General features: G+C 70.5%; 107 protein-coding genes, 4 tRNA genes and 3 riboswitches (2 of these 114 running past the window's edge). Of the genes, 60 read left to right on the forward strand and 51 right to left on the reverse strand.

From position 1 onward, the window contains the following. From ACIGXX_RS18870 to ACIGXX_RS18905, 8 genes are all read left to right on the forward strand, one after another. Positions 1-408, forward strand: partial view of an amino acid permease gene (locus ACIGXX_RS18870; protein ID WP_351164789.1) — the final stretch only. 1,062 nt of this gene lie to the left of the window's left edge; the window shows 408 of its 1,470 coding nt (coding positions 1,063-1,470); its start codon lies beyond the left edge, outside the window; the stop codon is at positions 406-408. An 85-nt stretch (positions 409-493) separates the two neighbouring features. After that, the gene (locus ACIGXX_RS18875; protein ID WP_361470773.1) at positions 494-916 is read left to right on the forward strand and encodes a M67 family metallopeptidase; all 423 of its coding nucleotides are present in this window, start codon (positions 494-496) and stop codon (positions 914-916) included. Then, positions 880-1,036: riboswitch (cobalamin riboswitch) on the forward strand. It overlaps the preceding gene by 37 nt. 43 nt (positions 1,037-1,079) lie before the next feature. Further along, entirely contained in the window at positions 1,080-2,039 is a 960-nt protein-coding gene (locus ACIGXX_RS18880) for an ABC transporter substrate-binding protein (RefSeq protein WP_361470774.1), read from the forward strand. 104 nt (positions 2,040-2,143) lie between these two features. Further along, positions 2,144-3,232 carry a FecCD family ABC transporter permease gene (locus ACIGXX_RS18885; RefSeq protein ID WP_399977583.1) on the forward strand — a complete coding sequence of 363 codons (1,089 nt, stop codon included), beginning with the start codon at positions 2,144-2,146 and terminating at the stop codon, positions 3,230-3,232. Further along, a complete protein-coding gene (locus ACIGXX_RS18890) occupies positions 3,229-4,032 on the forward strand; it encodes an ABC transporter ATP-binding protein (RefSeq protein WP_351164784.1) in 804 nt (267 codons plus the stop codon). Before ACIGXX_RS18885 ends, ACIGXX_RS18890 begins: the two co-directional genes overlap by 4 nt. Positions 4,033-4,101: 69 nt before the next feature. Beyond that, positions 4,102-4,203, forward strand: a complete 102-nt coding sequence (locus ACIGXX_RS18895) for a putative leader peptide (protein ID WP_336605789.1) — start codon at positions 4,102-4,104, stop codon at positions 4,201-4,203. Between the two features lie 138 nt (positions 4,204-4,341). Further along, positions 4,342-4,620, forward strand: a complete 279-nt coding sequence (locus tag ACIGXX_RS18900) for a MoaD/ThiS family protein (protein ID WP_351164782.1) — start codon at positions 4,342-4,344, stop codon at positions 4,618-4,620. A 6-nt stretch (positions 4,621-4,626) separates the two neighbouring features. After that, the gene (locus tag ACIGXX_RS18905; RefSeq protein WP_351164780.1) at positions 4,627-5,580 is read left to right on the forward strand and encodes a cysteine synthase; all 954 of its coding nucleotides are present in this window, start codon (positions 4,627-4,629) and stop codon (positions 5,578-5,580) included. Between the two features lie 64 nt (positions 5,581-5,644). Here the strand turns inward: ACIGXX_RS18905 and ACIGXX_RS18910 are convergent, their stop codons facing one another. Further along, positions 5,645-6,106, reverse strand: coding sequence for a type II toxin-antitoxin system PemK/MazF family toxin (locus ACIGXX_RS18910; RefSeq protein ID WP_399976997.1), 462 nt, complete (start codon positions 6,104-6,106; stop codon positions 5,645-5,647). Positions 6,107-6,330: 224 nt separating this feature from the next. Here ACIGXX_RS18910 and ACIGXX_RS18915 point away from each other — a divergent pair, with 224 nt between their 5' ends. Further along, complete coding sequence (locus ACIGXX_RS18915) at positions 6,331-7,083, forward strand: MBL fold metallo-hydrolase (protein WP_351164778.1); 753 nt, start codon at positions 6,331-6,333, stop codon at positions 7,081-7,083. Here the strand turns inward: ACIGXX_RS18915 and ACIGXX_RS18920 are convergent. The 3 genes from ACIGXX_RS18920 to ACIGXX_RS18930 all read right to left on the reverse strand — a co-directional run bounded on the left by ACIGXX_RS18920 (position 7,080) and on the right by ACIGXX_RS18930 (position 10,957). After that, the gene (locus tag ACIGXX_RS18920) at positions 7,080-8,006 is read right to left on the reverse strand and encodes a hypothetical protein (protein WP_399977000.1); all 927 of its coding nucleotides are present in this window, start codon (positions 8,004-8,006) and stop codon (positions 7,080-7,082) included. The genes ACIGXX_RS18915 and ACIGXX_RS18920 overlap by 4 nt on opposite strands. Before the next feature lie 105 nt (positions 8,007-8,111). Further along, positions 8,112-9,377: a PTS transporter subunit EIIC gene (locus tag ACIGXX_RS18925; RefSeq protein WP_351164774.1), complete on the reverse strand. Its 1,266-nt coding sequence runs from the start codon at positions 9,375-9,377 to the stop codon at positions 8,112-8,114. Positions 9,378-9,643: 266 nt separating this feature from the next. Further along, the gene (locus tag ACIGXX_RS18930; protein WP_351164773.1) at positions 9,644-10,957 is read right to left on the reverse strand and encodes a PTS transporter subunit EIIC; all 1,314 of its coding nucleotides are present in this window, start codon (positions 10,955-10,957) and stop codon (positions 9,644-9,646) included. Between the two features lie 223 nt (positions 10,958-11,180). Here ACIGXX_RS18930 and ACIGXX_RS18935 point away from each other — a divergent pair, with 223 nt between their 5' ends. From ACIGXX_RS18935 to rdgB, 5 genes are all read left to right on the forward strand, one after another. Next, positions 11,181-11,414, forward strand: coding sequence for a PTS glucose/sucrose transporter subunit IIB (locus tag ACIGXX_RS18935; RefSeq protein WP_351164772.1), 234 nt, complete (start codon positions 11,181-11,183; stop codon positions 11,412-11,414). A gap of 111 nt (positions 11,415-11,525) precedes the next feature. Further along, positions 11,526-12,266 carry a ribonuclease PH gene (rph, locus tag ACIGXX_RS18940; RefSeq protein WP_351164771.1) on the forward strand — a complete coding sequence of 247 codons (741 nt, stop codon included), beginning with the start codon at positions 11,526-11,528 and terminating at the stop codon, positions 12,264-12,266. Between the two features lie 133 nt (positions 12,267-12,399). Beyond that, the gene (locus ACIGXX_RS18945; protein ID WP_361470785.1) at positions 12,400-12,786 is read left to right on the forward strand and encodes a hypothetical protein; all 387 of its coding nucleotides are present in this window, start codon (positions 12,400-12,402) and stop codon (positions 12,784-12,786) included. Positions 12,787-12,951: 165 nt separating this feature from the next. Continuing rightward, on the forward strand, positions 12,952-13,347 hold the full coding sequence (locus tag ACIGXX_RS18950) for a hypothetical protein (protein WP_351164768.1): 396 nt from the start codon (positions 12,952-12,954) through the stop codon (positions 13,345-13,347). 70 nt (positions 13,348-13,417) lie between these two features. Next, entirely contained in the window at positions 13,418-14,029 is a 612-nt protein-coding gene (rdgB, locus tag ACIGXX_RS18955) for an RdgB/HAM1 family non-canonical purine NTP pyrophosphatase (protein WP_351164766.1), read from the forward strand. 102 nt (positions 14,030-14,131) lie between these two features. On the opposite strand, the gene ACIGXX_RS18960 is transcribed toward rdgB, so the two are convergent. The 3 genes from ACIGXX_RS18960 to bcp form a co-directional block, all read right to left on the reverse strand. Continuing rightward, positions 14,132-14,215, reverse strand: a tRNA-Leu gene (locus ACIGXX_RS18960). 47 nt (positions 14,216-14,262) lie between these two features. After that, positions 14,263-15,759, reverse strand: coding sequence for a glycine betaine/L-proline transporter ProP (gene proP / locus ACIGXX_RS18965; protein WP_366463792.1), 1,497 nt, complete (start codon positions 15,757-15,759; stop codon positions 14,263-14,265). A gap of 132 nt (positions 15,760-15,891) precedes the next feature. Continuing rightward, a complete protein-coding gene (bcp, locus tag ACIGXX_RS18970) occupies positions 15,892-16,359 on the reverse strand; it encodes a thioredoxin-dependent thiol peroxidase (protein ID WP_351164763.1) in 468 nt (155 codons plus the stop codon). A 156-nt stretch (positions 16,360-16,515) separates the two neighbouring features. Between bcp and ACIGXX_RS18975 the strand changes: the two genes are divergently transcribed. The 3 genes from ACIGXX_RS18975 (at position 16,516) to ACIGXX_RS18985 (ending at position 17,781) form a co-directional block, all read left to right on the forward strand. After that, entirely contained in the window at positions 16,516-16,845 is a 330-nt protein-coding gene (locus ACIGXX_RS18975; protein ID WP_366463793.1) for a DUF3618 domain-containing protein, read from the forward strand. A gap of 66 nt (positions 16,846-16,911) precedes the next feature. Further along, the gene (locus ACIGXX_RS18980; protein ID WP_160505256.1) at positions 16,912-17,268 is read left to right on the forward strand and encodes a co-chaperone GroES; all 357 of its coding nucleotides are present in this window, start codon (positions 16,912-16,914) and stop codon (positions 17,266-17,268) included. 73 nt (positions 17,269-17,341) lie between these two features. After that, positions 17,342-17,411: riboswitch (guanidine-III (ykkC-III) riboswitch) on the forward strand. Positions 17,412-17,460: 49 nt separating this feature from the next. Beyond that, on the forward strand, positions 17,461-17,781 hold the full coding sequence (locus ACIGXX_RS18985; RefSeq protein ID WP_249589693.1) for a multidrug efflux SMR transporter: 321 nt from the start codon (positions 17,461-17,463) through the stop codon (positions 17,779-17,781). Positions 17,782-17,803: 22 nt separating this feature from the next. Here the strand turns inward: ACIGXX_RS18985 and ACIGXX_RS18990 are convergent, their stop codons facing one another. After that, on the reverse strand, positions 17,804-20,347 hold the full coding sequence (locus tag ACIGXX_RS18990; protein WP_383822389.1) for a transglycosylase domain-containing protein: 2,544 nt from the start codon (positions 20,345-20,347) through the stop codon (positions 17,804-17,806). Positions 20,348-20,532: 185 nt separating this feature from the next. On the opposite strand from ACIGXX_RS18990, the gene ACIGXX_RS18995 reads away from it, so the two are divergent. The 4 genes from ACIGXX_RS18995 to ACIGXX_RS19010 are packed head-to-tail and all read left to right on the forward strand — an operon-like array spanning position 20,533 to position 24,002. Next, complete coding sequence (locus ACIGXX_RS18995) at positions 20,533-21,354, forward strand: ABC-2 family transporter protein (protein WP_351164761.1); 822 nt, start codon at positions 20,533-20,535, stop codon at positions 21,352-21,354. Next, positions 21,347-22,189: an ABC transporter permease gene (locus ACIGXX_RS19000; protein WP_351164759.1), complete on the forward strand. Its 843-nt coding sequence runs from the start codon at positions 21,347-21,349 to the stop codon at positions 22,187-22,189. The genes ACIGXX_RS18995 and ACIGXX_RS19000 overlap by 8 nt, the downstream gene beginning before the upstream one ends. Before the next feature lie 6 nt (positions 22,190-22,195). Further along, positions 22,196-23,161, forward strand: a complete 966-nt coding sequence (locus ACIGXX_RS19005; protein WP_366463795.1) for an ABC transporter ATP-binding protein — start codon at positions 22,196-22,198, stop codon at positions 23,159-23,161. Between the two features lie 10 nt (positions 23,162-23,171). After that, on the forward strand, positions 23,172-24,002 hold the full coding sequence (locus ACIGXX_RS19010) for a DUF1707 domain-containing protein (protein WP_399977014.1): 831 nt from the start codon (positions 23,172-23,174) through the stop codon (positions 24,000-24,002). Positions 24,003-24,025: 23 nt separating this feature from the next. Here the strand turns inward: ACIGXX_RS19010 and ACIGXX_RS19015 are convergent, their stop codons facing one another. Next, complete coding sequence (locus tag ACIGXX_RS19015) at positions 24,026-25,348, reverse strand: SGNH/GDSL hydrolase family protein (protein ID WP_351164756.1); 1,323 nt, start codon at positions 25,346-25,348, stop codon at positions 24,026-24,028. A gap of 223 nt (positions 25,349-25,571) precedes the next feature. On the opposite strand from ACIGXX_RS19015, the gene ACIGXX_RS19020 reads away from it, so the two are divergent. The 4 genes from ACIGXX_RS19020 to ACIGXX_RS19035 all read left to right on the forward strand — a co-directional run bounded on the left by ACIGXX_RS19020 (position 25,572) and on the right by ACIGXX_RS19035 (position 30,347). Beyond that, positions 25,572-26,960, forward strand: a complete 1,389-nt coding sequence (locus ACIGXX_RS19020) for a DUF445 domain-containing protein (RefSeq protein ID WP_399977018.1) — start codon at positions 25,572-25,574, stop codon at positions 26,958-26,960. A gap of 215 nt (positions 26,961-27,175) precedes the next feature. Next, entirely contained in the window at positions 27,176-28,672 is a 1,497-nt protein-coding gene (locus tag ACIGXX_RS19025) for an MFS transporter (protein WP_351164753.1), read from the forward strand. A 36-nt stretch (positions 28,673-28,708) separates the two neighbouring features. Then, a complete protein-coding gene (locus ACIGXX_RS19030) occupies positions 28,709-29,713 on the forward strand; it encodes a GlxA family transcriptional regulator (protein ID WP_399977022.1) in 1,005 nt (334 codons plus the stop codon). Between the two features lie 118 nt (positions 29,714-29,831). Then, positions 29,832-30,347, forward strand: a complete 516-nt coding sequence (locus ACIGXX_RS19035) for a hypothetical protein (RefSeq protein WP_399977025.1) — start codon at positions 29,832-29,834, stop codon at positions 30,345-30,347. A gap of 30 nt (positions 30,348-30,377) precedes the next feature. Here ACIGXX_RS19035 and ACIGXX_RS19040 read toward each other — a convergent pair whose 3' ends face one another. Then, positions 30,378-30,683 (reverse strand): hypothetical protein, encoded by a 306-nt coding sequence (locus ACIGXX_RS19040; RefSeq protein WP_351164748.1) that lies wholly within the window; start codon positions 30,681-30,683, stop codon positions 30,378-30,380. Positions 30,684-30,861: 178 nt separating this feature from the next. On the opposite strand from ACIGXX_RS19040, the gene ACIGXX_RS19045 reads away from it, so the two are divergent. Continuing rightward, positions 30,862-32,130 (forward strand): FAD-dependent monooxygenase, encoded by a 1,269-nt coding sequence (locus ACIGXX_RS19045; RefSeq protein WP_351164747.1) that lies wholly within the window; start codon positions 30,862-30,864, stop codon positions 32,128-32,130. 7 nt (positions 32,131-32,137) lie between these two features. Here ACIGXX_RS19045 and ACIGXX_RS19050 read toward each other — a convergent pair whose 3' ends face one another. Both ACIGXX_RS19050 and ACIGXX_RS19055 read right to left on the reverse strand, forming a co-directional pair. After that, positions 32,138-32,353 carry a DUF397 domain-containing protein gene (locus tag ACIGXX_RS19050; RefSeq protein WP_399977029.1) on the reverse strand — a complete coding sequence of 72 codons (216 nt, stop codon included), beginning with the start codon at positions 32,351-32,353 and terminating at the stop codon, positions 32,138-32,140. Continuing rightward, the gene (locus ACIGXX_RS19055; RefSeq protein WP_399977032.1) at positions 32,350-33,198 is read right to left on the reverse strand and encodes a helix-turn-helix domain-containing protein; all 849 of its coding nucleotides are present in this window, start codon (positions 33,196-33,198) and stop codon (positions 32,350-32,352) included. Before ACIGXX_RS19055 ends, ACIGXX_RS19050 begins: the two co-directional genes overlap by 4 nt. 226 nt (positions 33,199-33,424) lie before the next feature. On the opposite strand from ACIGXX_RS19055, the gene ACIGXX_RS19060 reads away from it, so the two are divergent. Continuing rightward, on the forward strand, positions 33,425-34,057 hold the full coding sequence (locus tag ACIGXX_RS19060) for an ATP-binding protein (RefSeq protein ID WP_361470851.1): 633 nt from the start codon (positions 33,425-33,427) through the stop codon (positions 34,055-34,057). A gap of 33 nt (positions 34,058-34,090) precedes the next feature. Here ACIGXX_RS19060 and ACIGXX_RS19065 read toward each other — a convergent pair whose 3' ends face one another. The 8 genes from ACIGXX_RS19065 to ACIGXX_RS19100 form a co-directional block, all read right to left on the reverse strand. Next, positions 34,091-34,573, reverse strand: coding sequence for a very short patch repair endonuclease (locus tag ACIGXX_RS19065; protein WP_399977035.1), 483 nt, complete (start codon positions 34,571-34,573; stop codon positions 34,091-34,093). Positions 34,574-34,625: 52 nt separating this feature from the next. Continuing rightward, a complete protein-coding gene (locus ACIGXX_RS19070) occupies positions 34,626-35,729 on the reverse strand; it encodes a DNA cytosine methyltransferase (RefSeq protein WP_361470808.1) in 1,104 nt (367 codons plus the stop codon). A 58-nt stretch (positions 35,730-35,787) separates the two neighbouring features. Further along, the gene (locus ACIGXX_RS19075; RefSeq protein WP_399977038.1) at positions 35,788-37,656 is read right to left on the reverse strand and encodes a DUF6339 family protein; all 1,869 of its coding nucleotides are present in this window, start codon (positions 37,654-37,656) and stop codon (positions 35,788-35,790) included. 3 nt (positions 37,657-37,659) lie between these two features. After that, on the reverse strand, positions 37,660-38,556 hold the full coding sequence (locus tag ACIGXX_RS19080; protein ID WP_399977041.1) for a hypothetical protein: 897 nt from the start codon (positions 38,554-38,556) through the stop codon (positions 37,660-37,662). Next, positions 38,553-40,508, reverse strand: a complete 1,956-nt coding sequence (locus tag ACIGXX_RS19085; protein WP_399977044.1) for a hypothetical protein — start codon at positions 40,506-40,508, stop codon at positions 38,553-38,555. Before ACIGXX_RS19085 ends, ACIGXX_RS19080 begins: the two co-directional genes overlap by 4 nt. Further along, a complete protein-coding gene (locus ACIGXX_RS19090; protein WP_361470816.1) occupies positions 40,505-41,548 on the reverse strand; it encodes a PD-(D/E)XK motif protein in 1,044 nt (347 codons plus the stop codon). Before ACIGXX_RS19090 ends, ACIGXX_RS19085 begins: the two co-directional genes overlap by 4 nt. Next, positions 41,545-44,121 carry a Z1 domain-containing protein gene (locus tag ACIGXX_RS19095; RefSeq protein ID WP_361470818.1) on the reverse strand — a complete coding sequence of 859 codons (2,577 nt, stop codon included), beginning with the start codon at positions 44,119-44,121 and terminating at the stop codon, positions 41,545-41,547. Before ACIGXX_RS19095 ends, ACIGXX_RS19090 begins: the two co-directional genes overlap by 4 nt. A 399-nt stretch (positions 44,122-44,520) precedes the next feature. Next, entirely contained in the window at positions 44,521-45,540 is a 1,020-nt protein-coding gene (locus ACIGXX_RS19100; RefSeq protein ID WP_399977049.1) for an SEC-C metal-binding domain-containing protein, read from the reverse strand. Positions 45,541-45,818: 278 nt separating this feature from the next. Here ACIGXX_RS19100 and ACIGXX_RS19105 point away from each other — a divergent pair, with 278 nt between their 5' ends. From ACIGXX_RS19105 to ACIGXX_RS19120, 4 genes are all read left to right on the forward strand, one after another. After that, positions 45,819-46,577 carry a class E sortase gene (locus ACIGXX_RS19105; RefSeq protein WP_399977052.1) on the forward strand — a complete coding sequence of 253 codons (759 nt, stop codon included), beginning with the start codon at positions 45,819-45,821 and terminating at the stop codon, positions 46,575-46,577. Between the two features lie 197 nt (positions 46,578-46,774). Further along, positions 46,775-47,086: a DUF6412 domain-containing protein gene (locus tag ACIGXX_RS19110; protein ID WP_351164731.1), complete on the forward strand. Its 312-nt coding sequence runs from the start codon at positions 46,775-46,777 to the stop codon at positions 47,084-47,086. Positions 47,087-47,230: 144 nt separating this feature from the next. Then, on the forward strand, positions 47,231-47,995 hold the full coding sequence (locus ACIGXX_RS19115) for a YidC/Oxa1 family membrane protein insertase (protein ID WP_399977586.1): 765 nt from the start codon (positions 47,231-47,233) through the stop codon (positions 47,993-47,995). A 182-nt stretch (positions 47,996-48,177) separates the two neighbouring features. After that, the gene (locus tag ACIGXX_RS19120) at positions 48,178-49,035 is read left to right on the forward strand and encodes a fumarylacetoacetate hydrolase family protein (protein ID WP_351164730.1); all 858 of its coding nucleotides are present in this window, start codon (positions 48,178-48,180) and stop codon (positions 49,033-49,035) included. Positions 49,036-49,172: 137 nt separating this feature from the next. Here ACIGXX_RS19120 and ACIGXX_RS19125 read toward each other — a convergent pair whose 3' ends face one another. Together ACIGXX_RS19125 and ACIGXX_RS19130 are read right to left on the reverse strand one after the other, a co-directional pair. Further along, positions 49,173-49,649: a heme-degrading domain-containing protein gene (locus tag ACIGXX_RS19125; protein WP_383822423.1), complete on the reverse strand. Its 477-nt coding sequence runs from the start codon at positions 49,647-49,649 to the stop codon at positions 49,173-49,175. Continuing rightward, entirely contained in the window at positions 49,646-50,746 is a 1,101-nt protein-coding gene (locus tag ACIGXX_RS19130) for a Gfo/Idh/MocA family oxidoreductase (protein ID WP_366463807.1), read from the reverse strand. The genes ACIGXX_RS19125 and ACIGXX_RS19130 overlap by 4 nt, the downstream gene beginning before the upstream one ends. Positions 50,747-50,802: 56 nt before the next feature. Here ACIGXX_RS19130 and ACIGXX_RS19135 point away from each other — a divergent pair, with 56 nt between their 5' ends. The 13 genes from ACIGXX_RS19135 to ACIGXX_RS19195 all read left to right on the forward strand — a co-directional run bounded on the left by ACIGXX_RS19135 (position 50,803) and on the right by ACIGXX_RS19195 (position 63,738). After that, positions 50,803-52,002, forward strand: a complete 1,200-nt coding sequence (locus ACIGXX_RS19135) for an ROK family protein (RefSeq protein ID WP_399977058.1) — start codon at positions 50,803-50,805, stop codon at positions 52,000-52,002. Between the two features lie 258 nt (positions 52,003-52,260). Then, positions 52,261-53,109, forward strand: coding sequence for a hypothetical protein (locus ACIGXX_RS19140; RefSeq protein ID WP_399977061.1), 849 nt, complete (start codon positions 52,261-52,263; stop codon positions 53,107-53,109). Between the two features lie 88 nt (positions 53,110-53,197). Continuing rightward, complete coding sequence (locus ACIGXX_RS19145; RefSeq protein WP_351164726.1) at positions 53,198-53,992, forward strand: GntR family transcriptional regulator; 795 nt, start codon at positions 53,198-53,200, stop codon at positions 53,990-53,992. A 159-nt stretch (positions 53,993-54,151) separates the two neighbouring features. Beyond that, positions 54,152-55,276 (forward strand): TIGR03364 family FAD-dependent oxidoreductase, encoded by a 1,125-nt coding sequence (locus ACIGXX_RS19150; protein WP_361470834.1) that lies wholly within the window; start codon positions 54,152-54,154, stop codon positions 55,274-55,276. Continuing rightward, entirely contained in the window at positions 55,270-56,007 is a 738-nt protein-coding gene (locus tag ACIGXX_RS19155) for a phosphonatase-like hydrolase (RefSeq protein ID WP_399977065.1), read from the forward strand. Before ACIGXX_RS19150 ends, ACIGXX_RS19155 begins: the two co-directional genes overlap by 7 nt. 44 nt (positions 56,008-56,051) lie before the next feature. Next, the gene (locus ACIGXX_RS19160; protein WP_361470855.1) at positions 56,052-57,104 is read left to right on the forward strand and encodes an ABC transporter ATP-binding protein; all 1,053 of its coding nucleotides are present in this window, start codon (positions 56,052-56,054) and stop codon (positions 57,102-57,104) included. A gap of 43 nt (positions 57,105-57,147) precedes the next feature. Beyond that, positions 57,148-58,065 carry a 2-aminoethylphosphonate ABC transporter permease subunit gene (locus ACIGXX_RS19165; protein ID WP_399977068.1) on the forward strand — a complete coding sequence of 306 codons (918 nt, stop codon included), beginning with the start codon at positions 57,148-57,150 and terminating at the stop codon, positions 58,063-58,065. Beyond that, complete coding sequence (locus tag ACIGXX_RS19170; protein ID WP_399977071.1) at positions 58,052-58,849, forward strand: ABC transporter permease; 798 nt, start codon at positions 58,052-58,054, stop codon at positions 58,847-58,849. Before ACIGXX_RS19165 ends, ACIGXX_RS19170 begins: the two co-directional genes overlap by 14 nt. Before the next feature lie 32 nt (positions 58,850-58,881). Continuing rightward, on the forward strand, positions 58,882-59,952 hold the full coding sequence (locus ACIGXX_RS19175) for a 2-aminoethylphosphonate ABC transporter substrate-binding protein (RefSeq protein WP_366463810.1): 1,071 nt from the start codon (positions 58,882-58,884) through the stop codon (positions 59,950-59,952). Between the two features lie 138 nt (positions 59,953-60,090). Further along, positions 60,091-61,587 (forward strand): alkaline phosphatase family protein, encoded by a 1,497-nt coding sequence (locus ACIGXX_RS19180; RefSeq protein ID WP_399977075.1) that lies wholly within the window; start codon positions 60,091-60,093, stop codon positions 61,585-61,587. A gap of 81 nt (positions 61,588-61,668) precedes the next feature. Further along, positions 61,669-62,448 (forward strand): HAD-IIA family hydrolase, encoded by a 780-nt coding sequence (locus tag ACIGXX_RS19185; RefSeq protein ID WP_249589729.1) that lies wholly within the window; start codon positions 61,669-61,671, stop codon positions 62,446-62,448. 69 nt (positions 62,449-62,517) lie between these two features. Then, positions 62,518-63,057, forward strand: a complete 540-nt coding sequence (locus tag ACIGXX_RS19190) for a hypothetical protein (protein ID WP_361470841.1) — start codon at positions 62,518-62,520, stop codon at positions 63,055-63,057. A 15-nt stretch (positions 63,058-63,072) separates the two neighbouring features. Continuing rightward, positions 63,073-63,738: a class F sortase gene (locus tag ACIGXX_RS19195; protein WP_351164717.1), complete on the forward strand. Its 666-nt coding sequence runs from the start codon at positions 63,073-63,075 to the stop codon at positions 63,736-63,738. On the opposite strand, the gene ACIGXX_RS19200 is transcribed toward ACIGXX_RS19195, so the two are convergent. The 3 genes from ACIGXX_RS19200 to ACIGXX_RS19210 all read right to left on the reverse strand — a co-directional run bounded on the left by ACIGXX_RS19200 (position 63,719) and on the right by ACIGXX_RS19210 (position 65,986). Further along, positions 63,719-64,531, reverse strand: a complete 813-nt coding sequence (locus ACIGXX_RS19200; protein ID WP_399977080.1) for a CbtA family protein — start codon at positions 64,529-64,531, stop codon at positions 63,719-63,721. The genes ACIGXX_RS19195 and ACIGXX_RS19200 overlap by 20 nt on opposite strands. 20 nt (positions 64,532-64,551) lie before the next feature. Beyond that, positions 64,552-64,773, reverse strand: coding sequence for a CbtB-domain containing protein (locus ACIGXX_RS19205; protein WP_351164714.1), 222 nt, complete (start codon positions 64,771-64,773; stop codon positions 64,552-64,554). Positions 64,774-64,805: 32 nt separating this feature from the next. Then, a riboswitch (cobalamin riboswitch) is annotated at positions 64,806-64,927 on the reverse strand. 303 nt (positions 64,928-65,230) lie between these two features. Beyond that, positions 65,231-65,986, reverse strand: coding sequence for an ANTAR domain-containing protein (locus ACIGXX_RS19210; RefSeq protein ID WP_351164713.1), 756 nt, complete (start codon positions 65,984-65,986; stop codon positions 65,231-65,233). A gap of 161 nt (positions 65,987-66,147) precedes the next feature. Here ACIGXX_RS19210 and ACIGXX_RS19215 point away from each other — a divergent pair, with 161 nt between their 5' ends. Next, on the forward strand, positions 66,148-67,182 hold the full coding sequence (locus ACIGXX_RS19215; protein WP_351164712.1) for a glycoside hydrolase family 6 protein: 1,035 nt from the start codon (positions 66,148-66,150) through the stop codon (positions 67,180-67,182). Positions 67,183-67,348: 166 nt separating this feature from the next. Here ACIGXX_RS19215 and ACIGXX_RS19220 read toward each other — a convergent pair whose 3' ends face one another. The 4 genes from ACIGXX_RS19220 to ACIGXX_RS19235 form a co-directional block, all read right to left on the reverse strand. Continuing rightward, a complete protein-coding gene (locus ACIGXX_RS19220) occupies positions 67,349-69,289 on the reverse strand; it encodes a kelch motif-containing protein (RefSeq protein ID WP_351164711.1) in 1,941 nt (646 codons plus the stop codon). Further along, positions 69,286-71,268: a glycosyltransferase family 2 protein gene (locus ACIGXX_RS19225; protein ID WP_399977086.1), complete on the reverse strand. Its 1,983-nt coding sequence runs from the start codon at positions 71,266-71,268 to the stop codon at positions 69,286-69,288. The genes ACIGXX_RS19220 and ACIGXX_RS19225 overlap by 4 nt, the downstream gene beginning before the upstream one ends. A gap of 298 nt (positions 71,269-71,566) precedes the next feature. Then, the gene (locus ACIGXX_RS19230; RefSeq protein ID WP_399977089.1) at positions 71,567-72,298 is read right to left on the reverse strand and encodes a FadR/GntR family transcriptional regulator; all 732 of its coding nucleotides are present in this window, start codon (positions 72,296-72,298) and stop codon (positions 71,567-71,569) included. A gap of 114 nt (positions 72,299-72,412) precedes the next feature. Beyond that, a tRNA-Lys gene (locus ACIGXX_RS19235) sits at positions 72,413-72,486 on the reverse strand. Positions 72,487-72,740: 254 nt separating this feature from the next. Between ACIGXX_RS19235 and ACIGXX_RS19240 the strand changes: the two genes are divergently transcribed. From ACIGXX_RS19240 to ACIGXX_RS19280, 9 genes are all read left to right on the forward strand, one after another. Beyond that, entirely contained in the window at positions 72,741-74,072 is a 1,332-nt protein-coding gene (locus tag ACIGXX_RS19240) for a peptidoglycan-binding protein (protein ID WP_351164708.1), read from the forward strand. Between the two features lie 340 nt (positions 74,073-74,412). Beyond that, positions 74,413-75,600, forward strand: coding sequence for an SPFH domain-containing protein (locus ACIGXX_RS19245; protein WP_399977093.1), 1,188 nt, complete (start codon positions 74,413-74,415; stop codon positions 75,598-75,600). Beyond that, positions 75,587-76,264 (forward strand): nucleoside/nucleotide kinase family protein, encoded by a 678-nt coding sequence (locus ACIGXX_RS19250; RefSeq protein ID WP_351164706.1) that lies wholly within the window; start codon positions 75,587-75,589, stop codon positions 76,262-76,264. Before ACIGXX_RS19245 ends, ACIGXX_RS19250 begins: the two co-directional genes overlap by 14 nt. Before the next feature lie 106 nt (positions 76,265-76,370). Then, positions 76,371-76,973 (forward strand): lytic polysaccharide monooxygenase, encoded by a 603-nt coding sequence (locus ACIGXX_RS19255; protein WP_351164705.1) that lies wholly within the window; start codon positions 76,371-76,373, stop codon positions 76,971-76,973. A gap of 125 nt (positions 76,974-77,098) precedes the next feature. Beyond that, a complete protein-coding gene (locus ACIGXX_RS19260; RefSeq protein WP_399977098.1) occupies positions 77,099-77,533 on the forward strand; it encodes a DUF3592 domain-containing protein in 435 nt (144 codons plus the stop codon). Between the two features lie 43 nt (positions 77,534-77,576). Continuing rightward, complete coding sequence (locus ACIGXX_RS19265; protein WP_383822473.1) at positions 77,577-79,283, forward strand: AMP-binding protein; 1,707 nt, start codon at positions 77,577-77,579, stop codon at positions 79,281-79,283. 197 nt (positions 79,284-79,480) lie between these two features. Beyond that, positions 79,481-80,779: a sensor domain-containing protein gene (locus tag ACIGXX_RS19270; RefSeq protein ID WP_399977101.1), complete on the forward strand. Its 1,299-nt coding sequence runs from the start codon at positions 79,481-79,483 to the stop codon at positions 80,777-80,779. A 2-nt stretch (positions 80,780-80,781) separates the two neighbouring features. After that, positions 80,782-81,417, forward strand: a complete 636-nt coding sequence (locus ACIGXX_RS19275) for a LuxR C-terminal-related transcriptional regulator (protein WP_399977591.1) — start codon at positions 80,782-80,784, stop codon at positions 81,415-81,417. A 118-nt stretch (positions 81,418-81,535) separates the two neighbouring features. Further along, positions 81,536-81,817, forward strand: coding sequence for a hypothetical protein (locus ACIGXX_RS19280; protein WP_351164700.1), 282 nt, complete (start codon positions 81,536-81,538; stop codon positions 81,815-81,817). Here ACIGXX_RS19280 and ACIGXX_RS19285 read toward each other — a convergent pair. The 12 genes from ACIGXX_RS19285 to ehuB form a co-directional block, all read right to left on the reverse strand. Further along, complete coding sequence (locus ACIGXX_RS19285) at positions 81,792-83,954, reverse strand: MMPL family transporter (protein WP_399977105.1); 2,163 nt, start codon at positions 83,952-83,954, stop codon at positions 81,792-81,794. The genes ACIGXX_RS19280 and ACIGXX_RS19285 overlap by 26 nt on opposite strands. 200 nt (positions 83,955-84,154) lie before the next feature. Beyond that, on the reverse strand, positions 84,155-84,826 hold the full coding sequence (locus tag ACIGXX_RS19290; RefSeq protein WP_351164697.1) for a response regulator transcription factor: 672 nt from the start codon (positions 84,824-84,826) through the stop codon (positions 84,155-84,157). Then, positions 84,759-85,994 carry a sensor histidine kinase gene (locus ACIGXX_RS19295; RefSeq protein ID WP_399977109.1) on the reverse strand — a complete coding sequence of 412 codons (1,236 nt, stop codon included), beginning with the start codon at positions 85,992-85,994 and terminating at the stop codon, positions 84,759-84,761. The genes ACIGXX_RS19290 and ACIGXX_RS19295 overlap by 68 nt, the downstream gene beginning before the upstream one ends. 118 nt (positions 85,995-86,112) lie before the next feature. Beyond that, entirely contained in the window at positions 86,113-86,757 is a 645-nt protein-coding gene (locus ACIGXX_RS19300) for a response regulator transcription factor (RefSeq protein ID WP_351164695.1), read from the reverse strand. Further along, positions 86,748-87,899, reverse strand: a complete 1,152-nt coding sequence (locus ACIGXX_RS19305; protein ID WP_399977113.1) for a sensor histidine kinase — start codon at positions 87,897-87,899, stop codon at positions 86,748-86,750. Before ACIGXX_RS19305 ends, ACIGXX_RS19300 begins: the two co-directional genes overlap by 10 nt. A gap of 99 nt (positions 87,900-87,998) precedes the next feature. Further along, complete coding sequence (locus ACIGXX_RS19310; RefSeq protein WP_351164693.1) at positions 87,999-88,673, reverse strand: DedA family protein; 675 nt, start codon at positions 88,671-88,673, stop codon at positions 87,999-88,001. A gap of 203 nt (positions 88,674-88,876) precedes the next feature. Beyond that, positions 88,877-88,950: transfer RNA gene (locus tag ACIGXX_RS19315), tRNA-Lys, on the reverse strand. Between the two features lie 84 nt (positions 88,951-89,034). Further along, complete coding sequence (locus ACIGXX_RS19320; protein ID WP_399977117.1) at positions 89,035-89,793, reverse strand: IclR family transcriptional regulator; 759 nt, start codon at positions 89,791-89,793, stop codon at positions 89,035-89,037. A gap of 188 nt (positions 89,794-89,981) precedes the next feature. Then, on the reverse strand, positions 89,982-90,794 hold the full coding sequence (gene ehuA / locus ACIGXX_RS19325) for an ectoine/hydroxyectoine ABC transporter ATP-binding protein EhuA (protein ID WP_351164689.1): 813 nt from the start codon (positions 90,792-90,794) through the stop codon (positions 89,982-89,984). Next, positions 90,784-91,401, reverse strand: coding sequence for an ectoine/hydroxyectoine ABC transporter permease subunit EhuD (gene ehuD / locus ACIGXX_RS19330; protein WP_351164811.1), 618 nt, complete (start codon positions 91,399-91,401; stop codon positions 90,784-90,786). Before ehuD ends, ehuA begins: the two co-directional genes overlap by 11 nt. 44 nt (positions 91,402-91,445) lie before the next feature. Next, positions 91,446-92,192 (reverse strand): ectoine/hydroxyectoine ABC transporter permease subunit EhuC, encoded by a 747-nt coding sequence (ehuC, locus tag ACIGXX_RS19335; RefSeq protein WP_351164687.1) that lies wholly within the window; start codon positions 92,190-92,192, stop codon positions 91,446-91,448. Next, complete coding sequence (gene ehuB, locus ACIGXX_RS19340) at positions 92,189-93,043, reverse strand: ectoine/hydroxyectoine ABC transporter substrate-binding protein EhuB (RefSeq protein WP_361470669.1); 855 nt, start codon at positions 93,041-93,043, stop codon at positions 92,189-92,191. Before ehuB ends, ehuC begins: the two co-directional genes overlap by 4 nt. Positions 93,044-93,236: 193 nt before the next feature. Here ehuB and ACIGXX_RS19345 point away from each other — a divergent pair, with 193 nt between their 5' ends. Continuing rightward, on the forward strand, positions 93,237-93,737 hold the full coding sequence (locus ACIGXX_RS19345) for a DUF3830 family protein (RefSeq protein ID WP_351164686.1): 501 nt from the start codon (positions 93,237-93,239) through the stop codon (positions 93,735-93,737). Positions 93,738-93,764: 27 nt separating this feature from the next. Here the strand turns inward: ACIGXX_RS19345 and ACIGXX_RS19350 are convergent, their stop codons facing one another. Further along, positions 93,765-95,168 carry an amidase gene (locus tag ACIGXX_RS19350; RefSeq protein WP_351164685.1) on the reverse strand — a complete coding sequence of 468 codons (1,404 nt, stop codon included), beginning with the start codon at positions 95,166-95,168 and terminating at the stop codon, positions 93,765-93,767. A gap of 40 nt (positions 95,169-95,208) precedes the next feature. After that, entirely contained in the window at positions 95,209-96,165 is a 957-nt protein-coding gene (locus ACIGXX_RS19355; protein ID WP_351164684.1) for a D-2-hydroxyacid dehydrogenase, read from the reverse strand. A gap of 330 nt (positions 96,166-96,495) precedes the next feature. On the opposite strand from ACIGXX_RS19355, the gene ACIGXX_RS19360 reads away from it, so the two are divergent. The 3 genes from ACIGXX_RS19360 (at position 96,496) to ACIGXX_RS19370 (ending at position 99,583) form a co-directional block, all read left to right on the forward strand. After that, positions 96,496-97,332, forward strand: a complete 837-nt coding sequence (locus tag ACIGXX_RS19360; RefSeq protein ID WP_399977124.1) for a decarboxylase — start codon at positions 96,496-96,498, stop codon at positions 97,330-97,332. 12 nt (positions 97,333-97,344) lie between these two features. Next, positions 97,345-98,082, forward strand: coding sequence for a decarboxylase (locus ACIGXX_RS19365; RefSeq protein ID WP_351164682.1), 738 nt, complete (start codon positions 97,345-97,347; stop codon positions 98,080-98,082). Positions 98,083-98,485: 403 nt separating this feature from the next. Continuing rightward, positions 98,486-99,583: an LLM class flavin-dependent oxidoreductase gene (locus ACIGXX_RS19370; RefSeq protein WP_351164680.1), complete on the forward strand. Its 1,098-nt coding sequence runs from the start codon at positions 98,486-98,488 to the stop codon at positions 99,581-99,583. A 2-nt stretch (positions 99,584-99,585) separates the two neighbouring features. On the opposite strand, the gene ACIGXX_RS19375 is transcribed toward ACIGXX_RS19370, so the two are convergent. Beyond that, a complete protein-coding gene (locus ACIGXX_RS19375) occupies positions 99,586-101,391 on the reverse strand; it encodes a putative bifunctional diguanylate cyclase/phosphodiesterase (protein ID WP_399977128.1) in 1,806 nt (601 codons plus the stop codon). 327 nt (positions 101,392-101,718) lie between these two features. On the opposite strand from ACIGXX_RS19375, the gene ACIGXX_RS19380 reads away from it, so the two are divergent. Then, positions 101,719-102,999 carry a M6 family metalloprotease domain-containing protein gene (locus ACIGXX_RS19380; RefSeq protein ID WP_399977131.1) on the forward strand — a complete coding sequence of 427 codons (1,281 nt, stop codon included), beginning with the start codon at positions 101,719-101,721 and terminating at the stop codon, positions 102,997-102,999. A 146-nt stretch (positions 103,000-103,145) separates the two neighbouring features. Here the strand turns inward: ACIGXX_RS19380 and ACIGXX_RS19385 are convergent. The 7 genes from ACIGXX_RS19385 to ACIGXX_RS19415 form a co-directional block, all read right to left on the reverse strand. Further along, a tRNA-Lys gene (locus ACIGXX_RS19385) sits at positions 103,146-103,219 on the reverse strand. Beyond that, the gene (locus ACIGXX_RS19390; protein ID WP_351164677.1) at positions 103,210-103,842 is read right to left on the reverse strand and encodes a bifunctional DNA primase/polymerase; all 633 of its coding nucleotides are present in this window, start codon (positions 103,840-103,842) and stop codon (positions 103,210-103,212) included. The genes ACIGXX_RS19385 and ACIGXX_RS19390 overlap by 10 nt, the downstream gene beginning before the upstream one ends. Before the next feature lie 157 nt (positions 103,843-103,999). After that, positions 104,000-104,365 (reverse strand): hypothetical protein, encoded by a 366-nt coding sequence (locus ACIGXX_RS19395; RefSeq protein ID WP_249589766.1) that lies wholly within the window; start codon positions 104,363-104,365, stop codon positions 104,000-104,002. A gap of 455 nt (positions 104,366-104,820) precedes the next feature. Further along, the gene (locus tag ACIGXX_RS19400; RefSeq protein ID WP_351164676.1) at positions 104,821-106,176 is read right to left on the reverse strand and encodes an AAA domain-containing protein; all 1,356 of its coding nucleotides are present in this window, start codon (positions 106,174-106,176) and stop codon (positions 104,821-104,823) included. Further along, positions 106,173-107,759 (reverse strand): hypothetical protein, encoded by a 1,587-nt coding sequence (locus tag ACIGXX_RS19405; RefSeq protein ID WP_351164675.1) that lies wholly within the window; start codon positions 107,757-107,759, stop codon positions 106,173-106,175. Before ACIGXX_RS19405 ends, ACIGXX_RS19400 begins: the two co-directional genes overlap by 4 nt. 622 nt (positions 107,760-108,381) lie before the next feature. After that, a complete protein-coding gene (locus ACIGXX_RS19410; protein ID WP_351164809.1) occupies positions 108,382-109,566 on the reverse strand; it encodes a hypothetical protein in 1,185 nt (394 codons plus the stop codon). Then, positions 109,517-110,524, reverse strand: coding sequence for a phosphatase PAP2 family protein (locus tag ACIGXX_RS19415; protein WP_351164674.1), 1,008 nt, complete (start codon positions 110,522-110,524; stop codon positions 109,517-109,519). The genes ACIGXX_RS19410 and ACIGXX_RS19415 overlap by 50 nt, the downstream gene beginning before the upstream one ends. 265 nt (positions 110,525-110,789) lie before the next feature. Between ACIGXX_RS19415 and ACIGXX_RS19420 the strand changes: the two genes are divergently transcribed. Beyond that, on the forward strand, positions 110,790-111,314 hold the 5' portion of the coding sequence (locus tag ACIGXX_RS19420; RefSeq protein ID WP_351164672.1) for a histidine phosphatase family protein. 69 nt of this gene lie beyond the right edge of the window; only the first 525 of its 594 coding nucleotides appear in the window; the start codon lies at positions 110,790-110,792; the stop codon falls past the right edge of the window.

Here is a 111,314-nt window from a genome sequence, read left to right on the forward strand (position 1 = left end):
CTGGTCGGCACCACCTTCTCCGCCACGCTGATGCTGGTCGGCGTCTGGATCAACTACCAGTGGCCGGGCGAGGCGTTCAACTACGTCGTCTCCTTCGCGACCATCTCCGGCATGTGGGCCTGGATCATGATCCTGGTCTGCCAGATCAAGTACCGCCGCAAGGCCGACCGCGGCGAGCTGCCGCAGTCCACCTTCCGGGCGCCGGGCGCTCCGTACACGAGCTGGTTCGCGCTCGCCTTCATCGGGATGGTCATCGTGATGATGGGCATCGACAAGGACGCGCGGATCTCGCTCTACGCGGCTCCGGTGTGGGCCCTGATCCTCGGCGTCGGCTACCTGATCATGCAGAAGCGGGGCGCGCAGCCCGCGGGCGGCGACAAGGCCGAGCCGCAGGACGCGGTGAAGTAGTGCCGTAACACCCCTCGTCCCAGCATGTGGGCCCGCTCGTACCATCCTTCGGTACGGGCGGGCCCTTCTGCTTATCCTGGCTGCCATGCTGACCCTGACCCAGGCCCTCCACGACCAGATCGTCGCGCACGCGCGCCAGGACCACCCCGACGAGGCCTGCGGTGTGGTCGCGGGCCCGGAGGGCACCGGCCGCCCCGAGCGCTTCATCCCGATGCTGAACGCGGCCCGCTCGCCCACGTTCTACGAGTTCGACTCGGGTGACCTGCTCAAGCTCTACCGCGAGATGGACGACCGCGACGAGGAGCCGGTGATCGTCTACCACTCGCACACGGCGACCGAGGCGTACCCCTCGCGCACGGACATCACGTACGCGAACGAGCCGGGCGCCCACTACGTCCTGGTCTCCACGGCCGACGCCGACGACGCGGGCGAGTTCCAGTTCCGCTCCTTCCGGATCGTCGAGGGCGAGGTCACCGAAGAAGAGGTGAAGGTCGTCCAGGCATACTGAGCTTCACCTTGAGGCGGCAGGACCCAGGAAGCCGGTGCGAATCCGGCACGGTCCCGCCACTGTGACCCCACCCTTCGCGGGCGGGGCAGTCAGGAACTGACCTGCCGCCCTCTTCTCCCACGACGCAGGGGACGCGGAATCCCCTGGAGGAGGCAGCTCAGCCATGTCCCGTCCCCTACGCGTGTTTGTCGCCGCGGCGCTGCTGGTCCCGCTCGCCGCGTGTTCGTCCTCCGACGGCACCGACGCGAAGCCGCAGGCCAAGACGCGGGGCTTCCCGTACACGGTCACCAACTGTGGCGTGAAGACGACGTACGAAGCACCGCCGAAGCGCGCCGTCACGATGAACCAGCACGTCACGGAAGTGATGCTGGAGCTGGGCCTGAAGGACCGCATCGCGGGCACGGCGTACCTGGACGACAAGGTCCTGCCGAAGTACGCGAAGGCGTACGCGGACACCCCCGTCCTCGCCAAGGAATACCCCTCGTACGAGAAGCTCCTGGCCGCCGACCCCGACTTCGTCTACGGCGGCTACGCGAGCGCCTTCCAGGCGGGCGAGGGCCGCAGCCGCAAGGCCCTGGCGAAGTCCGGCATCGAGAGCCGCCTCAACGTCGAGGGCTGCGCGAAGCGGGCCGTGTCGATGGACGACGTCTACCAGGAGGTCCGCGAGGTCGGCAGCACGTTCGGCGTGCGGCAGCGGGCGGACGAGTGGGTGGGCGCGGCCAAGCGCGAACTGTCCGCGACGGAAGCGAAGTCGAAGTCCAGGAAGCCGATCCCGGTCTTCGTCTACGACAGCGGCGACAAGACCGCGTTCACGGCGGGCGGCCGGGGCATCGGCAACGACATCATCGAGCGGGCCGGCGGCCGCAACGTCTTCGCCGACCTGGACAAGTCCTTCGGCGACGCGTCCTGGGAGTCGGTGGTCGACCGCAAGCCCGAGGTGATCGTGATCCTCGACTACGGCGGCACGACGGTCGCCCAGAAGAAGAAGCGCCTCCTGGACGACCCGGTCCTCGCGGACGTCCCCGCCGTCAAGCATCAGCGCTTCGCGGTCCTGCCCCTGTCGGACACGGTGGTGGGGGTGCGGGCACCGGGGGCGGTGAAGAAGCTGGCGGACCAGCTGTGAGGGGGCGGATTCAGCCCGTCCGGCGTTTGAGGACGAACTCGGCGGAGCCGGTGATGACGGCGACCAAGGCCCCCGCGCCGGAGCGGCCCGCGGCGGAGCCGCACATGTCACAGCCGGGAAGGGGCGGGGTTGGGGAAGGCCCCGCCAGGATCACACCGACCCGCGGACGGCTGCGCTACACGACAGTCATAGCGGCGCTCTGCGCAGCCCTCGCGGCGGCAGTCGTCGCGGGTCTCGCGCTGGGCTCGGTCCGCATACCCACGGCCGACGTCCTTCAGATCCTGACGGGCGGCGCGCAGCCCTCCCCGTTCCGCACCATCGTGCTGGACGTGCGACTCCCCAGGGTGCTGCTCGGCGCAGCCGTAGGCGCCGGGCTCGCCGTCATCGGCACCGTCCTGCAGGCCCTGGTGAGGAACCCGCTGGCCGATCCGTTCCTGCTCGGCGTCTCCTCCGGTGCCTCCGCGGGAGCCGTCGCCGTCATCGTCCTCGGCAGTGTCTTCGGCCTGGGCGCGGGGCTGGCCACCACCGTCACCCTTCCGGCCGCCGCCTTCGCCGGCGCGCTGCTCTCCCTGCTCGTCGTCTACACCCTGGCCAGGTCCGGCGGCGGAGGCTTCGCCACCGGCCGGCTGATCCTGGCCGGGGTGGCCGTCTCGTACATCCTCTCCGCCCTGACCAGCCTGATCCTGATCATGGCCGACAGCACGGACCACCTGAAGGAGGTCCTGTACTGGACCCTCGGCGGCCTCGGCAGCGCCCGCTGGGACATGCTCGCCCTGCCCGCCGCCGCCCTGATCGTGGGCACGGCGCTGCTCGTCGCCCTGGCCCGCCCGCTCGACCTGCTCCTGGTGGGGGAGGAGGGCGCCACCGTCCTCGGCCTGGACACGGCCCGCTTCCGCGCCGCCGTCTTCGTCCTCGCCTCGCTCCTGACCGGCGTACTCGTCGCGTACAGCGGAGCCATCGGCTTCGTCGGCCTGATGGTGCCGCACGCGGCCCGGATGCTGGTCGGCGCCGCGCACCGGGCGCTCCTGCCGGTGGTGGCCCTGATGGGCGCGGTGTTCCTGGTGGCCGCCGACCTCGCCGCGCGCACGGTCGCCGCCCCGCAGGACATCCCGGTCGGCGTCCTGACGGCGCTGACCGGCGGCCCCTTCTTCCTGTGGATGCTGCGCAGGAACCGTACGGAGGCGACCGCATGAGCAGCCCGGCCGTACTCGGCACCGAGTCCCTCACCTACGTCGTGGACGGCAGGACCCTCGTCGACGACGTCACCCTGCACGCCGCCCGCGGCGAGACCATCGGCCTCGTCGGCCCCAACGGCAGCGGCAAGACCACCCTCCTGCGCTGCGTCTACGGCACCCTCACGCCCACCGGCGGCCGCGTGCTCCTGGACGGCGACGACCTCGCCGCCCGCTCGGCCAAGGACCGCGCCCGCCGCATCGCCACCGTCCCGCAGGACGGGCACACCGGCTTCGAGCTCACCGTCCGGCAGATCGTCGCCATGGGCCGCTCCCCGCACAAGCGCTTCTGGGAGGCGGACACCGCGCGGGACGACGTCCTGGTCGACGAGGCCCTGGAGCGGGTCGGCGCCGCGGATCTGGCCCACCGCGCCTTCGCCGGGCTCTCCGGCGGCGAGCGCCAGCGGGCGCTGGTGGCGAGGGCCCTGGTCCAGGAGCCCGCGGTCCTCGTCCTGGACGAGCCGACCAACCACCTGGACATCCGCTACCAGCTGGAGATCCTCTCCCTGGTCCGCGACCTCGGCACGACGAATCTCCTGGCCCTGCACGACCTCAATCTGGCGGCCTACTACTGCGATCGCCTGTACGTGCTCGAGGCCGGCCGCCTGGTCGCCTCAGGACCCCCGAAGGAGGTCCTGACCAGCGAGCTCCTCGCCGAGGTGTACGGGGTGACGGCGGAGGTCGCGGTGCATCCGGCCACCGGCGCACCCACGGTGACGTACCTGCCCTCAGCTGCCCCGAAGCTCCCGTCATCCACGTGATGGACGTAATCCGTCCACCATGCGAGATCACATTCCAGAACCCGGACCGGGAATCGATACGATGACCGCATGGTTCCCCACGACGTGAGCGACAAGATGCCGGGCATGCTGCTCGTTGCGCGTCTGCACGTCGATTTGTGCAGGCTTTCCAGCGCGATCTGTTCGCGCTGACAGCCGCCGCCGTACGGCCGTGAGCCGCGGCGCCACCTCCGCGCATCGCACCGCCTTGCGCACTCGCACTGACGCACCCGCACCACCGGGCCGCCGCGCGCCCACCCACGTGACTTCTCCCGACAGGAGCTCCCAGCCATGGCCATCGAGGTCCGCATCCCGACCATCCTCCGCACCTACACCGACGGCGCCAAGGCCGTCGAGGGCAGCGGGGACAACCTCGCCGAGCTCTTCGCCGACCTCGACTCGCGGCACGCGGGCATCGCCGAGCGCATCGTGGACGGCGACAAGCTGCGCCGCTTCGTGAACGTGTACCTGAACGACGAGGACGTCCGCTTCCTGGACGGCATCTCCACCAAACTCACGGACGGCGACAACGTCACGATCCTCCCGGCCGTGGCCGGCGGCATGGTCTGATCGCGGATGCCTCGCTACGACTCCCCGCTGGCGGCCGTGGGCAACACGCCCCTCGTCCGCCTGCCGCGCCTGTCCCCCTCCGACGACGTCCGGATCTGGGCGAAGCTGGAGGACCGGAACCCGACCGGTTCCATCAAGGACCGCCCGGCGCTGCACATGGTCGAACAGGCGGAGAAGGACGGGCGGTTGACGCCCGGCTGCACGATCCTGGAGCCGACGTCCGGCAACACCGGCATCTCGCTGGCGATGGCGGCCAAGCTCAAGGGCTACCGCATCGTCTGCGTCATGCCGGAGAACACCTCGCAGGAGCGGCGTGAGCTCCTCGCCATGTGGGGCGCGGAGATCATCCCGTCCCCGGCGGCGGGCGGCTCCAACACGGCCGTACGCGTGGCCAAGGAGCTGGCGGCCGAGCACCCGGACTGGGTGATGCTCTACCAGTACGGCAACCCGGACAACGCGGGCGCCCACTACGCGACGACCGGCCCCGAGATCCTCGCGGACCTCCCCTCCGTCACCCACTTCGTGGCGGGCCTTGGCACCACGGGCACGCTCATGGGCGTGGGCCGCTTCCTGCGCGAGCAGAAGCCGGACATCAAGATCGTCGCCGCGGAGCCCCGCTACGACGACCTCGTGTACGGCCTGCGGAACCTCGACGAGGGCTTCGTCCCCGAGCTGTACGACGCGTCCGTCCTGACCACCCGCTTCTCGGTCGGCTCGGCGGACGCGGTGACGCGCACCCGCGAGCTGCTCCAGCAGGAGGGCATCTTCGCCGGGGTCTCCACCGGGGCCGCGCTGCACGCGGCGATCGGCGTGGGCAAGAAGGCGGTGGCCGCGGGGGAGTCCGCCGACATCGTCTTCGTGGTCGCCGACGGCGGCTGGAAGTACCTGTCGACGGGCGTCTACACGGCGACGACGACCGAGGCGGCCATCGAAACGCTTCAGGGCCAGCTCTGGGCCTGAGAGCGGAGACGGACCGAACGCCGGACGGGCTGGAGATCTCCAGCCCGTCCGGCGTTCTTACTGCTCAACCCGCCAAGTACCGCACCTGGTCCCACAGCGCCGGATCGACGATCCCCGCCCGCCGGCGGAACTCCCACACCGGCACGTCCCGCAGCTCGTCCGTCTCCAGGAAGCTGGGCCGCCCCCGCGCGTCCCCCACCGACCCGGGCGGCAGCGGGATCACCCCGGCCCGCTCGTCGTGGTACTTGCTGGTGATCTTCGCGACGACCGCGCTCTCGCCCCGCACGGACAGCACGAGACAGGGCCTGTCCTTCTCGCCAGGACCGTCCTCGTAGGGCACCTTCGCCCACCAGATCTCCGCCGGCTTGGGCGCGGGCAGCCTGCGGCGCGGCCCGCGAGGATGGCCCGGCGGCCGGGTCGTCCGACCCCGGGGTCCGCGGTCGCTGCGCCCCCGGCCGTCCACCACCGCGGCGACCATCGCGAGCACCACGACAGCGGCCAGCGCGAGCCACCACGACGTATCCATACCGCAGACGGTACCGGCGCGCACCCCGCCCCGCGCGCCCCCCGAACCGGTGACACCGCAGGTGAGTTCTCCCACAACGGCCCACGACGGAGGAGCGACCGGACCTTTTGCGCCTTACGCTCGACGGATCGCAGCACTCCTCGAGGAGCCTCCCCCAAGGCCCTTCGCGAGCCCCCGCAAGGCCCCCGCACAACCCCCGTTTCGCCCCCGGAGGTTTCCGCTCCATGAAGCTCACCGTCGTCGGCTGCTCGGGGTCGTTTCCGTCCGCGGACTCGGCCTGCTCGAGCTACCTCGTCGAGGCCGACGGCTTCCGGCTGCTTCTCGACATGGGCAATGGTGCCCTGGGCGAGTTGCAGCGCCATGTCGGTCTCTACGACATCGACGCGATCTTCCTCAGTCATCTGCACGCCGACCACTGCATCGACATGTGCGCCTATTTCGTGGCGCGCTACTACCGGCACGACGGCGGCCGCTGCGCCCCCATCCCGGTCTACGGACCCGAGGGCACCGAACAGCGCCTGACCACCGCGTACGCCGACACCCCATCGGCCTCCTCGATGAGCGAGGTCTTCGACTTCCACACCGTGAAGCCGGCCGCGTTCGACATCGGCCCGTTCTCGGTCCGCACGGAGAAGATGCGCCACCCGGTCGAGGCGTACGCCATCCGGGTCGAGCACGGGGGCAAGTCCCTCACGTACTCGGGAGACACCGGAGTGTGCGGCGCGCTCGACGAACTGGCCGCCGACACCGACCTGTTCCTCTGCGAAGCGGCCTTCACGCACGGCAAGGAGAACATTCCCGACCTGCACCTCAACGGCCGTGAGGCGGGTGAGTCCGCCCAGCGCGCGAGCGCCGCGCGCCTGCTCCTCACCCACATCCCGCCGTGGACGGACCCCCAGGCGAACCTGGCGGACGCACGGACGGTGTACGACGGCCCGGCCGAACTCGCCGCGCCCGGCCGCAGCTACGAGATCTAGCGGTCCGGCGATCCAGCGATCCGGCGCCTCGTGCCGCGGCCGCCGAGCGCCATCCTGTTCCAGGTGTGGCGGCGGCCGCGGATCGCGACCGAGTAGGCGTACATGACCTCCGGGTCGCACATGCCCGGCAGGTAGGAGTCCCCGAAGTGGTGGGCGTCGACGCCCACTTCCTTCGCGTTCAGGGCCAGCTGCGGCACGACGTTCGCGTGGCTGCCCTCCTGGCTGGTGCCGATCGCCCCCATCACGATCGCCCCCGCGTCCTGCACCGCGGCCACCGCGTCGGCAGCCAGCTCCTTGGTGACTCCGGGCAGCGTCCCGGGCAGCGGCATGACGACGCCGTCCGCGCCCGCGTCCACGAGCGAGGTGAGCCGGGCGGCGGTGACCCGCTCCGGGTGACCGGCGTGGTGCATCTTGCCGCTCCAGAGCGCGACGTCGTCACCGAGGCCCTGCCTCAGCTCCTCCGTGACCCGCGCCAGCCCCTCGTACGAACCGCCCGTCCCCGGGTTCGCCGTCAGGCAGAGCATCGCCGCGCCCATGTCGATGAGCCGTCTGGCGTACTCGGGCTTGGCGCGGCGGATCTCGGGGACGTCGCCGGGCTCCAGATTGATGCCGACGGGCCGCCCGATGAAGGCGGCGAGCTCGGAGATGGAGGCGAATGTGCCAAGGCCCGGCAGATCGAGCCGCTCGCCGTCCCAGGCCCGCTCGATCAGGTTCAGTACGACGATGTCGGCGCCGAAGGCCGCCACCAGCTCGGCGTTGTGCACACCGGGCATGCCGGGCATCGGGACGAGCGCCGCCCGGTCGGCGAAGACCTCGCCGACCATGGTGCGCCCCTCGGCCGCGGCGACCGACGCGGTCAGGGCGCGGCCGCTGAGGGCGGCGAGGTGGTCGCGGTCGAGGTCGAGGATGCGGGGGGTGGTCATGTCTACGACCGTAAGCCGCGGAGCAGGACGAAGCCCCTCGCCGTTGGTACCGATGGCGAGGGGCTTACGTCCTGAGGTCAGGCTGAGGTGAGGTGCGGCCGGGGCCTACTTCGCCTCGGCCTTCTGGAGCTCGGCGAGCTCCTCGTCGGACTCGCGGCCCGGCGTCGGAAGGTTCCACTTGGTGATCGCGAAGCGGAAGATCGCGTAGTAGACCACCGCGAAGCAGAGGCCGACGAGCACGAGCATCCAGGGCTTGGTCGCGATGCCCAGGTTGAGGAAGAAGTCGATCGCGCCGGCCGAGAAGCCGAAGCCGTCCTTCATGCCGAGCGACCAGGTGAGGGCCATGGAGACACCGGTGAGCACCGCGTGGATCGCGTACAGCACCGGGGCGATGAACATGAACGTGAACTCGATCGGCTCGGTCACGCCGGTGACGAACGCGGTGAGCGCGAGGGAGAACATCATGCCGCCGACGACCTTGCGGCGCTCGGGGCGCGCACAGTGGACGATCGCGAGGCAGGCCGCGGGGAGCGCGAACATCATGATCGGGAAGAAGCCGGTCATGAACTGTCCGGCGGACGGGTCGCCCTGGAGGAAGCGGGCGATGTCGCCGCTCTTGCCCTCGTACGAACCGGCCTGGAACCACGGGAAGGAGTTCAGCAGGTGGTGCATGCCGACCGGGATCAGCGCACGGTTGACGACACCGAAGATGCCCGCGCCGACCGCGCCCGAACCGACCAGCCACTCACCGAAGTTGTGCAGACCCGTGCCGAGGACCGGCCAGATGTAGCCGAAGATGATGCCGATGAACAGACCCGCGAAGGCGGAGAGGATCGGGACCAGGCGGCGGCCGCCGAAGAAGCCCGCCCAGTCGGGCAGCTTCGTCCGGTAGAACTTCTGGTAGAGCAGGGCCACGACTATGCCCATGACCACGCCGCCCAGGACCTTGGCGTCCACGGGCGCGTCCACCATGACGACCTTGCCGTCGACGGCGGTGGCGACCTTCGGCAGGTTCTTGTCCGTGAAGGTGCCGAGCACCTTCTGGAAGACCAGGTAGCCGGTGACGGCCGCGAGAGCGGTCGAGCCGTCCGACTTCTTGGCGAAGCCGATCGCGATGCCCACGGCGAACAGCAGCGCCATGTTGTCGATGATCGCGCTGCCGCCGGCCGCCATGAAGGTGGCGATCTTGGTGATGAACTCGGGGAAGGACTCGCGGCCCAGCATGTCGGGCTGGCCGAGGCGGATGAGCAGGGCGCCTGCGGGCAGCACGGCGACCGGCAGCATGAGGCTGCGGCCGATGCGCTGCATGACAGCCATCGCGCCTGCGCCCTTCTTCTTGTCTGCCGCGGGGGCGGCACTGGCCGTGGACACAACTTCCTCCAGTGGGCAAGGCGCCGCCTGGGGACAGGGAAGAGCGGGACGGCGGCGTCTCCGGGGGTCCGCGGCGAGAGCCGCGTGGTCTACACCAATTAGTGGTGTAGACCTGTTGTAGCACGGTGAAGGTGACGTAAGGAACCCACGAGTTCTGTGGGGTCGGCCATAACGCGAAATGAACGGCAAAAGACCCCCGGACCAGAGGTCCGAGGGCCTTCCGCATGTGACCGCGTACGGGGGCGCGGGCTCCGCCCCTGCTGGCGCTAAGCCTTCGTCTGCTCCGCGTCCAGCGCTTCCGCTTCCTCTTCCGGTTCGCGACCCGGCGTCGGCAGGTCGAACTTGCGGATCACGAAGCTGAACAGGGCGTAGTACACCACCGCGAAGACCAACCCGATCGGGATGATCAGCCAGGGTTTGGTCGCCAGGCTCCAGTTGATGACGTAGTCGATCAGGCCCGCCGAGAAGCTGAAGCCGTCCTTGACCCCCAGGCCCCAGGTGACCGCCATGGAGACACCGGTGAGGACCGCGTGGATCGCGTACAGCAGGGGCGCGATGAACAGGAACGAGTACTCGATCGGCTCGGTGATGCCGGTGACGAACGACGTCAGGCCGACCGAGAGCATCATGCCGCCGACCACCTTGCGGCGCTCGGGCCGTGCCGCGTGGGTGATCGCCAGGGCCGCCGCGGGCAGCGCGAACATCATGATCGGGAAGAAGCCCGAGGTGAACTGGCCGGCCGTCGGGTCGCCCGCGAGGAAGCGGTTGATGTCACCGTGGACGATCGTGCCGTCCGGCTTGGTGAAGTCGCCGAACTGGAACCAGACGAACGTGTTCAGGAACTGGTGCAGGCCGATCGTGAGCAGCGCGCGGTTGGCCACGCCGAAGATTCCGGAGCCCAGCCAGCCGAGGTCCACGAGCCACTTGGAGAAGCTGGTCAGGCCGTCACCGATGGGCGGCCAGATCCACACGCACAGGCCCGCGAAGACCAGGCCGACGAAGGCCATGATGATCGGCACCAGGCGGCGGCCGTTGAAGAAGCCGAGCCAGTCGACCAGCTTCACGCGGTGGTAGCGCTGCCAGAACCACGCGGCGAGCAGGCCCATCACGATGCCGCCGAAGACCCCTGGGTTCTGGTACGCGGCCTGCGCGGGTGTTCCGTCCTGCGCGATGCAGACCCCGCTCCACATGCCCGCGGCCCCGAAGGTGGTGTCCGCGGGGCAGTCGTCGGGGAAGGCGCGAAGCACCGCGTAGTAGACGAGGAACCCCGCGACCGCCGCGAGCGCCGTGGAGCCGTCCGACTTCTTGGCCATGCCGATCGCGACGCCGATGCAGAACAGCAGGGGAAGGCCGAGGGTGGAGTCCAGGAGCGAACCGCCCGCCGCAGCGAAGACCTTGGCGACGTTGTCCCAGCCGAGGCCGTCGGCGCCGAAGACGTCCGGCTGGCCCAGGCGGTTGAGGATGCCGGCGGCCGGCAGCACGGCGATGGGGAGCTGGAGGCTGCGGCCCATCTTCTGGAGGCCCTGGAAAAGCCCGTTCCACCACTTCTTCTGCGGCACCGCTGCTGCTTCGGAACTCATCGGCGTCCCCTCCGGAACAAGCCAGGTTTGGCGGTCGTTGAAAACTGGTGTAGACCAGTTGCGGAACGGGTGCGGCGCCGTCCCCACAGGGATGGCACCTTGATCGTCATCATTGGGTACGAGTGCCGTAACCGCCCGCGAAGATGCTCCAACCGTGCGCTACCGTGACAAAGCGGGCCTACGGTGTGGTGAGGCCGCGTCCTTTAAGAACAGGGAGAACACCATGGCCAGCAAGGCTGAGAAGATCGTCGCCGGGCTCGGCGGCATCGAGAACATCGAAGAGGTCGAGGGCTGCATCACCCGCCTCCGCACCGAGGTCAAGGACCCGAGCCTCGTCGACGACGCCGCACTGAAGGCCGCGGGCGCGCACGGCGTCGTCAAGATGGGCACCGCGATCCAGGTCGTCATCGGCACCGACGCCGACCCGATCGCCGCCGACATCGAAGACATGATGTGAGCAGCGGCACCGCAGCACCCGGGGCCTAGCCCCGAACCCCCAGCCATACGTACAGGCCCCGCTCCGGTCACCGGAACGGGGCCTGCGCGCGTACCGGATAGGGTCGGCGTCATGTCTCGAATCGACGGCCGCACCCCCGAACAGCTCCGCCCGATCACCATCGAGCGCGGCTGGAGCAAGCACGCCGAGGGCTCCGTCCTCATCTCCTTCGGCGACACCAAGGTCTTCTGCACCGCCTCCGTCACCGAAGGCGTCCCGCGCTGGCGCAAGGGCAGCGGCGAAGGCTGGGTCACCGCCGAGTACTCGATGCTGCCGCGCTCCACCAACACCCGCGGCGACCGCGAATCCGTCCGCGGCAAGATCGGCGGCCGTACGCACGAGATCTCCCGCCTCATCGGCCGCAGCCTGCGCGCCGTCATCGACTACAAGGCGCTCGGCGAGAACACCATCGTCCTGGACTGCGACGTCCTCCAGGCCGACGGCGGCACCCGTACGGCCGCGATCACCGGCGCGTACGTGGCGTTGGCCGACGCCGTCGCCTGGGCCCAGGGCAAGAAGCTCGTCAAGGCGGGCCGCAAGCCCCTCACCGACACCGTCTCCGCCGTCTCCGTCGGCATCGTCGGCGGCGTACCGCTCCTCGACCTGCGCTACGAGGAGGACGTGAAGGCCGACACCGACATGAACGTCGTCTGCACCGGCGACGGCCGCTTCGTCGAGGTCCAGGGCACCGCCGAGGCCGAGCCCTTCGACCGCAAGGAACTGAACGCGCTGCTCGACCTCGCGGTCGGCGGCTGCGAGGAACTCGCCGCCCTCCAGCGCCAAGCCTTGGAATCCACGGTCCAGAACGGCTGAATTACGCGGTTCATGCCGCCAGTTGGCCGGACGGCCGGTCAACCGTCGCCCACCCTGGGAGCGTTGTATCGAGTACGACGGGCGCGCGGGCCAAGCCGCGCGCCCGGCCGCTCGCCGGGGAGGGCTTCACCAAATGGCCGCGCGTCACCGTCGTCCCGCCATCGCCATCACCTTGCTCGTCGTCCCTGGAGCGCTCGGCCTCGCCGCCTGCGATCCAAAGGACGCCGTGGACTGCGTACGAGCGGCCGCCGCGGTCTCCGACAGTGCCGACGCGATACGCAAGGCCGCCCAGGAGGCGGCCCTCTACCCGGGCAACATCGACAAGACCTTCGACAACATCAAGTCCGACCTCGACGAGATCCGCGACAAGAACGACGACGAGGACGTGCGCGAGGCCGTCGACAAGATGAAGGAAGCCGTGGACAACGTCGAGGCGGCGGTCGACGGCGGTGACAGGACACCCGACCTCAGCCCCGTCCTGGACGCGGGCGGCAAGGTCACCAAAGCGTGCACCCCGTAGGAACACCGGCGTACGCGGGCCGATGGTGGAGCCCGTCCCGCCTCGACCGAGCCAAGCCGAGCCGCACAACAAGCAACCGTCAGGCCCCTTAGGGGCGTTCTAACGAGTACGGGCGCGCGGGCCAAGCCGTGCGCCCGTCCGTACCCCCTGGGGAGGGACCGAACCATGGCCGCGCGCCACCGCCGTATCGCCACCGCAGTCACCGCCGTTCTGATCGCCGTACCGGCGGGCATCGGCCTCGTCGGCTGCGACGCCGTCAACAAGGCGCTCGACTGCGTCCAGACGGCGGACGCCATCGCCGACAGCGTCACCGACCTCCAGCAGGCCGTCGAGAAGGCGGGCGACGACCCCACGCAGGCGGACGAGGCACTCGACAACATCGACAAGAACATCGACGAGATCGGCGACAAGACCGACAACGCCGACGTGAACAAGGCGGTCGACGACCTCGACAAGGCGGTCTCCAACGTCCGCGCGTCGGTCGAGAAGGGCGACGCGACGCCCGACCTCAGCCCGATCACGGACGCGGCAGGCGAACTGACGAAGGTCTGCACGCCGTAGCGCTTGGTGGCACGCGGGCCATGGCGCCCGCGGGCCGCGGCCGTCGCGGGCAGCCCGGATACTGGTCGTCATGACCCGCCTCATCCTCGCCACCCGCAACGCCGGCAAGATCACGGAACTCAAGGCGATCCTCGCCGACGCAGGCCTCACCCATGACCTCGTCGGCGCGGACGCCTACCCCGAGATCCCCGACGTCAGGGAAACCGGCGTCACCTTCGCCGAGAACGCCCTCCTCAAGGCCCACGCCCTGGCCAAGGCCACCGGCCTCCCCGCGGTCGCCGACGACTCCGGCCTCTGCGTCGACGTCCTCGGCGGCGCCCCCGGCATCTTCTCCGCCCGCTGGGCAGGCCGCCACGGCGACGACACCGCGAACCTGAACCTGCTCCTCGCCCAGCTCGGCGACATCGACGCCGACACCCACCGAGGCGCCCACTTCGCCTGCGCCGCGGCCCTGGCGCTGCCGGACGGCACGGAGAGGGTGGTGGAGGGACAGCTGAGGGGCGTACTGCGCCACACCCCGGCGGGCACAGGAGGCTTCGGCTACGACCCGATCCTCCAGCCGGAGGGCGAGACGCGCACGTGCGCGGAGCTGTCCGCGGCGGAAAAGAACGCGATCAGCCACCGCGGCAAGGCGTTCCGGGCGCTGGTGCCGGTGGTACGGGAGCTGCTCGGCCGGCGCTGAGGGCCCACCGCACGACACCGCACGACCGCACGGCACGACACAGCACGGCACAGCACATACGAAGGGCGCCCGTCGTCGAGACGGGCGCCCTTCGTCAGGTCGTGCGGCCGGAGGGACTCGAACCCTCACGGGAGTTACCCCACTGGGACCTAAACCCAGCGTGACTGCCAGTTCCACCACGGCCGCGTGCGTGGCCCATCGTAATGGGCCACGCCCGCGCGGTGGACCCGGCGTCAGAAGCGTGGAGTCGGAGCCGCCGCTTCCACCATCTCCGCCGCCTCCTCCTTCGTCTCCACCGACGGGGGCGAGCCCGCCAGGGGCTTCTGGGCCGTTTCCTTCATGCAGGCCACCGCGATGACGCCCACCAGCGCCGCCGCCATCGAGTAGTACGCCGGGATCATGTCCGTCCCCGTGATGCTGATCAGGGAGGTGATGACCAAGGGGGCCGTGCCGCCGAAGAGGGACGCGGAGATGTTGTAGCCGACCGACAGGGAGCCGTAGCGGACCGAGGTCGGGAACAGGGCCGGGAGCGTCGCCGACATGGTGCCCAGGAGGCAGACCAGGGAGAGGCCAAGGAGGAGCATGCCCGCGGAGACCCCGAGCAGGCTGCCCTGTTTGATCAGGAGGAACGACGGGATGGACAGGACCAGGAAGCCGACCATGCCCGTCATCAGGAGCGGCTTGCGGCCGAAGCGGTCGGACAGCTTGCCCACCTGACTGATGATCAGCATCAGGACGATCATCGTGCCGATGAGGATCAGCAGGCCGTGCGAGTCGTCGTAGCCGAGCTCGTCCGAGAGGTACGTCGGCATGTAGGACAGGAGCATGTAGTCGGTGACGTTGTACGCGCCGACCAGGGCGATGCAGAGGATCAGCGTGGCCCAGTGGTTGCGGAAGATCTTCGCGAGATCGCCCTTGGCCGTGGTCTCCACGGTGGACGCGCCCTCTGACGCCGAGTGGAAGGTGGCGTCCTCCATCTTCTGGAACGCGGGCGTCTCGTCGAGCCGCAGCCGCAGGTAGAGGCCGACGAGGCCGAGCGGGCCCGCGACGAGGAACGGCAGGCGCCAGCCCCACGACTCCATGGCGTCCGAGCCGAGGGCCGTGTTGAGGATCAGCACCAGGCCCGCCGCGCCCGTGTAGCCGGCCAGGGTGCCGAGCTCCAGGAAGCTGCCGAAGTAGCCGCGGCGCTTGTCGGGGGCGTACTCGGCGATGAAGGTCGACGCGCCGCCGTACTCACCGCCGGTGGAGAAGCCCTGGACCAGGCGGAAGAAGATCAGCAGGACCGGGGCCCAGAAGCCGATCGTGGCGTACGACGGGATCAGGCCGATGGCGAGGGTGCCGATGGCCATCATGATCATCGTGAGCGCGAGGACCTTCTTGCGGCCGATCTTGTCGCCCATCGGCCCGAAGACCATGCCGCCGATGGGGCGCACCAGGAAGGAGACGGCGAAGGTCGCGAAGGACGAGATCAGCTGGACCGTGTCGTTCCCGGAAGGGAAGAAGACGTGGCCGATGGTGACGGCCAGGTAGCTGTAGATGCCGAAGTCGAACCATTCCATGGCATTGCCGAGGGACGCGGCTTTGACCGCCCGCTTGACCGCCGCATCGTCCGTGACCGTGATGTCCGTGCGGCGCAGCGGTGGATTCGAGCGCCGTTTGCCGGCCCGGAAGAGCCGGTGGTGGCGCTTCACCGCCTCGGTATCGGCCTCTGCCTCGTCGTGGGCCGCCATGGGTAGTCCTTCCGTTCTGCGAACAATCCTCCTGGCATCACTTGCTCGAACATGGCCGACGCAAACGAAGGCCCCCGGGAAGGGGGCCTTCGTCACAGTTGCCGGGGGAACGGCTGAACGGGGGAGGGGCGGTCAGATCCCCAGGTCCTTGATGATCTTGGCTACGTGGCCGGTCGCCTTCACGTTGTAGAAGGCGTGCTCGACCTTGCCCGCCTCGTCGACCACGATCGTGGAGCGGATGACGCCGGTCACGGTCTTGCCGTACAGCTTCTTCTCGCCGAAGGCGCCGTACGCCTCCAGGGTCTCCTTGGAGGGGTCGCCGACCAGCGTGACCTTGAGGTTCTCCTGCTCGCGGAACTTCGCGAGCTTCTCCGGCTTGTCGGGCGACACGCCGATGACGTCGTAGCCCGCGCTCGCCAGGACGTCGAGGTTGTCGGTGAAGTCGCAGGCCTGCTTGGTGCAGCCGGGGGTGAGGGCGGCCGGGTAGAAGTAGACGATGACCTTGCGGCCCTTGTGGGCGGCCAGGGAGACCTCGTTGCCGTCCGCGTCCGGCAGGGTGAAGGCCGGAGCCGTGTCGCCGGGGGTGAGTCGCTCGCTCATCTTTCGGTCTCCTCGCACAGGATGCTCGTAAAACGTGTGGTGACGGAGTCGAGCGTAATAGGGGTGCCGTGGGGTGCGGCGCGCCTGGAGCTGACAGACTGTCGGCGACACGTACAGAAGGAACAGACAGCCGGACACGACCACGGAGGCAGCGCGGTGTCGGACACGTCGGATATCAGGACCCCGGCGCAGATCGAGGCGGACATCAAGCGCCGTCGCGAGACGCTCGCCGAGACGCTCGACGAGATCGGGGTGCGGGTCCACCCGAAGACGATCGTCGGTGACGCGAAGGCCAAGGTCGTCGCCACCGTGGACAACTCCCTCGGTCGGGCGTACGTCGGTGCGAACCGCGTGGTGACCGACGTGCGGGCCCAGCTGGTGCACGAGGACGGTGCGCCGCGCCTTGAGCGCATCGTGCCGGTGGCGCTGGTGGTCGTGGGCCTCGTGGGGCTGCTCGCGGTGGGCACGCGGCGCCGCAGGGACTGACGCGGCGGCGTACGAAGGGCCGACCCGGCATCGTCCGGGCGCGGTGTCGGCAGGTAGGTTCGGGGCGTGAGCGCCAAAAGCCAGGGACACAGCCCCCACGACGACAAGCTGCCCATCCGGATGCTGCACGACCGTGTGCTCGTGCGGCAGGACACCGCCGAGGGCGAGCGCAAGTCGGGCGGCGGCATCCTGATCCCCGCGACCGCCGCCGTCGGCAGGCGTCTGGCCTGGGCCGAGGTCGTCGCCGTCGGGCAGAACGTGCGGGCGGTGGAGCCGGGCGACCGGGTGCTGTACGACCCCGAGGACCGGGCCGAGGTGGAGGTGCGGGGCGTGGCGTACGTGCTGATGCGCGAGCGCGACCTGCACGCCGTGGCCGCCGACCGGTTCGAGGGCTCCGAGGACTCGACCGGACTGTATCTGTAGCGATCCGTAGCGAGCTGGAGCGGCCCTCCAGCGTGCGAAGGGGCTGGTGACCATCGTCACCAGCCCCTTTTGCGCGTTCTTTGCTACCTTTTAAGGACCCCGACGAGACGCGCCGTACCGGGTTTTGGAAAAGACGACGCACCCCCATCAAGAAACGCGATCTCGCGTTCCTACGTTGTCGGAGGTGCCGTCATGGCCTGGGTTCTGTTGATCGTCGCCGGTCTGCTCGAAGTGGGCTGGTCGATCGGGATGAAGTTCACCGAGGGGTTCACCCGGCTGTGGCCGAGCGTGTTCACCGGCCTCGGGATCGTCGCGAGCATGCTGCTGCTCTCGCACGCCGCCAAGACGCTGCCCATCGGCACGGCGTACGGCGTCTGGGTCGGCATCGGTGCGGCCGGCGCGGCGGTGGTCGGAATGATGGTGCTCGGTGAGCCCGCCACCGCCGCCCGGATCTTCTTCGTCGTGCTGCTGCTGGTCGCCGTCGTGGGCCTGAAGGCGACCTCGGGGCACTAGCCCGGGGGCGCCGGTACGCCCGCTACTCGGCGCCGTCGCCCTTCCTTCTGGCCGCCGAGTTGTCCGTCAGGCCGCCCAGGGCCCCGTCGTCCTCGCCCGTGCCGCCGTCGGCGGTGGCGCCGTCGGTCTGCCCCTGGGCGGCGCCCGGATCGGCGGTGGTGCCTCCGTCGGCCGCTCCGCCGTCCACGGTGGCACCGCCGTCCGTCTGGCCCTGCGTCTGCCCCTGGTCCTGCCCCTGCGTCTGGCCCTGGTCCTGGCCCTGGGTCTGCCCCTGGTCCTGGCCCTGCGTCTGGCCCTGGTCCTGACCTTGGGTCTGGCCCTGGTCCTGGCCCTGCGTGGTGTCGTCGCCCCCGGTGGCCGCTCCGCCGGTCGCCGGGTCCTCCTCGACGCCCGACGGGTCGGGGATCACCGGCACGTCGTCGGCGCCCTCCTCCAGCTCCAGGTCGAAGTCCCGCACCGGCTCGCCCTCCAGGGCCTCCCGGGTGAACTGCGCCCAGATCTGGGCGGGGTAGGCGCCGCCGTTGATGCGGGGCTGGCCCAGCGCCCCGTACAGCGGGGTGTGTGCGCCGGTGTCGGGGTTCTGGCCCATCACGGAGACCACCGTGGCGAGTTCGGGGGTGTAGCCCGCGAACCAGGCCGCCTTGTCCTCCTCGGCGGTGCCGGTCTTGCCGGCCGCCGGGCGGCCCGCGGCCTGCGCGGCGGTGCCGGTGCCGCCGTCCACGACGCTCTGCAGGATGGACGTGGTGGTGTCGGCGGCCTCGCGGCTGACGGCCTGCGCGGTCTTCTTCTCCGGCAGTTCGATCACCTGGCCGTCCTTGGTGACCTTCTCGACCATCGTGTACGTGCCGTGCTTGCCGTGGTTGGCGAGCGTCGCGTACGCCTCCGTCATGTCCAGGACGGAGGCCGTGGACGGGCCGAGCGCGATGGAGGGGGAGGCGGTCAGGTCGGGGGTGCTCTCCGGGACGCCGAGGGCGACCGCGGTGTCCTTGACCTTGTCCGAGCCGACGTCGACGGCCATCTGCGCGTAGACGGAGTTGACGGACTTGTCGGTGGCGGTGCGGACGGTGATGTTGCCGTAGTCGACGTCGTCCTCGTTCTCGGGGGCGTACGTCCCGCCGTCCCAGCCCTGCACCGGGCGCTTGTTGGTGCCGTCGTAGATCGTGTTCGGGGTGATCGCGCGGCCGTCCTGGGTGACCGAGCCGTTCTCCACGGCCGAGGTGAAGACGAACGGCTTGAAGGTGGAGCCCACTTGGTAGTCGCGGCGCGTGGCGTTGTTGACGTACTGCTTGGTGTAGTCGATGCCGCCGTACATCGCGACGACCTTGCCGGTGGCCGGGTCGATCGAGGCGCCGCCCGCGCGCACGTTGCGGTCGACCTTGCGGGCCTTCTTGTCGATCTGGGACATCACCTGGTCGTCGACGGCCTTCTTGAAGGCGTCCTGGCGGCCCTTCTGGAGGGTGGTGGTGATGCGGTAGCCGCCCTTGGCCAGGGTGTCCTCCTCGACGATGTCGTTGGACGTCAGATAGTCCTCGACGGCCTGCACGAGGTAGCCGCGCTGCCCGGAGAGGCCGGAGGCGCCCTTGGCCTCCTTCGGCGCGGGGAACTTGGTCTTCGCCCGCTCGGCGGCGCTGAGCCAGCCCTCCTTGACCATGCCGTCCAGGACGTAGTTCCAGCGGCCCACGGCGCGCGGCTTGTTCTCCGGGTGCGTCGCCACGTCGTACGCGTTCGGGGAGTTGAGCAGCGTCGCCAGATAGGCGCCCTGCGCGGTGTTCAGCTTCTTGACGTCCTTGCCGAAGTAGGCCTGGGCCGCGGCCTGCACGCCGTACGCGTTGCGCCCGAAGTAGCTGGTGTTCAGATACCCGGCGAGGATGTCGTCCTTGCTCACCTCGCGGTCCAGCTTGATGGAGATGAAGAACTCCTTGGCCTTGCGGGTGACCGTCTGCTCCTGGCCCAGGTAGTAGTTCTTCACGAACTGCTGGGTGATCGTCGAACCGGACTGCTTGCCCTTGCCGGTGACGGTGTTCCAGGCGGCGCGGATCATCGCCTTGGGGTCGACCGCGGACTCGCTGTAGAAGTCCCGGTCCTCGGCCGCGAGCGCGGCGTGCTGGACCTCCTTGGGGATCTGGCTCAGCGGTACGTTCTCGCGGTTGACCTCGCCGTCGCGGGCCAGTTGGCTGCCGTCGGCGTAGAGGTAGACGTTGCTCTGGGCGATGGCGCCCGCGTTGGCCGGCGGGATGTCGACGATCATGTAGCCCGCGACGAAGCCGCCGACGCAGAGCAGGATCAGCAGGATGAACCCGCCGAGCACCATGCGCCAGGTGGGGAAGATCCGCCGCCAGCCCTTGCGCTTGGGGCGCTTCTTCTTGCCCTTCTTGCCGTCGGTGGCGTCCGCGGCCGCCGCACCCGCGGGGCTGTCGGCCGCGCCGCCCGTCCCTGCGGTGCCCGCGGTGTTCGCGGTGGCCGCGGGAGTGTCCGCGGGGGTGTCGGCCGGGGGGTCCACGGGTTCGCGGGGCGCCCAGCCCTTGGGTTCTTCGGCGCCCGGCTGCTGCGGCTCGTCGCTGCTCATGTCTCGTGGAACTCCCGGTTCGCGTCGTACGTCACGTACGCCTCGTACGACCCATTGCACACTGTCGCTTCCTGCGTTCCCTACCAGGCACGCGCCGCGCGCCGAAAATGCCTGGCACGAGCGGTGACGACGCCACTAGGCTCCGTCTCTTTGGCCCGGACCGGGCAAGGCTCTCGTTAAAGGGGATGCGTGTGCGTACAGGACGGTTCCGCTTGTACGCGGCCGTCGCCCGAGGAGGCTTCCGGCGGTACGCGACCTATCGGACGGCCACCCTGGCGGGGGTGTTCACCAACACCGTCTTCGGGCTGATCCTCGCGTACACCTACATCGCGCTCTGGGACGAGCGTCCGGGGCTCGGCGGCTACGACCAGTCGCAGGCCCTGACGTTCGTCTGGCTGGGGCAGGCGCTGCTCACGGTGATGGCGCTGATGGGCGGCGGCTTCGAGGGCGAGCTGATCGAGCGGATCCGCACCGGGGACATCGCCGTCGACCTCTACCGGCCCGCCGACCTGCAGGCCTGGTGGCTGGCGACCGACCTGGGCCGGGCTCTGTTCCAGCTGCTGGGGCGCGGTGTCGTGCCGATGGTGGTGGGCGCCCTCGTCTTCGATCTGGCCCTGCCCACCGAACCGCTGCGCTGGCTGGCGTTCCTGCTCGCCGTGTTCCTCGGCGCCCTGGTCAGCTTCGCGCTGCGCTTCCTGGTGGCGCTCTCCGCGTTCTGGCTGATGGACGGCGCGGGCACCACGCAGGTGGCGATGCTCGCGGGCACCTTCTTCTCGGGAATGCTGCTCCCGCTGAACGTCTTCCCCGGCGCCCTGGGCGAGATCGCCCGCGCCCTGCCCTGGTCGGCGCTGCTCCAGGTGCCCGCCGACGTGTTCCTCGGCAAGCACACGGGCGCGGACCTGCTGGGGACGTACGCCTTCCAGATCGGCTGGGCCGCGGCGCTGCTCACGGCCGGACGGCTGCTCCAGGCCGTGGCCACGCGACGGGTGGTGGTCCAGGGTGGGTGACATCAAGCGGGCGCGAGAGCGCCTGACGCACGTGCGGGACGGGCTCCGTGCCTACCGGCTGATCTCCGGCATGTGGATTCGCTCCCTGATGGCCTACCGCCTGTCCTTCGTGATGACCGCGTTCGGCAACTTCGCGGTGACCGCCTTCGACTTCGCGGCGATCCTGCTGATGTTCTCCCAGGTGGACCGGCTCGGCGGCTACTCGCTCTCCGAGATCGCCTTCCTCTACGGCGCCACCTGCACCTCGTTCGGGATCGCCGACCTCGCCCTGGGGTCCATGGACCGGCTCGGCAAGCGGGTGCGCGACGGCACGCTCGACACGCTCCTGGTGCGGCCCGCCCCGGTGATCGCGCAGGTCGCCGCCGACCGCTTCGGGCTGCACCGGATCGGGCGCCTGCTACAAGGCGCCCTGGTCCTCGTGTACGCGCTCGTGGTCCTGGACATCGGCTGGACCCCGCTGAAGGCCCTGATGGTCCCGCTGATGCTGCTGTGCGGCGCGGGCATCTTCGCGGCCGTGTTCGTGGCGGGCGCGGCCTTCCAGTTCGTGGCGCAGGACGCGGCCGAGGTGCAGAACGCCTTCACGTACGGCGGCACCACGCTGCTCCAGTTCCCGCCGACCGTCTTCGCCAAGGACCTGGTGCGCGGCGCCACCTTCATCCTGCCGCTGGCCTTCGTGAACTGGATTCCCGCGCTGTACGTCCTCGGCCGGCCCTATCCGCTGGACCTGCCGACGTGGGTGGCGTTCACGCCGCCGCTGGTGGCCGCCGTCCTTCTCGCACTCGCGGGCCTCGCCTGGCGCACGGGCCTTCGTTCGTACCGCAGCACTGGGAGCTGAACTGCCGTGGAGACAGACCTCATTGAGCTGGAGGGCGTCGAGAAGGTCTTCGACGTACGCAAAAAGACCGGCTTCTTGCGGCGCGAGAAGCACGAGGTGCGTGCCGTCGACGGCATCACCTTCAGCGTGCCGCGCGGCGAGATGGTCGGCTACATCGGGCCGAACGGCGCGGGCAAGTCGACGACGATCAAGATGCTGACGGGCATCCTGACGCCCAGCGGCGGCCGGCTGCGCGTGGCGGGCATCGACCCCTCCCGCGAGCGCACCCGCCTGGCGCGGCGCATCGGCGTGGTCTTCGGGCAGCGCACCACCCTGTGGTGGGACCTGCCGCTGATCGACTCCTACCGCCTGATGCACCGCATGTACCGCATCCCCGACGCCCGCTTCAAGGAGAACCTCGACCGGTGTGTCGAACTCCTCGAACTGGGCGCCCTGTTGGACGTCCCCGTGCGTCAGCTCTCGCTCGGCCAGCGGATGCGCGGCGACATCGCGGCGGCGCTGCTCCACGACCCCGAGGTGCTCTACCTGGACGAGCCGACGATCGGCCTCGATGTGATCAGCAAGGCCAAAGTGCGGGAGTTCCTGCGGGACTTGAACGCGCAGGCGGGTACGACGGTCCTGCTCACCACGCACGACCTGACCGACATCGAGCAGCTCTGCAAGCGGGTGATGGTCATCGACCACGGCCGCCTGATGTACGACGGCGCGCTCGCCGGGCTGCACGAGGTGGGCGAGAGCGAGCGGACCCTGGTCGTGGACCTGGAACGCGAACTTCCGCCCATCGAGGTGGAGTCGGCTCGGGTGGTGAAGGTGGAGGGCCCGCGGCAGTGGCTCGCCTTCCCCGCCGCGGAGTCGGCAGCTCCACTTGTCGCCCTGGTCGCGGCCCGGTATCCGATGGTCGACCTCTCGGTCAGGGAGCCCGACATCGAGGCGGTCATCGCCAAGATGTACGCGGAGAAAGCGACCTCGTAGGCTGCTTCTCATGACCGAAGAGCAGCCTCATCTCCCGGACCTCCGGGCCGCCGACGCCGACCGCGAACGCGTCGCCGAACGACTCCGTGACGCCGTGGCCGAGGGCCGCCTGGACATGGAGGAGTTCGAGGAGCGTCTGGACGCGACGTACAAGGCACGTACGTACGGCGAGCTGGAGCCGATCACCCGGGACCTGCCGGAGGCGGGCGCCAAGATCTCGATGGTGAAGCCGGGATCGGCCAGGGAGGGCGAGATCGACTGGCCCTCCCGCATGGGCGGCGAGCCCACCTCCACGGGGGGCTTCGCGTTCTGGAGCGGGTTCATGCGCAAGGGCGGCTGGACGGTCGGCTCTCGGTTCACCGCGTTCGCGATGTGGGGCGGCGGCGAGATCGACCTGCGCGAGGCGCGGTTCGCCGAGCGCGACGTGGAGATCCGCTGCTTCACGATCATGGGCGGCCTGCAGGTCACCGTGCCGCCGGAGCTGGACGTCCAGGTCAAGGGCTTCGGCATCATGGGCGGCTTCGAGGACAAGGCCTCGGGAGAGGGCACCCCGGGCTCCCCGCGCGTGGTGGTCACGGGCTTCGCCCTGATGGGCGGCGTCGGCGTGGACCGCAAGCTGCCGCGGGCGGAGCGCCTGCGGATCAAGGAGGAACGCCGCCGCGAGAAGCTGGAGCGGCGCGAGGAGCGGCGTGCGGCGCAGCTGGAGCGCGGGGGCCGCGGGGGCCGCGGGGGCCGCGGGGATCGGGGAGAGGGGCACCGGCGGCGGCACGGGGAGCACCACCGCAGGTCCGACTCCTCGCACCCGGCGCCGGGGGACTACGGCGCCGGAAGCGGTGAATAGCGCCGCCGGGGAAACGGCGGAGACTACAGCTCGGCGGCCGCGGTGCCCCGCAGGTGCGTCAGGTTGAACGTCTCCGCCATCTTGCGGTAGCCCAGGTCGCTGGGGTGCAGGTGATCGCCCGAGTCGTACTGGCCGCGCAGCTTGCGGGGGTCGTAGGGATCGCGCAGCGCCCGGTCGAAGTCGACGAACTCGTCGAAGACCTTGCCGTCGCGGATCTGCTCGTTCACCGACTGGCGCACGTTCTCCAGACCCGGCTCGTACCCCCGGTGGCCGCCGAACGGCATCAGGGTCGCGCCGACGACCCGCAGGCCGCGTGCGTGCGCCTGGCGCGTCAGCTCCCGCAGGCCCTCGACGATGCGGTCGGGGTCGTTCTGGTGCGGGTTGCGCAGGATGTCGTTGACGCCGAGCGCGATCACGACGGCCTTGATGCCCGTGCGGTCGAGCACATCACGGTCGAAGCGGGAGAGGCCGCTGGGGTTGTCCGCGGGCGTTCCGTTGCCGTCCGAGAGGACGCGGTTGCCGCTGATCCCCTCGTTCACGACGCCGTAGCGCGGGCCGCCCGACTCGTCGCGGAGGCGGTCGGCGAGGGAGTCGGTCCAGCGGGCGTTGGCGCCCATGGTGGAGGAGATGCCGTCGGTGAGCGAGTCACCGAAGACGACGACGGTGCCGTCCGACTCGTTGCTCAGGACGTCCACGGCCGAGAGGTAGCGCCAGGAGGTGCTCTGCTGGGTGTACGCGGCGCCGTTCGGGTCCTCCGTGCGGTCGCCCTCGGCCACGTAGCTGACCTGGCGGGCGTGCGGGTGGAAGGTGACCGGGCCCGAAGGGGTCGGCGAGAACGTCGAGACCAGGAGGTCCGCGTCGTGCGGCACGCGCAGCCGCACCGCGTCGCTCATCACCTGCTGGCCCGCGGGGATCACCACGGACGTGTTGCCGTTGAAGTTCAGGCGGCGCAGGGTGCCCGGTGCCGCGGCCGGGTTGTTCGACCCGACGGCCACGGCGATCGAGGCGTGGGTGATGCTCAGCGGCTGCTGTCCGTACAGGTTCGACAGCGTGATGCGGGCGCTGTCGCCGCCCACGCTGGTGTGCACGACATTGCGGATGGAGCGGCCCGCGAAGCCGTTGCGGTGCGTGTTTGGTTCGGCGGCCGCGGGGGATGCGGCCCAGGAGCCCACCCACGTTCCGGCGGAGGCCGGTGCCGCGGAGTTGTGGGGGCTGCGTGACCCCGCACTGATGGTGTCCTGAGATCCGTCGTCGGTGCGTGTGACACCGAGGTATATGGCGGCGGAAATCACCACTATCACCGCGAGGACCGCGGCAAGCAGGGCATAACCGTGACGCTTGGTCATGCGGGCTGTGTCTCCTCGAGCAGGGGGAGCCTGATCGAGGCTCCGATGTGATCACCCCATGATGCGTCATGGGCCGTGAGGCGGCCGACACTGCCCCCCTCCGTCCCATCAGACGCCGGGAACTTGTCGTCCGTTCCAGGAGTCGGTCAGTAAGGGGTGCAGAGAGACGGGGACAATACGGATGAGGACGCCGCTAACCACGCGAACGGGCCAGGTGGAGTGAGTGGAACGTACGAATCGATCAATTCCGGAGGACGCGGCTCAAGCGGGTGCTGCCGGGCAGCATGCCCGTGCGCCCCGCCCTCCAAGCGGCGCCCCGTCCGGCCCCGGTGGCCCCGCTCCGGGCGGCGGCTTCACGTACAGCCCCGCCGACGAGGAGAAACGGCGCGGCGTCCGCCGGATGAAGATCACGGCGACGGGCCTCCTCGTCTTCGTCGCGGTCGTGTACGTACTGGCCAAGTGGGCCCAGAACTCCGGCGCCGGCGCCTGGGCGGGCTATGTCGCGGCGGCGGCCGAGGCCGGCATGGTCGGCGCGCTCGCCGACTGGTTCGCGGTGACGGCGCTCTTCCGCCACCCCCTTGGCCTGCCCATCCCGCACACGGCGATCATCCCGAACAAGAAGGATCAACTGGGCGCCTCCCTCGGCGACTTCGTGGGTGAGAACTTTCTCTCATCCGATGTCGTACGAGGCAGACTGCGCGCGGTGGGCATCGGAAGCCGCCTGGGCACCTGGCTGGCGGACCCCGAACACGCCGACCGGGTGACGGCCGAACTGGCGACGGCGCTGCGCGGCGCCTTGACGGTGCTGCGCGACTCGGACGTCCAGGCGGTCGTCGGCGAGGCCATCACGCGCCGCGCGGACGCCCAGGAGATCGCGCCGGGCATCGGCAAGATGCTGGAGAAGGTCGTCGCGGACGGCGGCCACAAGCGGGTCGTCGACCTGGTCTGCGTACGCGCCCACGACTGGCTGGTGGAGCACGACGAGTCGGTCATGGACGCGGTGCAGGGCGGCGCCCCCGGCTGGACGCCCAGGTTCGTCGACAAGAAGGTCGGCGAGCGCGTCTACAAGGAACTGCTCCGCTTCCTCACCGAGATGCGGGACATGCCCCAGCACCCCGCTCGCGGCGCCGTCGACCGCTTCCTCGCCGACTTCGCCGTCGACCTCCAGTCCGACTCGGACACCCGCGAGCGCGTCGAGCGCCTCAAGCGGGAGGTCCTCGGCCGCGGCGAGGTGCAGGACCTGATCGCGTCGGCCTGGTCGGCGGTGCGCCAGATGATCGTGGCCGCAGCCGAGGACGAGCGCAGCGAGCTGCGCCTGCGGGTGCGGGCCGCGCTGCTGTCGCTGGGCGCGCGGATGGCCACGGACGGACGGCTTCAGCAGAAGGTGGACGGCTGGGTCGAGGGCGCCGCGGTGTACGTGGTGACGACGTACCGCGACGAGATCACGTCTCTGATCACGGACACGGTCGCGGGCTGGGACGCCGAGCACACGTCGAAGAAGATCGAGGCGCACATCGGCCGCGACCTCCAGTTCATCCGGATCAACGGCACGGTGGTGGGGGCGTTGGCGGGCCTCGCGATCTATACGGTGTCGCGGCTGCTGGGGGCGTAGGCCGGTCGGGCGGACCACCCGCGGCTCCGGCGCGCGTGAGGGCGCCTTTGCTGGGCACTCTGGAGGAGCTCTCCTGACGCCGGGAGAGCCGTCGTCCGGGCCGCGGGAGCCTGGGGCCGCCGCGGGAGCCGCCCAGGGAGCCTGGGGCCGCCGGAGGGAGCCGCCCCGGGAGCAGCAGGCCGGCGACGTGGGAGCAGCGGAAGGAGCCGCCCGCCATGACCGCGTCGTCCACGCCCGCCCCGCCGCCGCCGGACCGGGAGAGCACCCCGTCCGACGAAGGCACCATCACCACGGCCGTGCCCGCCCGACTGGACCGGCTGCCCTGGTCCCGCTGGCACTGGATGATCGTCATCGGCCTCGGCACGGTCTGGATCCTGGACGGCCTGGAAGTCACCACCGTCGGCAACATCGCGAGCCGCCTCTCCGAGGAGGGCAGCGGCCTCGCCATCAGCTCCGCCCAGGTGACCGGCACCGCGGCGGCCCTGTACGTGGCGGGGGCCTGCGCGGGAGCCCTCTTCTTCGGCCGCCTCACCGACAAGTACGGCCGCAAGAAGCTCTTCATGGTCACCCTCGCGGTGTACCTCGGCGCCACCGCGCTCACCGCGCTCTCCTTCGACGCCTGGTGGTTCTTCCTCTTCCGCTTCCTCACCGGCTTCGGCATCGGCGGCGAGTACGCGGCCATCAACTCGGCCATCGACGAACTCATCCCGTCCAAGTACCGCGGGCGCGTGGACCTGATCATCAACGGCAGCTACTGGCTTGGCGCGATCGGCGGTTCGCTGCTCTCGGTCGTCATGCTGAACACCAGCATCTTCCCCAAGGACCTCGGCTGGCGGCTCACCTTCGCCCTCGGCGTCGTCCTGGGCCTGGTGATCCTGCTCGTACGCCGCCATGTGCCGGAGAGCCCGCGCTGGCAGTTCATCCACGGCCGCGGCGAGAAGGCGGACGCCCTCGTCACGGCGGTGGAGCGGGAGATCGAGGAGGAGAAGGGCGAACGCCTGCCGCCGCCCGAGCGCGAGATCACCATCCACCAGCGCAAGAGCATCGGCTTCGGCCTGATCGCCAGGACCGTCTTCCGCGACTATCCCAAGCGCGCGGTGCTCGGCCTCTCCCTCTTCATCGGCCAGGCGTTCCTCTACAACGCGATCACCTTCGGCTTCGGCGCGATCCTCACCAAGTTCTTCGACGTCCCCTCGGGCAGCACGGGTTACTACTTCGCCGTCATCGCGGCGGGCAACTTCCTGGGCCCGCTCTTCCTCGGCAAGCTCTTCGACACGGTGGGCCGCCGGATCATGATCTCGTCGACGTACATCGTGTCGGGCGTCCTGCTCTTCGGCACGGCCTGGCTCTTCGACCGCGGCTCGCTGAACGCGGCGACACTCACGGCCTGCTGGTGCGTGGTCCTCTTCTTCGCGTCGGCGGGCGCGAGCAGCGCGTACCTCACGGTCTCCGAGATCTTCCCCATGGAGACCCGCGCCATGGCCATCGCCTTCTTCTACGCCATCGGCACGGCGGCCGGCGGCATCAGCGGCCCGCTGATCTTCGCCAAGCTGACCGAGTCGGGCGTCGTCGGCGACACGGTGCTCGCCTTCCAGATCGGGGCGGGCCTGATGTGCGCGGCGGGGCTGGTCGCGGCGGTGTTCGCGGTGAAGGCGGAGCAGCGGTCCCTGGAGGACATCGCGAGTCCGCTGTCGGAGGCGAAGGCGGGGTAGCCCTCCGGGGCCCGGACCGGATGGGAAGATCCCGGCATGAGCGGAGAGGGAGCAGGGGCAGTACAGGGAGCGGAGAGCGCGCACCGGGTGGCGGTCCTCGTCAGGGACGGGGTCCTGCCCATGGAACTGGGCCTGGTCCACCAGCTGTTCGGCAACGCACGCTCCCCGCAGGGCACGCGCCTCTACGAGGTGACGACCTGCGCCCTGACCCCCGGCAGAATCCGCACGGACGCGGACTTCCCGGTCCACGCCGAGCACGGCCCCGAGGCGGTGGCCGCCGCGGACACGGTGATCATCCCGGCCTCGCACGAGGAGGACGAGTCGCTGAGGCCGGGCGAGCTGTCTCCCGCCCTCGCGGAGGCGCTCGGGTCCGCCACCGGCGCCCGTACCGCCTCCATCTGCACCGGCGCCTTCGTCCTGGCGGCAGCGGGCCTCCTGGACGGCCGCAGGGCGACGACGCACTGGCTCTCGGCGGACCTCTTCGCCCGCACGTTCCCGAGCGTGACGGTCGACCCGGACGTCCTGTACGTGGACGAGGGCGCGGTCCTCACCTCGGCGGGCGAGGCCGCGGGCATCGACCTCTGCCTGCACATGATCCGCCGCGACCAGGGCGCGGCGGTGGCGGCGGACGTGGCCCGCCGCACCGTCGTACCCCCGCACCGCGAGGGAGGCCAGGCCCAGTACATCCGACGCCCGGTGGCGGAGCCGCGGCTGACGTCGACGGGCCGGGCCAGGGAGTGGGCCGAGGGGCGGCTGTCGGAACCCCTGACGCTGGCCGGGATGGCCGAGCAGGAGGCCATGAGCGTGCGGACCTTCAGCCGCCGCTTCCGCGACGAGACGGGCTTGACGCCGATGCAGTGGCTGACCCAGCGCCGCGTGGACCGGGCCCGCGAGCTCCTGGAGGAGACGGACCGCACGGTCGACCGCATCGCGGCGGAGGCGGGCTTCGGCACGGGCGCTTCGCTGAGGCAGCACTTCCAGGCGGGGCTGGGGGTGTCGCCGGGGGCGTACCGGATGACGTTCAGGGGGACGCGGGGCTGACCGCCCCTGGGCCGGCGTCTCGCGCTGCACGACCGGCGGGCCCTCCGGCGCGTGAGGAGTCCCGTTCTGAGTACGCGTACTCTGTCGCGCCCCCGGCCGGGTCGGCAGGCTCGTCCGCATGACGGCAAAGTCGATGAACATGAGCCCGCGCATGAGTCCGCGCCGCATAGGCAGGCGCATGAGCCAGCGCCACGAACTGAGCCCCATCCGTGCGCGGAACCTGCTGAAGCCCCTGCCCGAGAGCCCTCCGCTGCGGCGCTGGGCGACGCGCGCCGTCGGCGCGGGCCTAGCGGCAGCGGCGTACCTCCTCTGTCTCCCCTGGGACCTGCGCAACCGCCCCGAGACGCCCGGCGCGATCAACGAGACGTCACCGGTGACGGCGCTCGGCATCACCGCCCTGGCCGTCTCGATGCTGTCCCTGGCGGCCTACTTCGGCTTCCGCGACCGGCTGGTCCTGGCGCTGCTGCTTGTGGCGGGCCCGCCGGCGACGCTGATGTACGTCTCCTTCGACAGCCACCCGGAGCCGGACGCGGCGGTGTGGCCGCTGGCGTGGGGGTTCTTCGTACTCGTGATGGGGGCGGGAGTCCTGGCGGTGGCGGGTTTCGCGCGCTTGTTCAGGGACAGCGAGGCGTGAGCTGCCGAATCCGGCAGTAGATCAAGGGGATCAACCCCTCCGGTCGGCAAGCACCCAGGAGGCAAGCCCCACGCCGCCCGCGACGCTGAAGACGGCGGGCCAGGCGCCGACCTTCTTGGCGAGGGGATGGGACCCGGCGAAGGCGGCGAGGTAGGTGACGCCGAGCGCGGCGGCGGTCTTGCCGCCCGCCGCGGCACGCCACTGCCGCGCGGCGGCGACCCCGGCGGCGGCGAGGACGACTCCGCCAAGGGGCCGCTTCTTGGTCCACCGAGCGACGGCGAACCCGCCGACGAGCCCGCCGGCGGCCGTTGCCGCTGATGCCGGTACCTTCGCCACGCCTGCCTCGCTTCCACGGCTTCCAGCCGATACGTCCCTCGGGATGACTGTGGCCGAGGCTAACGCGCCGCCGGGAAGCCTTGCGGCGAGGGGGCCTGAGCCGCGTAGGTTGGTGCGGGTGCGCGCTGCGGCCGAGCGGCGCGATCGATGGCGCACCGACGAGGGACCGATAGTAGAGATGACCGCGCGAACCACTGCCCCCACAGTCCGAACCGCCCTGGTCATCGGGGGTGGCATCGCGGGCCTGGTGGCGGCGATGGCCCTGCGCAAGGCGGGCATCGAGGCGAGGGTGTACGAGGCGTATGACGGCTCCGGGCCGAGGAGCGGGGCCGGGGGCTCTCGCTTCGGCGGCGGCATGACGATCGCGCCCAACGGCCAGCAGGCGCTGGAGGCGATCGACGCGGCGGAGACGGTGAGCGCGATCGGCACGCCGGTGACGGCGCTTGGCCTGCGCAGCTGGACGGGCAGACACCTGGCCCAACTGACCGCGCCCGCTGACCTCCCCACCACGCGCTTCGTCTGGCGCACGGAACTGCACGAGGCGATCGCGGCGGAGGCGGAGGGCAGGTCGATCCCCGTCCACCGGGGCAAGCGCCTCTTGGACGCGACGGACACGGGCACGGGCGTTACGGCCCGCTTCTCGGACGGCTCGCAGGAGAGGGCGGACATCCTGATCGGCGCGGACGGCCTGCGCTCGACGGTGCGCCGCCTGATCGACCCGACGGCGCCGAAGCCGCACTACGCGGGAACGCTGACGTTCACGGCCCGCGTCCCGAAGACGGAACTCCCCTCCACGGAGGGGGTGTTGTACATGTGCTACGGCAAGCGGGCGTACTTCGCCTACCAGATTTTCGACGACGCGACGGCGGCCTGGTCGGCGAACCTGCCGCACCGCGAGCCGATGACGGCGGCGGAGGCGCAGGCGGTGGGCGCGGGGGAGTGGCTGAAGCGCCTGGCCGAGGCCTTCACGGACGACCGCACCCCGGCCCCGGAACTCTTGGCGGAGACGCCCCCGGAGGACCTGCTGATCCCGGGCCCCACAGAAACGATGCCTCCGGTCGAGACCTGGAGCCGAGGCCGCATGATCCTGATCGGAGACGCTGCCCACGCGACGTCCCCCACCTCGGGCCAGGGGGCGTCCCTGGCCACGGAAAGCGCGGTAGAACTGGCCCGCTGCCTACGCGACTTGCCGGTAGGCAAGGCATTCAAGGCCTACGAGTCCCTACGCCGCCCCAGGGTGGACCGCATCCTGAAACACACAACGGCCACGGCAACGGCCACATCAGCAGCGGCCCGCACGGCAACGCCGAAGCCGGCGGGGCCACTGAGCCGCGCCCTACGGGACGCGTTGCTGCCGGTGGCTACGAAGGTGGGCGGGGCTGGGGGAGCGGTTTGGGGGGCTTGGCAGTTCGAGCATCGGATTGATTGGGATGAGCGGGTGGGGTAGGCGGGCCTCAGAGTGGGGGGACTTGTTGCAAGGCGGTGAGGAACTCGCTCCAGGTGGACGGCTGGACGGTGACCCGGGAGGCGTCAGGGCGCTTCGAATCACGAACGAGGACTGCCTGCTCAACAGCGGCCACCTCCACGCATTCGCCTCCGGAGCCGTTGCTGTGGCTGCTCTTGCGCCACTGCGAGGTCAAAGGGCCGCTGGATCCTGTGGCTGGGGTCATCTGGAGTACTCCTCAAGCACCTTCTCAATCAACAAGGCGGAGCGGGCCGGGCTTGAAGCAGAGGCCCGAAGGGTGTCGAAGGCCTTCGTGTACTGGTCCACATCCGAGGGAGTTTCCAGGTAGACCGCATCAGTGATCCCATCCCGGTACACCACGTCCGGGTCGCCCCGCTCGGGGAAACCGAGGATGGTGTACGCGCCGGTCGCGGGGTATGTACCCGCGTCGAAGGGCAGGACTTGAAGGGTCACGTTCGGCAACTTCCCCATGGCCAGCATATGTTCGAGCTGCTGCTTCATGACGTCGCGGTCGCCGATGACGTGACGCAGGACCGTCTCGTGGATGACTGCCCAGAGCTCCGTGGGATTCTCGCGGGTGAGGATCTGCTTCCGTTCCATGCGCACATGGATGGCCCGCTCCAACTGCTCCTCACTGATGTGACCTGTGGCGCGGTGCAGTTCGGTGGCGTACGCGGCCGTCTGCAGCAGCCCCGGGGTGAACTCGCACTGGTACTGGCGCAGGCTTGCCGCTTCCTGTTCCAGCCCGACGTAGACCGAGAACCAGGACGGGATCGCCGCCGCGTGGGCATGCCACCAGCCGCGTAGCTTCGACTCCTTGGCGAGGGCCTTGAGGAACTCGCGCAGTTCAGGGCTGGTCCCGTACAAGCGGCACAACGCCTCGACGTCCGACGGCTGGACGCGCCCGGTGCCCGTCTCCATGCGGTTGACCTTGGACCCGCTCCAGTCGAGCTCCTTGCCCAACTGGTTGCACGTGAGGTTGTGCTCCTCGCGGAGCTTCTTGAGCTCGATAGCCAGTCGGCGACGTCGAGCGGTGGGCGAGCCGGTCATTCCAACTCCCTGTCATCTAGCGGAGGTTCCATCTCATCGGAAGCCCCTGGAAAGACCAATCACTCTATGGAGGGAATCCCTTCGTGCACATTGCACGGCGGGATGCGCGCTGCCATGCTCACATGCGTCGCTACGTTGGGTCCATGGGTCGTGACAACTAGTTGCCGACCTCGTCGATCTCATGGGCTTCTGGCTGAGAGGTGGAGGCGTGAGCGTTCATGAGTGCATGACGAGGAAGCCGTGGGAGATCCCGTTCCTCGCCGAACCAGAGGAAGTGGCGGCGCTGCGCCGCATCATGCGATTGCATCTGAACCTGTGGGGCCTTCCTGAACTGGTCGATGCGGCACAGTTGTGCGTGAGCGAGCTCGTGGCCAACGTCATTACGCATGTCGGCTCGCACACGCCCACGACGCTCGGAATCAGCATGAACGGCACGTTCGTCCGTATCGAGGTCAGCGACCCCGATGTGCGCGCGCTTCCGACACTGCTCGTGGCCGAGGCGGAGGCCGAAAGCGGGCGCGGGATGGCCCTGCTGGAGGGGGTCACCGACCGGTGGGGCGTGATTCTGCGGGGTGATTCCAAGGTCACCTGGTGCGAATTGGCCACAGGACTCGGATCGCCGACCGGGCACACGGGGGGCCTGCGAGTCGACCGTGCCGAGGCTGTGATCGGCCTCTATGGGGAGAAGACGGTGCGGAGGGGCAAGGCCTGTCCGGTCCTGGCCGTCGCCGTTGCGGAAGAGGCCGCGATCGACGTCATCGCGGACCTCCTCCATTGGCTTCGGGCTCACGGCTGCGATCCGGACGAGGCGCTGGATCGGGCGCAGACGCACTTCGAGGCCGAGGGCGCAGGTGGATGAGCCCGGGAGCGCGTCCCGTCGTAGAAGCCCGCTTCAGGTTTGTTCGGGGCGCCGATCCGGCTGATCCGGTGGGGAGTTGGCGCCCCTCTTTGGGCGAGCCGCCGGATGTGCTCCTTGGCTTCCGCGCGTCGGGTGCCCCACCTGTTTCTCCGAACGGATCACTGCGACCACCTGAACGGCCACCTGCTCCGGCGCCTCGTGCTCCCAGAAGCGGAGGACGGTCCAGCCGAGAGATTCGAGGTGGGCGGTGGTCCTGGTGTCGCGCATGGCGTTCTTGTTGATCTTTTCGCGCCAGAACGTGGGGTTCGACTTGGGAAAGGTGGCGTGCTCGGGGCAGCCGTGCCAGAAGCAGCCGTCGATGAAGACGGCGATGCGGAGTCCGGGGAAGGCGATGTCGATCGTGTTGCGGGCCATTCCGGGGACGCGTCGCTGAAGCCGGTAACGGAGGCCGGCGGCGTGGAGCAGGCGACGGACGGCCACTTCCGGTTTGGTGTCCCGAGAGGGCTGTCTGCTCATGCGGGCTGAGACGGTGTGGGACGAGGGGATCGGGCGTGAAGCGGGCACGATCTCAGTGTGAGGCGTCTTCGCGGACCCGCGGGGACCAGTCGGCGAGTGCGCGCCACACGTCCTCACCCGGGGGCGCCAGGCCGAGCGCGGCGCTGAGGACGTGGATGCCGAGGCGGGGCGGAACGGCGTTGCCGATCTGTTGGGAGATGTCGCCGCCGGACCAGGGGAACCGCTTCGGGAAAGTCTGGAGCTGACCCGCTTCGCTCGTGCTCAGCCGGGGGAGGTCATCCTCCGTCATGTCGTCGGTGACGATGCGGTTTCGGGAGACTTTGCCCGTCACAGTGGCAGCGGGTTCGCAGGAACGGCGCCTGCCACGGAGCTTTGGGTCGCCACCAGTGCCGTAGTTGGAGACGACCCGGAAGGGTTCGGTGCGCTCGGTCAGCACGTCTTCCATGGCCACCCAACTCTGCAGCACGAGATCGCCCGCCGGCCTTGGGGCGCCCTTGCGGTAGCGCTGATGTGTTGGGGTGGGGAGGGCCGCCGTGTGTCCGTCACGTCGGGCGACGAGGATCGCGCGGCGGCGGGTCTGCGGGACGCCGAATTCCTCGGTGTGCAGGATGCCGTGGGCCACCGAGTAGCCCTCCTCGGCGAGGGCCGCTCCGTACGCCTCCCAGACGGGGAGGGCTGCGGGCACCTGCTCCAGGACGATGGCGTCGTATGGACGGAGCCCGTCGTTGTCGATGGCGCCCAGCGCCCAGCGCAAGGGCTCCAGGACAAGTCCTGTGCGCTTGTCGTCCATGTCGGCGAGGTCGGCATCGATGTTGGCGCGTGCGTCGCGGTCGACGAGGCGCTGGACGTATTTCAGCACGTCGTCCAGGGCGCGGCGCCCGGCCCCGGTGCCGGCGACGGTGAAGCTCTGGCAGGGCGGGCCACCGGCGAGGACATTCGCTTCGGGGAAGTCCTCCGGACCGTAGCTGCGCACGTCGCCGTGGATCGATCGGAGACCGGCGGCGTCACGTGTCGTCACGGCATTCGCGTCCCATTCGATCCCCAGTGAGGGGACACCCAGAACCGTTGCGGCCATGTCCAGCCCGCCGGGGCCGGCGAAAAGGTCCACGATGTGGAAACCCACAGGTGAGAGCTGGTGAGGCAGAGCGACGGTCATGGTGAGCGAGTTTATAGGTGATGGAGGAGGTCGGGGGAGCCGGTGGAGGGCCACGACGTCACGTGGCCGACAGCGCGGCGTGGATCGCACGCCCCAGCGCCTCTCCCACCGGAGGCGGGGAGGCATGGCCGACCTGGCGGTAGCGGGCGGTCTTGCGTCCCGCGAAGGCCCAATCCTTGGGGAAGCCCTGCAGCAGGGCAGCCTGCTCGACGGTGAGCGCCATCATGCCTTCGCGTCCGAGGGCCGGGTTCCACTCGAAGTCGGGGTCCGGCACTTCGTTCGCGACCGTGCCGCCGTCCACGCCGATGCGAGCCCAGGCCCGCTTGGAGCCGGTCGGGCCCAGGTCGGCACCGCCGCGTTCCCAGGAACCGCCGACGAGCGTGGGGGCGACCTCGGTGGCCTGTGCCGCCCACTGGGCGGCTCCGGGCCAGCCACGGGCGGCCATGGTCGGGCCGAGCGCCTGACCGACGGTGATCGGGGGTTCGGGGGAGGGCGGCGGAATCCGGAATGCCTCGGCCGCCCCCGGGCTCGCGAAGGCGAGGAGAATGCCCTGCTTACGTTCCTGGGGCACGCCGTAGCGGGCGGCATTGAGGACGAACCAGAGCGGGGCGTAGCCGCTCGCGGACAGCTCCTGTTGTACGTGGTCCCGGAGTGGCCGGTACATCTCGCTCGTGATCAGATCCGGTACGTTCTCGATCAGGAGGGCGCGGGGGCGCAGGGCCCGGGTGAGATCGAGGGTGGCACGGAAGACCGACAGCTCGTGGTCATTGCCACGTTCGCGGGAGACGGCGGCCGCTGCCTTCACGCGCGGCAGACCACCGGAGATCAGGTCAAGTCCCAGCAGGGTCGGTTCCTGGGCCAGTGACGCAGGATTCATGGTGCTCAGGTCTTCCTCGTGGAGGCGCCAGTCGGGTCGGTTGAGGCGCAGGGTGTCGAGGGCGACGGGACGGTTGTCGATCAGAAGGACGGGGTCGAAGCCCGCGTATTCCAGGCCAAGTGCGAGGCCTCCGGCGCCGGCGCACAGCTCGAGGGAGGCCAGCCGACGGGCGGGGGATGTCGGCGCGGGCGCTGCCGCAGGCCGTGGGGCCCGGATCGGCCCGAACTCGGGTCTCTCTACCGGACCCGGCGAGATCGCGTGCGTGGGTGGGGGTTCCGAAAGGGCCTGCTGCGCTTCGTCGGGCCTCAATGCGGCCACGGACTCCTCGGCCACGGACCGTAGTTCGGCCTGTAGCTCGGTGTCGTCCAAGGCCTCGAAGATGACGAAGGGAGCGAGCCTGAGGAGCCGCTTGAGGAAGTCCCTCAGAACGTCGCGCTCCGCGAGACCCTGCAGGTCGACGGCCGCCCAGGCGTGCAGGATGTTGCGTACGAGATGCGGGCTGCCGCCGAGGGACTTGCGGCGGGCGTAGATCTGGTCGAAGGCAGCCTCTCCGAGGATGTCGAGCGCCGCGTATGGCTCCGGAGCCACGGGGTCACGGACGAGGTGCGCCCGCCACCACAGGCGGCCGAAGACGTGCCGGGTCAGGTCGCTGGCCACCACACGGTCGCCGGGTGGGCGGGGATAGCGCCAGTATGCGATGTCGGGAAGCAGGGTCAGCGCGAGAAAGGCCCAGACGTCGCCGGACGCTGCTTCGGCCGGCATCAGGTCCATCTTGCTGTGCAGGAGCGCGGCCAGTTCGAGATCGAAGCGGGCCCGTGCCGTACGAGAGGACTCGTCGGGGAAGCCCGCACGAGCGGCGGTCTCCAGGACGCGGGCCCGCAGGTCGCGCAGTTGTGCCTCCGTGATCCTGTCGCCGCCGGTGGCGACGTAGACCGCGGACTCATGGCGGTACGCGACGTGTTCGGCCAAGTCGTGGGGTGGCATCTCCTTGTACCGCTGGTGGAGCGGTTTGGCCTGTCCGGCGAGGAGGCGGGGGTAGAGGAGAGCCATGGGTCATGCCTCCTGGAGGATGCGTGTCGCGGCCTGGAGTTCAGAGGCGAAAAGGCTCGGTGAGTTCTGTCGGAGCTGCCGAAGGTCCTGGATCGTGCGGCCCGCAAAGAGCTGGTGGAAGAGGTTGACCAGGGTCGCTCCCAGCGAGTCCTCGGGGAAGTCCGCTTCGTCGAGGAACTCCTCCTTGAGCAGGGCATGTTCCATCATGATCCGGGCGCAGTCGGAGTACACCATCGAGAGGACGACGCGATCCACCGGGCCGGGTCTGGCCGCGTGGGCGAAGGCGGCGGAGACCTCATCGGCCTTCTCGTTGACGAGGAGAAGCATGGAGCCCATGGCAGCGGCGTTCAGATCCGATCCGAGTTGCAGGTGCCAGGCCGCGCCGTCCCGGAACGAGGTGTGGGCGAAGTCGATCACCGTCATGGGGAAGAGAGGCGCATCGCCCTGAAGACGCAGCGCCGCGGTGTCTTCCCAGAGCAGCGACCCGGCGCGGCGTGGAGCGAAGGGGGCAGCTCCCCCAGCCGCACGGGCGAGGACGAGCACTGTCTCCAAGGAGAGCACGCCCCCGAGTTGGGCTCCCGCCAGGACGGCGTGAAGGTCCACGGTGCACACGTCGTCACCGGTGAGCGGAACCCGTTGCACGGGGCCTCGGAGATTGGAGCCGGAGGCGGTCCAGATGGCCGCGAGGGTGAGCACCGCGCCGTCATTGAGGCCTGCTCCCGCGCGGGCCGTCGGCAGATCGACGTGCACGGTGCGGCTCACCTCGACGTCCATGCGGTAGTCCCAGAAGTCGAGAGACTCCGGGAGAGCGATGGTGGCGCCGTCGAGGACGAGCTGCCACGGCTCGGCCCGGACACAGGATGTGGCGGGCGATCGGTAGGGGAGGGCGAGTCTGCTCACGACGCGCTCACCGCCTGGGTCTTCACGGTGATCTCCGTGATGGTGTCCGGGGCCGGACGGACAACGGCGCGCCAGACGGTGTCGTCGCCGCCCTCGATGACATAGGTCGGCGAGGCGTGGAGCGTGCCGGTGGGGTCCTCCCAGCCGACGAGGCCGGGCATCGCGGCGCCCGCAGGAGGGTCGGTCTCGCGATTGCCGGTGCCGGGGAGAGCCACGGCCAGTTCGACCCGAACACGCTGCACGACCGGAGCGGGGAGGGTGAACGCCTGCACGAGGACCGAGTGCCCGAAGCGCTCTTCGTACGTGGTCTCGCCCGAGTACTTCACGCGTGGGCGGGGGGCACGGCCGGTGTCGACCTCCGGGGGCGAGGCGGCGGCAGTGCCCTGGCCGCGGCCCCTCCGTCGCGCGCCTGAACGGGGGCGCGGGTCGGGATGTTCCTCGTCGTCGTCCGGCGCTGCTGTGGCCCGGCCCGTGGAGTGGGTGCCGTAGTCCGTGGCGCCCCCGGTTCCCCAGGCGCCGCCCACCAGCGGGGAGAAGCGGGCGCTGGCTGCGCCCAGTGCCACGTTCGCCGAGCCCTCTCGGGACGTTCCGCCCAGCTGGAGCAGCTCGTCGACCGCCTCCTTGAGACGGGTGAACGTGGTGCGGACGAAGGTCCGGTCGTGGCCCTCCAGGCGGTGGTGGTTCCAGGCGTCGTGTGTCGGGGGTTCGGCTTCGGCGTAGGTGGCGTCCATCTGGTCCGTGGCGCGGAAGACGCCTGCGTACGAGAGGAGTTCGGCGCCGGTCTCGCGCCCCGGCCAGTAGGTGACCACCAGCTCCGCGGGGCGCATCAGCGCCACGTGGTGCAGGGACCGTTCGACCTGCACCATCTCCATGGCCCGTCGGGCGGCGGGGGAAGGCTCGAGGGGAATGACCGGACGCTGGACGAGCCCCAACCGCCCCAACTCCCTGATGGGCTTCTGACACGACAACGTTCGGCCCTCGTCGGTGACCAACTGGCGGTAGGCGTCCACGAAGAGGTTGAGTGGGGACGTGGTGCGCGGATCCGGGACGGGGAAGTCGCGCCCTTCGCAGGTGACGGAGAACTGCATGGCCGACGAGCCGTCGGCCCGCTCCAGCATCTTGGGCCACAGGTGCCAGGCCACGGTCTCGGCGAGATAGGCAGCGGCTTCCTTCGGCTCCAGGCCGTCGAGTTGAGGATCGAGGACGACGACGCTCGTACCGGCCTCCTCCGCGCCGAAGGGCGTGAGGCCCAGCTGGCGGGCTGTCTCCTCCGCAGCGGCGCCGACGAGGGGGTCGATCACGTCTCCGGAAGCGTCACCCCACCAGTGCCGGCCGGTGTAACGCCGCTCGTCGCCCTGAAGGTCCCTGTCTCGATAGCTGTGCCACAGGGCGCAGCCGATCAGGCGGGTCTCCAGGTCTCCCCGCTCGTTGCGGCAGCGGGTGTGCACGAGCACCGTCCCGAGGCTGGAGAGGAGGTAGAAGATTGCTTTGCCGAAGCCGTACGTGCCGCCGCCGAGTCTGGTGTCGCGGGGCTCTCCGACGTTTCGTACGAAGGCGACGAAGTCCTGACGACCCTTGGGGATCTCGTGGGCGCGGGTGGGGCCGCCAAGGCCGTTCGTGCCCCGATCGGAGATCGTCATGATTCGGATGCCCGCGCGAAGTGCCCTGCGCAAGGCCAGATGGTCGTTCGACGGAGCGCCGTTCAACAGGAGCCTGCGCCAGGAGTCGGCAGACGCGGGACCGACATACCCCAGGTCGATGCCGAAGCGGACCGGTCCGTCCTGCCGCGGGTCCCTGGCGTCCCAACTGTTCTGGGCGGCCTCTCGCACGAGGATGGTGAGCAGGTCCAACTCGGGGCGGCCGAGCTGGTTGCGGATGCCCTCGGCCGCGCTCGCGCCTTCCGGCGGATACGGCTGGGAGTACCACTGCGGTTCGATGCGCGCGTCTGTCACTTGCTCTCCCCGAGCATGGCGGCCAGATGTTTCTCCACCCGGGTCATCGGGAGAGGGCTGGGCGGGGACACGGAGAGATCCACCGTGTACTCGACGTCGGTCACGTTGCCGGGCACCTCGGCGACGGCGAGATCGGCCGCCGTGAGGCGGGGGAAGCCCGCGACCACCGCGTACCAGCGCTCCTCACGCACGAGGAATCGGGTCGTGCGGTAACGCTCCGTGTCGACGGTGTGATAGCCGGCCTCGGCGAGGCGACCGAGCAGCGTGCTCTCGTCGTCGCACAGCCGCAGTGCCCGCTCCACCAGGTCCACGACGCTCGCCCCCTCGCCGCCCTCGGGGACGCGCTCGACGCGCAGACAGGCGAGCTGGAGGGAGCCGCCCTCCGGTGGCTCCAATTGCCGCAGGCCGTGGACGCGTACGCGCAGCGCGTCCCCGGTGGTGGTCTTGACCTCGACGGCGTCGGTCCCAGAGGTGAAGTCGTGCGGGCAACCGTTCGGCCCAGTCCACAGCCGGTGGGCGCTGGGGTTCTCGGCGAGGAGTCGGAGCAGTATGTGTAGTTCGCCGTAGAGACCTGCGAGTTGCACGGGACCCAGCAGCGCGCCGTGCGTACGGAACAGGGCCCGCCAACGGTCCAGGACCCGGTGCAGAGCTTTGAGCGTCTGGGAGGAGGCGGGCGTCTGCTCGTCCCCGCCGAGCTGCGCGATCTCCCGCAGGACGTTTTCGCCGAGCCCGGTGAACACGTCGTCGAGGTCGTGCCGCAGGCAGCCGAGGTCGGCGTAGTGCTGGTAGACCTCCGCGTCCTCAAGGGGGCGCTTGCGCAGGTGAAGGACCTGGCCGTCGCGGATCTCCCGGACGTGCTGATTCCCTGCGATGGGGACCAGCAGATGGCGATGGCCCTCGCGATCGATGGCCGCGAGGACCGGGCCGCGTGACGTGCTGACCGGCAGGGGCGCGGTGCGGAGCCGATTGTCCGCAGACACGGGAGAGAGAAGGAGATTCCGCCAACTCTCCTCCAGGGCCCGCCGGAATACGTCACTCACGCCGAGTCCTCGCCTTCGAGAGTGCGAAGGTCCTCGTCGTCGTTGTCCTCCAGCCGAATGCCGGAGAGGTCCGCCGAGATATAGCTGCCGTCCCAGCCGACCTCGCTGTCCTGCCGGGGTTCCGGAAAGACCAGCCCGACGCCGATCACATGGTCCTCGGCGCCGAGCGGCTCACGGAACTTCTTGCGGCGCTCGGAGGGGCGAGAGTCCTTGTCGATCGGGTACAGCACGAGGAGACCGTTGTCCGGGAGCTGCTCGCGGCGCTCCCGCTTGATCTCGTCCTCCGCCAGGCCACGAGGGACGTCCTTCAGGTCCACGGCAGCGTCGGCCCGGCTCATCAGGGTCTTGATGTCCGCGAAGTCCGCTTCTCCCTTGAGGTTGCGCAGTCGGGCACGGGTGATGCGGCCGACGGTGACGTCCGGGGCGAAGGTGAAGTCCGTGTCCGTGGTGCCCGCACGGTTGCCGATGATCGCGACGTTCCAGCGCAGGAGTGAACCCCTTTGGACGCGGCGCTGGACATATGCGGAGATCAGTTCGGCGTCGCACTCCTGGGAGCTCTCGTGGAAGCGGTACCGGCCCAGAAAGTCGAGCACGTCGGTGTGCGGAACCCCGTGCAGGATATGACGGCCTTCCTCGGGGCGCGAGTGCTGCGTGACGGCCTGGCTGACGGCGCGACGCACCAGCTCGCGGGCAGCTTCTTGGTTGTCGAGCAGCCAGTCAGTGGCCGTGTGGAAGTAGCGGGTCTGGATGCGGCGACCGCCGTACGCCGCGCTGGCCCTGATCGCGGACTGCATCTTGGCCGCCGCCGTCACCCGCAGCACCGGGTGGGTGCGCAGGCGGACCGCGAACGTCTGTGGGGTCTCGTTCTCATGGAGGTACACGTCGATGTCGCGACGCATGTCCGCCTCGACGGTGGCCAGATGCCGGAAGGCGGAGTGGAGTTCGTCCGTCATCCACACGCGCGGGAGGTCGGCGTACCCGTTCCGGAAGCCGAACCAGCGACCCATCTGGAGCAGGGTGTCGTACGCGGAGGCGGCGCGGACGAAGTAGGTGACGGCGAGGCCTTCCAGGGTCAGGCCTCGGGAAAACTTGTTGCCGCCGACGGCGATGGCGACCACCGGGCCGTTGTCGTAGTCGAGGGTGTCCTCACTGTCGGAGTTGTCCATGATGATCCGGCAGTCGCCGATGACGCCCGGCAGCTCTTCCAACAGCGTCTCGAAGGGGACCTTGGTCTCCCGGAAGTCCTCGGCCGGCACCCGTTTGGTCTCGTCGTCCCAGAGCGTGCGCAGTCGCTGTAGGGCGTCAGGATCGTTCAGGTGGTCCAGGGTGTGTGCGCGGAGCCTCTTGAGGGGCTCTCGGAAGCTGTTGTGGACCTGGATGCGCATGCTGGTGTGGATCAGCATGGTGGCGTGCTTGTTGCCGGTGCCACGAGCCCGGCGAGCGGCGGTGGTGAGCCAGAAGTAATGGATGGCGTCTTCGAGGGTGTCGGTGATCTCGGGCGTGAAGCCGTCGGCGTCCGCCCTTGTCGCAGGAGTGACCAGAGGGACGTCCTCACCGGGGACCCTGCGGATCATGTCGTACCCGTCATCGACGTCCTCGGGGTCCTCGCCGTCGAGGGCGTACCTGCCGAACAGGACCTCCGTACCGAAGTGTCCCTTTGGCTGCGGCAGGTTGACGATGAAGTCGCTCGGGTACAGGTCTTTCGCCGCCGGGTCGATAAGGACATTGGCGAAGGGGGTCGCGGTGTATCCGACGTACGCAGCCTTCGGCAAGGTGTCGAGAATCCGGAGGATCAGCGGGTTGATCGATGGGGTGGCGACGCTGGCCTGGTCGGCCTCATCGTCGATCACCAGGGCGGGGGCCTGCTGCAGGTAGTCGGAGGCCGACTCCAGCCAACGGGCGAACTTGCGGAGTACCTTGGCGTTCTTCTTCACCACACACAGCACGTGGGTGCGGTTGCTGCCGCCGAAGAAGGACGCGGCATTCTCCATCGGTACGAAGTCACGGTCGAGACCGGTGAGTTGGGACCACCCCGTCGGATTCGACTCCACAAGCTGTTGGGCGAGGCGGGCCTGGGTCTGACGGCGCAGGCCGTTGTGGATGCCGGCGAGCACGATGAAGAGCTTGTAGCCGCGGTCGGCCGCCTTCGCCATCACCGAGGTGAAGTTGGTGGTCTTGCCGGACTGCACGTAGCCGACAACCAACCCGCGTGTGGAGAACTCGGGTTCCTTGGGGTGGTTGAGCAGTGAGACGACACGCGTGGACGCGCCATCGAGATCTTCGATCGCGCCCTTTCCCCAGCCCGACTTCTCCAGCTCACGCTGGATCGCGGGCCATGCACGGTCGTTCTCGCGCGGTCCGGTGTACCAGGTCTCCCGGTTGCCGTTGACGGCTACCCGTGGTTCCTCCATCTCTTTGATCGCGAGCAGCTTCTGTTCGTGGCGCTCACGGATGCGCTGGATCCGCTCTGCGTCGACCCCCAGGATCTCCAGCTTCTTCACCGCTTCCGCGGGCGTGCTGGTGTCGAGGAGATCGCGGAAGACGCCGTATATCTGGTCGAGTTCGCTGCTCACTTGTTCTCCTTGCCGGGCCGAGCGTGGCGCCGGTACCCCGATTTCTTGCCGGTTCACCGCAGTTGGTGGTCCCGTGAATTCCAGAGTCCGCAAAAATGCACGCCGAGCAGTCATTCGGGGTGCGAACTGACCGGGCTCACCGGTGGGGCTGTGCACCGCGGGTGGCGTCGTCGTAGCGCCGGTCGGCGGTGGGCGCATCAAGCATGCTGTCGTGTTCCCCGGGAGCGTGGGGCTCTATCCACGGAAGCAGGCAGCAACGGCTCTGCAGTTCTAAAGGTTCCTCTTTAACGATATCGCACAGGCGTTTCATATGGGGTGCGAGTGCGAAAAGGGTGGTGAGGCCCTGGCTAAAGGTGCCAACAGGTCCTCAGCCGGGGCCCTCGGTGACGCGTCGCGCCGTTACGGCCTTCCGTGGCAATCGCCGTATGGGGTGCCCGACCCGCACCAACAAGCCGCCCCCGCCTCCGGCGGCCACCCCACAGCCCGGCCCCGCGCCGCCAGTGTCGTTGCGTACTGGGGGAGCAAGGACACGTCCGTTGGCTGGGCACCCTCCGAGGCTGCGAAGGCCTCGTAGGACGGGACCGTGCCCGTGACGATGCCCAAGTTCGGGGTGCCGGAGGCCGACAGTTCCCTTAGTGACGACTCTATGGTCGACAAGTGCGCCTCGTGGGAGGGGTATTCGGATTCCAGCGAGGGGTACGCCGTCAGGAGTTCCTCCAGTTCCGGTGACGGCCAGTGCAGGACCGCCACCGGGAAGGGGCGGGACAGGGCCTCCCTGTACGAGCCCAACTCCGCCTGGATGCGGGAGATTTCCGCGCGGAGTTCCGCCGGGTTGTCCGAGCCCAGGGACCAGATTCGCTTCGGGTCGTGCAGTTCGTCCAGGGGGACGGGGGATGTTGACACCTCGTCCGCCATCGCGTCCCACGCGTCGTGTTCCGCTCCCAGCAAGCGGCGCACCCTGTGGCGGCCGAACAGCAGTGGGCGTTGTTCGTACGACGGGGCGCCGCCGGAGCCGCCGGGCGGGAGCAGGAGCTCCAGGGCCTGGGTGAAGGTTTCCTGCGCTTGGGTCAGTTCGTCGTGCGCTTCCAGCGACTCCGCCACGATCACCCACGGCGCCGGGTCGCGAGGTGCCGCCGCCCGTACTCCGTCGATGATCGCCCTTGCCTCCGCCTCGTGGCCGTACTCCCAGAGGTTCGAGGCCTTGAGGGCTCGGATGAGGGTCGGGGCCGACGCCGGGTGGGGGGCGTCCGGGGCCAGTAGGCGGTCGTAGAGCGTGGTCGCGCGGTCGCGCTCACCCGCCAGCTCCAGGTTGGCCGCGGCCTGGAGCAGCAGGTGCTCGGTGTCCTCGGGGTACAAGCCGGCGGTCCGCTCCAGGCGCTCGGCTTCGGCGATGTGATCGGCAGGCGTGTCGGGGCGCATACGGGACACCGTACTGCCGAGTGGGGGCGTTACAGCAGGGTTGCCGTGCAGATCAGGGCGGCACACTTTCGAGGTTCGGGCGGCTCAATCCGCTGTGGGCGCCATGGCTTGTTGGCGGGCTTGGGCTTAGCCTGCCGCCCTCTTGGGACGGGAGGTGCCGGGTGCGCATGCGGGTGCGGGTGCGGGAACGAGGACGGGGACGGGGACGGGTGGAGCGGGTTCCTGTTGTTGTGCAGGGGCGTCGGCGTGGGGCGGGGCGGGGGAGAGGCGCTCGGCTCGTGTGGGGGGCCGCCGAAGCCGCCGTCACCTGCGGGCTCGTCCTGCTGCTTCTCGTCGCCCATCAGCTCTGGTGGACCAACCGGCAGGCCCGCGAAGGCGCCGAGCGCAAGGTCGAAGCCCTTGAGCGGGAGTGGGGGGAGCGGGGGGAGCGGAGGGACCGGGGGGACCGGGGGGATGCACCCTCCGGCTCGTCCGATGCCGGTGCCGACGTCGCCGACGAGCCCCCGCCTGACGCCGTCCCCGACTCCGGTGAAGCCCCCGGTCACGCCTTCACCCGCCGCCAGAAACCCGCCCCCACCCCCGACTGGGACCAGGCCTACGCGGTCCTCCGCATTCCCCGCATCGGAATCCGCGTCCCCGTCGCCGAGGGCATCAGCAAGAGCGGCGTACTCAACAAGGGGTACGTCGGGCACTACCCGCGCACAGCCCAGCCCGGGGAAGGCGGGAACTTCGCTCTCGCCGGGCATCGCAACACCCACGGCGAGCCCTTCCGCCGCATCGACCGGCTCGGGGACGGGGACCGGCTCGTCGTCGAGACCAAGAAGGCCGTCTACACGTACGTCGTCGACAAGACCCTCGCCCAGACCTCGGCCCGCGACAGCGGCGTCATCCGCCCCGTACCCCGCAGCCTCGTGAAGGCCGGGCGCGGATACAGCGCTCCCGGGTACTACATCACCCTCACCACCTGCACCCCCGAGTACACCTCCAAGTACCGGCTCATCGTGTGGGGGAAGCTGCAGTCCATGCGGCCCCGGTAGGCCCCGGTAGGGCGCGGTAGGGCGCGGTAGGGCGAGGCGGGGCGGGGCAGGGCGGGGCAGGACGCCCTCTACGGCCGGCGGGGCCGATCCTGTATAACGGGCGGTAGGCGACATGAGGTTCGATACGTTCGATACGTTGCTGCGTCAATGAGCCAGGAGAACCGAGCCAGGAGAGGGGGGACCCGGAAGTGCAGGACGTGATCCGTAGCTGGAAAGCCGCTCTTCGTCCCACCGGCCTTCTCCTCTTCCTCCTCGTCGAGGTCGTCCTCCTCGACGCGAGCAGCCTCACCGCCGCCGTCGCGCTCGCCGCGACCGCCGCCGCGGGCTCCGCGCTCGCCGTCTGCTCCCTGATCGCCGCGCGTTGCGCGCCCGCCGTGCCCCGTACTCGGGTGCGTACGGCCATCCGCGACCGCGAGAAGCGCACGGCGTTCCTGCCGCAGCGCGATCCCGACGCCTCCGGGCGCAGGCGCCCCCGAGCACCGGGCCGTCTCGTCATGACGGCCGCGTAGGGAACAGCACCTCTACCGATCCACCGAGTCCCCTCGCGGGCCGTCACGCCGAAAAGAGCCTCAGCGCACACCAGCGCACCAGCTCCCTCACCTCTTTTCCTCGGCACGACGAGCCCCACGGAGGGCCTCTCCATGTTCGATTTCCTGTCCGGATTCATGTCGCTTTTCGCCGATCTGGTCGGCTCCCTCGCCGATCTGCTCGAACCGCTCTTCCATGCCTCCGCGATGGCCGCCGCCATCGTCCTGTTCACGGCGTGCGTACGACTCCTCGTCCATCCCCTGTCGCGGGCGTCGGCCCGTGGCCAGAAGGCGCGCGCCAAGCTGTCGCCGCAGATCGCCGAGTTGCGCAAGAAGCACGGAAAGAACCCCGAGAAGCTGCAGAAGGCAGTCCTTGAGCTGCACGCCGCGGAGAAGGTCTCGCCGCTCTCCGGGTGCCTGCCCAGCCTCTTCCAGCTCCCGGCGTTCTTCCTGCTCTACCACCTGTTCTCCAACTCCAGCATCGGCGGCGAGGCCAACGCGCTGCTCGGTCACAAGCTCTTCGAGGCGCCCCTCGGCGGGCGCTGGGCCGACGCGCTCGCCGACGGCGGGGTCTTCGGGGCGCAGGGGCTCGTCTATCTCGGCCTCTTCGTGATCGTGGCCGCCGTCGCGACCTTCAACTATCGGCGTACGAAGCTGCAGATGGCGGCGGCGCCCGTGAGCGGCGGCGCCGACGGCCAGCAGATGCCCGGCATGGGCGCGATGACCAAGGTCATGCAGTTCATGTCGTTCATGACGCTGTTCACCGTCGCCTTCGTGCCGCTCGCCGCCGCGCTGTACGTGGTCACCAGCACGACCTGGAGCGCGGTCGAGCGTGCCGTTCTGTACCGCGACATGCCGTACGGCGCCGGAGCGCTGGCTACCGCCCAGTAACGGTCCGGTCTGTGAACAGGGTCTTGCGGGATGGACGGCGACCTTGGAGGATCGGCCAATCCTCCGACGATGGCCGCAACCCTTTCGCGAGCTCTCGACTCTGCTCGAGAGCAGGGGAGCCCCGATCCGGGCCACGCGATCGTCGGAGGTGAGTGGGCGCGCTCGACCAAGGGAGATTGACCATGAAGCTGCTGCGAGTCGGTACGGCGGGGGCCGAGCGCCCGGCGCTGCTCGATGCCGAAGGCACGCTGCGGGACCTTTCAGGGACCGTCACGGACATCGACGGTGCGCTGCTCGCCGACACGGCAGCCCTCGACCTGATCAGGTCCGCCGCCGAGGCGGGCGAGCTGCCCGCGCTCGACGCGGCGGGGCTGCGGGTCGGGCCGCCGGTCGGCCGGATCGGCAAGGTCGTGTGCATCGGGCTGAACTACCACGACCACGCGCAGGAGACCGGGGCCACGCCGCCCGCCGAGCCCGTCATCTTCTTCAAGGCGGCGGACACGGTGGTCGGCCCGAACGACACGGTCCTGGTGCCGCGCAAGTCGGTCAAGACCGACTGGGAGGTCGAGCTCGCGATCGTCATCGGGCGCACCGCGCGCTACCTGGAGTCCCACGAGCAGGCGCTCGCGCACATCGCCGGGTACGCGGTGTCGCACGACGTGTCGGAGCGGGAGTTCCAGATCGAGCGCGGCGGCACGTGGGACAAGGGCAAGAACTGCGAGACGTTCAACCCGCTGGGCCCGTGGCTGGTGACGACGGACGAGGTCGGCGACCCGCAGGACCTGTCCCTGAAGCTCTGGGTCAACGGAGAGCTGAAGCAGGACGGGACCACGGCCCAGCAGATCTTCCCGGTGGCCGAAGTGGTGCGCTACGTCAGCCAGTTCATGACGCTGTACCCGGGTGACGTCATCAACACCGGTACGCCGGCGGGGGTGGCCATGGGGCACGCCGAGCCGAAGCCGTACCTGCGGGCCGGTGATGTGGTGGAGCTGGAGATCGAGGGGCTGGGCAAGCAGCGCCAGGAGCTGAAGGACGCGTAGCCCTTCGGGGCGGGGGCGCGGCGGATTCTTGGTGCCCCGGGGTGGAGTCGGCTGGGGCCATCGCCGACTCCACCTGCGGGTGCGTCGTGGCTGGGCGCGCAGTTCCCCGCGCCCCTGACGGGGCGCACCCCGCGGCCCTACACGAACCGCTCCAGCGCCTCCACCACCAGCGCGTGGTCCGCCGCCTGCGGGAGTCCGGAGACGACCACCGTGCCGATCACGCCCGCGCCCCGCACCGCGATCGGGAACGCGCCGCCGTGCGCCGCGTACACGTCCGGGTCCAGGCGCGAGGACTCCTCGAAGGTCGTTCCCTTGGCGCGGAAACGCGTGCCGACCAGGAACGACGAGCAGCCGTAGCGTTCGACGACGCGGCGCTTGCGGGCGATCCAGGCGTCGTTGTCCGGCGTCGAGCCCGGCAGGGCCGCGTGGAAGAGCTGCTGGCCGCCCCGGGTGATGTCGATGGCCACCGGGGCCTGGCGCTCGCGGGCCAGGTCGACCAGGAGGGTGCCGAGCGCCCAGGCGTCCTCGTACGTGAAGTGGGGGAGCACCAGGCGCAGTTCCTGGGTCTCCAGCTCCTCGACCGTGGGCGGGCCCGTCGGCGTGGGGCTCGTCATACGACCACCGTCACACCGTCGCGGGCCGAGCGGCGAGCCGCCTCCAGGACGTCGAGGGCCGACGCGGCCTCGTACGCGGAGACGGGGTTCCGGCCGGTGCCGCGGATCGCGGCGGCCACGGCCGCGTAGTACGCGGGGTAGTCGCCCGGCAGCGTCCTGACAGGGTTGCCGCCACCGGTCAGCGGGGACTCGCCGGAGCCGACCCGGCCCCACATGCACTCGAGCTCCTCGCCCCAACCGTCCTCGCCGGCGGGCCGCTTGCCGTCGCGGAGTGCGGCCTCCTGCGGGTCGAGGCCGTACTTCACATAGCCCGCCGCCGAGCCGAGCGCGCGGAAGCGCGGGCCGAGCTGGGCGGTGGTGGCGCTCACGTACAGGTGGGAGCGGACGCCGCCCCGGTGCGTGATCGCGATGAAGGTGTCGTCGTCGGCCTCGGCGCCGGGGCGACGGACGTCGGACTCGGCGTACACGGTCTGGGCGGGGCCGAAGAGCACGAGCGCCTGGTCGACGACGTGGGACCCGAGGTCGTAGAGCAGACCTCCGATCTCTTCGGGGTTCCCGGACTCGCGCCAGCCGCCCTTGGGCTGCGGGCGCCACCGCTCGAAGCGGGACTCGAAGCGCCATACGTCGCCGAGTTCGCCCTCGGCGATGAGCTTCTGGAGGGTGCGGAAGTCGTTGTCCCAGCGGCGGTTCTGGAAGACGGAGAGGAGCAGGCCGCGGTCGTCGGCGAGCGCGGCGAGCTCGCGCGCCTCGGCGGCGGTGCCCGCGATCGGCTTGTCCACGACGACCGGGAGGCCCGCCTTGAGGGCGGCGGTCGTGAGCGAGACGTGCGTCTTGTTCGGGGAGGCGATCACCACCAGGTCGAGCTCGTCCGCGCGGGCCCAGAGGTCGTCCGCCGACGCGGCGAAGCGCAGGGCGTCACCGAACTCGGCGCGGGCCTGGGCCTGCCGCTCGGGGTTCGAGGTGACGACCGTGTCGAGGACGAGGCCCTCGGTGGCGGCGATCAGCGGGGCGTGGAAGACGGAGCCCGCGAGGCCGTATCCGATGAGGGCTACGCGAAGAGGGGACCCTGTGGACCCTGTGGAGCCGGTACCAGTCATGCGTTCCACTTAAGCAACGGTGTTGCCAAAGCGCAAGCGCGGGCGACAATGGGGGTGTGAACAGCACTGATACGGCGAGGGCGGGCGGCGGCAGCGGCGCCGGTGGCAGAGGGAACGGCGGCAGGGGAAGCGGCGGCAGGACGGGTGCCGCCGGAGTGAACCTGCCGGCGCTGCGCGGGCACAACGCCGCCCTCGTGCTCGACCTGCTGCGCACGGCGGGCGAGGCCGGCATAAGCCGCCTCGAACTGGCCGAGCGCACGGGGCTCACTCCGCAGGCCGTCAGCAAGATCACGGCGCGCCTGCGTACGGAGGGTCTTGCGGCGGAGGCGGGCCGCCGGGCGTCCACGGGCGGCAAGCCGCGGACGCTGCTGCGCCTGGTCCCCGACGCGGGCCATGCGGTCGGCCTCCACCTGGACCGCGACGAACTGACGGCGGTCCTTGCCGACCTGACGGGCCATGTGGTCGCGGAACGGCGGGCGCCGCTGGAGTTCGGGGACGGCGCGGAGGCCGTGGTGGACGCGGCGGCGGGGGTGGTGCGGGAGCTGGTCCAAGAGGAGCGGGCCCCTGGGGATGCGGGGCTGCTCGGTGTCGGGGTCGCGCTCCCGGGCCCGCTCGACCACGCCGACGGAGTACTGCACCGCGTGACCGGTTTCCCCGCGTGGGACGGCTTCCCGCTGCGGGACGCGTTCGCGGGGCGCCTGGGGATGCCGGTGGTGGTGGACAAGGACACGAACGCGGCTGCGCTGGGCCTCGCGCTGGGCGGGGTGGCGGACTCCTTCGCGTATCTGCACCTGGGCACGGGTCTCGGTGCGGGGCTGGTCCTGGGCGGAGGCCTCTACCGAGGGGCGCGCACGGGGGCCGGCGAGTTCGGCCACCAGGTGATCCAGCTGGACGGCCCGGAGTGCGGCTGCGGAGACCGGGGCTGCATCGAGGCGCTGTGCCTGGCGGCGGTCGCGCGGGGCGACCTGGAGGAGGCGGCGCGGGTGCTCGGGGCGGGTGCGGGCAATTTGGTCAGCCTGCTCGACATCGACCTCGTACTCCTCGGCGGCCGAGCGGTCCTCGCGGACGAGGAGCGCTTCGTACGAGGGGTGGGCGAGGTCGTCACGGAACGCGCCCGGCGGGGCGGCGGAGACAGAGAGATCCCGGTCGCTGTGGCCCCCGGAGGCGACAGAGGCGTGGCGGAGGGTGCCGCCCAACTCCTGCTGGCCCCGCTCTTCGGCAGGGCGGACGTGGCGTTTCCGACGGGGCGGGGGTAGGGGCTGCGGTCGAGTGGAGCCACTAGCGGTCCCGGCCGCCGGGGTCAGCCTCGCCCCCTGCAATCGCAATTAAACGAAAGTCGGCTGATAGGGGGACTTACGCGGGGCAGTCGGCCGTACGCCGTTGTGGCGGGGGTGTGGGGTTTTAGGGGCGTGGCAAGGTCGCCGTCCGTGGCCAGTGTGTGTGGCCTTCGTTCGACAGGTCTCGACAGTCTTCTGACGGCCCCCGCTCCCGTCCGCGTACAGCAAAGGCCCTTCATGCGACTCCGCCGCTCTCTCGCCCCCGGTGTCACCGCCGTTGCCGCCGCCCTCGCGACCGGGGCGATCGGGGCGGCTCCAGCGGCCGGGTCCGTGCAGCGGCCGTATGCCGCGCAGCCCCCCATCTGTTCCGCTCCCAACGGGCAAGGTTTTCCCATCGGGACGCGGATCGTAGGCGGGCCGCCCGGCTACGAGGCCGGTGGCGGCTACCGGAGCTGGTCCGTCGAGCTGGCCAACACCACCCGCGGCACCTGCGGCAACATCCACCCCGTCGTCGTCATCGTCGACAAGGAGCGCGAGCTGCGGCCCCGGCAGATCCAGCTGGAGTTCCGCGCCGGCAAGCGCTGGCATCCCGTGGAGTTCGAGCGGACCGACCAGGACGAGAACGTCGGCGTCTTCGACGACGGTTTCCCCGGGTTCAAGGTCAGGGCAGGGAAGACCCGCACCGTCAAGGTGCGGCTCTCCTTCACCTCCGAGGCCCGCTCCGAGCGAGCCGTCATCTCCGCCGCCGTCGTCCAGCGCCGCGTCGACGACGGCGACTGGGTGGGCGAGTCCGACGACTACCCCTTCGGCATCGACCCCGGGGGCGACATCGGCGGTGACCGCAGGGACGAGAGCGGACCTGACGTGAGGGAGGACGGGGTGCGCGACCGGCAGGAGGCCGATGGCGGCACCAGCAGTGGAGGGCGCGAGCGTCTCGACGCCGGCGGGTCCTCGTACGCCGATGAACTCGCCGCCACAGGACCCCGCGCCCTGCTCGGCGTCAGCGCCGTCGCCGGTGCGCTGTTCGCCGGGGGCTGGGCCCTCGTCGTGGGGACCCGGCGGCTGCGGGCCGCGCGAAGGCGCTGAGCCCCCGACAGGACACCGCACCCGCCGAGCCGCCGCCCCGCACCCTCCGTTCACCCACCTGTTCACGTACGTCTGCGAACATCCCTGCGTGGACAACCCGAACTCCCCGCACCCTCCCGCGCACCTGCTCGACCAGGCCCCCGGCGCCCCCATCCGCTCCGGCATCCCCGAGCACGGCCGCATCCCGAAGTACTACGCGGTGAAGGCCCGGATCGCCGACCTCATAGAGGAGTTGGGGGACGGGCAGACGCTGCCGACCGAGCGGGACCTCGCCGTGCGGTACGAAGTCGCCCGGGAGACCGTGCGGCAGGCCCTGCGTGAGCTGCTGCTCGAAGGACGGCTGCGCAGGCAGGGGCGCGGCACCGTCGTCGCGGGCCCCAAGCTGGAGCAGCCGCTGTCCCTCGCGAGCTACACCGAAGGCGTACGCAGGCAGGGGCGCACCCCTGGGCGCCATCTCATCTCCCTCGACCGCTTCCCCGCCCCCGAAGCCCTCGCCGCCGAGATCGGGGTCGGGCAGGGGGAGCCCGTCTGGCACATGGAGCGTGTGCTGCTCGCCGACGACGAGCGGGTGGGGCTTGAGAGCACGTACGTCTCCGTCGCCCGCGTCCCCGCGCTCGACCGGGACTTCGAGCCCGACTCCTCCTTCTACGCCTACCTCCGCGACCGGCTCGCCATCTCCTTCGGCGACGCCGACGAACGCATCGAGACCGTCCTCGCCACCCCCCGCGAGGCCCTGCTCATCGGCACCCCTCCCGCGCTCCCCATGCTGCTGATCCACCGCGTCTCGCGGGACACGTCCGGCCACCCGCTGGAGCGGGTCCGCACCCTCTACCGGGGCGACCGGTTCTCCTTCACCACGCACCTGGGCAACGGCGGCGCCTGAACGGCAGAGCAACTTCCCCTCCCCGTACGGCGATCGAATCCGAATGACTCAGACGGATAACGAGAACGTAACGGGTCTAGGCCAAGCTTGGGTGGTCGTTCACCATCCCGTTGCCGTCAGGACCACAGCGGGTCACCCGTCCCCAGGAGCGTTGCCGTCGTGAGAGTCATCGTCGTAGGAGCCGGCGTGGTGGGAACCATGCACGCCTGGCACGCAGTGGAACGCGGCCACGAGGTCGTACAGATCGAGCGCGAGAGCGAGGCCCGCGGAGCCTCGCTGCGCAACTTCGGGCAGATATGGGTGAGCGGCCGCGCCGGAGGCGAGGAGCTCGACACCGCCCTTCGGGCCCGTGAGCTGTGGGAGGAGATAGGCGCGAGGGTGGCGGGCATCGGCTTCCGGGCCAACGGCTCCCTCACCCTCGTACGCAACGAGCGCGAGCGCGCGGTCGCCGAGGCCGCCCTCGCCCGCCCCGACGCCGCGGCCCGCGGCTACAAGCTGCTGGACGCCGACGAGGCCCGCGCCCTCAACCCGGCGCTGCGGGGCGACTTCACCGCCGGGCTGTGGTGCGAGCGCGACGCCGCCGTGGAGCCGCGCACCGCTCAACTGCGGCTGCGGGAAGCGCTGCTGGCCTCGCCCCGCTACACCTTCCTGCCCGGCCGCGAGGTCCGCGAGGTCGTCGGTGAGAACGCGGTGCGGGACGACCACGGTGACGTACACACCGGTGACGTCGTCGTGCTCGCCACCGGCGCCTGGCTCGGCGGCCTCGTCCGCGAGCTGGCCGGGCCCGACCTGCCCGTGCGCCGCGTGCGCCTCCAGATGATGCAGACGGAGCCCCTCGGTGAGGCGCTCACCACCTCCGTCGCCGACGCGGACAGCTTCCGCTACTACCCCGCGTACAAGTCGGACGCCCTCGACGCGCTCAACGCGGGGCAGGCGCAGGCGCCGACCGCCGCCGAGCACAAGATGCAGCTCCTGATGGTGCAGCGCAAGGACGGCGGCCTGACCATCGGCGACACCCACGAGTACGAGCACCCCTTCGCCTTCGACACCCTCGAAGACCCCTACGACCACCTCACCGAGGTCGTCGAGGGCTTCCTGGGGCGCCCGCTGCCGAAGATCAAGCGGCGCTGGGCCGGGGTGTACGCGCAGTGCGTCGACACGGCCCGCGTCGTGCACCGCCAGCAGGTGCGCGAGGGCGTGTGGCTGGTCACCGGGCCCGGCGGGCGCGGCATGACGTGCTCGCCCGCGATCGCCGAGAAAACCGCCGACGAGTTGGGATGGTGAGGGAGTTGACCGCAGTGACCGCACACACGGCGACGCGCACGGGCAGCGGCATCGGCCTCGTGGTGCTGGACATGGCCGGGACCACCGTCGCCGACGGGGGCCTCGTCGAGCAGGCCTTCTCCGCCGCCGCGCGGGAGCTCGGCGTCGAGCCGGACTCGGCCGACCACGCCGAGAAGCTGGACTACGTGCGCGCCACCATGGGCGAGTCCAAGATCTCCGTCTTCCGGCACCTGTTCGGGGACGAGGTCCTCGCCCAGCGGGCCAACGTGGCCTTCGAGAAGGCGTACGGGGAGCTGGTCGACGGGGGTCTGATCGCGCCGATCCCCGGCGCGCGGGAAGCCGTCGAGGAGCTCAAATCGGCCGGTCTGACCGTGGTGTTGAGCACCGGGTTCGCGCGGGTCACGCAGGACGCGATCCTGGACGCGCTGGGGTGGCGGGACCTGGTCGAGCTGACCCTGTGCCCCGCTGACGCGGGCGGCCGGGGGCGGCCCTACCCGGACATGGTGCTCAGCGCCTTCCTGCGCACGGGGGCGGTGGACGGCGTCCACCAGGTCGCCGTCGTGGGCGACACGGCGTACGACATGAAGAGCGGGGTGCGGGCCGGGGCCGGTGTGGTCGCCGGAGTGCTGACGGGGGCGCATGACGCGGAGGCGCTGCGGGGGGCCGGGGCCACGCACGTCCTTGACTCGGTCGCGGAACTCCCCTCCATACTCAGGGGTGTTGACGAGTGAGCGCCGCCGTCAGCACCGGCGTCAGCGCCGGCACCCCTACGCGCGTGCGCAGCGGTATCCGCTTCGACCGGGTCTCGGTCGCCTACGGCAAGAACACCGTCCTGGACTCGCTCGACCTGACCGTCGAGCCGGGCGAGGTCATGGCCCTGCTCGGTCCTTCCGGCTCGGGCAAGACGACCGCGCTGCGGGCCGTCGCCGGGTTCGTGCGGCCCGCGTCCGGGCGGGTGTTCATCGGGGAGCGCGACGTCACCGGCCTTCCGCCGCACCAGCGGGGGATCGGGATGGTCGTCCAGCAGTACGCGCTCTTTCCGCACATGCGGGTCGAGGACAATGTCGCCTTCGGCATGAAGGCGCAGAAGGTCGCCAAGTCCGAGATTCCCGGGCGGGTCGCCGAGGCGCTTGAGATGACGGGGATGGCGTCGTACGCCAAGCGGTTTCCCCGGGAGCTTTCCGGTGGGCAGCAGCAGCGGGTCGCGATCGCGCGGGCGTTGGCCATTCGGCCGGGGGTGCTGCTGCTGGACGAGCCGCTTTCCGCGCTCGACGCGCAGTTGCGGTCGGGGATGCTGGGGGAACTCGCCCGTTTGCACCGCGAGTTGCCCGACGTCTCCATTCTTTACGTCACCCATGACCAGGTGGAGGCCTTGACCCTGGCGGATCGGATCGCCGTCATGGACCGGGCCCGGTTGCGGGACTGCGGGACTCCGCAGGAGCTTTATCGGGCGCCTCGGACTGAGTTCACGGCATCTTTTGTGGGGAACGCGAATCTGCTGCCGGTGACGGTCGGCTCGGGTGATGTCACCTTCGGTGGGGTCGAGTTGAAGGTCGACACGGGGGAGGTGGCTCGGGGGGCCACGGCCACGTTGTGTGTGCGGCCGCATGTGGTCGGCCTGGGGGAGGGCCCCAATCCCCTGAAGGGCAGCGTTGCCGAGGTGCAGTGGCGTGGTGCCACCCACCGGTTGTACGTCGATGTCGGCGGACAGCGGGTGAAGGCGGACCTACGGGAGCTGCGGACCCCGCCGGGTATCGGTGACGAGGTCACGCTGCACTTCGCGCCGGAAGACGCGGTGCTGCTGTCTGGTGGTGTGACCGATGGCTAGCCCTGGTGGACGCCTCGTTGACGGTGACCCGGCGTCGGAGGCTGTGCCCACCCGTCCCGCCCTGCGGGACGCCTGCCCACAGCAGGGGCGGCCGGACGGCTCGTCCGGGGAGGGAAAGGGCGGCAGCCCTTCGCCGAAGCGGCGGATACCCGGTTTCGTCTGGGCCCTGCCCCCCATCGCTCTCCTCGCCCTCTTCTTCCTCTACCCCCTCGCCCTCGTCGTCCAGCAGTCCGTCCAGCCCGATACCGGCGGGACCTCCCTTCAGCCCTACTCCGACGTCTTCGCCTCCGAAGCGTTTCGGGAGGCGCTCGGGACCACCGTGTGGCTGGCCGTCGGAGCCACCGTCGGGTGTCTCGTGCTCGGGTTCGCGCTCGCGCTGATCATCGCCTTCGTGCCGTTCCCGGGAGGGAAAGCCGTCGCCCGGTTCATCGACGTCTTTCTCTCCTTTCCGTCCTTCCTCATCACCCTCGCCCTGCTGTTCATCTACGGCACCAAGGGCATGGCCAACGGGATGTGGACGGATGCGACGGGGGCCGCGGACGGGCCCTTTCAGTTCCTCACCACTCCGTGGGGCGTTCTCCTCGCCGAGATCACGTACTTCACGCCCTTCGTGATGCGCCCGCTCCTCGCCGCGTTCTCGCAGATCGACACCGCCCAGCTGGAGGTCGCCTCCAGCCTCGGCGCGAAGCCCGGCCGCATCATTCGGCGGGTCATCCTGCCCGAGGCGCTGCCCGCCCTCGCCGCGGGCGGCAGCCTCGTACTCGTCATGTGTCTGAACGAGTTCGGGATTGTTCTCTTCACCGGAGCCAAGGGAGTCACGACCCTTCCCATGCTCGTCTACAGCAAGGCCATTCTCGAGTCCGACTATCCGGCGGCCTGTGTCGTCGCCGTGGTCAACATCGCGATCTCCGTGGGTCTTTACAGCCTCTACCGGGTGGTGAGCCGTCGTGTTGGTGCATAGCCGCAAGGGAAAGCTGGCCACCTGGGTTCTCTTCTTCGTCTTCTTCCTGCCGCTCTTCGCGCTGCCTCTCCTGGTGATCCTGGCGGCCTCGTTCTCCTCGCACTGGTCCGGCGCCTTCCCGTCCGGATTCACCACGGAGCACTACGCGTCCGCCACCCGCGGGGAGTCGCTCCAGGCGCTCACCACCAGCCTGGTCACCGCCGTCGGCGCCAGCCTGCTCGCGCTCGCCGTCGGGTCCTGGGCCGCGCTCGCCGCCGCCACGCTGAAGAGAGGGGGCAAGCGCGTACTCGACACGCTTTTCATGCTGCCGGTGGCCGTGCCCTCCGTCGTCGTCGGGCTCGCGATCCTCGTGGCGTTCAGCAAGCCGCCGATGATCCTCAACGGCACGCGCTGGATCGTGATCCTCGCGCACACCATTCTTGTCACGGCGTTCGCCTACCAGTCGGTTTCGGCTGCCATCGTCCGTCTCGACCCGGCGTACGAACAGGCCGCCGCATCGCTCGGTGCCCGGCCCGCGTACGTCCTGTGGAAGGTGAAGCTGCCGCTCCTGCTGCCGTCGCTGAATGCGGCCGCGGGCCTGTGCTTCGCGCTCTCCATGGGCGAGTTGAGCGCCACGATGATGCTCTACCCGCCGGACTGGATGCCGCTGCCCGTGCAGATCTACGCGGCCACCGACCGCGGCTCCCTGTTCACCGGCGCCGCTGTCGCGGTGGTCCTGATGGCGGCGACGCTGCTCGTCCTCTTCGCCGTCTCCCGCATCCGCACCCGCGCCTCCTACCGCTGAGCCCGAACCCTCCCCGAAGGAGCACGAACGTCATGTCGCGTCACACCCGCACCAGAGCGCTCGCCGCCGTCTCCGGCAGTCTCGTCCTCGCAGGCTCCCTCACCGCGTGCGGCGGCGAGTCCTCCGCGTCCGACGCGAAGGAGGTCACCGTCTACAGCGCCGACGGCCTCAAGGGCGAGAACGGCGACGGCTGGTACGACCAGGTCTTCAAGGACTTCGAGAAGAAGACCGGCATCAAGGTGAACTACGTCGAGGGCGGCTCCGGCGAGATGGTGCAGCGCGCCGTCCGCGAGAAGTCCAACACGCAGGCCGACGTCATCATCACCCTGCCGCCGTTCATCCAGCAGGCCGACGAGAAGGGCCTGCTCCAGGCCTACAAGCCGGAAGGGTCCGACCAGGTCGACGGCGCCGACAAGGCCTCCGACGGCAAGTGGACCTCCGTCGTGAACAACTACTTCGGCTTCATCTACAACAAGAAGGAGCTCGGCGGCTCCAAGGCGCCCAAGACCTGGGAGGACCTCACCGACTCCGCGTACAAGGACAAGGTCCAGTACTCCACGCCCGGTGTCGCGGGCGACGGAACCGCCGTGCTCATCAAGGCGATGCACGACTTCGGCGGCAAGAAGCCCGCCATGGACTACCTGAAGAAGCTCCAGACGAACAACGTCGGGCCCTCCGCCTCCACCGGCAAGCTCGCGCCCAAGGTCGACAAGGGCGAGCTCCTCGCCGCCAACGGCGACGTGCAGATGAACTACGCCCAGTCCAAGGACATGCCGAACCTCGGCATCTGGTTCCCGGCCAAGGAGGGCGGCAAGCCCACCACCTTCGCCCTGCCCTACGCCGCCGGCCTGGTCAACAAGGCCCCGCACAACGCCAACGCCAAGAAGTTCCTCGACTACCTGCTCAGCCAGAAGGCCCAGCAGCAGGTCAGCGAGATCGGCGGCGGCTTCGCGGCGCGCAAGGACATCAAGGCCACCGACGCGAACGCGGTCGCGCTCGACAAGATCGTCGACGGGGTCGAGGTCTTCGAGCCGGACTGGGCCGACATCTCCGAGAACCTCCAGACGTACGTCGAGGACTGGAAGTCGGCGACCGGTAGCTGAGAGTTCACCGTCGCACCCTTGGCCCCGGGTGTTCGGTAGCGAAAAGATAACGGGTATGGACCCAACGCCCCTGGTTCTCCGGGGGCGTTGGCATGTGCCACCCCTCTGCATCAGCCCCCTCACGAACCGGAGGACCACGTGTCGTCGCACGGCATATCCCGCCGCTCGCTCCTCGTCTCCACCGCCGCCATCGCAGTGGCCGCGGGTCCCCTCGCCGCCGTCGCCAGGGCCGCGGCCAAGACCCCGAAGGTCCTGGTCATCGGCCTGGACGGCGCCCTGCTCAACAGAATCAAGGACGCCGACGCGCCCGCACTCAAGGGCCTGATGAGCGCGGGCCTGACCGCGCCGAGCAGCATCTACGCCAATCCGCTCGCGCCCACCTCGTCGGGTCCCGGCTGGTCGACGCTCATCACCGGCGTCTGGCCCGACAAGCACAGGGTCGTGAACAACGAGTTCACCGGGCACAACCTCGCCGCGTACCCGGACTTCATGACGCGGATCGAGGCCGCGAAGCCCGCCCTGCGGACCTACGCCGTCTCGTCCTGGGCCCCGATCACCGACATCATCTTCTCGGCGAAGGTCGACGCCCGGGTCTCCACGCCGTCCGCCGAGTACGACGCGGGCACCACGAGCCGCGCCGTCGCCGAGGTCAAGAGCGGCAACCCCGACGCGGTCTTCGTCCAGCTCGACAACATCGACCACGCGGGCCACGACAGCGGCGCCGCGAGCCAGGCCTATCTCGACGCGATCCACGGCGCCGACACCCAGGTCGGCCGGATCGTCGCCGCGGTCAAGTCCCGCGCCACGTACGGCTCCGAGGACTGGCTCGTCATGATCACCGCCGACCATGGGCACACCGACCCCGGCGGCCACGGCGGCTCCAGCTGGCCCGAGCGCCAGACCTTCATGATCGCCACCGGCGGCGGGGTCACGGCGGGCTCGGTCCGCCATGACGTCCGCATGCCCGACATCGCCGCCAGCGCGCTCGCCCACCTCGGCATCGCGATCGACCCGGCCTGGGGCCTGGACGGGCGTCCCGTCCAGCAGCCCACGCCGGACGCGTTCGACGCCCTGCGCGCCCAGCTGACCGGTCCCGTCGACGAGACCGGCATCGGCGGCGGGGTCATCGGCTTCACGCACACCCCGCCGAGCGGCTGGAGCGTCGACAACTCCAGGATGGGCGCGGGCGGCATGACCGAGTGGCGCGGCTGGTCCTTCACCACGGACGAGTTCTGGACCAAGGCCGAGCGCGACCAGCGGCGCGAGCTCAACATCCGCGCCCGGAACGTCTTCGCGGTCGCCGACGGCGACGAGTGGACCGACAAGTCCTTCTCCGGGACGTTCGACTCGACGCTGGTCAGCCCCTCGTACACGGTGCGGGGCGGCGCGAAGGCCACCCTCACGTACACGACGTACTACCGCCAGGAGGCCCCGCAGAAGGGCGAGGTGCTCGTCTCGTACGACGGAGGGGCCCCGGTCACGGTGAAGACGTACACCGCGGACACCCCCTCCGTCGTCGAGAACATCGCCCTCCAGGTGCCCGCCGGGGTCACGAAAGCCCAGGTCCGCTTCCGTTACACCGGCGGCAACAACTGGTACTGGGTGATCGACGGGGTCACGATCACCGCTTCCTGATTAGGCTGTGGGGCGTCGGCACAGAGCTGTCCCGGCGTCCCACCGTTACCTTGCTCAACGGAGACCGCAGGAGTGCACCCCATGGCAGAGCGCAAGCCCATCGAATCGTGGCTCACCGACATGGACGGCGTACTCATCCACGAAGGCGTTCCGATCCCCGGCGCCGACGCCTTCATCAAGAGGCTCCGGGAGTCCGGGAAGCCCTTCCTGGTCCTGACGAACAACTCCATCTACACCGCGCGCGACCTCCAGGCCCGGCTGAACCGCATGGGCCTCGAAGTGCCCGTCGAGAACATCTGGACCTCGGCGCTGGCCACCGCGAAGTTCCTGGACGACCAGCGGCCCGGCGGCACGGCGTACGTCATCGGCGAGGCAGGGCTCACCACCGCCCTGCACGACATCGGGTACGTCCTGACCGACCACGACCCGGACTACGTGGTGCTCGGCGAGACCCGGACGTATTCGTTCGAGGCCATGACCAAGGCCGTGCGGCTGATCAACGGCGGGGCCCGCTTCATCTGCACGAACCCCGACGAGACCGGGCCCTCCACCGAGGGGCCGCTGCCCGCCACCGGGGCCGTCGCCGCGCTGATCACCAAGGCCACCGGGCGCAACCCCTACTTCGCGGGCAAGCCGAACCCCCTGATGATGCGGACCGGGCTCAACGCCATCGGGGCGCACTCCGAGACCAGCGCCATGATCGGCGACCGCATGGACACCGATGTCCTGGCCGGTCTCGAGGCGGGGATGGAGACGTTCCTGGTCCTGACGGGGCTCACCTCCCGCAAGGACATCGACCAGCACCCCTTCCGGCCCTCCAATGTCGTGGACTCCATCGCCGACCTGGTGGACCGCGTATAACCACCCGTTTGCCGCACACGGGAGGCGTGTGATGCCGCCGCGCGTGAACCTCGGAACAGGAGGTTCACGATGCGTAGAGGAACACTCACCCTGCGTGGCATAGCCGGGGCGGCTGTCCTCGCCGCGCTCCCCGTCGTCGCCACGGTGCCGGCGCACGCCCATGAGCAGGACAAAGTGCGTGCCACGGTCACCCCGTCCACCGCCGAGCCCGGGGCCAAGGTCGAGATCAGCGTCTCGGGGTGTGAAGGGACGACCGGGTCCGCCGGGTCCGGCGCGTTCACGGGGGACGCGAAGCTCACCGGCAGGGACGGCGAGAAGTACTCCCTGAACGGCTCCGCCACGATCCGCAACGGCGTCGAGGGCTCGTACGACATCACCGTCATCTGCGACGGCCACCCCCACCAGGGCGTGGGCACCGTGCAGGTCGGCCGGCACCACACCGCCCCCGTCTCGCCGGTCCGCGCGGGCGGCGGCGGCACCGCGCAGCTGGCCGCGCACGCCCAGGAGGCGGGGCCCGGCACCCGGCACGCGGTGATCGGCCTGGTGCTCGCGGGGGTGGCGGCCGTGGCCGTGGCGTTCCGCAGTGTCCGCCGGCGCCGCTCCGAGTGACGGGCGGCCACTGACATGTCGGGCCACGAGGGGTCGGCGGGCCACGGGCGGTTCCTCACCGGACTCGCCTGGGCGCTGGTGCTTGTCGGGCTCTGGCTGTGGGGCAGCGAGATCACCGACGTACGCGGCGGTGTCTCGGAGCCCACGAACGGTGACGTGGCGGCGGTGGGCCGGCCGTTCGCCGTCGAACTCCCGGACGCGCACGAGCCGTTGGGTGCGGCCAGGCCGCTGAGCGTGGACGTTCCCTCGCTGAAGGTGCGGGCGCCCGTGATCGCCCGCGGGCTCGACCGGGACGGCGCCATCGATCCGCCGCCCTTCACCGAGGCGGCCTCCGTCGGCTGGTACGGCGGCGGGACGCGCCCCGGCGCCGAGGGCACCTCCCTGTTCGTGGGCCACGTCGACACCGAGACGCGCCCCGCCGTCTTCTACGACCTCAGCGCGATGCGGCCGGGCGAGAAGATCCGGGTGACCCGGGACGACGGCTCGGTCGCGGAGTTCACCGTGGACGACGTCCAGGTCATCAGCCGGGACCGCTTCGACGCGAAGAAGGCGTACGGCCCCCACGAGAAGGGCCGCGCCGAGCTCCGCCTGATCACCTGCGGCGGCACCTTCGACCGGACCGCCAAGACGTACTCGGCGAACGTGGTGGTGTCCGCCTACCTCACCGGGGTGGGGCCGTAGGGGTGGCGCCCGGGCGCGAGGGCACTCCCGCCGCGCTCGCGCCCCTGGCGCCACCCCTGACGGCCCCTTCCCGGACGGCCCGCAGGCCCAGGGCCCCGAAGACCGCCGCGAACACGGACCAGAGCAGGGCGTGCGAGGCGACCGAGAGGACGCGGAAGTCCCACAGGAGCGCCGCGTCGACCGGGACCGGGTCGGGGTTGTCCGGGAGCAGGAAGAGCGCGGCCAGGACGGCGACCGTCGTGAGGGCCGCCGCGAGCTGCCGCGCCGGGACGGATCTGGCCGCGAGACGTACGTACACCTGCCAGGTCAGGAGCGTGCCGAGGACGCCGATCGCGACGGCCGCGAGCCACATCGCCTGGCGCTCGCCGACCGTGCCCGCGTCGCCGACGCCCGGCGGGTTCGCCGGATAGCGCAGGCCGGGCAGCAGCGAGAGGGCCAGGAAGGCCGCTCCCGCGAAGGTGAGGGCGCGCGGCCACGGAGCCGCGTACGGGTCGCGGCGGTGCACCAGCGCGTACGCCACGGCGAACAGGACGCCGACGGCCAGACCGGCGACGACCGCGGTGACCACCAGGCCGCCGTGCTGGGTGGAGCGCGTGAACAGCTCCTCGTGGTGCCGCGCGGCGTGCGCGTGTTCCTGGGCGGCCGTCCGCTTCTCCTCGGCGCGGATCGCCCGGTCCATCAGCGGCTCGGCGAGGAGCAGGGAGAAGAGGCCGGCGGCGAGGCCCGCCACGCCTCCCGCCACGAGACCCCGGCCGAGCAGGGGCAGAACAGGTGAGGACGAAGGGGATGGCATGGTGCCGTGTCCGTCCCCGGTCAATGGCAGGGGGCGCCGAAAAGGTGCCTGCCGTCGTGGGCGAACTCGTGGAGATGGCCGCCGGTCGCCGAGAGCAGCGAGCCGTTGTCGAAGAAGACGGCGTAGAGCGCGACCAGCGCGATGACGACCGCGGCCGACGCGATGAGCCAGTCGCGGGCCGAGGCCGTGGCGGCCTGCGCCGCCGTGCTTTCGGTGGGCGATGGCGCGGCGTGCAGTGACATGTCGAAGCGCCTCCTCCTGGGGTTTCCACGCCCCGAAGCAGGAGTGCGACGGCTCAGTTCCTGACTTCCGCACGCCACGCGGGCGTTCGGTCACAGTGGCGGGACCGCCCCGGAATCGCACCGGGTTCCTGCAACCGTCGCCTCGATGTATGGACTTGTCCCGGAGAGCCCCGGATCGGGAGCAACCCGGCCCGGTCGGCGGCCCGCTCCCCCCGGAGCCGTCGACCGGGCTGGTCCTCGACCGCGCGCGCACGAGCTGCGGGAGTAACCCGGCGCCGGCGCGGGAGGTTCGGTGGCCAACCCCGCAATACGGGATGGACGATCAGGCCGGGGGCTTGGGCCGTTGAGACGACTCTAGAACGGATGAGCGCTGGAGCCTAGGGGTGGTTTGACGCCAAGTCGTGACCCGCTTCCTCTCCGTGATCGCCGCAGGTGGTGGTGGTTCCCGGGATGACCTTCAGGAAGGTTCGGACCAACTGCCGCGCAGCACCGTGTCGTCGAGCGATCCCTTGATCACTTCGGTGGCGACCAGCTCCATGACCAGCCGTTCTCTACGCGCGTACCGTCGCAGCGCCTGGAAGGCCTCGTCCACACCCGTGTGCCAGCGTTCGGCGAGTATGCCTTTGGCCTGTTCGATGCGTACGCGGCTGGTCAGAGCGCCCTGGAGCTGTGTGGCGAGGACCCGATACTCCGTGTAGGCGCGGTGATTGTGCAGCCCCAGCGCGGCGGCGTCGGCGATCGCCTGCGCCAGACGCAACTCCCCGTCGGTGTGCGGGACCAGGGTGGCCTCGGGCACGAAGACGTTGAGCGCGCCGAGCAGGGCCTCGCGCTGGCGCAGCGGAACCGCGTAGGTGATCCCGATGCCGCGGCGGCGGGCAAGCGCGGTGAACTCCGGCCAGCGCTTGGCGGGTTCGGCCGTCGCGAGCCGCACCGGCGGCACGGGCAGCCCGGTGCCGAGGCTCTCCACGCAGGGTCCGCCGCTCTGCTGGGCCCCCAGCAGGTCGAGCGCCAGGTCCCGTGGGTGGCCGCCCGCGGCGACCGAGTGTGTGCCCGCGCCGTCGAAGATGACTCCGGCGGCAGTGGCGTCGAGCAGCTCTACGCAGTGGCCCGCGACCCGGCTGAGATAGAGATCCGGGTCGAAGTCGTCGTCCAGTGTGTTCGTGGTCTCCACCAGGACTTCGGCCAGCCGTAGTTCAGAGGTGTGATCCCGCATGATCTCCTCCCCATGAGCGCCACCCCGCGCCCTGCGCCTACCCCCGGGCGCCGAGCTGTAACAGGTCTCCAACAGGTCTCCGCAGCCGACGGGCGGGCCTCGTGGGCCGGGAGTGCGTATGTCAGGATTGAGAATCGGACAGTGCACCCAAGGGGGAGTGGATGTACCACAAAGGCACCGGCCGCGGTCATCGGATCGCGGCCCGGGGGGTGAAGGCTGCGGCGGCGTTTGCGGGGGCGGCGCTGCTGCTGTCGGGGTGCTCCTCCGATGACGGCTCGGGCAACGAGGAATCGTCGGGACAGCCCATCAAGCAGCAGCCCAAGGGCTCCGACCCGTACTGGGTCAACCCGGAGGGGAACGCGGCCAAGCAGGTCGCCTCGTACGAGAAGGACGACAAGAAGGACGACGCCGAGCTGATCCGCAAGATCGCCGAGCAGCCGGTCGCCGAATGGATCGTCCCGGAGAACGCGGAGGAGCAGTCGCGCGGCTTCACCGAGGCCGCCGAGAAGGCCGACCGCGACGCCCTGTTGGTCCTCTACAACATCCCGCACCGCGACTGCGGCCAGTATTCGGGCGGCGGCGCGGCCGACGGCAACGAATACAGGAAGTTCATCGACCAGGTCGCCGCGGGCATCGGCGACCGGCGGGCCACGGTCATCCTGGAGCCGGACGCGGTGCTCCACATGGTCGACAACTGCACGCCGGAGGAGTTCCACGAGGAGCGGTACGACCTGCTCAAGGGCGCCATCGAGAAGCTCAAGTCCCTGAAGAACACGAAGGTGTACCTGGACGCGGGCAACGCGGGCTGGAAGAACCCGGACTCGCTCTGGGAGCCCTTGAAGTGGTCGGGCGTCGAGCAGGCCGACGGTTTCTCGGTCAACGTCTCGAACTTCCAGACCACCGAGGCCAGCACGGAGTTCGGCAAGAAGCTCTCGGCGAAGATCGGCGACAAGCCGTTCGTCATCGACACCGCGCGCAACGGCAACGGCCCGTACACCAAGGGCAAGGACACCTGGTGCAACCCGCCGGGCCGCGCGCTCGGCGAGGCGCCGACCACCAAGACGTCCGACCCGCTCGTGGACGCGTACCTCTGGATCAAGCGGCCCGGTGAGTCCGACGGGACGTGCAGGGGCGGGCCGAAGGCCGGTCAGTGGTGGCCCGAGTACGCGAAGAGCCTCGCGGCGGCGGCCAAGTAGGAGCGCCCCGCAAGGGGCGCGGGGAACTGCGCGAGCAACCACAAAAGAGCCGCAGTCGCGTCTGCCGATTCATCTGGCAGACGCGACTGCGGCTTTTCGCGGGCTGAGCGCGCAGTTCCCCGCGCCCCTAACGGGGGCGCAGTCACCCGCCCCGCGCCCACGCGAGCTACGGCACGTGGACCCACTGGGCCTTGCTCGGGGTGCCCTGGTCGTCGGTGACGAACAGCATGTACCAGCCCGATTCGACCAGGCTCTTCTCCTCGGGAATCGTCACCGTGACGCCGTCCGCCGACTTCTTCAGGTCGAGGGCGACGGACGTCTGGTCGATGTCGGTGACGTGCGTCGAGGCGCTCGGCCTGATCAGGCGGGCCGTCTTGATGGACGAGGCGTGCTGCGTCCGATACGTCCCCGAGCCACCGCGCTTGATCTCCTCGGGACCGCCGGTCAGCGTGGGCTGCGAGCCCTGGTAGAGGTACGGCGGCGTGTAGATCTCGATGCGCTGCTCGAACTCGCCGGGCTTGGTGTTGGCCTTGTCGGAGTAGAGCGAGTCGGAGCCGAAGAACATCACGCGGCCGTCGGGCAGCAGGATCGAGCCCGAGTGGTAGTTGCGGCCGACCTCAGGGTCCGCGACCCGCCGCATGTTGCCGGTCTTGGCGTCGTAGATCCGCGCCTGCTTGATGTTCGAGTCGCCGCGGCCGCGGTAGTCCTCCGAGCCGCCGGAGATGAGCACCGTGTCGTCGGGCAGGGTCGAGGCCTGCGGGTAGCGCGTGCCCTTCTCCAGCTCGGGGCCGTCCTCGAACCTCGGGTTGTCGTCCAGGAGGTCGACGATGCGGGTCTTCTTGCTGGACTTCTTGGACTCGCCGACACCGCCGCCGCCGACCACCATGTACTTCTGGTCCTGCGCGGGCGGCAGTTCGACCGTGTTGGAGGTCTCCAGGAGATTCGGGTCGCTCATCCCCGGGATGCCCTTCCAGCTGCCCTTCTTCTCCAGGTCCCAGGTGCCGGGCTTGCGGCCGACGTCGTCGGGGCCGTAGCCGGCGTTCGAACCCGAGTAGAAGAGCCTGCCGCTCTCCAGCTGGAACACGGCGGGGTAGGTCGGGAACTGCCGGACCTGCTTGGTGTAGGTCCACTTCTTCGTCTTGGGGTCGTAGACCTCGTTCTTGCCCGGGACCAGCTGGCCGATCTCGTCGAGGCCGGAGAGGCTGAGCACCTTGCCGTCCGAGAGCGTGGTCAGCGTGGGGTACCAGCGCGCCTCGTTCATCGGGTCGACCTTGATGTACTTCTCGGCGACCGGGTCGAACTCGAAGGCGTCCTTGATCCCCTGGAAGTCCTTCTTGTCCAGGGCGAGCTTCTGCGCGATGCCGTACGTGTTGCGGGTGGCGGCGCCCTTGAGGCCCTGCACGCGGTAGTTGTCCTGCGTGCCGGTCTCGTGCTTCGAGCCGCTCTTCTGCGCCTCCACGTACACCCGGCCCAGGCCCGGTTCGTTGCGGACGAACGCGCCGGTCGCCTTGTCGAAGACCTTCTTGGCGCGCTCGACGACGACCGGGTCCTTGGACACGAACGTCTTGCCGTTCTTCTTGCCGGTGAACTTCGTGCCCGCGGGCAGCGTGATCGGCTTGTCCGGGTCTTCGTTGTGCACCACCATCAGGCCGCCGGCCTTGGTGATGTCGCCCTTGAGCTTCTCGTAGCGCTGGGTGCCGCCGGCTATCAGGAGATTGCCGTTGGCCAGCTGCGTGTGGCCGGTGCAGAAGAGGTCGACGGGCGTCTTGATCTTCTTGATCGTGTTCTTGACCGGGTCCCACAGGCGGGTGTCGAACTTCTTGGCGTCGAAGTTCTTCTGGTTGTTGCCGGAGCCCGCGACCAGAAGGATCTTGCCGGTGTGCAGGAGCGCCGCGTGGATCGTGTTCTGGCGGTACTCCTCGGGGAAGTTCACGACCTGCCAGTGACCGTTGTCGGCCTTGTACTCCGGCTTGTTGATCTTGTAGTCGTGGTACTTCTCCGAACCCACGCGCCACAGCCACGGGCCGTTCATCCCGGCCAGCGCTATGACCACCGCCGCGCCTATCGCGATGCGGCGGGCGCGGCGGCGGCTGGAACGGTCCTTCATTTCTTACGTCCCCCAAGGGCGATCTGCATGGTCTGGTCGTTCGCTGCCCAGCTGGGCTTCTGCTGAGGCGCGTGTGGCGCCTGCGAAGGCTGATGCGCCTGTGGCAGCTCCGCCGTGGCGTCGCGCTGCTGCGGCACCGTCGGGCCCCCGCCCGTGGGCGGTCCCGCATTGCCTCCCCCGTGCCGCGACTTGCTCTTCTTCTTGTCCTGCCGCATCCCCCACCGCCACGCGAAGATCGGCGCGGCCGTGATCAGCAGGGCGAACGTGGCCCAGATGATCATCGCCGGGTGGACGTGGTCGAAGACGAACGCGGCGGCCATCGAGCCGGCGAAGACCAGGATGAAGAACAGGTGGATCCGGAACGTGCCGAACAGTGTGTCCGGGCTGGCCGAATCGCCCTTGGGCGTCACCACGAACTTGCTCTTGCGGCGCAGCACGGCGTCCAGGAGGGAGCGCGCGTAGACCGGCGCGGACAGCGCCGACATCACCATGCCCGCGATACCGCCGGAGCCCTCGGGCTCGTGCGGCGAGACGTTGTGGCGGCGGTTCCAGATGTAGAGGCCGATCTGCAGCGCCGACGCGTTGCCGTACAGCATCAGCCAGATCGTCGGGTCGATGTTCACGCCCGATGCGCCCATGCCCAGGAACAGCGCGCAGGAGAGCGCGGCCAGGATCCAGTTCATGGCGGACATCGGGTAGAAGATGACCATCATCGTGTAGTTGAAGAGGCGGCCGGGCGGCAGCGAGAACGGCGCCTTCCAGAACTGCTTGAGGATGGTCTCGTACGTACCGCGCGACCACCGCAGCTGCTGCGTGAAGAAGTCCGTCCAGGCGTTGGGGCCCTCGCCGACCGCGAGCACGTCCGGCGTGTAGACCGACTTCCACTTCTTGCCGGTCCGCGGGTTCGTGGCGCGGTGGATCTCGAAGCCGGTCGCCATGTCCTCGGTGATCGAGTCGTACAGACCGCCGATCTGCTTCAGCGCGCTGATGCGTACGGCGTTGCTCGTGCCGACGAACATGGGGGAGCCGTACGCGTTGCCCGCGCGCTGGATCAGGGCGTGGAAGAGGAACTGCTGGGACTCGGCGGCCTTGGTGATGAAGTTGTCGTAGTTGCCGTAGACCTGCGGGCCGATGACGAAGCCGACGTTCTCGTCGCGGAAGAAGCCGAGCATCCGCTCGAGGTAGTTGGGCATCGGGATGTGGTCGGTGTCGACCGATGCGAAGTAGTCGTAGTCGTCGCCGTGCGCGTCCAGCCAGGCGTTGTAGTTGCCGTGCTTGGTCTTGGCGCGGTGCGGGCCCTTGCTCATGTTCCACTTCGCGATGCCCTTGCGGGAGAAGTGGTGCACGCCGAGCCGTTGGCAGACCTCCTTGACGGCGGGGTCGTCGCCCTCGTCGAGGAGCCAGACGTGCATGAGGCCGCGGTGGCGGATCTTGACGGCCGCCTCCAGCGTCTTCGTCACCATCTCGAGCGGCTCCTTGCCGGGCACGAAGGAGGTGAGGAAGGCGACGCGGGTGCCGGTCTCGGGCACCACGGGGATCGGGTCACGGGCGACGAGCGTGGCGTGCGCGTTCGACAGCACGTTCATGCAGCGGAAGAACTCGATCAGGCCGATGGATATGAGCATGACGATGTCGAGCGTGGGCAGCCAGTCGTTGGCGACGTAGTCGCGCTTCGTCCAGTGCGTCGGCTGGAGCAGCCAGGCGAGCAGTACGAGGGAGAGCAGCGGTGCGGCGCCCAGCATGAGCGCGGCTCTGATCCGGTGCGGCTCCTGCGAGAGCAGGGAGCGGTACTGCACCTTGTACGGCTTGGTCGGATCGGGCTGCGTGAGCGGCCCCGCGAGACGGCTGTAGTGCTCGTAGTCGTATCTCGGCAGGGCCTTCTTTATACGTCGGAACCCGCCCGTACGGTGCGACGGCACCCGCAGCTGGGTCGTCTCTGACGGGTCGTTCGGCCGGGCGCCCGTCGGCGTCGACGTCATGAGTCATCCCCCCGCACGCGGTCCCCCGCGTGTTCGTTGGTCCTTCCGTCCGGCTCGGTCCCCCGACCTTCACGGACGCATCAGTGGCAGGCCACCGTCCCCTTAGACATGGAACAGCTACCTTCCGGTTGCATGATGCCCCCCTCGGCATCCATTCATGAAAGGGGCCCCCGCCCCTTCCCCCGTGGGCACCGGTCGGGCCCCCCAACTGCCCCGCACCGCCTGCCTCATGAGAGCCAATGGCTCCAGCACAAGGTTCTACGCCCCTAGCCATGATCGCAAGAGCGAAACAAGGTGTTTACCGGTCATACGAGAGATTTGAGTTGCCTGTTGAGACAGGAGCACTCAACCGCGTTCGAATATTACCGAAGTGTTCCCGTATCGCCCGCTCGGCCCGGAGCACATCGCCGGATCGGACCGCGTCGAGGATCTCCCGGTGCTGGCGACAGGTGACCTTGGGGTCCTGCGGCACGTCCACGAGGTCGGTACGTACCTTGTTGAAGGCGTCCCAGAACGCTTCGAGGACCTCGCCGAGCAGCGGATTGCGCAGACAGCGGTAGAGAGTGGCGTGAAATGCACGGTCGGTTTCGGTGTGAACCGCCGCCGGCCGGCCGCTTCGGCCCTCGCTCGCCGCCGTCTCGCTGTCCATCCGGTCGACGATCGCGTCCAGTTCGGCCAGGTCTTCGGCCGGGATGCGGCCCGCGAGACGGGCGATGAGACCGGTCTCCACGGCCTCCCGCAGCTCCAGGAGCTGGAGCAGGCTGTCCTCGCCGCGGTAGTGCCCTGCCACCGTCCGGAACGTCAGGCCCTCGATCATGGGAGCCATCGACATGGGGCCGACATATGTGCCGAAACCGTGCCGGATTTCCACGATGCCCATCGCCTGTAGTGCCTTGAGGGCCTCTCGCACGGAGTTCCGACTGACGCCGAGGCGTTCCATCAGTTCGGGCTCGGTGGGCAGAGAGGCGCCGGAGGGCAGCCGCTGGTCGATGATGAGCTTCTTGATCCGCTCCTGTATGTCGCGCGCCATGGCGCAACGGTAGCGGTAGGAACACGGGTATCGACCCTGCTCAGGAACACGGGTGTCGCCCCGGCCCGGGAACCACGAAAGCCCCCCGCGTGAACGGGGGGCCTTCGCTGTCTGTGCGCCGTCAGGGACTCGAACCCCGGACCCGCTGATTAAGAGTCAGCTGCTCTAACCAACTGAGCTAACGGCGCCTGCTGACCTGGAGAACTCTACCGGACGCGGACGGGTGCTCCGGACCCTCTGGGAGCTTCGGGTGCTCGGGGCGGCACTCGGCCGGGGTTCGAGCGGGCTTTGCTCGGGGCGGGCCCGGGGCGCGGCGGGGACGTGAATGCGGGGCGGATCCATCATTCGGACCGTCAACATGCGATATCGCCCGACAGTTGAGAAGCTGACGACTGTGCAGATGCGACGCAGGCATTCTTTCCTGGAGTGTGAGGGGAATCGCATGGAGGGTGCTCCGGTATTCGAGGAATTCGATCCCGAGAGCGACTGCGACTGCCCCGGATGCATTCACTGGCGACGAGCCATGACTCACGCACTTCCCGTACGGCAAGGTGGCCACCCGGCGGCGCACGGCGCGCGCCGCGCCCTCGTCATCGCCGCAGCGGCGGGCACCGTGCTCGGCGGCGGGCAGGTTCTCCCGGCGGCGGCGGCCCCCGGCGCCGGCCACCATCCGGCGCGGCCACCTGGGACTCCGGCGGACGAGGATCCGGGCCCCGGCAGCCCGCAGGGCGACACGAGCGCGTTGCACGGAGCGCCGGGCAGGCCCGGGACCCCGGGCCCCGCGGCGTCGGCGGCGCGGAGCACGACGCGGGCCGAGATCATCGCCCGCGCCAAGAAGTGGGTCGCGGCGAAGGTGCCGTACAGCATGGGGGCGTACTGGTCCGACGGCTACCGGCAGGACTGCTCGGGCTTTGTCTCCATGGCCTGGAATCTCGGCGGCAATGAATGGACGGGCAGTCTCTCCTCGTACGCGGTGCGCATTACGAAGGCCCAGCTCCAGCCCGGCGACATCCTTCTCTTCCATAACCCCGCGAACCCCGAGAAGGGGTCGCACGTGACGATTTTCGGCGGCTGGGCGAACGCGGCGCACACGCAATACACCGCGTACGAACAGGCCCGTCCGCACGCCCGTAAGCAGACCACTCCCTATGCCTATTGGAGCAATGGGAACCGCTATCTGGCGTACCGCTACAAGGGAGTGACGGAGGGCACCCCGGGCGGCTCGGGGCCGGGCACGGGGACGCGCTACCCCGGCGCGGGCTCGTTCGGCCCCGGCGCCGACAACAAATACGTGACCCAGCTCGGCAAGGCCCTGGTCGGCAGAGGCGGCGCCCGCTTCTACAAGACGGGGCCCGGCCCGCGCTGGAGCGACGCGGACCGCAGGGCCACGCAGGCGTTCCAGCGGGCGCAGGGCTGGAGCGGCGGGGACGCGGACGGACTGCCGGGCCCCACGACCTGGTCGTACCTGATGACGGGCAAGGGGCGCGACATCCCCGGCGCGGGGTCGGGCGCGGGCGGCGGCGCGCAGGGCAGGGCGCCCGCGTACCCCGGCAGGGGAGTGTTCCGCCCCGGCCAGTCCAGCCCGTCGGTCGAGAAGCTCGGGAGGCAACTGGTGAAGAAGGGCTTCGGCAGGCACTACGCCCAGGGGCCGGGCCCCCGCTGGAGCGAGAGCGACCGCCGCAACGTCGAGGCGTTCCAACGCGCGCAGGGCTGGCGGGGCGCGGCGGCGGACGGCTACCCGGGCCCCGAGACCTGGCGGCGGTTGTTCGCATGAGCCTGATGAGGAGAGCGGCGCGCGTGGGATGCGGGCAGGAAGGTGACCGGGTTGCGGGTGTGGCCGGGGCACGAGTCGGGCCGGGGCAGGAAGGTGACCGGGTTGCGGGTGTGGCCGGGGCACGAGTCGGGCCGGGGCACGAACGTGACCGGGGCGCGGTTGTGACCGGGCCAGAAGTGGGACCGAGGCACACATGTGACCGGGTTGCGGATGAGACCGGGGCACGAATCGGACCGGGGCACGAACGTGACCGGGGCGCGGTTGTGGCCGGGGTGTGGATCGGGTCGGGATGTGACCGGGGTGGGGATGAGACCGAGGTACGTATGAGGCGGAGGCAAGGATGAGTGCGACAGCGGCTTCACGGTCACAGACCCCCCAGCCCGAGGACCCGAAGGCCGTCGGCGCTCCGGAGCCGGTCGCCCGCCCGCCGCGCCTGATCCAGAGCGAGGCGACCACCGAGATCCCCATCCACCTCCTCTTCCGCGACGACCCCGCCGAACCAGGGGTGTCCCTTGCGCCCGCCGTCGTGCGGCGCAGGCAAGGGACGGGCGAGCAGCCGCGCACCGCCCGGCGCCCCGCGCCGCCGGTGGCCGCCCGCCCCCTGCCCGTGGTCGACCCGGCCCTCGGCGAGCGGCCCGCCCGGGTGCTGCCCGGTGCGGTCGGGGTGCTCGGCGGGGCCGCGGGCGTCGCCGGGTGTGCGGCCTCGCTGGGATGGGCCGGGGTGCTGCCCGAGTCGGTGGCGCTGGCGGCCGGGCTGCCCTGGGCGGACGGGTACGGCGGCTACGACGCGTACGCCGGGCTCGGCCTCGCGCAGTGGGCCTCGCTCGCCGCCTCGGGTGCGCTCGCCCTGTTCGGGTTCGGGGGTCTGGCCCGGGGCCGGGTCGGCACGGCGTGGGTGCTCACCCTCTTCGGGCGCTACCGCGGCAGCGTCCGCCGCACCGGACTGATGTGGGTCAACCCACTCCTCCTGCGCCGCCGCGTCGACGTACGCCTGCGGCACTGGCGCAGCGAGCCGATGCCTGCGGTGGACCGGGGCGGGGTCGCGCTGCGGGTCGTCGTCCTCGTCGTGTGGCGGGTCAAGGACGCGGCGCGCGCGACGCTCGGCGTCGCCGACCACCAGGAGTATCTGCGCGAGTGCGTCGAGGCGGCGACCGCCCGCGTCCTGTCCCGGCTGCCCGCCGACGCCTTCCACGACGACACCCCGACCCTGCGCGACGCCGACGCCGTCGGTGACGCGCTGACCCGGATGCTCGCGGTGGAGGCCGAGCCGGTCGGCATCGAGATCTTCTCCGCCCAGCCGACCCGCATCGAGTACGCCCCCGAGATCGCCGACACCATGCGCCTGCGCCGCGTCGCCGCCCTGGACGCACGGCACCGCGACAGCGTGCTCACCTCGGTGGTGGACTCCGTCGAGGACACGGTGACCCGGCTGACCACCCGCGGCCTGGTCGAGCTCGACGACTACGAGCGCAAGGCCTTGGTCAAGGACCTGACGGTGGCGTTCTATACGGGGCATGGAGACCGATGACAGCGCCCGAACCGACCGTGCCCCCAGCCTCGCGGACCTCGCCCGGGACGCCTGGAGCCTGACCGCCGACCGGCCCCGCACCCTCCTGGGGATCGCGGGGCCGCCCGGCGCGGGGAAGTCGACGTTCGCGCGGGCGCTGGTGGAGGCGGTCGGCGAGGGCGCCGCGTATCTGCCGCTCGACGGTTTCCACCTCTCGAACGACCAGCTGGAGCGCCTCGCCCTCACCGCCCGCAAGGGTTCGGAGCCGAGTTTCGACGTCCGGGGATACGTCGCGCTCCTCACCCGGGTCCTCGACGACACCGGGCACGACATCTACGTACCCGATTACGACCGCACTCTCCACGAGCCGGTTTCCGCCCGGCACCGGGTCCCGCCGAGCGCCCGTCTCGTCGTCACCGAGGGGAACTATCTCGCCTGCGATCTGCCCGGCTGGCGCGACGCACGGCGGCTGATGGGGGAGTGCTGGTACGTGCGGGCACCTGCGGAGGTACGTCAACTGCGCCTGATCGAACGGCAGTTGGCGGGCGGCCGGACGGCCGACGGGGCGGCGGCGTGGGTGGCGACGAACGACGGCCCCAACGGTGACCTCGTGGAGAAGTCGCGCGAACGCTGCGATCGGATCGTCTCCACTATTGGTATGGACATGTTCAACTACCGCCCATAATCTGGGCTTGGTCTAGACCGCAGTACCCACTGCACCCACTGCACCCGCAGTGCCGCAGCGCGCGCACGGCTCACGGAACCCCCACGTTTCCCCCTGGAGCGGCAGCATGCGAAACAAGAAGATGTACGCGGCCATGCTCGGCGCCACCACGTTCGGGGCCCTCGCGCTCTCGTCCGGTGGCGCGAGCAGCCACGGCTACACCGACCTGCCGGCCAGCCGCCAGATCAACTGTGCCAACGGCACGGTGAGCGGCTGCGGTTCCATCCAGTACGAACCGCAGAGCGTCGAGGGCCCCAAGGGCTTCCCGGCGTCCGGTCCGGCCGACGGGAAGATCTGCTCGGCGGGCGTCGGCGGCTTCGACTCGCTCAACCAGCCGAAGGCGCCGGGCGGCGGCGCCTGGCCGACGACCAGCGTCAGCGCAGGTCAGAACTACACCTTCCGCTGGCAGTTCACGGCACGGCACCGCACCACCGACTTCAAGTACTACATAACCAAGCAGGGTTGGGACGAGAGCAAGCCGGTCACTCGGGCCGCCCTCGACACGACCCCGTTCCTCAACGTCCCCTACAACGGCCAGCAGCCGCCCGCCACGCTCTCGCACTCCGGGGCGATCCCCGGCGGCAGGAGCGGACATCACGTGATCGTCGCGGTGTGGACCGTCCACGACACGGCGAACGCGTTCTACGCCTGCTCCGACGTCAAGTTCTGAGCAGGGCTTGAGGCTCCACGGCGCTCCCCACGGGTAGGTTCTGCGCACGCCGTCCACGACCAGGACGGTGTGCGCGGAACGGCATCGATCACCGGGGGGCAGTTGTGGAGTTCATGTTTGTCGTGGTGCCTGTGGCCATCGGCGCGGTGGCGATCGTGATGGCGGTCAAGGTGGTCAGGCGCTCCCTGGAGCTGCGGCAGGCGTGGTCGAGCGGGCTGACGGCCGAGGGGCGCTGCCTGCGTACGTACACCACGACCAGCAGTCGCAGCGACAGCGGCCACACCACGACCACGCTGCACCACGTCTACGAGTTCACGCCATCCGCGGGGCGCCCCCTCAGGTTCGAGGAGGAGAACGGCCCCGCGACGACCGTCGAGGGCGACTTCGTCACCGTGCACTACGCGGCCGACCGCCCCGAGAAGGCGACGGCGCACGAGCCGAGCCCCTTCAAGAACGCGGCGGGCACGGTCGCCACCCTCTGCTTCCTCGGCGTCGTGCTCGCCTTCTGCGTCTTCTTCATGGTGTCGGCGAACGACCTGTTCGGGTCAGAGCTCCCGTAGACACCCTCCCTATCTGACGGCCCATCAATTATGGTGCGCGGCCATGAAGTCCACCGGGAGCACCGTCGCGGAACTCGTGCGGGCGCGCTGGGGCGACCACCGCCCCGGACTGCGCTTCGAGCACCAGGAGCTGACCCACCACCAGGTCGCAGCGGGCGCGGCGGCGCGGGCGGCGCTCCTCGCCGACCTGCTGCCGAGAGGTGCCGAGCCGCACGTCGGCGTGCTGCTCGACAACACCCCCGAGTACCCGCTGTGGCTGAGCGCGGCGGCGCTCGCGGGGGCGGCCGTGGCGGGCATCAACCCCACGCGCAGGGGCGCGGAGCTGGCCCGCGACATCGTGCACACCGACTGCGCGGTCCTGATCACGGAACGGGCCCATCTCCCGCTCCTGGACGGCCTGCAACTCCCGGGCCTGCGCATCCTGGTGACCGATACGCAGGCGTACGCGGAACTCCTGGCGCCCTACGCGCAGGCTCACCCGGAGATATCGCGATCGGCGACGCCGACGAGCCGCATGCTGCTCTACTTCACCTCCGGCTCGACGGGGGCGCCCAAGGCCGCGATCTGCAGCCAGGGCCGCCTGGCGGCGGCGGGACAGTCGCTGGTCGGCCACTTCGGCCTCGGCCCGGAGGGCGTCCACTACATCTGCATGCCGATGTTCCATGGCAACGCGGTGATCGCGGACTGGGCGCCCGCGCTGGCGGCCGGGGCGGGGGTGGCGCTGCGGCGCCGCTTCTCGGCCTCGGCGTTCCTGGACGACGTACGGGCGCACGGGGCCACGTACTTCACGTACGTGGGAAGGGCGGTGCAGTACGTCCTGGCTACGCCGGAGAAGGCCGACGACACGGACAACCCCCTCCACCTGGGCTTCGGCACCGAGGCCGGGGCGGTGGACGCGGCGCGCTTCGAGAAGCGGTTCGGGGTGCGCCTGGTCGAGGGGTACGGCTCCTCGGAGGGCGGGGCGGCGATCCAGCGGGCGCCGGGGACGCCGGCCGGGGCGATCGGGCGGGCGGCGCCGGGGGACGAGCTGGCGGTGGTGGACCCCGTGACGCGGGAGGAGTGCCCGCCCGCCGTCTTCACGGAGGACGGCCGGCTCCTGAACGGGAAGTCGGCGATAGGGGAGTTGGTGAACAAGGGCCGGACGCCCTTCGAGGGGTACTGGCGCAACGCGGAGGCGGACGCGGCGCGGCTGCGGGACGGCTGGTACTGGACGGGGGATCTCTTCTACCGGGACGGGGAGGGGTTCCTCTACTTCGCGGGGCGTACGGACGACCGGCTCCGCGTGGACAGCGAGAACCTGGCGGCGGCGATGATCGAGAACATTCTGGCGCGGTGGGAGGGGGCGGTGGCGGTCGCGGTGTACGCGGTGCCGGACCCCGTGGCGGGGGATCAGGTGATGGCGGCGGTGGCGCCCCGGGCGGGGGTGGCTTTCGACCCCTTGTCCTTCGCGGAATTCCTGCTGTCCCAGCCGGACTTGGGCACGAAGATGGCGCCGCGGTTCGTGCGGGTGGTGGAGAGGATGCCGGTGACGGCGACGAACAAGGTGGCGAGGGCGGTTTTGCGGGGGGAGGGGTTTCGCTGCGGGGATCCTGTGTGGTGGCGGCCTGCCCCCGGGGCGGGGGCGTATCACCGTCTGACGCCGGACGTGGAGACTGCCCTGCTGGACCAGTACCGGGCCCAGTCCCGTGAGGGGCTGCTGCCGCCGGCGCCGGTGCCGTCTCCCGGGCCTCTCCCGCCCACCCGCCCGTAACTCCGCATCCGCCCCTTGCCGAACGGGCCTCTCCCGCCCACCCGCCCGTAACTCCGCATCCGACCCTGGCCGAACGGGCCTTTCCCGCCCACCCGCCCGTAACTCCGCATCCGACTCTGGACGAACAAGCCTTTCCCACCCACCCACAGACCGGACCCGCAGCCCGTGCGGCACCGCCCCCGCATACCGTGGCCCCCATGGTCAGGGAAAGCGTCTGGGTGGGGGTTCGGCGGCGGGGGTATCTGGGGTCCAGTGCGCCCTGGAGGGGCGTCGGGTATCTCCTCGGGGGTGTGCTGCTGGGGATTCTCCTGCTTCTCTGTGGGCTTGTTGCCGTTAGCGTCAGTGCCGCCCTCGCCCTCCTCCTCGTAGGGCTGCCCCTCCTCGCCCTGCTTCCCCTTGCCGGAATCCCCGTCGCCGCCCTCGAACGGCGTCGGCTCGCCCTCGTCGATCCATCCGGTGCTCCCAGTCCCCACCGCACCCCCGAAGCTCCCGGCATCCCCGCCTGGTTCACGCTTCGGTTCACGGAGCAGGCCACCTGGCGCGAGTTCGCGTACGCCGTGCTGCTCGCGCTCGTCCTGTGGCCGCTCGATCTCCTGGTGCTCATCTGCACCCTCGGCGGCCCCGCCGTCCTCATCGCCGCCCCCGCCCAACTGGCCCTCGACGGAGGCGAGATACGCGCCGCCAAGCTCTGGCTCGTCAGTGGCTATCCGCACGCCTTCGCCCTCGCACTCCTCGGCCTCGCCCTCCTCGCCCCGCTCCTCTATCCCCTCGGCGCCTACGCCACCGCCCGAGCCGCCCTCGCCCGCCTCCTCCTCGCCCCGCGCGAGGCCGAGGCGGCCACCCAACTGGCAGAGGTGACCCGCTCCCGGGCCCGCCTGGTCGACGCCTTCGAGGCCGAGCGGCGCCGCATCGAGCGCGACCTGCACGACGGGGCCCAGCAGCGCCTCGTCGCCCTCACCATGGCCCTGGGCCTCGCCCGGCTCGACGCCACCCCCGGCAGCCCCCTCGCCGGCCGGCTCGCCACGGCCCACGACGAGGCGGGGAACGTCCTCACGGAGCTGCGCGAACTCATCCGCGGCATCCACCCCCAGGTCCTCGCCGACTACGGCCTCGCCGCCGCCATCGAGGACGCCGCCGAACGGTCCCCCGTTCCCGTCGACACCGACCTCGACGGCCTGCCGCGCCTCCCCGAACCCGTCGAGTCCGCCGGGTACTTCACCACCCGGGAAGCCCTCACCAACATCGCCCGCCACAGCGAAGCACCCCGCGCCCGCATCAAGGCCCGACATCAGCACGGAACCCTCCGCATCGAGGTGCGGGACGAAGGCAAGGGCGGCGCCGACCCCTCCCGGGGCAGCGGGCTGACCGGGCTCGCGGACCGGATCGCCGTGCTCGATGGCACACTGACGGTCACCAGCCCGCCCGGCGGGCCGACCGTACTGTCCGTGGAGATCCCGTGCCGAGCCCAGCACTCCCCAGCACTCACCGCCGACTGAGCATCGTCGTGGCCGAGGACAGCGTGCTGCTCCGCGAAGGTCTCATCGGGCTGCTGACCCGCTTCGGGCACGACGTACCGGCCGCGCTCGGTGACGCGGAAGGGCTCCGCGTCGCCGTCGACGCGCACGACCCCGACCTTGTCCTCACCGACGTACGCATGCCGCCCTCCTTCCAGGACGAAGGCCTGCGCGCCGCCCTCGCCCTGCGCGCCGAACGGCCCGAGCTGCCGGTCCTCGTGCTCAGTCAGTACGTGCAGCGTTCGTACGCCGCCGAGCTCCTGGACACCGGCGACGGCACCGGCGTCGGCTATCTGCTCAAGGACCGCGTGGGCCAGGTCGAGCAGTTCGCCGACGCGGTGACGCGGGTCGCGGACGGCGGCACGGTCGTGGACCCGGAGGTCGTACGGCAGTTGCTCAGGCGCCGCCGCGACCCCCTCGCCCAGCTCACGCCGCGCGAGCGCGAGGTCCTCGGCCTGGTGGCCGAGGGCAGGTCGAACGGCGCGATCGCCGCCGAACTCGTCGTCAGCGAGGCCGCGGTGGGCAAGCACATCGGCAACATCCTGGGGAAACTCGACCTGCCGCCCGCGGACGGCACCCACCGCAGGGTGCTCGCGGTCCTCGCGTACCTGCGGGCCTGAGCCCGGAAAGCCCGGCAAGCCCCGGAAAGCCCCCGGAAAGCCCCCGGAAGGCCCCCGGATGGCCCCGGAAAGCAAAGCGTGCAGTGGCCATCGGTCTGGTCGATTACGATCCTGAACCATGAGCACGTCAGACCAGACACGGGCAGGCCTCACGCCGCGCCAGGCCCGGCGCATACGGATCGCCGCGGCCTCGGTGCTGATGGCCGCGGCGGCCGCAGTGCTCGCCGTACGCCTGGCGAGCCGGTCGTCCGTCCTGGTCGTGGGGGTGTACGGGCTGCTGCTCGTCCTCTGCGGCCTGGTGATCGAACTCAGCAGGCGCGGACGGACCCGGCTCGGCAGCTACCTTCTGGCCGTCGGCCTGGTGGCCGCCCTGGTCATGGACTGGGTGGTGCTTGCCTGACCGGTACGGGGTCGTCGGACGGCTCCTCGCGCAGCCCGTACCGCTCGTGCATCCTCCGCAGGCGCGGCGGCGCCCACCAGGCACGGCGGCCCAGCAGCGTCATCGTCGCCGGGACGAGGAACATCCGGACCACGGTCGCGTCGATCAGCACCGCGAGCGTCAGACCGAGCCCGATCTGCAGGATCGGTGAGAAGCCGCCGGTCATGAAGCCGCCGAAGACGATCGCGAGCAGCAGCGCCGCACAGCTGACCACGCGGCCCGAGCGGCGCAGCCCCTCGACGACGGCGGCACGGTGGTCGCCGGTCTCCAGCCACGTCTCCCGCATCCGGGACAGGATGAACAGCTCGTAGTCCATGGCCAGTCCGAACGCGATCGCGATGATCAGCGGCGGCGCGGTCAGGCTCAGCGCCCCGAGCCCCTCACCGCCGAGCAGCCCCGCGAGATGCCCGTCCTGGAACACCCACACCACGACGCCGAGCGCGGCGCCCAGGCTGAGCAGGGTGGTGGCGAGCGTACGCAGCGGGAGCAGCAGCGAGCCGGTGAAGGCGAAGAGCAGGCCGAACAGGGCGACGAGCACGGTCAGTACGGCCCAGGGCGCGCGCTCGGCGAGCATCGAGCGGAAGTCGACGAGACTCGCCGCGTTGCCGGTGACGCGGACGGGTTCGTCGCCGCGGAGGTCGCGCACCTGCTCCACGAGCCGGGTGGCGGTGGGACCGTCGACGGAGCCGGTCGGGGTCAGTTCGAGCAGGATCGTGCCGTCGGAGAGCCGCTCGCCGTCGGCCGCCCTGATCCCGGGCAGGGCACGGATCTTGTCCTCGCAGTCGGGTTCGGCGCCGGGGCCGATGAGCACCTGGACGGGGTCGGTGTCCGTCCCCGCCGGATAGTGCTCGCGCACGGTGTCGTACAGCTGCCGGGCCTCGGTGTCGTGCGGGAGCTGCCGCGCGTCCCCGATGTTGATCCGCATCCCGAAGGCGGGCAGCGCGAGCAGGGTGAGGACGGCGACGACGGTGGTCGTCACGGCCAAGGGGCGCCGGGCGGAGAAGAGGGCGAGGCGCGCGAAGAAGGCTCCGGGCTCAGGGGCCTGGTCTGACTTCGCACGCCACCAAGTCGGCTTGCTCGTACGGGACTTCGACCCGGCCGGTGCGATCTTGCCGCCGAACAGGGCGAGCAGCGCGGGCAGCAGCGTCAGCGCCGCCAGCATGTCGACGACGACCACCGCACCGGCCGCGAGGCCCATGCTGCGCAGGAACGGGCTGGGGAACCAGACGAGCCCCGACAGGCTGATGGCCACCGTCAGACCGGAGAAGAGGACGGTGCGCCCGGCGCGGGCGACGGTCGCGTGCACGGCCCGCGCCACGTCGTCCGTCTTCCCCCGTTCCTCGCGGAAGCGGATCACCATCAGGAGCGCGTAGTCGACGGCGAGGCCGAGGCCGAGCATGGTGACGATCTGGACGGCGTAGACGGAGATCTCGGTGAACTGGCTGAACCCGTACAGGGTCAGGAAGGCACCGGCCACGGCGCTCACGGTGACCAGGAGGGGCAGCCCGGCGGCCCGCAGCCCGCCGAAGATGAGCAGGAGCACGACCAGCACGGCGGGCAAGGTGATCAACTCGGCCTGCGCGACGTCCTCCTGGGCCCTGCCGCCCATCTGCTCGCCGAGCAGCGGCCCGCCGCTCACCGCCACCTCGCCGGCGCTGATCTCCCGGAGGCGGTCGGCGGCGTCGCCGACGGCCTCTTCCTCGGCGTCGTCGTCCAGGCCGCCCTTGAGGGCGACGGGGATGAGCAGGGCCTTGCCGTCCTGGGCGACCAGGCCCCGGGTGGTGTACGGATCGGGCACCTCGGCGATGCCCGGCTGCTTCCGTACGTCAGCGACGGCGTCGCCCACCTGCGCGCGGAGCTGCGGGGTCTCGACGGCGGACGCCGACACGACGGCGTTGAAGTCCTCGCCCTCCGGGGTGAGTTCGGCGAGGCGCTCCTCCGTGACGACCGACTCGCTGCCGGGGACGTCCTCGACCGACGAGGTCAGGTCGCCGAAGACCCGGGTGCCGAAGCCGAGGCCGAGGACGAGGAGAAGGAGCCAGATGAGGACGACGGTTCGTGGGCGTCGGGTCGCTGTGCGGGCGAGGGCGGCCAGCATGGCTCTGCCTCCTCCATGGACGGGGTCCGGGTCGCCCCTCAGCGTCGCCCCGTGCCCGTGTGCGGCGGATCGCCGTGGCGGGCGGTCTTGCCGTCTCCCCCGTGCGGGGTAGGTCTCCGTCGGGCGGGGGAGGGCCGGGGAAGGCAGGGGAGGGCCAGGGAGGTCACGGGAGAAGCGGCGGCAGTTCGACGGCGGGGGGCCTAGCTCCCCGGGATCACGAGCCCCGTCTCGTACGCGCAGATCACCGCCTGCACCCGGTCCCGCAGCGCCAGCTTCGACAGGACGTTGCTGACGTGCGTCTTCACCGTGTGCTCGCTGACCACGAACGACGCCGCGATCTCCGCGTTGGAGAGCCCCCGGGCGAGCAGCCGCAGCGTCTCCTCCTCGCGGGCGGTGAGGACCGCGAGGCGTTCGGACGGCGACACGGCGGGTGCGCCGGCCTCCGTGCGGCGGCGCCGGACCACGTCGGCCACCAGCCGCCGGGTCACCGAGGGCGCGAGCAGGGAGTCCCCGGCGGCCACGACCCGGACCGCGTGCACCAGGTCGTCCCTGCGGACGTCCTTGAGCAGGAAGCCGCTCGCCCCCGCGTACAGCGCCTCGTACACGTACTCGTCCAGGTCGAAGGTGGTCAGCATGACGACCCGGCAGCTGGACTGCGCGCACACCTGGCGGGCCGCCTCGATGCCGTCCATGCCCGGCATGCGGATGTCCAGGAGGATGACGTCCGGGGCGTGCCGGCGCACCGCCGCCACCGCCTCCGCGCCGTCACCCGCCTCCGCCACCACCTCGATGTCGGGCTGCGCCTCAAGGATCATGGAGAAGCCGCTGCGCACCAGCTCCTGATCGTCGGCGACCGCCACCCGGATGCTCATCCCCCAAGGATGCCGTGGGCAGCCGTACGGCGACACGGAATCCACCATCGGGACCGTTCCCGGCCTCGGCGGTGCCACCGCAGGCGGCGGCGCGTTCATGGATGCCGACGAGTCCGTGCCCCACGCCTTCGTCGGCGGAGAACCCGGCTCCGTCGTCCTGGACCTTGAGCGTCAACTCAGCTGCGGACCACCCCAGTTGGACGGTCGCCTCCGTCGCTCCCGCGTGCTTGACGCAGTTGGTCAGGGCCTCCTGGACGATGCGGTACGCGGCCACCTCGACGTCGGGCGGCAGCGGGCGGGGCTCGCCCGTCTCGCTCAACTCCACGCGCAGGCCCGCCCGTTCGACCAGCGCGGTCAGCTCCGGGAGCGCCGCGAGTGTCGGCTGCGGGACGCGTCCGCCGTCCCCCGGGGCCGACGACTCCCTCAGTACGCCGAGGATTCGCCGCAACTGCACCATCGCGTCGCGCCCCGCGCCCGCGATCGCGTCGAACGCCCCCACCGCACGGTCCGGGTCGCTGCGGACGACCACGGGCCCCGCCTCCGCCTGGACCACCATCAGGCTCACCGCGTGGGCCAGGATGTCGTGCATGTCGCGGGCGATCCTGGAGCGCTCCTGGCTGACCGCCCGCGCCGTCTCGGTGGCGCGCTCCCGCTCCAGGCGCCGGGCCCGGTCCTCCAGGGCGGCGGTGTATGCGCGCTGCACGCGGGCGAAGGCCCCCAGGGCGTACGCACTGATGAGGCTGAGCAGATGGAAGGGGTATTCGTACGGCTCGGCGTGCTCCTTGAAGGTCATGGTCACGGCGGCACCCATCAGCCAGCCGACGAGCATGAAGCGCCGTTTCAGCGGTGTGCTCAGGGCGGCCACGGTGTAGAGGGCGACCATGCCGCCGAAGCAGACGTCGGGCGGCGGCCGGTGGTAGAGCGCCATGGCGGGCGTGAAGACGGCGATCAGGGCTGCGCAGGCGAAGGGCGCGCGTCGGCGCCAGATCAGCGGCACCGCGGTCCCGGCACCGAGGGCGAACCCGGCCGCGCTCAGCTCGTCGCCCCCTTCGTCGGGGAAGAGGAACTGGAGCGAGACGGCGAAGAGCACCACGGCGGCGAGCGCGGTGTCCACCGCGTAGGGGTGGGCGGTGCGCAGCCGGGACAGCGCGAGGAAGGGACGTTGCATCGGGCGGCTCCTCGGGGCAGGAGGCCGTGCCAGTATCGCGGCGGCCCCGCGACGCTGTCCTCACCGGTGCGGGGGATATGTGCGGGGCGGTCCGGGGCCGGGCGCCGTCCGTGAGGTGTCAGGACTCCAGGTAGCGCAGCACCGCGAGCACCCGGCGGCTGTAGCCGGTGGTGTGCGAGAGATCCAGCTTGTCGAAGATCATGTTGAGGTTCTTCTCGACCGAGCTCTGCGAGATGTGCAGCTTCTGCGCGATGGCCGCGTTCGTGTGGCCCTGCGCAAGCACCTCGATGACGCTGCGCTCGCGGGGGGTGAGGCGGGAGAGGGGGTCGGTGTGCGTGGTGCGGATGACCAACTGCCGTACGACCTCGGGGTCGATGGCGGCGCCGCCCGCGTGGATGCGCTCCAGCGAGTCGAGGAACTCGTCGACCTGCGCGACGCGGTCCTTGAGGAGGTAGCCGACCCGCTCGACGTTCGAAGTGAACAGCTGGGCCGCGTAGTTGCGCTCCACGTGCTGGGAGAGCACGAGCACGCCGACGCCGGGCCAGCGCTTGCGGATCTCCACCGCGGCGCGCAGCCCCTCGTCGGTGTGGGTCGGCGGCATCCGGATGTCGGTGACCACGATGTCCGGCGTCTGCGTCTCCATCTCACGCAGCAGCGAGACGGCGTCACCCACCCCGGCGAGCACCTCGTGGCCTTCCTCGGTGAGCAGCCGGATCAGCCCTTCTCGCAGCAGGGTCGAGTCCTCGGCGAGAATTACGCGCACGGCAGCTCCGCGGTGATGGTGGTGGGGCCCCCGACGGGGCTGTGGACGTTCAGGCTGCCGTCGAGCGCGGCCACCCGGCTGTGCAGTCCGGTCAGACCGCTGCCCGCCGGATCGGCGCCGCCGACACCGCTGTCGCGGACCAGGATGGCGAGGGACGTGTCGTACGCCTTGACGCTGACGAAGATGTCCTCGGCCGACGAGTGCTTGGCCGCGTTGGTCACGGCCTCGGACACGACGAAGTAGGCGGCCGTCTCCAGGGACGGCGCCAGCGGCTCGGGAACGTCGTACTCCATCCGTATCGGGATGCTGCACCGCTCGGAGACCCCGCCGATGGCCTCCTGAAGACCGAGGTTGTCGAGCGCCGACGGATAGACCCGCCAGGCCACTTCGCGCAGTTCGGTGAGGACTTCCCTCGACTCCTTGTGCGCCTGCTCCAGGAGGGCGTCCGCCTGCTCCGGAGTCTTGCTGCGGCGGGCCCGCCCGAGCAGCATGGCCAGCGCCACGAGCCGCTGCTGGACGCCGTCGTGCAGATCGCGTTCGACGCGCCGCCGCTCCGTGTCCACCGCGTGCACCACCGCGGCGCGGCTGGCGGCCAGTTCGTCGATGCGCCGCTCCAGGAGCTCGCGCTCCGAGGGCCCGAAGCACTCGCGGGCCAGGCGGGCGTCCAGGGCGGCCAGTGAGTGGAGACCCTGTACGTCGAGGAAGAGCAGGACGCCGCCGAGCACCACCTGGGGCAGCAGCTCCTGCCAGGTCATCGTGGACCGGGCGACGCCCGCGGCGAGCAGCCCGGCCAGGACGACGCCGAAGACGAGCAGTCCGACCACGACGCCGCACAGCAGTCCGGTGTACGTGCGGGCCGCGAGGTAGCGCAGCACCTGCTGGTCGGAGGCGTGGTGCTCGGGGAACCTGTCGTGGAAGAAGACCGAGCGCCTCGAACGTTCGAGGGCGGCGAGCCTGCGGGCCCCCGCGGCGAGCAGGGCGTAGGCCCTGCCGCGGGTGCGCGGCCACAGCAGGAAGGCGCCGAGCAGGGCGCCGGCCAGGATGAAGTACAGCAGGCCGAGCAGGGCGGTGAAGCAGCTGAGCAGGACGCCTGCGGCTTTGAGGAGGCGCGCCGTCGGCTTCACCGCCAGGTCCCCCGTCACGCCTGCCGACACTAATGCCGCCGCACCGCCGGGGCAAGATCGCTCAGCAGGGGCGGGAAGGGGACGGGGGTTCGGCGCGTTGCCTGTCATCGCCGCGGGTCAGGACGTACGGCGGTGCTGGGGCTGCGCCTGCGGCCGCTTCTTGGACCGGACGCGCATGACCACGTAGACGGCGATGGCGACGACGACCAGGACGAGGACGGCCTTGGAGAGGAAACCGACGTAGGTCTCCACGGCGTCCCACTGGTCGCCCAGCCAGTAACCCGCCATCACCAGGACCGAGTTCCAGACCAGGCTGCCCACGGTGGTCAGGGTCAGGAAGATCGGCAGCGGCATGCGCTCCACACCGGCCGGGACCGAGATGAGGCTGCGGAAGATCGGCACCATGCGGCCCAGGAGGACCGCCTTCGTGCCGTGCTTGGCGAACCACTGCTCGGTGCGCTCCAGGTCGGAACCCTTGACCAGCGGCAGCTTGGCCCAGATGGCATGCATGCGCTCACGGCCGAACAGCACGCCGATCCAGTACAGGACGGCGGCGCCGACCACCGAGCCGAGTGTCGTCCAGAACAGCGCGGACGCCAGGCTGATCACGCCCTGTCCGGCGGCGAAGCCGGTCAGCGGCAGGATCACCTCGCTGGGCAGCGGCGGGAAGAGGTTCTCCAGGGCGATGGCGAGACCGGCGCCCGGACCGCCCATCGTGTCCACGAGGTCGGCCGCCCAGCCCGCGATGCCGCCCGCGGGTTCCTGGGGGAGGGCGAGAGTCACGAGATCCATGCGGTTTCTCCAGGCTGGCGGGACGGCGGCTGCGGCACAGCCACCGGGATTCATCAGCAACGCTAGGAACCGTGGATCAGCGGCGGTATGCGGATTGCCGTCGAGCAGGGTGGGGATTTCCGCAGGGTCGCGGGACGGTCGGGGCAACGCGAAAGGGCTTCTCGGAAAACCGAGAAGCCCCAGGTCAGCGACCTAATCGCTAGTGCGCCGCCAGGGACTCGAACCCCGGACCCGCTGATTAAGAGTCAGCTGCTCTAACCAACTGAGCTAGCGGCGCGTGCTGACTCGAAAATAATACCCGGTCCTGGAGGGTGCTCCGAACCGCCCGCGTTCCCCCGCTGCTCGCCCCGGGGGCCCGCCCCTAGATCGCCAGCGAGAGCAGCACCGGCGCCGCCCCGCGATTGAGCGTCTGGGCCGCTTCGCGCAGCCGGTGCGCGTGCTCCACCGGCAGGGAGAGCGCGAGGCAGCCGACCGAGGAGCCCGCGGTGATCGGGACGGCCGCGCAGACCGTGCCGACCGCGTACTCCTGGAGGTCGAGGACCGGGACCGTGGCGGGCTGGGCGGCGAGGCGGTTCAGGAGGACCTTCTCGTTCGTGATCGTCCGCGAGGTGAGGCGGGCCATCTTGTGGCGGGAGAGGTGGTCCCTGCGGCCGTCCAGGTCGAGCTGGGTCAGCAGGCTCTTGCCGACCGCGCTGGCGTGCGCGGAGGAGCGGAAGTCCACCCACTCGTTGACCTTCGGGGTGCAGGGGCCGTCCGCGCAGTCGGTGATCTTGATTTCGCCGTCTTCGTACCGGCTGATGTAGACGGCCGCGCCGATCGAGTCGCGCAGCTCGTCGAGCGTCACCTGGAGCTTGTCCCGCAGTGCCTGGTCGCGGCGCTGGGCCGAGCCGAGCCGGGTGAGGGACTCACCGGTCACGTACGCACCGTCGGCGATCTGCTCGACGTACGCCTCGCGGCGCAGCATGCGAAGGAGGGTGGCCAGCTGGGGGGCGGGAAGTTTGGTCTGCCGGGCCAGCTCGGCGTCGGTCACGCCGGCTTCGTGCCTGGCGACGATCTCGAGCACCCGCAGGGCGCTCTGTACCGAGTGCTGCGGCGTGGTCGGCTCGTGCTTCAGCGCCACGGCTTCCCCCTGCGTGGAACGGTTCCGGACAGCTGGGCTCCGTCCCACGATAGCCGCCAAGGGGTCACTATGGAGCGGCTGTTGACCAGATTGGTGGCGCGCTCCGGCTCCGTCAGCAGGAACGCGCCACCCTGGCATATGCCAACGTCATCACCCAAGGCCATGGCCTGGTTGATTTCGCCACGCGGTCACAGGACCGCGCTGAGGAACTCCCGGGTCCGCTCGTGCTCCGGCTCGGTGAAGATCTTCTCCGGTGTCCCGGCCTCGATGACCCGCCCCGAGTCGAACATCAGGACCTGGTCCGAGATGTCACGCGCGAAGTTCATCTCGTGGGTCACACAGAGCATCGTGATGTCCGTGGTGTGCGCGATGTCCCGCAGGACGTCGAGGACACCGGCCACCAGCTCGGGGTCGAGCGCGGACGTGACCTCGTCCAGGAGCAGCACCTGCGGGCGCATCGCCAGGGCGCGCGCGATGGCGACGCGCTGCTGCTGGCCGCCGGAGAGCTGGTTGGGGTACTTGTCGATGTGCTCGGTGAGCCCGACCAGTTCCAGCAGCCCGCGGGCGCGCTCCTCGGCCTCGTCCTTGGACAGGCCGAGGACGGTGACCGGGGCTTCCGTGATGTTGCGCAGGACCTTCATGTTCGGGAAGAGGTTGAACTGCTGGAAGACCATCCCGATGTTCTTGCGGACCTCGCGGATGTACTTCTCGTTCGCCGGCACGAGCTTGCCGTTCTTCTCCTCGTGCGTGAGGTAGCGCCCGCCGACCTTGATCGTGCCCTCCTCGGGCTTCATCAGGGTCATGAGCAGCCGCAGGATCGTGGTCTTGCCGGATCCCGACGGGCCGATCAGCGTGACGTGTTTGCCCGAGTCCACCGAGAAGTCGAGCTCGTCCAGGACGGTGTTCGCCCCGAACCTCTTGGTGACCTTGTCGAAGCGGATCAGCTCGCTGCCGTCCACCGCCGGATTGGTCGTTTCCTTGGGGGTGCTTTCAGACGACAAGACGACGCTCCAGAGCTCGGAGGAGGAGGGAGGACGGGTAGGCGATGACGATGAAGGCGATGCCGACGACGGTCAGGGCCTCGGTGTACTGGAAGGTCTGCGCCGCCTCGAGGCGCGAGCGCTGCAGCAGCTCCAGTACCCCGATGCTGGCCAGCAGCGGGGTGTCCTTCAGCATCGCGATGACGTAGTTGCCGAGCGCGGGGATCACGCGGCGGATGGCCTGCGGCAGGATCACCGCGGTCCACGTGTGGCGGTAGGGCAGGCTCAGCGCCGTGGCCGCCTCCCACTGTCCGACGGGTACGGCCTCGATGCCCGCGCGATAGACCTGCGCGGTGTACGTCGAGTAGTGCAGGCCGATCGCGATGATGCCGGTGGTGAGGGCGGAGAACTGGACGCCCCACTCCGGCAGCACGAAGAACAGGAAGAACAACTGCACGAGCAGCGGGGTGTTGCGGATGAACTCGGTGATGATGCCGACCGGCCACCGCACGAAGCGGCTGGGCGCGCGGAACGCGAGCGCCCACACCAGGCCGACCGAGAACGAGATCAGCGAGCCGAGGGCCAGGATCTGCAGGGTGGTGAGGACGCCGTCCCAGAAGTGCGGCATGAAGTCGGCGACCGCACCCCAGTCCCACTTGTCAGTACCGTTGTTCACGCGCCACCGCCCCCTGAGCTCTTCGGAACCTGTGAAGTCGCCAGCTGCTGGCGGAAGTTGAGCTTGCCCATCAGGCCGCCGCGCGGCTCGGGCTGCTGGCCGATGCCGGCCTTGGTCTTACGCTCCAGGGAACGCATTCCGCGCGTCAGCAGGAACGCGAGCACGAAGTAGATCACCAGGGAGATCGTGTAGATCTCGGCGCTCTCGGTGGTCGCCAGGCGCACCAGGTACGCGGCGAACGACACGTCGCCGATGCCGAGCAGCGAGACCAGGGCGGTGCCCTTGAGGAGCTCCACCAGCAGGTTCGAGAACGGCGGGATCATCTCCGGGATGGCCTGCGGCAGCAGGATCAGACGCATCCGCTGCCACGGACTGAAGCTCAACGCGACCCCCGCCTCGCGCTGTGCCGGAGCCACCGAGTTGAGCGCGCCGCGCACGATCTCGGCGCCGTACGCACCGTAGGAGAGCCCGAGGGCGAGCACGGCCGCCCACATCGGGACCAGCGCCCAGCCCACCAGCTGCGGCAGGACGAAGAAGATCCAGAACATCAGCACCAGCGAAGAGGTGCCGCGGAAGACCTCGGTGTAGAAACCGGCCAGGAAGCGCACGGTGCGCAGCCGGTGGGTGCGGGCGATGCCGATGCCGAAGGCGACGACGGCGGCCAGGGCCGCGCTGTAGATCGTCAGCTGGATGGTGATCCAGATACCGGGCAGAACCCAGTGTTCCCACAGTCCCGCTGTCATTTGCACAGCTCCTTAGCGGTGAGCGTGGTCATCTCGTCCTTGGTGAAGCCGAACGGCTTCAGGATCCGGAAGAGCTCGCCGCTCTTCTTCATCTTGTGGATCTCCACGTTGAAGGCGTCGCGCAGTTCCGTGTCGGTGGGCCGGAAGGTGAAGCCGCCGCCGTCGATCTGCTTCTCGCCGTCGACGATGGGCGCGAAGGCCTCGGTCGCCTCAGCTTTCGTGCTCTTGCGGACCACTCCGCGGCCGGTCAGCGCGGTGCCGGCGAAGAAGTCGATGCGGCCGGCCTCGACGGCGTTCATGCCCGCGACCGGGTCCTGGAAGATGGAGATCTCGTCCCGCTTGTAGCCCGCGGCGATCCCGTAGTCGATCTCAGCGTAGGCGGGGCCCGTGCCCATCTTCGCCTTGATCTTGAAGGCGTCCTGGTAGTTGTAGATCTTCTTCGGGTTGCCCTTGCGGACGATGAAGGAGTCCAGCATCTGGTACTCGGGGTCGGAGAAGATGACCTGCTGACAGCGCTCCTTGTTGATGTACATCCCCGCCGAGACCACATCGAACTGCTGCGTGGTCAGGCCGGGAATGAGTGAACCGAACTCGGTCGCCACGGGCTGGACGCTGTCGACCCCCAGGCGCTTGAAGATCACTTTCGCGAGCTCCACCGCCTCGCCGGTGAACGCCCCGTCCTCGTCGATGTACCCGTACGGCGCCTCTCCCGCGATCCCGAGCCGCACCGTCCCCTGCGACTTCAGGCGCGCCAGCGTGTCCCCGGTGGGCACCTTGCTGCAGCCCGCCGCGCCGAGCGCGCCCACCGCACCTACCGCGGCCGCGCCGAACAGGAGTGATCGTCGGCGGATCCCGATGTTCCGGGGCGCCGCACCGGGCCCCGTGCCCGGGGCACGGGGGCTCTCTGTCTCATTGCTCTCTGGGTCGTTCCAAAGTGGTGGAGCCATGGGCGCGCGGCTACCCGACTCGACGCAAGATATGCGGGCCAATTTCAGCCCCTGATGCAATCGTTGTGGTCTTGACCCAGGGAGGAGCATGGGACACATGGCAGACCGATTCATCGAAGTCTCCCTCGCCAAGCGGGGAGTTCAGTGCACGGCAAAGCTGCTCGACGACCGGGCCCCGGTGACCTGCGCGGCGGTGTGGGAGGCGCTTCCGCTCAGCGAGGACGTCTATCACGCGAAGTACGCCCGCAATGAGATCTACGCCCTCTTTCCGGCTTTCGCGGACCGCGAGCCGCCCCTGGAGAATCCGACAGTCACCCCCATCCCCGGCGACCTCTGCTATTTCTCCTTCAACGGGACACAGCTGGGCACGCAGGCCTATGGGTACGAACCGGCCGCGGACGTCAAGGCGGGTGCCACGGTCGTGGACCTCGCCCTCTTCTACGAGCGCAACAACCTGCTGCTCAACGGAGACGTCGGCTGGGTCCCCGGCATCGTCTGGGGCCAAGTGGTCGAAGGCCTCGACCAGATGGCCGAGGCCTGCAACGACCTGTGGCGCGCGGGCGCGCAGGGCGAGACGCTGAATTTCCGCAGAGCGTAGGCCCCGCCTGCGCACCCGTCCGCGGGTTCAGCCGATGGAGGGCGGCGCGATCCTCGCGCCGCCCGCTTCGTACAGCGCGTGCGCGGCCCGCAGGACGGATGCGTCGGCGTGTCGCGCCGCCACGATCTGCACGCCGATGGGCAGCCCGTCCCGGTCCACCCCGCAGGGGACGGTCGCGGCCGGCTGCTGCGTCATGTTGAAGGGGTACGTGAACGGAGTCCATCCCGTCCACCGCCGATGGCCGGAACCTTTCGGTACCTCGGCTCCCGCCTCGAACGCGGTGATCGGCAACGTCGGAGTGATCAGAAGGTCGTACGTCTGGTGAAAGCGGCCCATGCGACGGCCGAGCTCCATGCGTACGTCAACTGCGGCAAGGTAGTCGAGCGCGCTGGCCCGGGCGCCCTGCGCACAGATCTCCCGCAGCCCCGGGTCGAGCAACTCACGGCGGTCCGGCGGCAGGTGCTGGATCACCCGCGCCGCGCCGCTGAACCACAGCGTGTGGAAGGCCTCCACCGGGTCCGTGAAGTCGGGGTCCGCCTCCTCGACGTACGCACCCTGCGCCGCGAGGGACTCCACGGCCCGGCGCACGGCCGCGGCGACCGCGGGCCGCACCGCGACCTGACCGCCGAGCGAGGGGGAGTACGCGATGCGCAGTCCGCGTACGCCGCCTTCGATACCCGCGCGGAAGCTGCCCTCGGCCGGACCCAGCTGCGACCAGTCGCGCCAGTCCGGGCCGCTGATGACGTCCATCAGGAGCGCCGCGTCCGCCGCGTCCCGCGTCATGGGGCCGACGTGCGCCAGCGTGCCGAACGCGGACGCGGGGTACAGCGGCACGCGTCCGTACGTCGGCTTCAGTGCGAAGATCCCGCAGAAGGAGCCCGGGATGCGCACCGAACCGCCGCCGTCCGTGCCGAGCGACACCGGCGCCGCGCCGAGCGCCACGGCGGCCGCGCTGCCGCCGCTGGAACCGCCCGCGGTGCGCGAAGGGTCGTACGGATTGCGCGTGATCCCGCTCTGCGGGCTGTCGGTGACGCCCTTCCAGCCGAACTCGGGCGTCGTCGTCTTGCCGATGAACACCGCGCCGTGCTCGCGAAGCCGCGCCACCGACGGCGCGTCCTCCTCCCAACTCCCTTGCTCGCGAACGGTTTTGGAGCCCCGCAGGGTCGGCCCGCCGCGCTGCAGCAGGATGTCCTTGACCGAGACGGGCACCCCGTCCACCAGACCCCGCGGCTCACCCCGCCGCCAGCGCTCCGCACTCGCCTCCGCTTCCGCGAGGGCGTCCTCGGCGTCGAGGCGCACGAAGGCGTTCACCGCGGGCTGTACTTCCTCGGCCCTGCGCAGGGCCGCCCGTGTCGCGTCGACCGGACTGAATTCGCCCTTGCGATAGGCGTCGACGAGTTGTACCGCGGTGAGATCCGTGAGCTCGGTCATGCACGCTCCTCAAGGGGGAGGGAAGTGGCTCGGGGAATGATCAATTCCCGGGTACATACCCGCGTTTCTTGTCGACCACGTTCGAGAGGGGCCGCCCGGCCGCCCACTCCTCGTACAACTCGACGAACTGTGCGCCCAGTTCATCGCGCCAGCCGACCGTGTCGCCGCTCATGTGCGGGGACACCAGGAGCCCCGGCGCCGTCCACAGCGGGCTGTCCGCGGGCAGTGGCTCGTGCTCGAAGACGTCGAGCGCCGCGCCCGCGATCCACCGCTTCGACAGGGCGGCCGCGAGAGCGTCCTCCACGACGAGCGCGCCGCGCCCGATGTTGATGAAGCGCGCGGAGGGCTGCATCATCCCGAACCGCCGCTCGTCGAACATCCCGCGCGTGTCGTCCGTCAGCGGCGCCGCGCACACCACCCAGTCGGCGCGCGCCATGAGCCGGTCGAGCTCGTCGGGGCCGTGGACGCCGGCCCGCGCGCTGCGGCCCACCAGGGCGGTGATGATCCCGAGCCCCTTCAGCATGCGCACGATGGCGTGTCCGATGGGGCCCGAACCCACGACACACGCGCGCGTTCGGGCGACTCGCTGGGTCTCGCGGTGCTGCCAGGTGCGCTCGCCCTGGAGCTGGAGGGTGCGCGGCAGGTCCTTGGCCATGGCCAGGACGAGGGCGGCCACGTACTCGGCGATGGGCTGGTCGAAGACGCCGCGGGCGTTGGTGACCAGCGTGTCGGAGCGGGCCAGCTCGGGGCACATCAGGCGGTCCACGCCCGCGCTCGCGGTGTGCACCCAGCGGGGCCTCGGCCCCTCGCCGGGCCAGGCCAGACGCACCGCGTCCGAGAGGAAGTCCCACACCAGGAGCACATCGGCGTGGGGGAGTTGGGCCGCCAGGGTGTCCGCGTCCGCGTGCAGGATCCGGGCGCGCCCGGTGAGGCTGCCGAGGCGGGGCGGCGGGGCGGGGGAGGGGGCGTCAAGGACCAGAACGGTTGTTTCAGACATCGGACCAGACATCGGATCAGACATTGATTCGGACATCGAGGAGAAACCGTTTCGCAATGAGAGTCCGCTTCCCTGAGATTTGTGTCGGCCAGAGCCGTCTGAGATGCGCGGATTGACCACGCTCGCACCTGAAACTACCTTCGTCAACAGAGGTGCTCTATCACAAGCACCCCGCGACTGAGTACGCTCCGTACGAGGCCGTAGCACTCTCTGTAGCGCTTTCTCGGCGCCTTCTGCCCCGTCCCGACGTCCCGGCGCGTCGCCGGTTTCGCATCTCCCGGCCCCGGCCGGTCCCTCCATTGCACGCACGCACGAACTTGGGGCCTGCTCATGGACGTCTCTTTCCTCGGCGGACCACACCCTCAACGCGGTGTAGGTGTCGTCGCCCCTTTCGACTTCGCACTCGACCGGGAGCTCTGGCGCTGGGTGCCGGACGAGATCTCCCTCCACCTGACGCGCACGCCGTACGTGCCCGTCGAGGTAAGCCTTGACCTGGCACGACTCGTCAGCGAGCACGAAACGCTCGCCGAGGCGGTGCGCGCGCTGAGCGCCGCGGAGCCCGAAGTTCTGGCGTACGCCTGCACGTCGGGAAGCTTCGTCGGCGGCATCGCGGGTGAGCGCGCGATGTGCGAGGCCATGAACCGCGAGGGCGCGGTCTCGGCCGTCACGACCTCGGGCGCGCTGCTCGAAGCGCTCGACGATCTGGGCGCGCGGCGCATCGCGCTCGTCACGCCCTACACCTGGTCGGTGACCCAGTCCCTGGAGCACTACCTGGCCGAATCCGGTGTGTCCGTCACCGGTCGCGCCTATCTGGGCCTGACCCGGCACATCTGGAAGGTGCCGTACAAGGACGTGGCGGAGATGGCGCGGCGGGCGGTGCTGGGCGGGGCCGACGCGCTCTTCATCAGCTGCACCAACCTCGCGACGTACGACGTCATTCCGCAGCTGGAGGCCGAGCTGCAGATGCCGGTGATCTCCGCGAACCAGGTGACGATGTGGTCCGCCCTGCGCCGTCTGGGTACCCATGCCGTAGGGCCCTACCAGGCGCTGATCAATCCGAGTGCCAGGCCGGGCGCGGGTCCGGTCGCCGGGCCGGGCGAGCTGCCCGGTGTGGTACCGGTCGATCCGCCCCGGGGGCTGCCCGAAGGACCACCAACGCTGCCTTGAAGGAGGCTGGAAGTGACCGCACTTGGTTTCCTCTATCCGGGTCACTCGGCTGAGGACGAGTACCCCCGCATGGAACAGATGCTGGGGAGTGACGTCCGGCTGCAGGTCGTCCACACCGACATCGGCGAGGACGCGCACCGGGTGGACGCGCTCCTGGAGATGGGGTCGACGGCACGGCTCGCCGCCGGGGTCGAGGAGTTGCGTCTGGCCGGGGCGGAGGCGGTGGTGTGGGCCTGCACCAGCGCGAGCTTCGTCTTCGGCTGGGAGGGCGCGCACGACCAGGTCCGTGCGCTGGCCCGGACGGCGGGCCTGCCGGCGTCCAGCACGTCCTTCGCGTTCGCCCACGCGGTACGTGAGGTGGGCGCGGGGCGGGTCGCCGTGGCGGCCACGTACCCGGAGGACGTCGCTTCCCTCTTCGCCTCGTTCCTGAAGGCGGCCGGCACGGAGGTCGTGTCGACGCGGGGGAACGGGATCATCACTGCGGCGGAGGTGGGTACGTGGGGCTGGGAGGAGGTCCGTGCCATGGCCCACGCGGGCGACCACCCCGACGCGCAGGCGCTCCTGCTCCCGGATACGGCGCTGCATACGGCGGCGTATGTGCAGGCGCTGGAGGAGGAGCTGGGCAAACCGGTCCTGACGGCGAACCAGGTGACGGTCTGGGAAGCGCTGCGCCTGGCGACCCGGCGGGTGAACGCCCCCTCCCTGGGGGCGCTCTTCACCAAGGAGCCGGTGGTGCAGGTTCGGGAGTAGCGGCTGCTGCGGGGTCGGTCCGTGTGTGGGCCGGTCCGTGTGTGGGTCGGTGCCGCGCCGGTATGTCCGTCCTCGCTATCGTCCGGTGGCCGCCCGGCCGCTGCGGTCCCGGAGCGCCGCGAACCGTGCTCCGGGCGGACATACCGGCACGTCCCCTCCCGAGCGCTCCCGACTGCGGGTAGTCGCTGGTCACTGCGGGGCAATCGGGCGGGTGGGCGGGAAAGGCTTGTTCGTTCAGGGGCGGATGCGGGGTTACGGGCGGGTGGGTGGGAGAGGTCTGTTCGTTACGGGGCGCCGCGGGGCAGGGGGCCGGGCATCGGGGAATAAAGCGGAGCCCCCCTCCTGTTGGGTCTGCGGAGTACGAAATACCGCACAAGCACCGCGCAGCAGGAGGCAGGCCCCCGTGACAGTGGACCCGAGCGACGACATCCGCGGCGAGCGGCACGGCAGCGCGCCGGTCCCGCTCTCCGTACTGGACCTGGTGACCGTGGGCGCGGGGCGTACCGCCACCGACGCCCTGAAGAAGAGCGTGGAGATCGCCAAGCTCGCCGAGGGGCGCGGATACCACCGCTACTGGGTGGCCGAGCACCACTCCATGCCGGGAGTGGCCTCCTCCTCACCGGCGGTCATCCTCGCCCACCTCGCCGCCCACACCGAACGCATCCGGCTGGGATCGGGCGGCGTCATGCTGCCCAACCACGCTCCTCTCGTCATCGCGGAGCAGTTCGGGACCCTGGAGGCGATGGCTCCTGGGCGTGTCGACCTGGGGCTCGGGCGCGCCCCGGGTACGGACGGTGCGACCGCCGCCGCGCTGCGCAGGACCGAGCGTCTCAATGAAGGCGCCGACGACTTTCCGCAGCAGCTCGCCGAGCTGACCCGCTTCTTGGACGACGACTTTCCCGACGGGCACCCGTACGGCCGTATCCACGCCGTCCCCGGCCCCGTCCAGGCCACCTCACCCGGCGGCGTCCAGTCCCCGCACCGCCCGCCCCTGTGGCTGCTCGGCTCCTCCGGCTTCAGCGCCCGCCTCGCCGGAGTCCTCGGTCTGCCCTTCGCCTTCGCCCACCACTTCTCGGCGCAGAACACGATCCCGGCGCTCGACCTCTACCGGGAGTCGTTCAAGCCGTCCGCCGTGCTCGACGCTCCGTACGCTCTCATCGGCGTCTCGGCTCTCGCCACGGATGAGGAGGGCGAAGCTCGGCGTCAGGTTCTTGCCGCCGCGCTGAACATGGTCCGGCTGCGCACCGGGAAGCCGGGGCTTGTCCCGACTCCCGAGGAGGCCGAGGCGTACGCGTTCAGTGACATGGAGCGGGAGTTCGTCAACAGCTGGAACTCCAACGTCATCCACGGCACCGCCGACCAGGTCCGCACCGGCCTCGACGACCTCGCCAAGCGCACCGGCGCCGACGAGTTGATGATCACGGCCAACGCGCACAGCGGTGAAGTCCGGTTGAGGTCCTACGAGTTGATCGCCGACGCCTACGGGCTGCCCCGCGCCTAGACTCAACTCGCCGCGAGCAGTGCGGAGATACGATCCGGCGTCACCGGGCGGGAGTACAGCCACCCCTGCCCGGTGTCGCAGCCGATCCGGCGCAGCCGTGCCGCCTGGGACGTCGTCTCCACGCACTCCGCGGTCACCGTCAGGCCCAGCCGGTGGGCGAGTTGCACCAGCGCCTCGACGATGACCTCGTCGGCGGGGTTGATGTGCGCCTCGCCCGCCTCCGCGTCGTACTGGAAGCCTCGTACGAAGGAGCCGTCCAGCTTGAGGACGGACACCGGAAGGCGGCTCAGGTAGGCCAGGTTCGAGTAGCCCGTGCCGAAGTCGTCGATGGCGATCCGCACCCCCATGTCGCTGAGCGACTGGAGAGCCTGCAGCGGGCGGCCCGCCGAGCCCATCACGGCCGACTCGGTGAGCTCCAACTGGAGCAGTTCGGGGCGGAGTTCCGTCTCGGCGAGGATCTCCTCCACGTCGGCCACCAGGTCCGAGTCCCACACCTGGCGCACCGCGACATTGACGCTCACGAAGACCGGCGGCCGCCCTGGGTGGTCCAGCTGCCACTGCCGGGCCTGGCGGCACGCGGTCCGCAGCACCCAGCGGCCCAGCTGCACGATCGAACCGTCCTCCTCGGCCAATCCGATGAACCGATTCGGCGTCAGCAGGCCGAAGCGCGGATGCTGCCACCGCACCAGCGCCTCGACCCCGCGCAGACCGCCGTCCTCCAGGCGCACCAACGGCTGGTAGTCCAGCAGGAATTCACCGCGATCGACGGCCGGACGCAGTGAGCTCGACAGCGACTGCCGCGTCATGCGGTGGGCGTTGCGCTCGGGGTCGAAGAGCGTCCAGCGGGCCTTGCCGTCCGACTTCGCCCAGTAGAGCGTCGTGTCGGCGGCCTGCATCAGGCACGTCGTCGTGGCCCCGGCGGCCCGCCGCTCCACGACGCCGATCGACGCCGAGACGGAGAGCCGCTGGCCCGACAGGTCGAAGGGCTCCTGCAGCGTCTTGAGCGCCGCTTCGGCGAGGTCGGCCAGCTGGTCCGTGCCCGTCGAGTCCTCCACGAGCAGCGCGAACTCGTCGCCGCCCAGCCGTGCGACCAGCGGCGCCGCCGTCCTGCCGTGGCCCGCCTCGTCGGCGCACCGCGTGAGCCGCTCCGCGACGGCCGCGAGCAGCCGGTCGCCGACCCGGTGGCCGAGGGTGTCGTTGACCGCCTTGAACCCGTCGAGGTCCAGATAGCAGAGGCCGATCCGGCCGGTGCCCGTGTCGTCGTACGCTCCCGCTTCGAGCGCGGCGGCGAGGCGTTCGAAGAACAGGCTGCGGTTGGGCAGCCGTGTCACCGGGTCGTGCATCTGGAGGTGCCGCAGCCGGGCCTGCAGCTCGCGGCGGGCGCTGATGTCGGTGGCGGCGAGCAGCACCGTGCTCCCGCCGGGCATCGGCGCGACGGTGACCTGGATCCACAGGGAGTGCCCGTCGGGGTGTTTCAGGCGCCGGGTGCAGCGCAGCTTCGCCTGGCGGCCGCGGAGCACCTCGCGGTACGCGTGCCAGGTGCGGGCCTCCGACGCCAGGTCCACCAGATCGGCGGCGAGGCGGCCCGTCAGCTCGTCCGGTGTCGCGCCGAGCAGCTCGGCGAGCGCGTCGTTCGCGTCGACGACGACCCCTTCGCCGTCGACGACGCCCAGGGCGAGAGGGGCGGCGGCGAAAGCGGCTCGGTGATCGGGCAGCTGCGCCGGACGGCGACGCTCCGTAGTGGGCGCCCCAGCGAGGTCGGGTGCTGTGACCGCTGTGGGCGCTTGGCCTTCAGACGTTCCGTTCACCACTTGCTCCCGCAGTGCAGTTGTTCGGCGAGGCCGGGCCCGCGCAGGAAAGTGTGCCGATCATAGGGGCTGGCCCGAGGGCGCATCCAGCCACAGCGCGGCGCCGCGTGGCGGCCGTCTCCGGCATAGGACAGGCGCATGCCCGGCCTGGGTTTGGCGCCCACACGGCGACAGATCGTTTCTGCTCGACCCGGTACCGCTTCCTTTGCGCCTCAATCTTCCCGGCGACCACTTGTGACGTTCCGTGAGCACTCGACGCGCCGCTCATCACCCGACCGGGTCAGACAAACAGGGCGTATTTGAATAAATCATCACAGGGTGGGTGGGATGCCCCGCAATCCGCACCCGGAGGTCGACGTGCCGCGTCAGCTACCCCCCTGGGGACTCACCCGTGGAGGGGAGAGAACCCGGTTGCGCAGCGCGGCCGCCGCCCTCACATCCCTGACCGCACTGGCCGCCACGGGGCTCGTCGCGGGTCCCGCGATCGCCCAGACCTCGGCGGTGCCCTGCGCGCTCCAGCGCACACCGGCGCATCACTCGGAGGGCCTGGACACCTGGAACGCCGCCTATCCGCGCCCCGAACGGACCCTCGACGCGGTGATGGTCTTCCTCTCCTTCCCCGACTCCCCGCCCCGGATCGACCCCGAGGACCTGGCGGCCGACTACTTCCCCGCCACCAGCCAGTTCTTCGACCGCGCCTCCTACGGCAAGTTCGCGCTGCGCCCGCACCCGCAGCGCGAGTGGGTCGAGATGCCGGACTACTCCACCGCGTACGCCATACAGCGCGACTGGAACGCGGCACGGCGCAGCGCCTATCTGCGGGACGCGGTGACCGCCGCCGATCCGCACGTGGACTTCTCGCGGTACGACGTCGTCTACTTCGTCGCGGACCCGGACGCGCCCGGCGTCGACTCGGACGCGACGAAGGTCGTCAACTTCGACCGGCCGATGCGGGCCGACGGCGCGGACATCAAGCGCATCGTCACGGTCTTCGAGCAGCATCCACCGGACCGCAACGTCCTCGCCCACGAGACCGGCCACGTCTTCGACCTGCCCGACCTCTACCACCGGCCGACGGACGGCGAGGGCGACTGGGACACGCACGTCGGCGACTGGGACGTCATGGGCAGCCAGTTCGGGCTCTCCCCCGACCTCTTCGGCTGGCACAAGTGGAAGCTCGGCTGGCTGGACGAGCGGCAGGTGGTGTGCGTGGAGGGCGGCGACCGGCGGCTGACCCTGGAGCCGCTGTCGGCGCGGCCCACGCGCGGTGGCGTCGGCGGCACCAAGCTGGCGGTCGTGCGCACGGGCCGTGGCAGTGCCATCGCCATCGAGGCGCGCGACGCGGCGGGCAACGACCGGGCGACCTGCCGGGAAGGAGTGCTCGCCTATCGCGTACGCAACGAGGCGCCCTCCGGTGGCGGCCCGGTCGAGGTCATCGACGCGCACCCGGACTCGGAGGCGTGCTGGGGCGCATCGGTGTATCCGCCGCTCGCGGACGCGCCGGTGGGGGCGGGGGAGAGCTTCACGGTGCCGGACGAGGACGTACGCATCGAGGTCGAGGGGCGGACGGCGACGGGGGCGTGGACGGTGAAGGTGTCGGTGGGCTGAGCCGTCCCCGACATCTTGTCGGCGCCGAGGATGAAGGAAGCGCCGGGCATGAGGAAAGCGCCGGACATGAGGAAAGTGCCGGACATGAGGAAAGTGCCGGACATGAAAGGAGCCCCCCGCTTGCGCGAGGGGCTTCTTTCTGTCTGTGCGCCGTCAGGGACTCGAACCCCGGACCCGCTGATTAAGAGTCAGCTGCTCTAACCAACTGAGCTAACGGCGCCTGCTGACGTCGTAGACCTTAGCACTCTGATCGCCGCCAGGAAAAATCGAAATACGGACCGCGGAGCCCGCCGCCGCACGGGCCGCGCGGACGCAGGCCCAGAGCGTCACCTCGGGCCCCGGCAGCCAGGGGTGCCGGGCGTCGGGGGCGACGAGCCAGCGCGATTCGAGGTGCCCTTCGAGGGGGCCGGACCGCTCGGTCTCCCCGTGTTCCGCGGTGAGCGGCGGCACCGTCACCGCGTCCCCCATGCCGTGGCAGAGCACGCCCGGCACGGCGCGGCCCCACTCCTCCCACTCGAGCAGCGAGGGCAGCCGCTGGGCGGTGCCGGGGGCGGTGAAGAGCAGCATGCGGCCGCGGTGCGCGGCGACGGGGCCCGAGCCGGGGCCTTCGTCCCACAGGCGGTCGAGCATCCGCCGGCCGAAGACCGCGGGGACGCTCACCACGTCGAAGACGGAGCCGCAGGGCAGGACGGCCGGGGCGGTGGGGCGGTTGCGCCAGTGGGCCAGGGCGCTGCGGGGATACGTTTCCGCGGAGGCGAGCCAGGCGGCTCCCTCGGTGGTGACGTCGGAGATGTCCTGGACGTCGGCGGGGTGGGGATCCGGGTGGAGGCGCGTGCTGCTCATGGCGACTACATCTACCGGTGGTGAAGGTTCCATTTCTGAGAGTTGCCAGAAATCAGGACAACAGGGGGTGGGAGGGAGTACCTTGCCCCCATGGCATATGCCCCGTGATCTTCTTCCGGGGCCCGGAGCGCCCTTCGCGCCCCCTGTCCGGCGCCTCTCAGGCCTCCGGACCGCCGCCGCCCGCACCGGCCCCGCGCAGCAGGTCCCGGCCGAACTCGACCATCTTCTTCGCGTAGTCCTCGGTCCACTGCGCGCGCTCGGCGATCGCGGCGGGTGTCAGCCGGTCGAAGCGCCGGGGGTCGGCGAGCTGGGCGGCCGCGATCGCCTGGAACTCGACCGCACGGTCCGTCGCGGCACGGAAGGCGTGGGTCAGCTCGGTGGCGCGGGCCAGGAGCTCACGAGGGTCCTCCATCGACTCCAGGTCGAAGAAGTGCTCCGGGTCGGCGACTGCTTCCGCGGGCTCGAAGAGCAGGGGCGCGGGTCGCAGACGCTGTTCGGTCCGGGGCCGCTCGGGCTCCGCCATGGTTCTTCCTCCTCGTACGGTTTCCGGCCGTGGGGCCGACTTCCATTCTCCCTTGCTGCGCAAGGGGGCCGTGGGCCCTGGGCTGTGGGGGTTCCAGGATTTCCGCGCACCGCCAGAGCTAGGGCCGCCATGCCACTCGGTGTTCGGTGTGGTGCGCCTGCGGGTTCACGGTCGCCACGCCACTCGGTGTTCCGCGAGGCGGGCCAGTACCGCGTGGTTCGCTTCCCAGCCGTCTGGGCTGTTTCTCTTGGCCGCCTCCGGCGGCGTGCCGGACTCCGTCCGGCGTTTGGGGTGTGGTGTGTCCGCGGGTTCACGGTCGCCACGCCACTCGGTGTTCGGCCAGGCGGGCCAGTACCGCGTGGTTCGCTTCCCAGCCATCCGGGCTGTTTCTCTTGGCCGCCTCCGGCGGCGTGCCGGACTCCCTCCGGTGTTTGCGGTGTGGTGCGCCGGCGGGTTCACGGTCGCCATGCCACTCGGTGTTCGGCGAGGCGGGCCAGTACCGCGTGGTTCGCTTCCCAGCCGTCTGGGAACTTCACGGTGACGCCCAGTTGGACCGGTTCCGTCGACGGGTGGTCGTCGAGCAGTTCGCTGACGCCCGCGCGGCAGATCACGATGCAGGCGTGGCGGTGGCGGGACGCCAGGACGCACAGGCGGCCCGTCTCCAGGTGGAACGCGGTGGCGTCCGGGCGGCCGGAGAGCGGGTGCAGGACCACCGTCACGTCGAACTCGCGGCCCTGGAGCCGGTTCGCGGTGTCCACCGTGACGTCTCTTACGCCCATTTCCGCGAGGATCGCCCGCACCGCCGCCGCCTGGTCGCGGTGGGCGGTGCCGACGGCGATGCGGTCGGCCGTCAGGGGCGTGGGCTCCGGGCCGCGCTCCGACGTGGCCGCGCCGCCCCGGTCCAGGAGCCGCCGCACGACCTGGGCCACCGCGCGCACGGCCTCGGGGTCGGTCCGCGGCGTGTTCCGCGCGGGCAGTTCCAGCAGGCCCCAGCCCGACTCCGCCGCCTCGTCGATCACCCGGTCCGGGCCCGAACCGTCCGACGGGACACCGAAGCCGAGTTTCCTGTCGCCGTGGTCCGTGCCGCTGCGGAAGGGCGTGTACGGATAGAACGCCGCCGACACCAGCGGGGCCGCCGACGCCGGGAGCCGCCAGGACACCGGCAGGCGGTGCTGCGGCAGTTCGGGATTGTGCGCGAGCAGCGTCGTCACCGCGCTCGCCGAAGGGTCGTACGCGAGACCGGCCCACTGCTCGGCGCCCACGATCGAGAACGGGTCGAGCTGGCCCGGGTCGCCCACGAACAGGGCCCGCTCGAAGAGCCCGGCCACGGCGAGCAGCGCGTCCGAACGCATTTGGTACGCCTCGTCCACGATGGCGTGCCGCCAGGGCTCCACGTCCTTGACGTGCGCCCACTTCGCCGCGGTGGACACGACGACGTCCAGGCCCGCCAGGTCGGCGGCCTTCGTGGACGTACGGACGAAGGGCAGGTCGTCCAGGGCCTTGTCGTACGCGTCCGGGTCGCTGCTGTGCAGACGGCCCACCGGCAGCTCGGGGTCCTTCTCGGCGAGCCGCAGCACCAGGTCGTCCACCTGCGCGTTCGTCTGCGCGATCACCATCAACGGGCGCCCGGCGGCCGCCAGTTCGCGGGCCGCGCGGACGACGAGGGTCGACTTGCCCGCGCCGGGCGGCGAGTCGACGACGACACCGCGGTGCGCGCCGTGCAGCGTGTCGTGCAGGATCGCGTCCGTGGCGCGGGTGGCCGCGGCGCCCGGGTCGAAGGAGGCGCGGTCGAAGGGGGCGGTCGGACTCACAGGGTGTCCTCCGGCGTCACGGGGTCAGGGCGCTCGGCGGCGTCGCCCGGCGGGCCGCCGTGGGTCCAGGGAGTCGCCTCGGGTTCGGGCAGCTTGGGGCCGCCGCGCTGCTCGTGCTCGAAGAGCGTCCAGCAGACGCGGTCGCCCTTCTCCGGCACGGAACCGGGCTCGGGCTCCTTGCCGCGCCCCATCTTGTCGGTGACGCGCAGGACGACGATTCCCTCGCCCTCGTACGTCACGAACTCGGCCGTCTGCGGCTTGCCCTGCAGCGAGCGGTACACCTTCGCGCGCTCGGCCAGGTGCGGGTGGTCGTCCGTGCGGACCGTGACCAGGGGGCGTGGCCTCGGGCTCTTGCCCTCGCTGTACGCCATGACCACCTCGGTCACCTCGCCGGCGAAGGCCTCGCCCGCGAGCCTGCGGCCGGCCATCACCAGCGGGTCGTCGAGCGCTTCCTGGGCCTCCAGCCTGGCCTGTTCGCGCTCGCGCGTGGCGAGCTTGTTCGCCGCCGTCACTGCGTCGTCGACGCGGGGCTGCGGGGGTTCGCCCGCCGTCACGCGGTCGCGGTGGCCGGTGAACGACCAGCGGTCGCGGGTCCAGCGGTCGGCGGCGCGCGGGGCCTCGGGAAGCGTGCAGAGCGCGTCGAGACCGCGCCACACCGCGTCCCAGGTGGGGCGGGTCCTGCTCTCGATCAGGGAGCGGATCTCCCGCTCGGCGGCGGCCAGTTCGGCGAGGCGGGCGTCCGCCTGGATGCCGTCCTCGGCGGTGGCGAGGGTGCCGCGCGCGCGGTCGTAGCGCTCGATGGCCGGGGCGAGGAGGCGGTTGTCGAACGCCGGGTCCGTGGCGGGGCCCGCGGGCGGGCAGAGCAACTGGCCGTCCTTGTCCCGCGCCAGCTCGGCGCGGAGCGCGGCCTCGGCGCCGGACGTGCCTTCCGGGGCCTCGATCCAGGCGAGCAGGGCGCCCAGGTGCTGGTCCTCCAGGCTGGACTGCCCGGTGGCCCAGTGCCGGGAGAGCAGTTCGGTCATGGCGACGAGGAGGGAGGAGCCGGGAACCCGGGCGCGCTCCCCGAAGTGGGTCAGCCAGCGGCCGAGGAGGGGGACGCGCGGCGGGGCGGGATAGGGCGTCTCAGGGTCCTGCTCCGCGGTGCGGCGGAAGCGGGTGGAGCGGCCGATGAGCCGTACGAAGTCGATGCCGGCGCGGCTGGGGACGATCAACTGCGGTGCGTCCGCGCAGAGTTCGACCTCCACCTTGACCCGCTTGCCGGTCTCCGGGTCCGTCTCGCTGCGTTCCGCCGCCTCGACGTCGTCCGTGAACGAGTCGACGTACTCCAGGACGGTGTCCGCGAGTTGGGCGAGGAAGGTGAAGCGCAGGTCGCGGTCGCGGGGCTGCGGCACGATGAGCACGCGGGGCGAGGTCCGCTCCGTCCCGACGAGCGCGCCGAGCGGGGCGCCTGCCTCGCCGGCGGTGATGAGGGGGACGAGGACGAGGGGGCGCTGGGAGAGGTGCCGGTGCCGGGTCGTTGCTCTGGGCTGGGCGCGGCCGGTGGCCACCGCCTCCAGGCGGGCGAGGTTGTCGATCAGTGACACTGGGTCGCCTCTCCCTGCGGGGCCGTTGCACGGGGCTTTGGCGGTGCGCTGTCCGTCGTCGCCTGTTCGCCGCCGTCGTCGCCTGACGCGCCGCGGGGCGCTGCGCGGTGCGGCGGCCTTTGCGGGTCGTCATCCGCTGCTGCCCCGCCGCTTCGCGGCGGATTTTCCCCACCCGCCCACCCGATCACCCGGCGACATCCGCCCACCGAAGGACCGGCCAGCGGATGGGCGGGCCGGTGGAGCGCGGCCACCGGAAAGCTCCGGAACGGGTGGGCGGTCGGGAAGCCAGATGCAGCCGCAGCGCACGGGAGAGCGCGGCGGTACGGGAGAGCGTGGCGGTACGAGACAGCACGGCCGTACGAGACAGCACGGCCGTACGAGACAGCGCGGCCGTACGAGACAGCGCGGCCGTACGGGAAGGTGTGGCGGTTCGAGAGAGCGCGGCTGTACGGGAGAGCGCGGCGGTACGGGAGAACGCGGCCGTACGGGAAGGTGTGGCTGTACGGGAGAGCGCGGCCGTACGGGAAAGCGCGGCGGTTCGAGAGAGCGCGGCGGTACGGGAAAGCGTGGCGGTACGAGACAGCGCGGCGGAGCACGCCGGGCAGCTGCGTCGCATACGCGGTCAGCACGGCGTACCCCCCGCCGCTTCCCCGCCCGAGGCGCCCACGCGCGCCGCTTCCCCGCCCGAGGCGCCCACGCCCGACAACGCCTCAGCGCGCAGTGCCGCCGCCCGCCGCAGTGCCGCCACCGCCGGGTCCGCGGGATCGCCCGATGTGCCGTTCGCCGCCGACAGGACCCCGGCGACCGTCGTCAGACCGCCCAGCTCGCCCCGCAGCGAGCGGCCCAGGGACGTCACCGCGCCCTCTTCGCGGGAGCGTTCGCGGCAGTGGAAGGCCAGTTCGCAGGCGGCCAGGCACTCGGGGGCGTACGTCGCCGGGACCGATTCGACCGCCGCCGTCAGGTCGGCGGCGGGGCGGGACACGTCGAACGTCGTGCCCTCCGGAAGCGCTGCCGCGATGTCCTCGATGCGGGTCAGGCGCGCCAATTGGCGCCTGGTCACCGAGAGTTGTTTGCGCACGTCGATCGCCGACGCCGTCGGGAGGTTCGAGAAGTCCTTGGGGCAGACCAGGAGCACGTGATGGCGGACCTGGGGCGCCGGGTCCAGGTGCGCGGCCACCCGCTCGAGGGCCAGTGCGTACACCGCCGCCTGGCGCGCCGCGGCGCCCACCTTCGCCGCGTCCGCCGAACCGTCGATCATCGGGAAGGACTTGATCTCCACGACCGTCCAGGTGCCGTCGGGGTGGATCACCACCGCGTCCGGTTCGAGGAAGGCGGGGGTCCCGGCGACGTCGAGCGCCAGCATGGGGTGGTCCAGGAGGGTCCAGCCCTCCGTGGACGTCGCCTCGCGCAGGGCGAGGGACGTGCGGGCCGCGCGGCCCTCGGGGCCCACCGCGGTCAGGTCCGGGACCGACGACTCGCCCGGCACCGGCTCGGGTCCGCCCCCGAGCCGCCCGTGCGCCAGACGCAGCAGCTCCGCGCCGCCGTCCGCCTTGACCTTCGCCTCGAAGGCGTTGCCCCGCATGAACGCGAACTGCGACTGCCCGAAGGAGGCGGGGGAGCCGAGCGACTGGGCGAGCGTCGCCTTGTCCACGCCCGCCCCGTCGAGCAGTGCCCGCCGCCGGCACCCCGGGTTCGCGGCGAGGGCCGCCAGCGCGCGGGCGTCGAGCGGCTGCGCGGGGACGTCCGGTCCGCGCAGCTCAGCGAGCCGCTGTCGGAGTGCTGTCCCCCGCTTCGGCGGGTCGGGCACTCGGCTCGGCGCCTGGCTCGGCGGGCCGCTTGCGCGGCCGGGGAATTCGCTCACCTGTCGAAGTCTGGCACCCGCCACTGACAATTGAGGACTCTGGGGCTGACGAGGCCGCGGCCACGCCCACGACGGACGGCGACTTCGGCCTCGCCACCATGCCCGAAGACGGCCGCGCGGCCGCGAACGGCACACCCATTCTGGCCTTCACCCGGTCCGCGAGCCGCAGCACCGGCCGGGCCAGGAGCAGCCCGATGCCCATCACGACGGCGCCCGCGACGGCGTCGAGGAAGTAGTGGTTCGCGGTGCCCATCACGACGATCGTGGTGATCAGCGGATAGCCCACCGCCGCGACCCTGGCCAGCGGCGAACGCCCGTGACGCCACAGGATCACCCCGCACCACAGCGCCCACCCCACGTGCAGGCTCGGCATCGCCGCGTACTGGTTGGTCATGCCGCCGAGCCCGCGCGGCGCACTCGCCTCGCCGCCCCACCAGCCGAAGTCGCTGTACTGCGCCATGGTGTCGACGAAGCCGTGGCCCTCGCTCAGCAGGCGGGGCGGGCAGGTCGGCAGGAGCGTGAAGCCGATCAGGCCGATCATGGTGGAGGTCATCAGCCACGCGCGTGCGGCGCGGTAGTGGACCGCGCGGCTGCGGAAGAGCCAGACGAGGATCAAGGGCGTCACCAGATAGTGCAGCGACGCGTACCAGAAGTCGGCGGGGACACCTATCCACGAGTGGTCGGTGAAGAGACGGTTCAGCGGGTTCTCGGCGTTCAGGCGCAGGAACTTCTCGACGCGGAGTATGCCGAGGCCGTGGTCGACCGCGGTGGACACGTCGCCGCGCGCCAGCAGCCTGCCGGCCGAGTACGCGGCGTACACCAGCACGATCAGCGGCAGTTCCGTCCACCAGCGAAGCCGAAGCCCGCTGATGCCCCCGGTGCCCGGAGCGTCGGTCTGCGGCATCCGGTCGGTCCCCCATCCTCTTTGGTCATGCGGTGTTCGCCGCCGCCTCACTTTACGGCGTACGCGAGAGCGCGCTGCGGCGGTCCCCGGTCGTCTTAGACGCAGAGATCGACGAGCGGGTTGCTCCTGGCGGGCACCAGTGATCGCGATCCGGCGCGTGAGTGATGATGGAAGGTACGGACAGCTGTCTGTCCACAGAATTCGCTCTATGACAGCTGATGGTCTCGACCGATGACGACGACCGTCGGCTCGGGAAAGGCTCGACATGGCACCGCGCATCCTGCTGGCCCGGCACGGACAGACGGAGTGGTCACTGTCCGGCAAGCACACCGGCAGGACGGACATCCCGCTCCTCGAAGAGGGCCGCGACGGCGCGAAGCTCCTGGGCGAGCGTCTGCACCGCGCCCCCTTCGACGGGCTCCCGGACGTCGAAGTGCGCACCAGCCCTCTCGCGCGTGCGCGCGAGACCTGCGAGATCGCCGGCTTCGGGGACCGCGCCACCCCCTGGGACACGCTCATGGAGTGGGACTACGGCTCCTACGAGGGGATGACCCCGGCCGAGATCCAGGACGTACGCCCCGGCTGGTTCATCTGGCGCGACGGCGTCCCCGGGGGCGAGACCCTGGAGCAGATCACCGCCCGCGCGGACGAGGTGGTGGCCTGGGCGCGCGGCGCGGACCGTGACGTCCTGGTCTTCGCGCACGGGCACATCCTGCGGTCCATCGGCGCACGCTGGCTGGGCCTCGGCGTCGACTTCGCCGCCCGCATCCGCCTCAACCCGACCTCGATC

It is taken from the genome of Streptomyces sp. NPDC055243, assembly GCF_044544025.1.
Taxonomy (GTDB): Bacteria; Actinomycetota; Actinomycetes; order Streptomycetales; family Streptomycetaceae; genus Streptomyces.

Excerpts from the sequence above, each read along its gene's own strand:
- ACIGXX_RS18875 (WP_361470773.1), top strand. The coding sequence starts at position 494 with ATGCTGACCCTGACCCAGGCCCTCCACGACCAGATCGTCGCGCACGCG.
- ACIGXX_RS18880 (WP_361470774.1), top strand. The coding sequence starts at position 1,080 with ATGTCCCGTCCCCTACGCGTGTTTGTCGCCGCGGCGCTGCTGGTCCCG.
- ACIGXX_RS18885 (WP_399977583.1), top strand. The coding sequence starts at position 2,144 with ATGTCACAGCCGGGAAGGGGCGGGGTTGGGGAAGGCCCCGCCAGGATC.
- ACIGXX_RS18890 (WP_351164784.1), top strand. The coding sequence starts at position 3,229 with ATGAGCAGCCCGGCCGTACTCGGCACCGAGTCCCTCACCTACGTCGTG.
- ACIGXX_RS18895 (WP_336605789.1), top strand. The coding sequence starts at position 4,102 with ATGGTTCCCCACGACGTGAGCGACAAGATGCCGGGCATGCTGCTCGTT.
- ACIGXX_RS18900 (WP_351164782.1), top strand. The coding sequence starts at position 4,342 with ATGGCCATCGAGGTCCGCATCCCGACCATCCTCCGCACCTACACCGAC.
- ACIGXX_RS18905 (WP_351164780.1), top strand. The coding sequence starts at position 4,627 with ATGCCTCGCTACGACTCCCCGCTGGCGGCCGTGGGCAACACGCCCCTC.
- ACIGXX_RS18910 (WP_399976997.1), bottom strand. The coding sequence starts at position 6,106 with ATGGATACGTCGTGGTGGCTCGCGCTGGCCGCTGTCGTGGTGCTCGCG.
- ACIGXX_RS18915 (WP_351164778.1), top strand. The coding sequence starts at position 6,331 with ATGAAGCTCACCGTCGTCGGCTGCTCGGGGTCGTTTCCGTCCGCGGAC.
- ACIGXX_RS18920 (WP_399977000.1), bottom strand. The coding sequence starts at position 8,006 with ATGACCACCCCCCGCATCCTCGACCTCGACCGCGACCACCTCGCCGCC.
- ACIGXX_RS18930 (WP_351164773.1), bottom strand. The coding sequence starts at position 10,957 with ATGAGTTCCGAAGCAGCAGCGGTGCCGCAGAAGAAGTGGTGGAACGGG.
- ACIGXX_RS18935 (WP_351164772.1), top strand. The coding sequence starts at position 11,181 with ATGGCCAGCAAGGCTGAGAAGATCGTCGCCGGGCTCGGCGGCATCGAG.
- rph (WP_351164771.1), top strand. The coding sequence starts at position 11,526 with ATGTCTCGAATCGACGGCCGCACCCCCGAACAGCTCCGCCCGATCACC.
- ACIGXX_RS18945 (WP_361470785.1), top strand. The coding sequence starts at position 12,400 with ATGGCCGCGCGTCACCGTCGTCCCGCCATCGCCATCACCTTGCTCGTC.
- ACIGXX_RS18950 (WP_351164768.1), top strand. The coding sequence starts at position 12,952 with ATGGCCGCGCGCCACCGCCGTATCGCCACCGCAGTCACCGCCGTTCTG.
- rdgB (WP_351164766.1), top strand. The coding sequence starts at position 13,418 with ATGACCCGCCTCATCCTCGCCACCCGCAACGCCGGCAAGATCACGGAA.
- proP (WP_366463792.1), bottom strand. The coding sequence starts at position 15,759 with ATGGCGGCCCACGACGAGGCAGAGGCCGATACCGAGGCGGTGAAGCGC.
- bcp (WP_351164763.1), bottom strand. The coding sequence starts at position 16,359 with ATGAGCGAGCGACTCACCCCCGGCGACACGGCTCCGGCCTTCACCCTG.
- ACIGXX_RS18985 (WP_249589693.1), top strand. The coding sequence starts at position 17,461 with ATGGCCTGGGTTCTGTTGATCGTCGCCGGTCTGCTCGAAGTGGGCTGG.
- ACIGXX_RS18990 (WP_383822389.1), bottom strand. The coding sequence starts at position 20,347 with ATGAGCAGCGACGAGCCGCAGCAGCCGGGCGCCGAAGAACCCAAGGGC.
- ACIGXX_RS18995 (WP_351164761.1), top strand. The coding sequence starts at position 20,533 with ATGCGTGTGCGTACAGGACGGTTCCGCTTGTACGCGGCCGTCGCCCGA.
- ACIGXX_RS19010 (WP_399977014.1), top strand. The coding sequence starts at position 23,172 with ATGACCGAAGAGCAGCCTCATCTCCCGGACCTCCGGGCCGCCGACGCC.
- ACIGXX_RS19015 (WP_351164756.1), bottom strand. The coding sequence starts at position 25,348 with ATGACCAAGCGTCACGGTTATGCCCTGCTTGCCGCGGTCCTCGCGGTG.
- ACIGXX_RS19025 (WP_351164753.1), top strand. The coding sequence starts at position 27,176 with ATGACCGCGTCGTCCACGCCCGCCCCGCCGCCGCCGGACCGGGAGAGC.
- ACIGXX_RS19030 (WP_399977022.1), top strand. The coding sequence starts at position 28,709 with ATGAGCGGAGAGGGAGCAGGGGCAGTACAGGGAGCGGAGAGCGCGCAC.
- ACIGXX_RS19035 (WP_399977025.1), top strand. The coding sequence starts at position 29,832 with ATGACGGCAAAGTCGATGAACATGAGCCCGCGCATGAGTCCGCGCCGC.
- ACIGXX_RS19045 (WP_351164747.1), top strand. The coding sequence starts at position 30,862 with ATGACCGCGCGAACCACTGCCCCCACAGTCCGAACCGCCCTGGTCATC.
- ACIGXX_RS19050 (WP_399977029.1), bottom strand. The coding sequence starts at position 32,353 with ATGACCCCAGCCACAGGATCCAGCGGCCCTTTGACCTCGCAGTGGCGC.
- ACIGXX_RS19055 (WP_399977032.1), bottom strand. The coding sequence starts at position 33,198 with ATGACCGGCTCGCCCACCGCTCGACGTCGCCGACTGGCTATCGAGCTC.
- ACIGXX_RS19060 (WP_361470851.1), top strand. The coding sequence starts at position 33,425 with ATGACGAGGAAGCCGTGGGAGATCCCGTTCCTCGCCGAACCAGAGGAA.
- ACIGXX_RS19065 (WP_399977035.1), bottom strand. The coding sequence starts at position 34,573 with ATGAGCAGACAGCCCTCTCGGGACACCAAACCGGAAGTGGCCGTCCGT.
- ACIGXX_RS19070 (WP_361470808.1), bottom strand. The coding sequence starts at position 35,729 with ATGACCGTCGCTCTGCCTCACCAGCTCTCACCTGTGGGTTTCCACATC.
- ACIGXX_RS19075 (WP_399977038.1), bottom strand. The coding sequence starts at position 37,656 with ATGGCTCTCCTCTACCCCCGCCTCCTCGCCGGACAGGCCAAACCGCTC.
- ACIGXX_RS19100 (WP_399977049.1), bottom strand. The coding sequence starts at position 45,540 with ATGCGCCCCGACACGCCTGCCGATCACATCGCCGAAGCCGAGCGCCTG.
- ACIGXX_RS19120 (WP_351164730.1), top strand. The coding sequence starts at position 48,178 with ATGAAGCTGCTGCGAGTCGGTACGGCGGGGGCCGAGCGCCCGGCGCTG.
- ACIGXX_RS19125 (WP_383822423.1), bottom strand. The coding sequence starts at position 49,649 with ATGACGAGCCCCACGCCGACGGGCCCGCCCACGGTCGAGGAGCTGGAG.
- ACIGXX_RS19130 (WP_366463807.1), bottom strand. The coding sequence starts at position 50,746 with ATGACTGGTACCGGCTCCACAGGGTCCACAGGGTCCCCTCTTCGCGTA.
- ACIGXX_RS19140 (WP_399977061.1), top strand. The coding sequence starts at position 52,261 with ATGCGACTCCGCCGCTCTCTCGCCCCCGGTGTCACCGCCGTTGCCGCC.
- ACIGXX_RS19155 (WP_399977065.1), top strand. The coding sequence starts at position 55,270 with ATGGTGAGGGAGTTGACCGCAGTGACCGCACACACGGCGACGCGCACG.
- ACIGXX_RS19175 (WP_366463810.1), top strand. The coding sequence starts at position 58,882 with ATGTCGCGTCACACCCGCACCAGAGCGCTCGCCGCCGTCTCCGGCAGT.
- ACIGXX_RS19185 (WP_249589729.1), top strand. The coding sequence starts at position 61,669 with ATGGCAGAGCGCAAGCCCATCGAATCGTGGCTCACCGACATGGACGGC.
- ACIGXX_RS19190 (WP_361470841.1), top strand. The coding sequence starts at position 62,518 with ATGCGTAGAGGAACACTCACCCTGCGTGGCATAGCCGGGGCGGCTGTC.
- ACIGXX_RS19195 (WP_351164717.1), top strand. The coding sequence starts at position 63,073 with ATGTCGGGCCACGAGGGGTCGGCGGGCCACGGGCGGTTCCTCACCGGA.
- ACIGXX_RS19200 (WP_399977080.1), bottom strand. The coding sequence starts at position 64,531 with ATGCCATCCCCTTCGTCCTCACCTGTTCTGCCCCTGCTCGGCCGGGGT.
- ACIGXX_RS19205 (WP_351164714.1), bottom strand. The coding sequence starts at position 64,773 with ATGTCACTGCACGCCGCGCCATCGCCCACCGAAAGCACGGCGGCGCAG.
- ACIGXX_RS19210 (WP_351164713.1), bottom strand. The coding sequence starts at position 65,986 with ATGCGGGATCACACCTCTGAACTACGGCTGGCCGAAGTCCTGGTGGAG.
- ACIGXX_RS19215 (WP_351164712.1), top strand. The coding sequence starts at position 66,148 with ATGTACCACAAAGGCACCGGCCGCGGTCATCGGATCGCGGCCCGGGGG.
- ACIGXX_RS19220 (WP_351164711.1), bottom strand. The coding sequence starts at position 69,289 with ATGAAGGACCGTTCCAGCCGCCGCCGCGCCCGCCGCATCGCGATAGGC.
- ACIGXX_RS19225 (WP_399977086.1), bottom strand. The coding sequence starts at position 71,268 with ATGACGTCGACGCCGACGGGCGCCCGGCCGAACGACCCGTCAGAGACG.
- ACIGXX_RS19230 (WP_399977089.1), bottom strand. The coding sequence starts at position 72,298 with ATGGCGCGCGACATACAGGAGCGGATCAAGAAGCTCATCATCGACCAG.
- ACIGXX_RS19240 (WP_351164708.1), top strand. The coding sequence starts at position 72,741 with ATGGAGGGTGCTCCGGTATTCGAGGAATTCGATCCCGAGAGCGACTGC.
- ACIGXX_RS19245 (WP_399977093.1), top strand. The coding sequence starts at position 74,413 with ATGAGTGCGACAGCGGCTTCACGGTCACAGACCCCCCAGCCCGAGGAC.
- ACIGXX_RS19250 (WP_351164706.1), top strand. The coding sequence starts at position 75,587 with ATGGAGACCGATGACAGCGCCCGAACCGACCGTGCCCCCAGCCTCGCG.
- ACIGXX_RS19255 (WP_351164705.1), top strand. The coding sequence starts at position 76,371 with ATGCGAAACAAGAAGATGTACGCGGCCATGCTCGGCGCCACCACGTTC.
- ACIGXX_RS19265 (WP_383822473.1), top strand. The coding sequence starts at position 77,577 with ATGAAGTCCACCGGGAGCACCGTCGCGGAACTCGTGCGGGCGCGCTGG.
- ACIGXX_RS19270 (WP_399977101.1), top strand. The coding sequence starts at position 79,481 with ATGGTCAGGGAAAGCGTCTGGGTGGGGGTTCGGCGGCGGGGGTATCTG.
- ACIGXX_RS19280 (WP_351164700.1), top strand. The coding sequence starts at position 81,536 with ATGAGCACGTCAGACCAGACACGGGCAGGCCTCACGCCGCGCCAGGCC.
- ACIGXX_RS19285 (WP_399977105.1), bottom strand. The coding sequence starts at position 83,954 with ATGCTGGCCGCCCTCGCCCGCACAGCGACCCGACGCCCACGAACCGTC.
- ACIGXX_RS19290 (WP_351164697.1), bottom strand. The coding sequence starts at position 84,826 with ATGAGCATCCGGGTGGCGGTCGCCGACGATCAGGAGCTGGTGCGCAGC.
- ACIGXX_RS19295 (WP_399977109.1), bottom strand. The coding sequence starts at position 85,994 with ATGCAACGTCCCTTCCTCGCGCTGTCCCGGCTGCGCACCGCCCACCCC.
- ACIGXX_RS19310 (WP_351164693.1), bottom strand. The coding sequence starts at position 88,673 with ATGGATCTCGTGACTCTCGCCCTCCCCCAGGAACCCGCGGGCGGCATC.
- ehuD (WP_351164811.1), bottom strand. The coding sequence starts at position 91,401 with ATGCCGCACTTCTGGGACGGCGTCCTCACCACCCTGCAGATCCTGGCC.
- ehuC (WP_351164687.1), bottom strand. The coding sequence starts at position 92,192 with ATGACAGCGGGACTGTGGGAACACTGGGTTCTGCCCGGTATCTGGATC.
- ACIGXX_RS19345 (WP_351164686.1), top strand. The coding sequence starts at position 93,237 with ATGGCAGACCGATTCATCGAAGTCTCCCTCGCCAAGCGGGGAGTTCAG.
- ACIGXX_RS19350 (WP_351164685.1), bottom strand. The coding sequence starts at position 95,168 with ATGACCGAGCTCACGGATCTCACCGCGGTACAACTCGTCGACGCCTAT.
- ACIGXX_RS19355 (WP_351164684.1), bottom strand. The coding sequence starts at position 96,165 with ATGTCTGAAACAACCGTTCTGGTCCTTGACGCCCCCTCCCCCGCCCCG.
- ACIGXX_RS19360 (WP_399977124.1), top strand. The coding sequence starts at position 96,496 with ATGGACGTCTCTTTCCTCGGCGGACCACACCCTCAACGCGGTGTAGGT.
- ACIGXX_RS19380 (WP_399977131.1), top strand. The coding sequence starts at position 101,719 with ATGCCCCGCAATCCGCACCCGGAGGTCGACGTGCCGCGTCAGCTACCC.
- ACIGXX_RS19390 (WP_351164677.1), bottom strand. The coding sequence starts at position 103,842 with ATGAGCAGCACGCGCCTCCACCCGGATCCCCACCCCGCCGACGTCCAG.
- ACIGXX_RS19395 (WP_249589766.1), bottom strand. The coding sequence starts at position 104,365 with ATGGCGGAGCCCGAGCGGCCCCGGACCGAACAGCGTCTGCGACCCGCG.
- ACIGXX_RS19415 (WP_351164674.1), bottom strand. The coding sequence starts at position 110,524 with ATGCCGCAGACCGACGCTCCGGGCACCGGGGGCATCAGCGGGCTTCGG.